Origin of the sequence: Ulvibacterium sp. (genome assembly GCF_028285715.1) — a bacterium.
Taxonomy (GTDB): domain Bacteria; phylum Bacteroidota; class Bacteroidia; order Flavobacteriales; family Flavobacteriaceae; genus Ulvibacterium.
On record NZ_JANQOO010000020.1, the window covers coordinates 288,358 to 403,700 of the forward strand.

86 protein-coding genes and 2 tRNA genes (2 of these 88 only partly in view) are annotated in these 115,343 nt (G+C 42.9%); 45 read left to right on the forward strand and 43 right to left on the reverse strand.

Translation table 11 applies throughout. The features are described 5' to 3' along the window. The 17 genes from hypE to Q0993_RS12785 form a co-directional block, all read right to left on the reverse strand. Positions 1–750, reverse strand: the 5' portion of a protein-coding gene (gene hypE, locus Q0993_RS12710) for a hydrogenase expression/formation protein HypE (RefSeq protein WP_299533558.1). 312 nt of this gene lie to the left of the window's left edge; the window shows 750 of its 1,062 coding nt (coding positions 1–750); the start codon lies at positions 748–750; the stop codon falls past the left edge of the window. 9 nt (positions 751–759) lie between these two features. Beyond that, on the reverse strand, positions 760–1,854 hold the full coding sequence (hypD, locus tag Q0993_RS12715; RefSeq protein WP_299533560.1) for a hydrogenase formation protein HypD: 1,095 nt from the start codon (positions 1,852–1,854) through the stop codon (positions 760–762). Between the two features lie 3 nt (positions 1,855–1,857). Then, the gene (locus Q0993_RS12720) at positions 1,858–2,133 is read right to left on the reverse strand and encodes a HypC/HybG/HupF family hydrogenase formation chaperone (protein WP_299533561.1); all 276 of its coding nucleotides are present in this window, start codon (positions 2,131–2,133) and stop codon (positions 1,858–1,860) included. Positions 2,134–2,136: 3 nt separating this feature from the next. Then, on the reverse strand, positions 2,137–4,392 hold the full coding sequence (gene hypF / locus Q0993_RS12725; RefSeq protein WP_299533562.1) for a carbamoyltransferase HypF: 2,256 nt from the start codon (positions 4,390–4,392) through the stop codon (positions 2,137–2,139). A gap of 5 nt (positions 4,393–4,397) precedes the next feature. After that, positions 4,398–5,096 (reverse strand): hydrogenase nickel incorporation protein HypB, encoded by a 699-nt coding sequence (hypB, locus tag Q0993_RS12730; RefSeq protein ID WP_299533563.1) that lies wholly within the window; start codon positions 5,094–5,096, stop codon positions 4,398–4,400. Positions 5,097–5,099: 3 nt separating this feature from the next. Next, on the reverse strand, positions 5,100–5,447 hold the full coding sequence (locus tag Q0993_RS12735) for a hydrogenase maturation nickel metallochaperone HypA (protein ID WP_299533564.1): 348 nt from the start codon (positions 5,445–5,447) through the stop codon (positions 5,100–5,102). Positions 5,448–5,451: 4 nt separating this feature from the next. Continuing rightward, on the reverse strand, positions 5,452–6,927 hold the full coding sequence (locus Q0993_RS12740; protein WP_299533565.1) for a hypothetical protein: 1,476 nt from the start codon (positions 6,925–6,927) through the stop codon (positions 5,452–5,454). Beyond that, a complete protein-coding gene (locus Q0993_RS12745; RefSeq protein ID WP_299533566.1) occupies positions 6,902–7,168 on the reverse strand; it encodes a hypothetical protein in 267 nt (88 codons plus the stop codon). Before Q0993_RS12745 ends, Q0993_RS12740 begins: the two co-directional genes overlap by 26 nt. Then, on the reverse strand, positions 7,165–7,482 hold the full coding sequence (locus Q0993_RS12750) for a hypothetical protein (RefSeq protein WP_299533567.1): 318 nt from the start codon (positions 7,480–7,482) through the stop codon (positions 7,165–7,167). Before Q0993_RS12750 ends, Q0993_RS12745 begins: the two co-directional genes overlap by 4 nt. Beyond that, the gene (locus Q0993_RS12755; protein WP_299533568.1) at positions 7,479–7,958 is read right to left on the reverse strand and encodes a hydrogenase maturation protease; all 480 of its coding nucleotides are present in this window, start codon (positions 7,956–7,958) and stop codon (positions 7,479–7,481) included. Before Q0993_RS12755 ends, Q0993_RS12750 begins: the two co-directional genes overlap by 4 nt. A 99-nt stretch (positions 7,959–8,057) precedes the next feature. Further along, positions 8,058–9,650, reverse strand: coding sequence for a nickel-dependent hydrogenase large subunit (locus Q0993_RS12760; RefSeq protein ID WP_299533570.1), 1,593 nt, complete (start codon positions 9,648–9,650; stop codon positions 8,058–8,060). Between the two features lie 26 nt (positions 9,651–9,676). Then, positions 9,677–10,636 (reverse strand): hypothetical protein, encoded by a 960-nt coding sequence (locus tag Q0993_RS12765; RefSeq protein WP_299533571.1) that lies wholly within the window; start codon positions 10,634–10,636, stop codon positions 9,677–9,679. A 1,061-nt stretch (positions 10,637–11,697) separates the two neighbouring features. Beyond that, positions 11,698–12,489 carry a hypothetical protein gene (locus tag Q0993_RS12770; RefSeq protein WP_299533572.1) on the reverse strand — a complete coding sequence of 264 codons (792 nt, stop codon included), beginning with the start codon at positions 12,487–12,489 and terminating at the stop codon, positions 11,698–11,700. 49 nt (positions 12,490–12,538) lie between these two features. Beyond that, positions 12,539–12,868 (reverse strand): DUF6527 family protein, encoded by a 330-nt coding sequence (locus Q0993_RS21895; RefSeq protein ID WP_367279606.1) that lies wholly within the window; start codon positions 12,866–12,868, stop codon positions 12,539–12,541. Next, positions 12,865–14,241: a ThiF family adenylyltransferase gene (locus Q0993_RS12775; RefSeq protein WP_299533573.1), complete on the reverse strand. Its 1,377-nt coding sequence runs from the start codon at positions 14,239–14,241 to the stop codon at positions 12,865–12,867. The genes Q0993_RS21895 and Q0993_RS12775 overlap by 4 nt, the downstream gene beginning before the upstream one ends. Continuing rightward, positions 14,225–14,647, reverse strand: a complete 423-nt coding sequence (locus tag Q0993_RS12780; RefSeq protein WP_299533575.1) for an E2/UBC family protein — start codon at positions 14,645–14,647, stop codon at positions 14,225–14,227. The genes Q0993_RS12775 and Q0993_RS12780 overlap by 17 nt, the downstream gene beginning before the upstream one ends. Next, a complete protein-coding gene (locus Q0993_RS12785) occupies positions 14,647–14,946 on the reverse strand; it encodes a multiubiquitin domain-containing protein (protein WP_299533576.1) in 300 nt (99 codons plus the stop codon). The genes Q0993_RS12780 and Q0993_RS12785 overlap by 1 nt, the downstream gene beginning before the upstream one ends. A 142-nt stretch (positions 14,947–15,088) precedes the next feature. Between Q0993_RS12785 and Q0993_RS12790 the strand changes: the two genes are divergently transcribed. The 4 genes from Q0993_RS12790 (at position 15,089) to Q0993_RS12805 (ending at position 17,924) form a co-directional block, all read left to right on the forward strand. After that, entirely contained in the window at positions 15,089–15,649 is a 561-nt protein-coding gene (locus tag Q0993_RS12790; RefSeq protein ID WP_299533577.1) for a hypothetical protein, read from the forward strand. Between the two features lie 2 nt (positions 15,650–15,651). Next, positions 15,652–15,993 (forward strand): hypothetical protein, encoded by a 342-nt coding sequence (locus tag Q0993_RS12795; protein ID WP_299533578.1) that lies wholly within the window; start codon positions 15,652–15,654, stop codon positions 15,991–15,993. Between the two features lie 100 nt (positions 15,994–16,093). After that, positions 16,094–16,279 carry a hypothetical protein gene (locus Q0993_RS12800; protein ID WP_299533579.1) on the forward strand — a complete coding sequence of 62 codons (186 nt, stop codon included), beginning with the start codon at positions 16,094–16,096 and terminating at the stop codon, positions 16,277–16,279. Then, on the forward strand, positions 16,269–17,924 hold the full coding sequence (locus Q0993_RS12805) for a hypothetical protein (protein WP_299533580.1): 1,656 nt from the start codon (positions 16,269–16,271) through the stop codon (positions 17,922–17,924). Before Q0993_RS12800 ends, Q0993_RS12805 begins: the two co-directional genes overlap by 11 nt. Positions 17,925–18,071: 147 nt before the next feature. Here the strand turns inward: Q0993_RS12805 and Q0993_RS12810 are convergent, their stop codons facing one another. The 3 genes from Q0993_RS12810 to Q0993_RS12820 all read right to left on the reverse strand — a co-directional run bounded on the left by Q0993_RS12810 (position 18,072) and on the right by Q0993_RS12820 (position 20,492). Next, positions 18,072–18,623, reverse strand: coding sequence for a BfmA/BtgA family mobilization protein (locus Q0993_RS12810; protein ID WP_299533581.1), 552 nt, complete (start codon positions 18,621–18,623; stop codon positions 18,072–18,074). Between the two features lie 359 nt (positions 18,624–18,982). After that, complete coding sequence (locus Q0993_RS12815) at positions 18,983–20,194, reverse strand: site-specific integrase (RefSeq protein ID WP_299533583.1); 1,212 nt, start codon at positions 20,192–20,194, stop codon at positions 18,983–18,985. Positions 20,195–20,418: 224 nt separating this feature from the next. Beyond that, positions 20,419–20,492: transfer RNA gene (locus tag Q0993_RS12820), tRNA-Ile, on the reverse strand. Between the two features lie 471 nt (positions 20,493–20,963). Here Q0993_RS12820 and Q0993_RS12825 point away from each other — a divergent pair. Then, positions 20,964–23,333, forward strand: a complete 2,370-nt coding sequence (locus Q0993_RS12825; protein WP_299533585.1) for a glycoside hydrolase family 65 protein — start codon at positions 20,964–20,966, stop codon at positions 23,331–23,333. A 40-nt stretch (positions 23,334–23,373) separates the two neighbouring features. On the opposite strand, the gene mce is transcribed toward Q0993_RS12825, so the two are convergent. Beyond that, positions 23,374–23,781, reverse strand: a complete 408-nt coding sequence (gene mce / locus Q0993_RS12830) for a methylmalonyl-CoA epimerase (protein ID WP_299534018.1) — start codon at positions 23,779–23,781, stop codon at positions 23,374–23,376. Positions 23,782–23,890: 109 nt separating this feature from the next. Between mce and rbfA the strand changes: the two genes are divergently transcribed. Next, entirely contained in the window at positions 23,891–24,283 is a 393-nt protein-coding gene (gene rbfA, locus Q0993_RS12835; protein WP_299533586.1) for a 30S ribosome-binding factor RbfA, read from the forward strand. Positions 24,284–24,285: 2 nt separating this feature from the next. Then, positions 24,286–25,491, forward strand: coding sequence for an FtsX-like permease family protein (locus Q0993_RS12840; RefSeq protein WP_299533587.1), 1,206 nt, complete (start codon positions 24,286–24,288; stop codon positions 25,489–25,491). Here Q0993_RS12840 and dusB read toward each other — a convergent pair. Further along, on the reverse strand, positions 25,488–26,483 hold the full coding sequence (gene dusB, locus Q0993_RS12845; RefSeq protein ID WP_299533588.1) for a tRNA dihydrouridine synthase DusB: 996 nt from the start codon (positions 26,481–26,483) through the stop codon (positions 25,488–25,490). The genes Q0993_RS12840 and dusB overlap by 4 nt on opposite strands. Positions 26,484–26,538: 55 nt before the next feature. Then, positions 26,539–28,950, reverse strand: a complete 2,412-nt coding sequence (locus tag Q0993_RS12850; protein WP_299533589.1) for a TonB-dependent receptor — start codon at positions 28,948–28,950, stop codon at positions 26,539–26,541. A 236-nt stretch (positions 28,951–29,186) separates the two neighbouring features. On the opposite strand from Q0993_RS12850, the gene lepA reads away from it, so the two are divergent. The 3 genes from lepA to Q0993_RS12865 all read left to right on the forward strand — a co-directional run bounded on the left by lepA (position 29,187) and on the right by Q0993_RS12865 (position 33,044). Further along, on the forward strand, positions 29,187–30,983 hold the full coding sequence (gene lepA / locus Q0993_RS12855; RefSeq protein WP_299533590.1) for a translation elongation factor 4: 1,797 nt from the start codon (positions 29,187–29,189) through the stop codon (positions 30,981–30,983). 136 nt (positions 30,984–31,119) lie between these two features. Then, positions 31,120–31,353 carry a GTP-binding protein LepA gene (locus Q0993_RS12860; protein WP_299533591.1) on the forward strand — a complete coding sequence of 78 codons (234 nt, stop codon included), beginning with the start codon at positions 31,120–31,122 and terminating at the stop codon, positions 31,351–31,353. A gap of 47 nt (positions 31,354–31,400) precedes the next feature. Further along, positions 31,401–33,044: a DUF4038 domain-containing protein gene (locus tag Q0993_RS12865; protein ID WP_299533592.1), complete on the forward strand. Its 1,644-nt coding sequence runs from the start codon at positions 31,401–31,403 to the stop codon at positions 33,042–33,044. On the opposite strand, the gene Q0993_RS12870 is transcribed toward Q0993_RS12865, so the two are convergent. Beyond that, positions 33,031–34,884, reverse strand: a complete 1,854-nt coding sequence (locus Q0993_RS12870; RefSeq protein WP_299533593.1) for a sodium:proton antiporter — start codon at positions 34,882–34,884, stop codon at positions 33,031–33,033. The genes Q0993_RS12865 and Q0993_RS12870 overlap by 14 nt on opposite strands. A gap of 314 nt (positions 34,885–35,198) precedes the next feature. On the opposite strand from Q0993_RS12870, the gene Q0993_RS12875 reads away from it, so the two are divergent. From Q0993_RS12875 to Q0993_RS12885, 3 genes are all read left to right on the forward strand, one after another. Continuing rightward, a complete protein-coding gene (locus Q0993_RS12875; RefSeq protein WP_299533595.1) occupies positions 35,199–36,059 on the forward strand; it encodes an MBL fold metallo-hydrolase in 861 nt (286 codons plus the stop codon). A gap of 128 nt (positions 36,060–36,187) precedes the next feature. Further along, positions 36,188–37,819 (forward strand): S8 family peptidase, encoded by a 1,632-nt coding sequence (locus tag Q0993_RS12880; protein WP_299533596.1) that lies wholly within the window; start codon positions 36,188–36,190, stop codon positions 37,817–37,819. Positions 37,820–37,887: 68 nt separating this feature from the next. Continuing rightward, on the forward strand, positions 37,888–39,699 hold the full coding sequence (locus Q0993_RS12885) for a M1 family metallopeptidase (RefSeq protein ID WP_299534019.1): 1,812 nt from the start codon (positions 37,888–37,890) through the stop codon (positions 39,697–39,699). A gap of 52 nt (positions 39,700–39,751) precedes the next feature. Here the strand turns inward: Q0993_RS12885 and Q0993_RS12890 are convergent, their stop codons facing one another. Both Q0993_RS12890 and Q0993_RS12895 read right to left on the reverse strand, forming a co-directional pair. Beyond that, positions 39,752–40,960 carry a succinylglutamate desuccinylase/aspartoacylase family protein gene (locus tag Q0993_RS12890; protein WP_299533597.1) on the reverse strand — a complete coding sequence of 403 codons (1,209 nt, stop codon included), beginning with the start codon at positions 40,958–40,960 and terminating at the stop codon, positions 39,752–39,754. A gap of 3 nt (positions 40,961–40,963) precedes the next feature. Further along, positions 40,964–42,814 (reverse strand): CBS domain-containing protein, encoded by a 1,851-nt coding sequence (locus Q0993_RS12895; RefSeq protein ID WP_299533598.1) that lies wholly within the window; start codon positions 42,812–42,814, stop codon positions 40,964–40,966. A gap of 135 nt (positions 42,815–42,949) precedes the next feature. Between Q0993_RS12895 and rnpA the strand changes: the two genes are divergently transcribed. The 10 genes from rnpA (at position 42,950) to Q0993_RS12945 (ending at position 52,705) form a co-directional block, all read left to right on the forward strand. Further along, entirely contained in the window at positions 42,950–43,327 is a 378-nt protein-coding gene (gene rnpA, locus Q0993_RS12900; RefSeq protein ID WP_299533600.1) for a ribonuclease P protein component, read from the forward strand. Next, positions 43,320–44,948: a S41 family peptidase gene (locus Q0993_RS12905; protein ID WP_299533601.1), complete on the forward strand. Its 1,629-nt coding sequence runs from the start codon at positions 43,320–43,322 to the stop codon at positions 44,946–44,948. The genes rnpA and Q0993_RS12905 overlap by 8 nt, the downstream gene beginning before the upstream one ends. A gap of 132 nt (positions 44,949–45,080) precedes the next feature. Beyond that, complete coding sequence (locus tag Q0993_RS12910; RefSeq protein WP_299533602.1) at positions 45,081–45,794, forward strand: DUF1080 domain-containing protein; 714 nt, start codon at positions 45,081–45,083, stop codon at positions 45,792–45,794. Between the two features lie 182 nt (positions 45,795–45,976). Further along, complete coding sequence (locus tag Q0993_RS12915; RefSeq protein ID WP_367279607.1) at positions 45,977–47,014, forward strand: sugar phosphate isomerase/epimerase family protein; 1,038 nt, start codon at positions 45,977–45,979, stop codon at positions 47,012–47,014. Continuing rightward, positions 47,014–48,135, forward strand: coding sequence for a Gfo/Idh/MocA family oxidoreductase (locus tag Q0993_RS12920; RefSeq protein WP_299533603.1), 1,122 nt, complete (start codon positions 47,014–47,016; stop codon positions 48,133–48,135). Before Q0993_RS12915 ends, Q0993_RS12920 begins: the two co-directional genes overlap by 1 nt. 34 nt (positions 48,136–48,169) lie before the next feature. Further along, on the forward strand, positions 48,170–48,988 hold the full coding sequence (locus tag Q0993_RS12925; RefSeq protein WP_299533604.1) for a transketolase: 819 nt from the start codon (positions 48,170–48,172) through the stop codon (positions 48,986–48,988). A gap of 75 nt (positions 48,989–49,063) precedes the next feature. Further along, entirely contained in the window at positions 49,064–49,993 is a 930-nt protein-coding gene (locus Q0993_RS12930; RefSeq protein WP_299533605.1) for a transketolase family protein, read from the forward strand. Beyond that, a complete protein-coding gene (locus Q0993_RS12935; protein WP_299533606.1) occupies positions 49,993–51,024 on the forward strand; it encodes an alcohol dehydrogenase catalytic domain-containing protein in 1,032 nt (343 codons plus the stop codon). Before Q0993_RS12930 ends, Q0993_RS12935 begins: the two co-directional genes overlap by 1 nt. A gap of 14 nt (positions 51,025–51,038) precedes the next feature. Continuing rightward, a complete protein-coding gene (locus Q0993_RS12940) occupies positions 51,039–51,926 on the forward strand; it encodes an SMP-30/gluconolactonase/LRE family protein (protein ID WP_299533607.1) in 888 nt (295 codons plus the stop codon). Beyond that, on the forward strand, positions 51,923–52,705 hold the full coding sequence (locus Q0993_RS12945) for an SDR family NAD(P)-dependent oxidoreductase (protein WP_299533608.1): 783 nt from the start codon (positions 51,923–51,925) through the stop codon (positions 52,703–52,705). Before Q0993_RS12940 ends, Q0993_RS12945 begins: the two co-directional genes overlap by 4 nt. A gap of 7 nt (positions 52,706–52,712) precedes the next feature. On the opposite strand, the gene Q0993_RS12950 is transcribed toward Q0993_RS12945, so the two are convergent. Continuing rightward, positions 52,713–53,585: a DUF1080 domain-containing protein gene (locus tag Q0993_RS12950; RefSeq protein WP_299533609.1), complete on the reverse strand. Its 873-nt coding sequence runs from the start codon at positions 53,583–53,585 to the stop codon at positions 52,713–52,715. A 53-nt stretch (positions 53,586–53,638) separates the two neighbouring features. Continuing rightward, on the reverse strand, positions 53,639–54,745 hold the full coding sequence (locus tag Q0993_RS12955; protein WP_299533610.1) for a DUF5009 domain-containing protein: 1,107 nt from the start codon (positions 54,743–54,745) through the stop codon (positions 53,639–53,641). 169 nt (positions 54,746–54,914) lie between these two features. On the opposite strand from Q0993_RS12955, the gene Q0993_RS12960 reads away from it, so the two are divergent. The 3 genes from Q0993_RS12960 (at position 54,915) to Q0993_RS12970 (ending at position 60,296) form a co-directional block, all read left to right on the forward strand. Further along, the gene (locus Q0993_RS12960; protein ID WP_299533611.1) at positions 54,915–55,778 is read left to right on the forward strand and encodes a fructosamine kinase family protein; all 864 of its coding nucleotides are present in this window, start codon (positions 54,915–54,917) and stop codon (positions 55,776–55,778) included. A gap of 37 nt (positions 55,779–55,815) precedes the next feature. Further along, positions 55,816–58,008 (forward strand): glycoside hydrolase family 3 N-terminal domain-containing protein, encoded by a 2,193-nt coding sequence (locus Q0993_RS12965; protein ID WP_299533612.1) that lies wholly within the window; start codon positions 55,816–55,818, stop codon positions 58,006–58,008. Positions 58,009–58,163: 155 nt separating this feature from the next. Beyond that, positions 58,164–60,296 (forward strand): pyrroloquinoline quinone-dependent dehydrogenase, encoded by a 2,133-nt coding sequence (locus Q0993_RS12970; protein ID WP_299533613.1) that lies wholly within the window; start codon positions 58,164–58,166, stop codon positions 60,294–60,296. Between the two features lie 7 nt (positions 60,297–60,303). Here the strand turns inward: Q0993_RS12970 and Q0993_RS12975 are convergent, their stop codons facing one another. Further along, positions 60,304–61,860, reverse strand: a complete 1,557-nt coding sequence (locus Q0993_RS12975) for a sulfatase (RefSeq protein WP_299533614.1) — start codon at positions 61,858–61,860, stop codon at positions 60,304–60,306. 46 nt (positions 61,861–61,906) lie between these two features. On the opposite strand from Q0993_RS12975, the gene Q0993_RS12980 reads away from it, so the two are divergent. The 3 genes from Q0993_RS12980 (at position 61,907) to Q0993_RS12990 (ending at position 66,235) form a co-directional block, all read left to right on the forward strand. Further along, entirely contained in the window at positions 61,907–62,968 is a 1,062-nt protein-coding gene (locus tag Q0993_RS12980; RefSeq protein ID WP_299533615.1) for a Gfo/Idh/MocA family oxidoreductase, read from the forward strand. A 78-nt stretch (positions 62,969–63,046) separates the two neighbouring features. After that, positions 63,047–64,525 carry an acyl-CoA synthetase gene (locus Q0993_RS12985; RefSeq protein WP_299533616.1) on the forward strand — a complete coding sequence of 493 codons (1,479 nt, stop codon included), beginning with the start codon at positions 63,047–63,049 and terminating at the stop codon, positions 64,523–64,525. A 183-nt stretch (positions 64,526–64,708) separates the two neighbouring features. Next, positions 64,709–66,235, forward strand: coding sequence for a hypothetical protein (locus tag Q0993_RS12990; RefSeq protein ID WP_299533617.1), 1,527 nt, complete (start codon positions 64,709–64,711; stop codon positions 66,233–66,235). A 100-nt stretch (positions 66,236–66,335) separates the two neighbouring features. Here Q0993_RS12990 and Q0993_RS12995 read toward each other — a convergent pair whose 3' ends face one another. Next, positions 66,336–67,526, reverse strand: a complete 1,191-nt coding sequence (locus Q0993_RS12995; protein ID WP_299533619.1) for an SH3 domain-containing C40 family peptidase — start codon at positions 67,524–67,526, stop codon at positions 66,336–66,338. A 102-nt stretch (positions 67,527–67,628) separates the two neighbouring features. Between Q0993_RS12995 and dcm the strand changes: the two genes are divergently transcribed. The 3 genes from dcm to Q0993_RS13010 all read left to right on the forward strand — a co-directional run bounded on the left by dcm (position 67,629) and on the right by Q0993_RS13010 (position 69,700). Continuing rightward, positions 67,629–68,858: a DNA (cytosine-5-)-methyltransferase gene (gene dcm, locus Q0993_RS13000; RefSeq protein ID WP_299533621.1), complete on the forward strand. Its 1,230-nt coding sequence runs from the start codon at positions 67,629–67,631 to the stop codon at positions 68,856–68,858. 29 nt (positions 68,859–68,887) lie between these two features. Continuing rightward, positions 68,888–69,184, forward strand: a complete 297-nt coding sequence (locus Q0993_RS13005; RefSeq protein ID WP_299533623.1) for a putative quinol monooxygenase — start codon at positions 68,888–68,890, stop codon at positions 69,182–69,184. A 141-nt stretch (positions 69,185–69,325) separates the two neighbouring features. Then, complete coding sequence (locus Q0993_RS13010) at positions 69,326–69,700, forward strand: hypothetical protein (protein ID WP_299533626.1); 375 nt, start codon at positions 69,326–69,328, stop codon at positions 69,698–69,700. A 42-nt stretch (positions 69,701–69,742) separates the two neighbouring features. Here the strand turns inward: Q0993_RS13010 and Q0993_RS13015 are convergent, their stop codons facing one another. The 3 genes from Q0993_RS13015 to Q0993_RS13025 are packed head-to-tail and all read right to left on the reverse strand — an operon-like array spanning position 69,743 to position 71,559. Then, entirely contained in the window at positions 69,743–70,186 is a 444-nt protein-coding gene (locus Q0993_RS13015; RefSeq protein ID WP_299533628.1) for a GNAT family N-acetyltransferase, read from the reverse strand. Continuing rightward, positions 70,186–71,094, reverse strand: a complete 909-nt coding sequence (locus tag Q0993_RS13020; protein WP_299533630.1) for a cation diffusion facilitator family transporter — start codon at positions 71,092–71,094, stop codon at positions 70,186–70,188. Before Q0993_RS13020 ends, Q0993_RS13015 begins: the two co-directional genes overlap by 1 nt. 33 nt (positions 71,095–71,127) lie before the next feature. Next, positions 71,128–71,559: an RpiB/LacA/LacB family sugar-phosphate isomerase gene (locus tag Q0993_RS13025; RefSeq protein WP_299533632.1), complete on the reverse strand. Its 432-nt coding sequence runs from the start codon at positions 71,557–71,559 to the stop codon at positions 71,128–71,130. A gap of 575 nt (positions 71,560–72,134) precedes the next feature. On the opposite strand from Q0993_RS13025, the gene rnr reads away from it, so the two are divergent. Genes rnr through Q0993_RS13040 form a run of 3 tightly spaced genes read left to right on the forward strand, consistent with a single transcriptional unit; the run spans position 72,135 to position 75,752 of the window. After that, positions 72,135–74,348: a ribonuclease R gene (rnr, locus tag Q0993_RS13030; RefSeq protein ID WP_299533634.1), complete on the forward strand. Its 2,214-nt coding sequence runs from the start codon at positions 72,135–72,137 to the stop codon at positions 74,346–74,348. A gap of 42 nt (positions 74,349–74,390) precedes the next feature. Next, a complete protein-coding gene (locus tag Q0993_RS13035; protein ID WP_299533636.1) occupies positions 74,391–75,071 on the forward strand; it encodes a head GIN domain-containing protein in 681 nt (226 codons plus the stop codon). Positions 75,072–75,080: 9 nt separating this feature from the next. Next, positions 75,081–75,752 carry a LysE family transporter gene (locus Q0993_RS13040; RefSeq protein WP_299533638.1) on the forward strand — a complete coding sequence of 224 codons (672 nt, stop codon included), beginning with the start codon at positions 75,081–75,083 and terminating at the stop codon, positions 75,750–75,752. A 60-nt stretch (positions 75,753–75,812) separates the two neighbouring features. On the opposite strand, the gene Q0993_RS13045 is transcribed toward Q0993_RS13040, so the two are convergent. From Q0993_RS13045 to Q0993_RS13070, 6 genes are all read right to left on the reverse strand, one after another. Next, positions 75,813–75,883: transfer RNA gene (locus Q0993_RS13045), tRNA-Cys, on the reverse strand. A 43-nt stretch (positions 75,884–75,926) separates the two neighbouring features. Continuing rightward, positions 75,927–76,289, reverse strand: a complete 363-nt coding sequence (gene folB / locus Q0993_RS13050) for a dihydroneopterin aldolase (protein ID WP_299533641.1) — start codon at positions 76,287–76,289, stop codon at positions 75,927–75,929. 97 nt (positions 76,290–76,386) lie between these two features. Beyond that, positions 76,387–77,331: a type IX secretion system membrane protein PorP/SprF gene (locus Q0993_RS13055; RefSeq protein WP_299533644.1), complete on the reverse strand. Its 945-nt coding sequence runs from the start codon at positions 77,329–77,331 to the stop codon at positions 76,387–76,389. Between the two features lie 17 nt (positions 77,332–77,348). Continuing rightward, positions 77,349–91,850, reverse strand: coding sequence for a T9SS type B sorting domain-containing protein (locus Q0993_RS13060; RefSeq protein WP_299533646.1), 14,502 nt, complete (start codon positions 91,848–91,850; stop codon positions 77,349–77,351). After that, on the reverse strand, positions 91,850–93,958 hold the full coding sequence (locus tag Q0993_RS13065; RefSeq protein WP_299533648.1) for a type IX secretion system membrane protein PorP/SprF: 2,109 nt from the start codon (positions 93,956–93,958) through the stop codon (positions 91,850–91,852). Before Q0993_RS13065 ends, Q0993_RS13060 begins: the two co-directional genes overlap by 1 nt. 6 nt (positions 93,959–93,964) lie before the next feature. Next, positions 93,965–96,469 (reverse strand): gliding motility-associated C-terminal domain-containing protein, encoded by a 2,505-nt coding sequence (locus Q0993_RS13070; protein WP_299533650.1) that lies wholly within the window; start codon positions 96,467–96,469, stop codon positions 93,965–93,967. Positions 96,470–96,504: 35 nt separating this feature from the next. On the opposite strand from Q0993_RS13070, the gene Q0993_RS13075 reads away from it, so the two are divergent. Beyond that, a complete protein-coding gene (locus tag Q0993_RS13075) occupies positions 96,505–98,190 on the forward strand; it encodes a glutamine--tRNA ligase/YqeY domain fusion protein (protein ID WP_299533653.1) in 1,686 nt (561 codons plus the stop codon). 252 nt (positions 98,191–98,442) lie between these two features. Continuing rightward, positions 98,443–99,720, forward strand: a complete 1,278-nt coding sequence (locus Q0993_RS13080; RefSeq protein ID WP_299533655.1) for a POTRA domain-containing protein — start codon at positions 98,443–98,445, stop codon at positions 99,718–99,720. Between the two features lie 76 nt (positions 99,721–99,796). Here Q0993_RS13080 and Q0993_RS13085 read toward each other — a convergent pair whose 3' ends face one another. Together Q0993_RS13085 and gltX are read right to left on the reverse strand one after the other, a co-directional pair. Then, on the reverse strand, positions 99,797–100,726 hold the full coding sequence (locus Q0993_RS13085) for an SPFH domain-containing protein (protein ID WP_299533657.1): 930 nt from the start codon (positions 100,724–100,726) through the stop codon (positions 99,797–99,799). Between the two features lie 157 nt (positions 100,727–100,883). Then, the gene (gltX, locus tag Q0993_RS13090) at positions 100,884–102,389 is read right to left on the reverse strand and encodes a glutamate--tRNA ligase (protein ID WP_299533660.1); all 1,506 of its coding nucleotides are present in this window, start codon (positions 102,387–102,389) and stop codon (positions 100,884–100,886) included. A 323-nt stretch (positions 102,390–102,712) separates the two neighbouring features. On the opposite strand from gltX, the gene Q0993_RS13095 reads away from it, so the two are divergent. From Q0993_RS13095 to Q0993_RS13120, 6 genes are all read left to right on the forward strand, one after another. After that, positions 102,713–106,165 carry a hypothetical protein gene (locus Q0993_RS13095; protein ID WP_299533662.1) on the forward strand — a complete coding sequence of 1,151 codons (3,453 nt, stop codon included), beginning with the start codon at positions 102,713–102,715 and terminating at the stop codon, positions 106,163–106,165. Next, entirely contained in the window at positions 106,158–106,580 is a 423-nt protein-coding gene (ybeY, locus tag Q0993_RS13100; RefSeq protein ID WP_299533665.1) for an rRNA maturation RNase YbeY, read from the forward strand. The genes Q0993_RS13095 and ybeY overlap by 8 nt, the downstream gene beginning before the upstream one ends. Positions 106,581–106,583: 3 nt before the next feature. Then, the gene (mnmG, locus tag Q0993_RS13105; RefSeq protein WP_299533667.1) at positions 106,584–108,452 is read left to right on the forward strand and encodes a tRNA uridine-5-carboxymethylaminomethyl(34) synthesis enzyme MnmG; all 1,869 of its coding nucleotides are present in this window, start codon (positions 106,584–106,586) and stop codon (positions 108,450–108,452) included. A gap of 203 nt (positions 108,453–108,655) precedes the next feature. Further along, complete coding sequence (locus tag Q0993_RS13110) at positions 108,656–109,198, forward strand: hypothetical protein (RefSeq protein WP_299533669.1); 543 nt, start codon at positions 108,656–108,658, stop codon at positions 109,196–109,198. Beyond that, positions 109,176–110,003: a class I SAM-dependent methyltransferase gene (locus Q0993_RS13115; protein WP_299533670.1), complete on the forward strand. Its 828-nt coding sequence runs from the start codon at positions 109,176–109,178 to the stop codon at positions 110,001–110,003. The genes Q0993_RS13110 and Q0993_RS13115 overlap by 23 nt, the downstream gene beginning before the upstream one ends. Positions 110,004–110,310: 307 nt before the next feature. After that, on the forward strand, positions 110,311–110,817 hold the full coding sequence (locus Q0993_RS13120) for an OmpH family outer membrane protein (protein WP_299533671.1): 507 nt from the start codon (positions 110,311–110,313) through the stop codon (positions 110,815–110,817). Between the two features lie 38 nt (positions 110,818–110,855). Here the strand turns inward: Q0993_RS13120 and Q0993_RS13125 are convergent, their stop codons facing one another. Together Q0993_RS13125 and holB are read right to left on the reverse strand one after the other, a co-directional pair. After that, positions 110,856–111,254, reverse strand: coding sequence for a DoxX family protein (locus tag Q0993_RS13125; RefSeq protein ID WP_299533672.1), 399 nt, complete (start codon positions 111,252–111,254; stop codon positions 110,856–110,858). An 11-nt stretch (positions 111,255–111,265) separates the two neighbouring features. Continuing rightward, positions 111,266–112,417, reverse strand: a complete 1,152-nt coding sequence (gene holB, locus Q0993_RS13130) for a DNA polymerase III subunit delta' (protein WP_299533673.1) — start codon at positions 112,415–112,417, stop codon at positions 111,266–111,268. 135 nt (positions 112,418–112,552) lie between these two features. Between holB and pgk the strand changes: the two genes are divergently transcribed. Continuing rightward, positions 112,553–113,746: a phosphoglycerate kinase gene (gene pgk, locus Q0993_RS13135; RefSeq protein ID WP_299533676.1), complete on the forward strand. Its 1,194-nt coding sequence runs from the start codon at positions 112,553–112,555 to the stop codon at positions 113,744–113,746. A gap of 119 nt (positions 113,747–113,865) precedes the next feature. Beyond that, positions 113,866–115,343 carry the 5' portion of a lytic transglycosylase domain-containing protein gene (locus Q0993_RS13140; RefSeq protein ID WP_299533679.1) on the forward strand. It continues 175 nt past the right edge of the window, so the window shows 1,478 of its 1,653 coding nt (coding positions 1–1,478); it begins with the start codon at positions 113,866–113,868; its stop codon lies beyond the right edge, outside the window.

Here is a 115,343-nt window from a genome sequence, read left to right on the forward strand (position 1 = left end):
AGCTGTTTCCTTTAACACCGTTGCCACTCCGCCACGGGTAGGGTCGGTCAACAAATGAATAGCTCCTCCAAACTGGCCCAAAAGCTTTATGATGGAATGGTTTAGATTGGTCGTATCACTTTGTATTTCCGAATCAAACTCAAGTCCTTCGCGAACGGACATTATCGCCATACCATGAGTGGCCACTTGTCCACTGATGATGATTTTATCTCCCTTTTTGATATTACCTGCCGCTATATCGGCTTTTGGATGAACTTTTCCGATGCCCGATGTATTGATAAAGATTTTGTCACCCTTCCCTTTTTCAACCACTTTAGTGTCTCCCGTTACCACTTGTACCCCAGCTCTTTCACAGGCAAATTTCACGGCTACCAAAACCTCCCAAAACTCCGAAACCTTAAGCCCCTCTTCGATAATAAAGCTAAGCGACAAATATTCTGGAACCGCACCACACATCGCCAAATCGTTCACCGTACCGTTTACTGCCAATTCGCCAATATTCCCTCCAGGAAAAAAGATGGGAGATACCAAAAAACTATCCGTAGAAAATGCAGTTTTTCCTTCAAGTTCCAAAAAAGCCCCATCATGACGGGCGTCTAAAATGGGATTTGATAGTAAATCAAAAACTCCGCTATCCAACAATTTGTTGGTTAACAATCCGCCACTTCCGTGGCCCAAGGTAATCACATCGAAATCCATTTTGGGCATGGGACATTGCAATTGCATGCGTAATTTTTTCTCCTCTGACATTCAACAATATTAAGCTTCAACCATCCCTGAAAAATGATAATACGCAGCGCAAGCACCCTCACTACTTACCATTGGAGCTCCCAATGGATTTGAAGGCTTACACTTTTTGCCAAACTGTGCACATTCAAAAGGTTTTTTGATGCCCTTCATAATCTGACCTGAGATACATTCCGGATTTTCTGGGGCTTCCGCAATAGACACCTCGTATTTTTTAGTAGCGTCGAAATTTGCATATTTTGGTTTAACACCATAGCCGCTAAGGGGTATTTCCCCTATACCACGCCACATTTGATTTTGTACTTCAAAGACTTCATGAATCACTTTTTGCGCCGCTACATTTCCTTCTTCACGAACAATGCGGGCATACTGGTTCTCCACCTCTGATTGACGCTGTTCCAATTGGCGGATTACCATTAAAATACCTTGAAGCACATCCAAGGGCTCAAAACCGGTTACCACAATGGGAACCTTATATTCTGCAGAAAGCGGATGGTATTCCGCATTTCCCATGATAGTACAGACGTGGCCGGCAGCCAAAAAGCCATCGATTCGACTCTCTTCATCGTCTATAACCGCTTTTATAGCAGGAGGAACCAAAACGTGAGAGGCTAGAATAGAATAGTTTTTCAATCCCTTACGGTGCGCATGGATTACCGAAAGGGCATTGGCCGGTGCCGTAGTTTCAAAGCCAACTGCAAAAAAGACCACTTCCTTCTTAGGATGGTCCTCGGCAATCTTCACGGCTTCCAAAGGTGAGTATAGGACACGTACATCTGCACCTTCCGCTTTTGCTTCCAATAGACTTTTTTCAGAACCCGGTACGCGAAGCATGTCTCCAAACGAACAGAGAACAACCCCTTTTTCCAAAGCTAAATGCACCGCTTTATCAATAAGATTTAAGGGCGTAACACAAACGGGACAACCTGGGCCATGAATCATTGTAATCTCCTTGGGCAGCATCTCAATAATACCGTTCTTGACCAAGCTGTGGGTTTGTCCACCACAAACTTCCATTATTGACCATGGTCTTGAAACTGTATTTTTGATTTCTTCCAAATACTTTTTCGCCAGCTCAGGGTCTCTATATTCTGATAGATATTTCATCTTCTACTCGTTTTTCGGTAAATATTCGTCCACATCTTCCAACTCGCCCAGCTCTCCTATTTCTTCCAAATAGCTAAAGGTTTTTTTCGCTTCCTCTTCATCCACTTTGCTTATGGCCACTCCTACATGAACCAATACATAATCATCGACCTCGGCGTCCGGTAACATTTCTAAACTAGCTTCTTTGGTAATGCCCCCGAAGGAAACCTTGGCCATACGCACTAGACCGTTATGTAGGGTTTCGATACTTTTGATTTTTCCTGGAATCGCTAAACACATAACTTATTCTTTTATGTTTTGATAATAGGCCAATTGACCGAATGAAATATTTTCGTCATTACTAGACATCTCCTTATGAAACAAGAGGGTAATATCATCTTCTTCGGCTAGACCAATTAAGGTTTGGACCAAAAATCGATTTTGAAACACACCCCCACTGCAAGCAATTGTGCCGATCTCCATAGCATTGGCCACTTTAAGAATTCCTTTGGCAAGTGTATGGATGAAACTGGCCGCTAATTTCGTTTGGGGTTCTCCTTGATTTTTCAAGGTGACAAGGCGCTCTATGATGTTTTTTGAAGGAATGTTTTCAAAGGATAGCCCTTCCAACAAATCAATGTATTCCCCTTGATACTGCCACGCCAGATTCTCCAAAAGCAAAGCGGCTTCACTTTCATAGGTAGAAATATCCAATACATCCAATAGGGAGGCGACCGCATCGAACAAACGACCAACGGACGATGTTTTTAAAGTTGTATTTTCCTTTAACTTTTGATAAACCTTAAATTCGGCTTTTGAAAATTTATCTTCAATTATAGTTCCCGACCTGACCAAGCTAAATAATGAAAGTCGGGGTTCCTTTGCCATTTTATCCCCAGCCAATGAATGGAAGTATTCAAAAGACGCCTTTCTTTCCATTTGACGATTCTGATACACGAAAAACTCTCCGCCCCAAATCATGCCATCATCACCAAGGCCTGTTCCATCCCAAATGACCCCTAAAACAGGAGTCTTGGTTTCAAATAAATCTTGTTCAGCCAGTACACTTGCAAAATGCGCCTTGTGATGTTGCACCTCAACCACGGGAATCTTCCAATTCTTAGCCAATTCCTTTCCTAAAATTGCACTTTGGTATGAAGGATGCTTATCGACCAAAACCACTTCCGGTAATTCTTCAAATAGCTGGGTGTACCGTTGCAGGGTATCCGTATAGCGTTGGAGCACCTCATAGGAATCCAAATTCCCAAAATAAGGACTCACATAAGTATTCCCATTTGGGGTAAAGGCTAGGGTGCTTTTTAAATGTGCCCCCATGGCCAACACCTTCTCATTTGTTTTTGGAGTATACCCTATTAGGTTGGGTGCCAATCCTCTGGAACGACGCAATAAAATTCGTTGCTCATGGGCAAAATGGCACACAGAATCATCTTGAGGAAAGGTAATTTCCAAGTTATGACTCAAAAAGTAATCCACTACGGGGCCCAATTTTTCTTTGGCCTCTTTTTCAGAGGAAAGGATGGGTGAACCATGAATATTACCACTAGTAGCCACTAAAGGGATTTCCACTTCTATGGACAATAAGGTCAACAGAGCGCTTGAGGGCAACATAACCCCATAGCGGTCCAATCCAGGCGCTACTGATTCCGCTAGGCTTTCTTTTGTACGCTGCTTGGCATCCAAGAGTACAATAGGACAGACTCTTGATTCGAGAGCCTCCTGTTCATAGTCGGATACCTCAAAGTCTTCATGGATTCTTTCCATGTTGGGATAGAGCAATGCAAATGGTTTGGCAGGGCGCTGTTTTCGTTGCCGTAGCTGTTTGACCGCTTTATCATTCGTGGCATCCACACATAACAGGTAACCACTGGTATTTTTCAAAGCAACCACCGCCCCTTCCTTTAGGAAATGCGCCACCTTTCCCAGTACCGCTTTTTCATTCTCGATCTGTACGGGTTCCCCGGAATTCTTTAACAACTGCAACCTAATCCCACAATCGGCACAACTATTGGTTTGAGAATGAAATCTGGAGTCCTTTGGGTTTTCATATTCGGTTACACAACTCTTACACATAATGAATTGGCTCATTGTGGTATGTGCCCTTTCAAAGGGAAACTTTTGTGTTATGGCATACCTTGGACCACACTGCGTACAAGTGGTAAAGGCGTACCGATATCTTCGATTGCTTGGGTTCTGAATTTCTTTTTTACAGGAAGTACAGATGGCAAAATCCGCTGTAAGCGGTATAGCTACCTTAGCCGTTTTTTGGGAGGGAGCAATGGAAAAGCCCTCAAATTCCATGGGTTCGATTTCATCTATAGAATGGCTTTGGATGATAGCGGCATCCGGTGCTTTTTCTAAAATATCTTCCATAAAATTCATCAGCGTTGCGCTTATACCATTCACATAAATCAACACACCCCTGGCGTTGTTGCCTACCGTACCCTTTAATTGATGCGTTTGGGCCAAATTAAAGATGAAAGGACGAAACCCGACTCCCTGGACTTGACCGCCTATTTGTATTTTAAAGGTTTTAAGCATTCGGCTTAAAAGCCTTTTTTGTCATTTATTTTTTCCAATAACCAATCGCACCATTGATCCACGCCTTCATCGGTTAAGGAAGAAATCTGAATGACTTCGAGCTCATGATTTACCTCCAGAGCATCCTTTGTAACCGCTTCCAAAGTAAAGGGTAAATAAGGCAATAAGTCTGCCTTTGATACCAACATCAAATCAGTAGTCAAGAACATTTTGGGGTACTTTTTCGGTTTATCGTCGCCCTCGGTGGTGGCCAATAAGGTCACGCGGAAATCCTCACCCAAATCAAATGAAGCAGGGCAAACCAAATTCCCAACATTCTCAATGAACAATAAATCCAAGTTTTCCAAATCAAACCTATCCAAGACCTGATGCACCATCTGGGCCTCCAAGTGACATATTCCTCCTGTAACGATTTGTAGTGCATGAATTCCTGTTTCCCGAATACGTTCAGCATCGCGCTCGGTTTCCAAATCTCCGACCATCACGGCCATGTTGATTTTGTCTTTCAACTTTTCAGCCGTCTTTTGCATCAAAGTGGTCTTACCACTTCCAGGGGAAGAGGTAACGTTGATCAAAAGGGTTTTGGTCTTAGCGACTTCTTTACGTATAATGTCTGCTACAAAGTCATTGGCCTTTAATAAATGTATGTTGGTGTTTTCACATTGTACGGTACCCCTAGCGGTTTTTGGTGACTTTTCTATCATGATTTAATCTTCAAATTCAACTTTATGTATTAACAATTCTTCTCCTTGGATTATATTCTTGCTCGGTCGTCCACAGTTTTCGCAGATGAACCGGTAATTCTTTATTCGAGTCACATGGTTGCACACCTCACATTGAATCTTAAGTGCTGTAGATTCTATGTTCAATTGCACTCCGCTATACTGAGGATTCATCATGTGATATGCACTATATGCATTATGAAGCAGCCTAGGTTCTATATTTGAGAGGATACCCACTTTGAGATGAATGGACTTCATCTTATCCAGTTTCTCCTTTTCAAACTCAATTTCCAAGGTTCTCATAATGCTGTTTACAATGGATGTCTCGTGCATAGGTTCAGATTATGGTCTTTAGTTTTTCTAATTTTTCCAATTGTTCCTTGGCTCTATTCAATAGATGCCCATCGGTGACCAAGGATTTAATTTCTTCTGCCTTAGCCCGCATGGACCGGAGTCTTTTTTCCTCTTCTTTTTCATCCGAATTGTGCATTAACCAACATAGCTCCAATTGATTCAACAAAGTCAAAGCACGTTCTGTAGGATACTTTTCGGCCGTTCTGATTTGTAGGGCCTCCTCTAAAAGCTCATGTGCCTTTTCGTGATTGTTGTGGAGTTTTGCAGGAGGGAAATCCATCAAGGCCGTGGCATAGTTATGACAGACCATAGCGCGTTCATAAGGATAGAGCTCTTTGGTATAAAACGTCAAAGCTTCTTTAAAGGCCGATGCACAAAATGCGGTCCACATGGGTTTTTCATCAGGTGGCGCCGGAATTTCGGAATATATCAATGCCAAAGAATGTTGAATTTCCGCAAAATAATCGGGATAGGCATCTTTCTTAAATACCTTTAAGGTATCTTGGAAAGCATTTATTGCCGCTTTGTAATATTGAGGACTACCATTCTTGGACCAATGGTACAGCAAGTGCGCTTTTTTTAGTCCTGCCTCACCCAAAAATTCCATAGCACCTTCTTCCTTAAAAGTTTTGATGGCCATATTGATGTATTCTTTGGCCAAAGGAAAGTCTCCCAAAAAATTGGCCACATCACAGGCTTCCATGGCCAATAGGGCAGCGTTCAAATGCAATTCATGCAATTGAAGGTATTGTATACATTCTTCTTGTTTTACCAAGATGGTCTTAAGTGTATCTGAATCGTATGGCACTCGCAAATTTTTGTAGCTGGCCGTGCACCATTGAATCCATAAAGCTATTTGGGCAGCCTTGGATTCTGCTTCCTTAAGGAAGGATTTGCTAGCTGCTATTGTTTCATCGAACAGTTGTGCATCCAACAACAGATTCAGGTAGTGTTTGGCGGTGTAACTTCTTATAGCATTGCCACTTGCCCGTTGCAGTGCATCTGCATAGCATTGTCGTAATTCGTTAAAGCTAATTCTTGGGGAAAGGTTGCCATAGTGATGCAGGATGGCTTTGTTATGCCCGCTCAAATCTGACGATTCTTCCGTTTCGATTTCATACCCGAACTTCAGCTTTGTAGCCAACAATAAATGTGTATACAAGGAATCTGACTCTGATAGATAGTGAAAGGCTTGTTGCTCGTTTCCAATTTTATAAAAGAGCAATGCCAATAAATTGTTCTCGGTTAAATCCACCGATGGAAACATATAAGGTGGCTCGGTATCGAACCAATCGATGGTCGCATGAATTCCAGATGCCTCAACATAGAGGACCTTATCTCCTTTACGTGGGGAGGCAGCATCCAAAGAAATTTGAACCAATTCGTTTAAGCGGTCCACGCCACTAATGATTTCCTTAATTCGGAATTCGTGTTCAGTTGTCGTTAATATCGTAATCATCCTTGTTTACTTTTTGAATGCCCCTAGGGTCTTTTTCCGCGGTTCGCTTCATATTCAAAGCCGCGATCTCGGCTAAACGTTTTGAGCGATAATCCGCAATTTCATTGACCAAAATCCGAGAAGGGTCCTTGGTGTCAATAAAAACCAGTGATACCGCCCATCTTCCCTTCTCTTCAACAATTCTTGTTTGTACTTCGGCGTCCAATAACCAATCGTCATTATCATCGGTCTTGTTCCTCACATTGCTACCTTAATGAGATTTGTTTTTTCAATCCATTCATATTCCAAATTGCGATCCGTACTATCCAGTTCATTGTCAATGAAGATTTCCCGCAAGGCTAAGGTTTTATCTCCCTTTAGATTTCGCTCCTTGAGCAAAAACTGAGTGGGTTCATACATTTTTACAAACCATTGACTACTTACAGGCGTTATCAACAAATGTCCCTGTTCTTTCGCATAGGTGACATAGGCATAATGCACTTGTTGAAATACCTTTTTGGCTAATTCTGCTGTGAAATAAACATGCGAGGATCGTATAGAAAGACCTGAACTCATGATACTTTCAATTGCCTTAATTCATCAAGAATATACTCAACTACCTTATCCCCAGCATCCTTGACCGGGGCACTCAAATCAATTTCCAATTTTGTGTTGTCAATGGCTATCAGATACACACTAATATCTTTTGGATAGGACTCCCCTAATATTTTCTTGGCATATGAAAGTGCTTGATCCCATTTCATTCCGTGTAGAAAAACGAGGGGGTCATCCTGCGGGGCACTCAAAACTTCTTCAGCCGGAACCTTAAACAAAGTTCCAACAGGTTCATTAGAGTTAATTACCGCATCGACCATAATGATTTTGTCATGTCCCTTAAGTCCGAACAAGACCTCAAAAGCGGAAGTGCCCATATCAAAAATGCTGACTTCCTCAGTATTTACAGCGGTTTTGCTCAGCTCTTCAATCACATAAATACCAATGGCATCATCACTTCTTACCGGGTTTCCAAAGCCCATAATGGCTGTTTTCATAGCTTACGGTTAAAATCGGTTTTTGAAAAGCGAGACCTGTTGGGTCAATTCTTCCCAACAGGTCTCAAAATATTCTTGTTTTGTTTAACCTTTAAAGTCCTATAGTTTGAATTTCGAAAGTTCCACACCGCTTTTTTCATCATGGGCATGTACCGTACATACCAAACAAGAGTCAAATGAACGGGCAACGATTCCCACTTCTACGGGATCTAGAGGGTCTTCAATAGTTGTGCCCATCAAGGCACTTTCTATAGGTCCAGGGTTGTCATTACCATCTTGTGGCCCAACATTCCACGTAGTGGGTGCCATAACTTGATAGTTTTTAATGACTCCATTTTCAATTTCAATCCAGTGAGCCAATGCGCCTCTTGCAGCTTCAGTTGCACCAAAGCCTTTTCCATCCTTTTCTTCCGGTTTGATGTAAAACTCGCCATCCAGATCAATCTCCGACAACCACTGTTCGATGAATTTATAAATACGGGGAGCTTCATGGACCCTTGCTAAAACACGGGTAAACACACTTGGTCCCATTTTCTTGATGATATCTCCAAACAAAGGATCTTGAATCTGATGTTCTTTATTATTCGGATTGGCATTCATCACACAACGCGCCAATGGTCCCGTTTCGCAAGCATGCCCATCATATCTTGGAGATTTGGCCCAACTATACTTCCCGCCGAAGTCCGTATGCTCCAAAGGGCTGGATTCAACTGGGGTGGGGATAGGCTCATCCCATGGGTGCAAGCCGTCTTCCTGATCACCAAACCACGAATGCTTTACATGCTCACTTACTTTTAAGTGGTCGAATTCGTGCCAATTTTCCCCATCAAAATAACCACTGGGACAAATCAATGCATGGTTCCTACCTTCAATGGTCGGGTTGTTGTATAGGTCTTTATGCAAGTACGTACCTGTGGTCAGAAATTTGCCCACGCCTTGTCCAAATTTGTCCAATCCGAATTCTATTCCGGCTCTAATCAACAAACCGAGATCACTGTTCTTTTGGGATTCATTTTCTTCAACCCAGGCCAGCATATCGTCCCAGGATTTGATTTCCATGTAACGTTCGATGGAACAGCCCAACCAAACGGGTTCCAACCAATCATTCTTGAACTGCTTCAAAATGGCATAGGCTCTTGTGATATCCTTTAAGGTAGGTGCACACATTACGCCACCTGGCACCATGTAGCTGGAATGCGGCCATTGTCCACCGAAAAGGGCATAGATTTGAACCGGAAGTGCACTTGCCGTAAGTCCGATTTGAAAGGTTTCCCCAACATAGGCAGACCAGCGTTTTACCACTTCCTTGTACAAAGGCTTGTTGGCGAATTTTTTATTCGCCATATCGGTAGCAAAAATGGCATAGTACCATCTAGGAATACTTTGCAGGGTTTCTGATGCCTGACCAATAGCTCTTAACAACAGGGCATTGGGAGAGAGTTTTGTTCCCCAGGCGGTATCCAAAGCAGAGGAAGCACAATAGAGATGCGAACCGCCGCAAATTCCACATATTCTAGGGGTTACAATTAAGCCCGATTGAGGATCTTTGCCCGCCATTATTTTTTCGAAGCCCCTGAACATCGCAGCTTGGGTATGTGCCCTGGTCACTTTGCCCTCATCGATGTAAACCTTTACATCTAGGTCTCCCTCGACCCGACCGACGGGGGATATGTTTAATTCTTTAACAGCCATTTTTATTTGTTCTAGTTTATTTTCAATTATTTGGAAGCTTCCATTACCCTGTGGTTCTTGGGAAGCACTTTTTGGAAACCGGCCTCAATATAGTATGCAAGTTTTGTTCTTCCTGTCGGAACTTCCCGCGGCATAAAACCAAGGTATTTCATCGTGTTGAACACACTTCCTTTTTTCAGGTCGTGATGTGGGAAACCGGGTTCCGTACAGCCGAGACAAGGGTGGTTGGCACGCGTCTTACTGGATTGTCTGTTCCATAGGATGTTATTACAGCTTGCTCTAGTCATTGGTCCTCTACAACCTACTTCATAGAAAAGACATCCACCTCTCCTGCCAAATCCCCCATCAACCTTTTGTGCAAAATTTGTTACGTTGGTACAGCCGTCCTGAACGAAATTGGTAAAGAAGGTTTTGGGCCTGTGATATTCATCGATTAAAACATCTCCTATTCTTCCTACGGCGATAGCCACCAAAATTTGGGTAATCCAATCCGGGTGTGCCGGACATCCGGGAATATTGATAACTGGGAGTCCTCCTTTGGAAACATAATCCGCTCCCAAGAAACCTCCTTTGGCTTTTTTGTGGAATTGCAGCCCAGTGGATTCACTCGGATTTGGTGGTACTGCGGGGATACCCCCCCAAGTGGCACAATCTCCTATGGCCACCACATAACCGGCCACTTCGGAAAGCTCCTTGATCCAATCCATCATGGGTCTATCCGCAAAATAATTCATGGTTCCGGTACCATTTGGTCCTTGAATCAAGGAGCCTTCGTACACAAGAATATCCATTTGGACTTTCCCATCTAGAATATCCTTTAATAAGTCTTGCACTTGATCCCCAATTTGAAGACCCGTAGTAGGATGCCAAAGAATGTTCAGTCCAAAATCCGTGATCAATTCGACTACGGTAGGTTCTTCAGCATTCAAAAAGGACATGGTGTTGCCACTACATGCACCCCCTTGTAACCATAAAACGTTTGCCATAATTTATGAGTTAAGATGTTTCGCGACTTTCTGAAATCTTTAAACAAAATTGCGTTTTGTTCAATATTTTTTGAATTTTGATTACACAGAATGCCAAATTTTGTTAATTTCTTAATAAGTTGACAATTTTTTGGTTTTAATCAAAGAATCTGCACCTATTTATAATTAGTCTATTTTAAAGCAGGTTAGGTGGAGGCGGCCGATAGATTTGGAACATAAAGATTGGCCCAAATCCTTATCGCAAAACTTTGGGCCTGGTCCGTATCCGATTTTGGAAGCGTTGGGGAAGAAAAACGCAAAGCAAAAATCGGATAGTACTTATAATGTTGAGCGAAGTAGCTATTCAATAATCCCTTTTCATTTTGTTTTTAAGTAGGGCCTATTCCTTTGTGTCCTTATCAACGACCCAATAAGAGTTACTGAACCTAGACTTGATCAATCTTACTTTTTTAAGAGAATTTCCAATATTTCACGTGGTCCCACCCCGCCTTCATTTCAGACGGGCAGGCTGGGCTTGCTTCGACCGAGCTCAGCGTAAACTTCTCGCCCAGGGTTTGCTCCACAAAAAAAGTCCTAGCTCTAGCTAAGACTTTTGGTGCCAGATGGACGGGTTGCTTCCTCCAACGTCGGAAGCGACCAGAGAAGTCCCGCTACTGCAAATGCAAAACCCGCGGCCTATGCCCGTTGTGTTTTATTTTTTTAATACTGAAGAAAATCAAGGGTCTTCTCCTCTTCAAAAAAATAAAACCCGGCCTCCTAGCGGAGCACGGGTTTTGCGCTTGATGTGGTCCCACCTGGGACTGAACTATTCTTTTATTTGACTCATTTTCAGCGCTTTACAAATCAGCGAGATTGATTACTCACCGAAAAACGCACCAAAACTATGTAGGATTTTAAATGAACTTATTCTGTTTCAAATGTCTTGAAATTATATCGAATAATCTTAAATCGCCTTAACTTTTAGGCAACTTAGTGTCAATTAACAAACAATGAATTTTTATCTTCCTTAAAGCGGTATCAGATTTTACTTGTATTATTTATTAAAATCCTACATAAGATTTTTATTGTACTGATGCTTTTACGAGCCATCCATTAAAAGCAAGAAATATTACCGTAGCAATGATTGCTGCAACTATGTTCAACAATACATACCGCATCACCCTTTTTCTTATATCCATTATTTCAAACTTTAGCTGTCCAGCTAAGGATACATTAATCAAATAGCCAAAAAAACGGACAAAGCCCCACATCATGACACTCCCGACTATAGTCTTCGCTGTTGGCTCCAAGAACCGTCTTATTTTTGAGAAAGGCTTTGTGGGAAACAATATTACTCTCAGTATTTTCCAATTTGTACGATTGAGGAATTCCAAAAACCGATGAATCGTACCCCAAAACCATCCCTCACTCCTCCACATCTCATTTCTTTGTTTATCGCTTAGACTTTTCATAGCTGCTTCCCTTTTTGGGTGAGGAATCAATAGATCAACACTCGAAAATGCTTTAGTCAAGGCTACCGAAATAAGTGCAAAATCTACATACAGGCCAGCGACTTTGATTTTGGGCCATATGGGTTCTATGGGTAATACCAGTGACCCTAACCAACTAATGGCATAGATAATCGATTCGAGCAGAGGGACCGCCCAAGAGAAAACAATCTTCTCTAAGATAATTCTGCAAAACGAATGGAATGCCTCAAATGATTTGGCGTAGAAAGGCAAAAGGGGGGGCTCAAATAGATTTATGGAAATATTGCTTATCGTCAAACATAATCCTAGGAATGAACCCAAGATGGTCAATTGTACCAAATATTCCTTTACACGATTTTTGATATATTTTATAACCTGTGCCATCTATTACCTTATTAAAAACTACTTATTCAATGCTATTTTAAAGCTATACTCAAGAACACCAAACAACCCTGCCTTTTACAATCCAAAAGTGACTTTTACATCCTTTGAGTCGATGAATTGATGGAGCTATGTTTATTTTATTCCTCCGCAAGAGGAATTGCCATCTCGGAGATTCCTCTTGCATTAGATTTAAATAGATTTCCTTTTTGCAACCGCAGGGACATCGAAAGTACAATAGCCACTGATTTCCCTTGCTACCTATCACATATATGATTCGGCGTACCGAATTGTCTGGAATGTCATCGCTAAAACGAACTCTATACCTGTTCCAAGGGAAATGAGATAAAATCCTCCTCGCTATTTTTGACCAATGTTTCATAGACCCGGGATATCCAAGAACGGTTTGTAATCACCTAATCCCACCTTCTTCGCTAGATACGCATCCGGAGTTCCGTCTGAATCATGAAAAATCATGTCCTCTGATAGTGATAACCAGGTCACTGCCCTTTCACAAGGATTGTAACCCTTATATGGATGCACCCGGTTCAGAAAATCATTGATACCAAAACTGGAAACAAACATATTGACACTGATCACCGCAGGACTGTCGACACGAACATTTACAATATATTTTTCTTCGAGTCTTTTTTCATATTCCTCCTCATTCTCGCGCCTTAAGGTTGCCGATTCTAATCCCTCAACGCTATATACACCTCTGGACATTAAGGACGACCCACAAGGTTGGATGTAATGTACAGCTCCATTGATTTGATTTATACCACCACGGCCATCTGCCTCCAATTTTATGCCAATATCGAAGTAGGGCACACAATAAAATGTACCTATTTGGTTCAACAAGTGCCGGCCGTCTATACTGTCTACACAACCGAATATAACATCGCATCTTATCAATGCCTTAATAGCGTCTCTAGAATCATATAGGTTATCAGTGAAGGAATAGACTTTGGTGTTGAAACCCATGTCCTCAATTGAAGACTTAAGCATTTTTGCTTTATATATCTTCTGCGCTGCATGTTGTTTTTTGGAGTTGAGAATCCTATTCAGATTCTTTTCCTCGATGATATCCGGATCTATAATCACTAGTTCACCTACTCCAAGCCTTGCAAGCTGCTCTAGTATGGGTGATCCCGTTCCAGAAGCACCAACCACTCCTATCGCCATGTTCTTAAGTAGTCGGGTCGTACCCGGCCCAAAGGATTGTATATTTCTCAGGGATACCTTTTGGTCCACTTCTACTTCAGTATGGTTGAAAATGGAAATAGTATCTCCCACTACCATTATTTGATTCATAACATGGAAGTTACCAGAGCTATCGACTACACGTCCAAAGAACTTTCCATTCGGAAGTGCTACCACACTGGCATGTAGCTGGTAACCATCGATCCAACCATATAAAGAGGGAAATAGCTTTTTGTCAGAAACATCGTCCAATTCAGAGAAACGGCCATAGCCGCCGGGATGACTGTGAAATTTGACAATACTTAATCCCAATTTCGCGGCTTTTTCAATAGCAGGAATAATTATCTCCGTCTGCCAATGAACATATCCGTGAGTCCTATCACATAAATCATACGGGATATTGACAACCTCGTGGACGCAAATGATAAATTCGTCTTTCCCCCTATGGTGACCGCATAAAGCAATGGACACAGCCTCCAATTCATCTCCAGGAAACAGATGGTTCTTTATTTTATTGGCATCTCTACCAGAAATTCTAAGCCGGTACTTCATACGGGATTTTATTAAATTCTCTTTGTAACCAATTTTCAATAAGTGCAAAGTGCGTCGAAATATTGTCGACGTCCTCACGCCATGGGTTATTCCTTGTCCGATGTCTCGACCATCGCTGCCAGGTTTTGTTATCCATTACCAAATTTGTCAAAGCTCCTATTCGATATCCATCCTTTCTACTAATGGAAGGATAGAAATATACCATGTCCAATTGCGCCCGTGGATATGACGACGGGATATTGATGGCTATTGAAACAACTTTTTGTGCATAACCTAAAGGTGGCTCATAGTTATGAATCAAAACCCATAACTGCCCTCTTTCTTTGATGGTCTCCCAAGGAAGACCAAGGGCTTCCAAAAACCCTTGGTCCTCATCTGATAAATCGAATTCTTGTCTTGCTTCCATTATCCTTCGGTCTGATCTAAAGGAATAGTAATGAACTTCTCAACACCGGGCTCAGTGAAATCAACAACTTCATCCAATCCAACTTTTTTTACGGATCCTCCTCGAAACTTTTGCCTAAGCTGATACTGTGAAGCTGGGATTTTTCCGGCCAGTTCCAAAATTTCCCGCCCTGTCATGGATTCCTTGTTCACTACAAACTTGTCACGGTCAACCTTAATCCTGTACCGTCTGCGTCTCGGGGGCCTTAGGTTGTCCTTGCAATATTCCTCTAGGTCAATAATCTCAATATTTTTAATCATAACATATTGAATTTAAAAGTTTAATAATGTGCTTCTATTTTCTAGTGTTGAGAATTGACCTTTTCTTTCAATTCTGTTTTTTTTAGTTAGGACTGTTATTTTTTTGAACTTTACAACATTAGTATGTAAATAATAACACTATATGGATTCTGAGACGAGAAAATTGTTTGAAAAACAAGATTGGGAATACATAATAAAGGACTTGACGTATTATGCGTATTCAAGATTTAAATTTTGGAATTTGCTTTACGAAAAAGGAATTAAAGGCTATTCCCCTGAAGAAATTACATATGAGGCTATAGAAGCTGTATTGTCGGGAAAATGGAAGTGGAATCCAAAAAAAGCAGACTTACTCAGTTACCTAAAATTTCATGTTGTTAGGGGTATGGTAGCCAATTTAGCACGCAATGAAGAAGTCAAGACAAGCAACCCAATTGATATTCTCGAAGTAAATCATGATGATGATTATTCGGCTGAGGAAAATTTTAATGCTAATCAGATATTGGGCATAATTAAAAATGAACTAGATAAAGAAACAGTGCTATACGACCTTTTTATTCTTATGAACGAGGGGATGAAAAGAAAAGATATCTGTGAAGAGCTTAAAATATCCAACAGGGAGTATAATAATTTAATCAGAAAGTTGAAATCTCGATTAGAAAAAATGGACAAGAAACAAATATTTGATTCACTAAAGAAATAATCATGGCAAAAGAGAGCAAGGGTAAAATACTTAACAGGATATTCGAAGAGTTAGAAAATTGCACGCATACATCTGAGGAGCTGGATAAGAAATTAGAACAACTAGGCGTAAATCCAGAGACATTGTCTAAGGATGGATTAAATATTGTGGAAAGATACTTAAGCAAAAAAGACAATTCATCTTCAAAAACAAGAAGTATTTCCATGGGTAGTAATATTAGAAGATATCCTATAGCTGCAGCTAAAAAAAGAAATAAGAACGACTTGAAAAATAAGATTCAAGATATTATTAAATCAAATAAAAATATTTCTAAGAATGATGAAAATTTGGAAAACAATGACTAATTTCTTTACTTTCGTAAAGTTCTTATTCTTTTCTTGTTTAAAAAGAACAAGAAAAGTATGCTATTTTCCGTTATACCTGATAAGATTAGTCGTAAACTATATGTCAAATTCCAAACAGGCAAAATTCCTTACTGAAGAAAAAAACGCCAATAAGATTAAAGAAGAGGATTTAATCGAAGCGTTAAAGAAGGTTAAAGCAGCTAATGATAGGATTAGAGAGAGTTTTAAATATGACAGGAAAGCACTATCTGTAAGAGCTGGCAGATACACTTCTAATGGAATATGAAATTTTAGAATATTCGAGTGATAACTTACTTATTGCTCTTAACAATAAAAAAATTTCATCTGAAAATTTAGAGAATAAACATCACTTAGAATATTTCGAAAACTATTTGGGCGCCAAAGGAATTGGCGCCCAATCTATTTTGATAGAAAAAAAATATATTTCGAAAGCCTACTTAATTGATTATTCCAATTACTATTCAACTTGTTTTCAGAATTACAAACGTATCTGTAAACGGATTCATTTCTTCAAAGAGAGAATTACTGAAGAACGGTTTGAGAAAGAACTATTTGACAATAATTCTAACTATTTGAACGAAAATTACCTTGGCTATATCGTTTTAAAACCCCTTCCCGAAAGTATTATAGGCCCAACATTGCTAAAGACATATCCATCTGATCACGAGAAAGGAACTAGATATTATCCAGCATGCAGAAATTATGATGTTAATCTTTTTGGCAAGAAGCTATCATTGGAAACATTAGCATTCCAAGAACAAGACTATACTGTTGCTGCGTGTGCCTCAGTAGCTATATGGAGTGCATTTCATAAAACCTCTAAGTTATTTGACACACACTTACCATCTCCAAGCGAAATAACCAAAAGCGCAGGGAATACATATTTAAATAATGGAAGAACCTTTCCAACCCCTGGTTTAGACATATTTCAAATATGCGAGGCGATTGCTGCACTCGGTATTGATCCTGAACTGGAAATATCTTGGCAGTTCAGAAAGGATTCACAATTGGCTAAAAGATTGATATACGCTTATAGTAAAGCTGGATTGCCCGTTTTATTGTTCTTCAATTTTGCAAATAGTATTCCGCAAGAAAAAGATAGATCAGTAGAGGATGAAAAGTCTGATGACGGAGTAGAAGATGATAAGTTGTCCAAACAGTCCACGGAAAAATCATCTGACCGTACTGATGAAGAACAACAGGATACAACAGATTATGATTTAGACATTGATGATGAAAATGGCCATCTAATTACTATTGTTGGATATTCTGATGAAAATCGAGAATTGGAAAAAACAGATGAGATTTCTCTTTTTGCCGATAGAATAAAAAAGTTCTATGCTCATGACGACCAAGTAGGGCCGTTCGCCAGAATGGAATTTGATGGCAATGAAAATATTACTACATCCTGGGAGGATGGAGACACATCAACAAAAGGAGCTATTTACTCAGTAATTATCCCCATTTATAAAAAAGTAAGGATAAAGTTTATTGATGTGTTCACAACAATAAGTAGTATAGACCAAATTTTGTTTCAAGCCAATATATTTACTGGCGAATTAGAATGGGATATCTTTTTGCAGGACAGTAACACATATAAAAGTACTGTCTGTAATTCAGAATTTGAAAATGACATTAAGAGGAAAGTCCAGTTTAGTAGTTATCCAAAATATATTTGGATTGGTAGTGCAACAATTGCAGGGGAAAAATTATTCGATTTTATCTTTGATTCTACTGATATAGCCTCAGGCTACTATTGTATTGATTTTGTTTTGTTTTTTACAAAGGATGGTTTTCCAGAAAGATTGAAAAAACATTTTGAGCTGTTTGAGAATATCTATTGTGAAGAACTTAATGGGCCTAGGTTGGGGGAAAAATTATACAATAAGATAATCCAAAACTTCGAATAATATTGACGTAACACATCTTATCAGCACATGGTATTCTTTCAATAGTCTCGAAATTGAAACTTCTGTCTACAATATTTCTTCTTTATACAAGAATTAATTTGTCCCAAATACTTACACAAACTAATACTACTGAGCGAGGCAGTATTTTTAGTAGTCCCTGCTCATTTTGTCTTTAAGTAAGGCAAGTTCGTTGGCGTTAGTTTCCATACTCCAATAAGGTTTCCCAAATCTTGGCTTTATCAACTTCACTTTCAAAAGGAATTCCAGTACCTCCTCTTTTTCCCTTTTATGCCTTTCCTTTAGTTTGTCATAGCGTTCTCGTGAAATCACTCCCTCCAACTTATTCCACTCCTCTTTTGTCATTTTTTGAAACTTTTTTTCAACCCGTTTAGGCTCCCTCCTTTTCTTTACGATTTCATGTTGGCCAAAAAGTGCCAATAACATTTCGTTGGTTGGTAATGTTTGCGTTTTCTCAATGTCCCTTACAATAGCAATAAGCGCATTAATCCTTTTGCGGGTCTTTTCGCCATCCTTATCAACTCGTTTTGGGAACTTGCTTGATGGTGATATTCCATGCCATTCAAAGAAGTCCATGACCGACTCCAAAGTTTCGGAATAGGACTTTGTTATTTTCCTTGAAAATCGCCTGAACCTCTTAATGGTTCTATGATGTAATCGTATTGTACCAAATCCATCCATTTTCTTCATTTTTATCGTTCAATTGTTACAATCTAAAGCCCTGTTTATAAAGGCTGTAGGCTAAATTGTTACAATTTCAAATTTTCCTTTTCATTTTATCTTCTTTATAAAATATTAATAATCAATATTTTATAATCGTTTAATGAAACGTAACGTCGCTTTAGCGCGTTACCCTCTTGCTATTCAAATCAGGTCTACTTCGTATCCCAAATTTTGAATACGGCAAACCCGCCTTAAATTCCAAAAAGTAAGTTGTACCCTATGAAATTTTCCCTTAACGTTTTTCTTCCCAAACACTAGAAAAATTCCACAGGAACCATGTGCAAAAGTCAAGGGTAAGATTTGGGAATAAACTTTGGTCAATATCTACCTGCCACCAATTCCATGTCCTTGCTCAACTTATGGTCAAGCACCTTGGCATATATCTGAGTAGTTCGCATGGATTGATGTCCTAGCATTTTACTTACAGATTCGATAGGCACTCCATTAGACAAAGTCACCGTAGTAGCAAATGTGTGACGGGATAAATGGAACGTCATTCGCTTATTGATGCCGCACGCCTTCGATATTTCTTTTAAATACTGGTTCATCTTTTGATTGCTTAAAACAGGAAGCAATCGTTCCCCCACTTGCCCAATTGCTGACACTCTATATTTCTCAAGGATTGCTTCCGCTATGGGCAAAAGAGGAATAGTACTTTGTACTTTCGTTTTTGTCCGCAGAATCCTTATCCATTTTTTATTCCCAATGCTATGGATGTTCTCTTCACCCAAATTTTTGACATCGATATAGGCCAACCCTGTAAAGCAGCAAAAGACAAAGACATCCTTTGTCCGTTCCAATCGAGTAGACTTGAATTCCTTCTCAATCAGTAATCGTAGTTCTATCTCGGTCAACACCTCCCGATACGTTTTTTTCCATCTTGCTTTCCAGTGGTAGAAAGGGTTTGTTTTCATCCAATTATTGGCAAGAGCTATCCGCACTATTTTCTTGAAATTGGTCACATACTTGACAATGGTATTGTGACTTCCCGCTCTGTTCAATTTCAAATAATGTTCAAATCCAATGACAAACTTTAAATCCACATTGGTAACAAAAAAGTCTCTTCCACCATATTCATGAAAGATGAACTTTCCCAAATGGTTTCGGGTTCTTACATGCCTCCTATAGGTGCTATAGGTATACTCAACTCCCAAAAGGGCTTGCATGTTATCGTTATGGTCATCGTAAATAGAAAGCACAGTTTTAATCTTGCTTCCTTTATTTAAAAGTTTGTTCTTGATGATACGCGCTGAATACGGCTGTCCTTGTGAAACATACTCCGCTTGGATTCGGCGGATACGAACCTTTAAGTCGTCTAAATGATAGTTGATTTCATCTGCTTTGGGGTCTTTGCCAATTACCTTGTTCGAAATGGGACACCAGTCCTTGGGTTTGATTTTCCTTTTTAGACTGAGTTCAGCCCTCTTAGAATCGACCGTGATTCGAAGGAAAAGAGGGGACATTCCGTGCTTGTCAGAATCACTGGTTTTTGGGTAAAAAAGGATGGAAAATGTGTTTTTTGCCTCCATAACTGTGCTTTTTGGATTATTAATATCACTTGCAAATCCGAACAAAGAATTGAATATCAATTCTTTAACATAGTTTGGGCGGCATTTTTGCGAATAAAAAAGTACTCACCGAATCACTCACCAGAACGGTTGATTTCATATGATTTTATATGAAATCAATAAAAATGAAAAAGCCTGAAAACAGTTCATTTTCAGGCTTTTAGGGAATATTTAAAATTTCCCAGTGGTCCCACCTGGGCTCGAACCAGGGACCCCCTGATTATGAGTCAGGTGCTCTAACCAACTGAGCTATAGGACCATTTTGATGTTGCGGTTTCTAGAAAACTTTTTGCCTTCACAAAAAAGAGTGTGCAATATTACTACTATTTTCCCGAGGATGCAACTGACCCGGTCCTATTCTTAACTCCAATAACATACTACCCGCATCCTTCATTTTCCAATCCTGATAGGAGCGCACTTATATCCCATTATGTTAACATTGATGTTACGCGTACACCGCATAATTCCCTTACCTTCACTCCCCAAGGTTGGGGAATTATTCTTCAAAAAGGTATACGCTTGTAAAAAGAATCAAAACGATGGAAACAGGAATATCAAATTATTGCTATCTTGGTTTTTTTGGGGACGTTCACCTACCCTCGCTTAATACAATTATGTTCGACGTTTTTACTAAATGCCTGTTTCCAAATACCAATCCATTTAAGGACAATTCACCCAATGGCACGGTAAAAAGATTGAGTCTTGGCGAGCGGGTAAAAATGGAACATACGTGATAAAGAAAAAGATTACACTTCCTCCAGAGCATATTTATCCTTTGGATGATTGGAAAATCATCCAACAGAAGTTTGCGCCTAAATATCTCGCCCAAGATGAGACGGTATTTGCCACGGGTAACGGCTACCTAGGTTTTCGGGGCAATCACGAGGAAGGCACACCGGTAATCCAAAGGGGCACCTATATCAATGGCTTTCACGAACAATGGCCTATTCAATATGGGGAAAGTGCCTATGGTTTTGCCAAAACAGGCCAGACCATGCTGAATGTTACCGATAGTAAGGTAATCAGGCTATATGTAGATGACGAGCCATTTTACCTTCCGACGGCCGATCTTAAATCTTACAGACGGGTACTTGATATGAAGGAGGGCGCACTACATCGGGAAATCCTTTGGGAGACGGCCTCCGGTAAACAGGTTTCCATCAATACTACCCGAATCGTCTCCTTTGAACATCGCCACGTAGCTGCGATTTGCTATGAGGTAAAGGTTCTCAATACCCCTGCCAAATTAATTGTTTCCTCCAAAATGCGTTGCCCCACCGAGGATATGGGTGAAAATGATGGGAAGGATCCCAGGAAGTCCCGCAAATTCAATCACAACGTTTTGCTACCTCGCGTAAACCGGGTGGACCAGCAAAGAGTGCTCCTTGGGCACGAGGTACATACGAGCAAAATGACTATTGCCTGTGGTGTGGACCACGAGATTCAAACTAAAAACAGCTATTCGTACAAAAGTGAATGTTACGAAGATTCGGCAAAAATCGTCTATACGGTGCATGCACAAGCACAAGAGTCATTCCGCCTAATTAAGTATATGGTGTACCATTCCTCGCGAAGTTCACCGGTTACCGAGCTCTGTGGGCGCTCCGAACGTACCTTGGACTCCCTAATGCAGGAAGGGTTTGATAAATTAATCCAGGGGCAACAACACTTTATGGATGGCTTTTGGTCGCGTTGCGACCTTAAGGCGAACATGTATAATGACAAGCGGACACAACAATGCCTCCGCTTTAATCTCTTTCATATCCTCCAGGCTTCTGCACGTGTGGAAGGTACTGGGATTGGGGCCCGGGGGCTTACCGGAGAGGCCTATGAAGGGCATTATTTCTGGGATACGGAAATTTACCTCATGCCCTTTTTGATATATACCTCCCCCAAAGTCGCAAAGAATCTGCTGCGTTTTCGGTACAGCCTCCTTGATAAGGCGAGAAAGCGTGCCAGGGAATTAAACCAGAAAGGCGCACTCTTTCCGTGGAGAACGATTACCGGAGATGAGGCCTCGGCCTTTTTTGCGGCAGGAACGGCGCAATACCATATCAATGCCGATATTATATATGCCTTGAGGAAATATGTTGAAGTTACGGGTGATGAGGAATTTCTTTTTGAATATGGTGCGGAAATGTTGATCGAGACAGCGCGCCTATGGGCCGATTTGGGTTTTTATTCCCAAAATGGCAAGGATGAGTTTCATATCCATGGGGTTACGGGGCCCGATGAGTATACCGCCATCGTAAATAACAATGCCTTTACAAATATGATGGCTCGCGAGAATTTGCGATACGCCGTGGAGAGCTTGAAACTGCTGCAAGGAAAGCGCCCGGAGCGTTTTGAGGCCCTGGCCCAAGAAACCGGACTAGCAAATGCCGAAATCGATGAATGGGAAAAAATTGCAGAAAAAATGTATATCCCTTATGACATGGAAAAAGGGATACATCCCCAAGACGACGAATTTCTTAAAAAGGAGATATGGGACTTTGAAAACACGCCCACATCGCATTATCCCCTGTTGCTCCATTACCACCCTTTGGTCATATACCGGTTCCAGGTGATTAAACAGGCGGATGTGGTAATGGGTATGTTTCTTCTGGGGCACGAATTTTCCCAAGCACAGAAAAAACGGAATTTTGATTACTATGACCCCTTGACCACTGGGGATTCCTCCCTATCTTCTTGTGTCTACAGTATCCTGGCATTTGAGCTGGGTTATTTGGACCGGGCTATGGAACTCATAAAATATGCCGCGTGGATGGACCTGGCGGATGTGGGAGGCAATGTCAAGGACGGGGCACATATTGCATCTATGGGCGGTACTTGGATGGCAATCGTGTACGGTTTGGCCGGTTTGCGGGATTATGGCGGAAAGATATCCTTCAATCCCAAGTTGCCTCCAAAAGCCCAAGAGGTTCGTTTTCCACTAACGATCCGAGGACAAATGCTTGAACTAATACTCCAGAAGGATGCGGTAACGTATTTACTCAAAAAAGGAGACGACCTCACCATCTATCATACTGGGGAGGCGGTACATCTAACTAAAAAGCACCCTTCCAAGACCAAATCCCTGATCGCAAATGCATCCGAATAATCGAGTGGAGGTTTAGGGTATTGTTTAATCTTAATTTCGTTTAATCAGCTGTGGCATCCTGGCATAACTCCACCAAAACCCCATTGGAGGTCTTGGGGTGCAAGAATGCCACAAGTTTATTATCGGCTCCCTTTTTTGGGGTTTCGTTCAGTACAATAAACCCTTCTTCCTTTAAACGGGCTATCTCGGAAACGATATCATCCACGGCAAAGGCAATGTGATGTATGCCTTCCCCCTTTTTTTCAATGAATTTGGTAATGGGACTGTTTTCGTTGGTTCCCTCCAACAGTTCAATTTTATTGGGGCCCGATTCAAAAAAAGAGGTACGTACGCCCTCCGAGGCCACTTCTTCCAGCTTATAGGCCGGTTTGCCAAAAAGTTTCTTGAAAAGTTCGTTGGAGTGGTTCAAATCCTTTACCGCAATACCAATATGTTCTATTTTGTCCATCATGACACAAATGATTTTGTTAACCCATTTTTTTACTCTAGAGGCCAAAATTAGGGGTTCTAAAGGTACCAAATGATGAGGAAAGTCATAAAAGGCCTACTTTTGCATCATGGAATCACAGCGTCAGAAAAAAATTGCGGGTATTATCCAAAAGGATATCGCCGATATCCTGCAACGTGCGGCTATGGATGGCGGATTGAACGGTGTTCTTATTTCGGTAACCAAGGTGTCCGTTACGGTAGATCTTTCCGTGGCCAAGGTGTATTTGAGCATTTTTCCGAATACGGATTCCGAAGAATTGCTGGAAGGCATCAAATCCAATGAGCCTTTGATCAAACATGAGCTGGCCCAACGTACCCGCCATCAGTTACGCAGAATCCCCGAATTATCATTTTTTGTGGACGATTCCCTGGATTATATCGAAAAGATTGACAAATCCCTCAAACATGGCGAAAATCCCATAGAAAACAGGGACTTATTGGATAAGCGCAAAAAACTATAGGATTGAACTTTCCGCTTTATATCGCCAAACGCTATATCCGTTCAAAAAGTAGCCAAAATGCCGTGAACATCATCAATTTCATCACCTTCTTGGTTATTGTCATCGGTTCTGCGGCCTTGTTCATTGTGCTTTCCGGTTTTGCCGGCTTAAAAACCTTTAGCCTCTCCTTTAGCGATACTTTTGATCCGGACCTAAAGGCGGTTCCGGCCTACGGGAAATTCTTTTCAATCTCAACCGAACAGGAAAGGGCCCTAGAAGAAATCAACGGAATAGTGGCCTTCTCCAAGGAACTGGAAGAGCAAGTATTGTTGACCCATAAGGAAAAATTCACCACCGCTTCGGTGAAAGGAGTGGATTCCAATTATACCAAAGTAACCGATGTGGATAGCACTGTTTATTATGGGAATTGGGCCCTTGACCAACAACGGGGCGTGGCCGGATTAGGAATCGTCAATCAGTTGGGCGTAACAATCAACCAGTTTCGGAACCCCATGGAAATCATTGCCTTTAAACCTGGAAAGGGGGGTATATCCCAATCGAGACCCGAAAATCTGTACAATGCCCTGCCCTTCTTTTTAAGCGGTACGTATAGTGTGGAGGAAAATCTGGACAACACCTATGTCTTTACCGACCTATCCTTGGCACAGGCACTTTTTGAAAAGGACAGCACACAAATTTCAGGTGTGAATTTTAGAATTGATCCAAAGGTGGATGTTTCTGAAGTACGAAAAAAAATTACTGCGCTTATGGGTCCGGAAATTCTTGTCAAGAACCGCCAAGAGCTCCACACCACCTTACACCGTATGCTGAATACCGAAAATTTGGCGACTTACCTCATCTTCACCTTAGTGTTGATCATTGCACTTTTTAATGTGGTTGGAGCCATTATTATGATGATTTTAGACAAGCAACAGAATTCAAAGACCCTTTTTAGTTTGGGGACCACCCTAAAGGAACTCCGTCACATCTACTTTGTACAAGGGGTTATCGTTACCACTGCAGGTGGATTGATTGGCGTGCTGCTGGGATCCCTGTTAATTTGGTCCCAGCTCATCTTTGGATGGTTAAAAATTACGCCTTCGCTGGCATACCCTGTAGAATACAATATGATGAATGTAGTTGTGGTCCTGGCCACCATAACGGTCTTGGGAATCATCGCCTCCAAAATTGCCAGTAGCCGGATTACCAAAAAGCTTATCGCGCCTTAGTGGGCAAATTCAAAGTCGCCAAATTTTTCCAGTACCTCATCGAATGCAGCGAAGACATCGGCAGAATCATCACTGGTCACCATCTTCATACGATATTCCTTAAAATGGGGAATGCCCCTAAAGTAATTCGTATAGTGGCGTCGGGTCTCAAAAACGCCCAATTTCTCCCCTTTCCAATCTATGGCCATCTGCAAATGGCGACGGGCCGCATTCACACGCTCTACCATGGTAGGTGGCATGAGGTGCGTTCCCGTTTTAAAGTAGTGCTTCACTTCCTTAAAAAACCAGGGATAGCCAATACTGGCCCTTCCAATCATAGCCCCGTCCAAACCAAATTCATCCCGCATACGCACAGCAGCTTCGGGGGAATCCACATCCCCGTTACCAAAAACAGGAATATACATTCGGGGATTGTTCTTCACTTCGGCGATAGGTCGCCAGTCCGCCTCGCCCTTGTACATTTGTGCCCTTGTGCGTCCATGAATGGCAATGGCCTTACAGCCCACATCCTGTAAGCGCTCCGCAACTTCAACTATTTTAATAGAGTCGTGGTCCCAGCCCAGACGGGTCTTTACGGTAACGGGAAGTTTCGTGTGCTGTACCATAGCCTTGGTAAGGGACACCATTTTATCAATATCCTTAAGAATACCTGCCCCGGCACCTTTGCAGACCACTTTCTTTACGGGACAGCCAAAATTAATGTCGATAATATCCGGACGGGACTGCTCCACAATCTCTACGGAGCGCAGCATGGAATCCAGGTTGGCCCCAAAAATCTGGATGCCCACGGGACGTTCCTTCTCGTAAATATCCAACTTCATGACACTTTTGGCGGCATCACGGATCAAGCCCTCGGAGGAAATGAATTCGGTATACACCACATCGGCTCCCTGTTCCTTACACAGCGCACGAAAAGGCGGGTCGCTCACATCCTCCATGGGAGCAAGCAACAAGGGAAAGTGCGGCAATTGTATGTCTCCTATTTTGGGCAATTTTCTGGTATTAGATCTGCAAAAATACGAAATACCGGGTATACGTTACATATCCCTATTCTGGAGCAAGCCGATCCCGTTCCATTTTATCGATTTCACGTTGGTTGTCCTCCAATCTAAAATTCCCGAAATTAAGGGTAAGTCCCAAGCGGACATATTGCGTTTCGGGCCTCGCAAAATAGCTATTATCCTGATTAAGATATCTCGAGGTAACCCTGCTGTTGAACTTGTTCAAAATATCATTGAACTGCAAACTAAGCAACATCCTTTTTTCCCAAAACGATTTTCTAAGCCCCAAGGTAAGGTTGGTACTTTCTTCCTGCACATAGGACCCTTGTAGAAATCCGGACAAGTAGGTGAATCCCAATTCTCCCTTAAAGGTTCCATCCTTGGAAAGCGTAAGGTAATTGGTAAGGTCTATATAGATGCCATCAACTTTATTGGTGGCGATCTGATCATCGCTTTCCAAGGCTATAAAGGTTTCATCTTCATAAAAAATGGAAATATAACTGTACAAATACCACCAATCCAAGACGGATTTGCCGTAATTAAAATCAAATCCATAGGAGGTACTTTCCAATACATTTTGCGTTACATCCCGTAAAATCAAGTTGTCATTGTCCTGAAAGCTTAATGTGGAAATATAACGGCCATTGTCACGGTAATAAACATCAAAGAAGTATTCACCCTTAAGGGTGTAGTTTACATTAAAATTGTGGCTAAAGCTAGGAATCAGTTCCGGGTTTCCTTCAATAAAATTGTTTTCGTTGATAAAGTATCTAAAAGGATTCAAATCCTCATATCTTGGCCGGTTTACTTTCCTTGAGTAATCAAAGGCAAAGCTATGGTTGTCATTTGCAGTGTACAGGACATACAATGAAGGGAAAAGCTCAAAATACTCCAAATCGTTAATTTCGGAAAGCGTTCGGGAAAAGCCGGAACTCTGGGTATGCTCCGCACGCAATCCAGATTTTATACTCCATTTTTCCCAGTCCTTGGACAGATCCAAATAGGCGGCATATACGTTTTCATCATAGAGGTAATCATCGGATAGTCCGGGGTTTGGTATGGGAACGCCGTTGTCTATGTCAAAGTATTCCTGCCCGCTTTGGGAGTCGATAAAGGACCCCTTTATACCTGTCTCCAGATTAACGGTACCCAAAGTAGAGGTAAGGTCAGCTTGGACTGTATAAATCTTTACCAGCTGTTCGGCCTCGGTAAAAAAGGAGAACCTTCGTATAAACTGTCCTTGGGGATCAAAATAATCCGATTGCGCATCTTGGGTCCTGTCCAGGCTAAACCGGGTATAATGACCATTCACTTTAAAATTTCCATAGTTTTTAAAGTTATGGGTATAGGTCAAATCCCCTGAAAAATTGTCTTGGTTTTCCAATAAATCGCTTTGGGTCGTAAAGGTCGAATCCAAAACCCGGGCAGCATTCCGAATTTCAGTACGCTGAAAATTATCGAAACGCTTATCTGGGGACTTTAAAAAAGATCCGGCAAAGCTTAACTCGTTCTGAGAGTCAAAGCTATAATCTACATTGAGCAAGGCATTATGCGTTGTGACCCTATTGGTCCGGTCAAAATCCGTGTCCCATCTGGAAAAAATACCATTGGAGTCAATAAAATTAATTTGATTTTCCAAGCCCTTGAAATCTTTTCTGGGATTTATGGAATACGAGGTAAATATGTTGAGTTTTTCCGTTTTGTAGAAATGGGATGTGCCCAGGGTATATTTAGGGAAAACCGCTTGTGTATAACTGCCATTGATATTTCCCTTATATCCGAGGGATATGTTTTTGCTAGTAACGATATTAATGACCGGTCCGCCTTCAGCATCGTACCTTGCAGGAGGGTTGTTGATGATTTCAACAGATTTTATGTGCTGCCCGGGATAATTCTCCAATAGGTCTTTTAGTTCATCCGTGCCCAAACGAGACCTTCGGTCATTGATGTACACTACAGCTTGCTGATTTCGGACCTGAAGTTCCTCCTGTACCGTAATGACACCGGGAGTGCGTTGTAAGACCTCCCAGGAGCTCCCCTGTGATACCACGGTATTCTTAACATTGAATACCAAACGATCCGCTTTTCGCTCCAGTACCGGTTGTTTGGAAGTTACGACTACCTCCTGCAAAACTTCAACATTTTGATCAATGATCAGGGCCCCGATTTTAATATCCTTCGAGATATCTATTCCTATGGGTCTTGAGACATTTCCGATATAACTTGCCTTTAAAAGATAGGTTCCAGAGGATACGTCGTTCAAGATAAATTGGCCTTTCTCATCTGCGGAGGTTCCCTTTAAAATGGTAGAATCCGATGGTTGCAAAAGAAAAACATTGGCGTAGGATACCACTTGGCCATTCCCATCCCTAACCGTACCGGAAACGGAATGCTCCTGTGCCAAAAAGGGAACATGGCACAGCAGAAACAATACCAAAAGAAGGGGTGCACGTTTCACTTAAAGTTTGGGTTGAATATCAAATCTACTAAAATATTGTGCGCTACTTCACAAAAAATAGAATCTTTTGTACCCTTTGTAAGCGGTATACGGCCCTTTGAATTAATGCAGTATGCATGAATTAAGCTGTATAAATTAAGCTATATTTGCAGCTGTTTTGGGCTCGTTTTTTGCCCATATTGGTAAAAAGAGGAAACGTATCTTTAAAAACCCCGATTGCTCAAGGAATCTTGCAAATGAAGCATATTAGAAACTTCTGTATCATTGCCCATATAGATCATGGTAAAAGTACCTTGGCGGATAGGTTATTGGACTTCACCGGATCGGTAACCGAACGTGAAAAAAAGGAGCAATTGTTGGATAACATGGATTTGGAGCGCGAACGCGGCATTACGATTAAAAGCCATGCCATACAGATGGAATACGGATATGAAGGCGAAAATTATATTTTAAATTTGATCGACACTCCGGGCCATGTGGACTTTTCCTATGAGGTTTCGCGATCCATCGCGGCCTGTGAAGGGGCGCTATTGGTGGTGGATGCGGCACAGAGCATCCAGGCACAGACCATTAGCAATTTGTATTTGGCCTTGGAGAACGACCTAGAGATTATTCCGGTTTTGAACAAGGTGGATCTTCCAAGTGCCAATCCGGAGGAAGTAACGGATGATATCGTGGACCTGCTGGGCTGTAGGGCCGAAGAAGTAATTCCGGCAAGTGCAAAGACCGGAATTGGAATAAAGGACATTTTAGATGCCGTCATTGAGCGCGTTCCTGCCCCTGAAGGTAATCCTACCGACCCTTTACAAGCCTTGGTTTTTGATTCGGTCTATAATCCCTTTAGAGGGGTAGAGACCTATTTCAGGATTATGAATGGTGAAATCAAAAAAGGACAAAAAATAAAGTTTGTTGCCACGGACAAGGACTACTTTGCGGATGAGATAGGCACCCTAAAATTGACCCAACATCCAAAACCGATCATTAAGACAGGAGATGTAGGTTATTTGATTACCGGGATAAAGGATGCCCGTGAGGTAAAGGTGGGGGACACTATAACTGATGCCGCCAACCCTACGAAAAATGCCATTGCCGGCTTTGAGGATGTAAAGCCCATGGTTTTTGCGGGAATCTATCCTGTGGACACCGAGGATTTTGAGGAATTACGCTCTTCCATGGAAAAATTGCAGTTGAACGATGCCTCCCTGGTCTTTACCCCGGAGAGCAGCGCGGCTCTGGGATTCGGTTTCCGCTGTGGATTTTTGGGTATGCTTCATATGGAAATTATCCAGGAGCGTCTGGAACGTGAGTTTGATATGACAGTCATTACGACGGTCCCGAACGTAAGCTATTATGCCTTTACGACAAAGGATAGGGAAACCCCGATTATCGTAAACAATCCCTCGGATTTACCTGATCCCTCTACCTTGGACCGAGTTGAGGAGCCTTACATTAAGGCCACAATAATTACCAAATCCGATTTTGTGGGCAACGTTATGAGCCTATGTATCGAAAAGAGGGGACAGATTACCAATCAGACCTATTTGACCACGGAACGTGTGGAATTAACCTTTGACATGCCCTTGGCCGAAATTGTTTTTGATTTTTACGATCGCCTAAAAACCGTTTCCAAAGGGTACGCCTCATTTGACTACGCGCCCATAGGAATGCGGGTCTCCAAATTGGTGCGTGTGGATATTCTTTTGAATGCCCAGCCTGTGGATGCCCTATCCGCATTGATCCATTTTGACAATGCACAGCACATCGGGAAAAAAATGTGCGAAAAATTAAAGGAGCTTATCCCGAGACAACAATTCGATATTCCGATACAGGCGGCCATTGGATCAAAGATCATTTCACGCGAGACCGTTAAGGCACTGCGAAAGGACGTAACCGCCAAATGCTACGGCGGGGACATTTCCCGTAAACGAAAACTATTGGAAAAACAGAAAAAAGGGAAAAAGCGTATGAGACAGGTAGGCAATGTTGAAATTCCCCAGCAAGCATTTATGGCCGTATTGAAGCTTAACGATTAGCCCATTTCCTTCAACTGTCGGCTTCTCGATTTGCAACAGCTTCGATGCCTTTGTCAACATTTAACATGGTAAATCGCAATTTTTGCCGGGAATTCCTGTTTTGAATGAAGAAAATCTAAACCCATGTTCCCCAATCATGACCACGTATATCGCACAATTTACAGCAAGGCACCGCCTTATTCAAATTGAACAAAACTCCATATTTACCTGGCGCCAGGAAGGTGGTGAAATAGACGAATCCTTGTTGGAGGACAAAATAAAGCGGGAATCCTCGATACATTTTTATCGCATGGTTGCCGGAGGTAATTACGAAATTCTCCCTGAGGACATTTCGATTACCACTTGGAAAGTCCAGCCTTTCTCCGGATAATAAAGCCGTTGTTTTTTCATAACTTCATGCCTTTTAAATCAATTGGTATGAGACTTCCGTTAGTGTTGACTTTGCAATTTTTCTTTGTCGTTGTCCTAAATGCCCAAGAGGAGTTGCAACTCGTCCAGCAATGGACTACGTATGAAATAACCTTAAAATCGGAGTCAAATTATGAAAACCCATACACAGACGTGGAGGTTTGGGCCGTTTTTACCGACCAAAACAAGGATTCCCTAAAAAGACCTGCATTTTGGGATGGCGGCAATACCTGGAAAATACGGTTCGCCCCACCCCATGCCGATACGGGTTGGCAGTGGAAATCATATGCCTCCAACCTTATGGACGGTGGTCTGCATGGCCAAACAGGAGATTTTCATTCCGTTCCCTATGCCGGGGAGAACCAGCTTTTGACAAATGGGCTTCTAAAGATGTCCAAGGGATATCGCAATGTTGTCCATCAATCCGGAAAATCATTTTTGGTGGTGGCAGATACCCCCTGGGGTATTCCTTTTAGAGCTACCAAAGAGCAAGTGGAGACCTATGCCAAGGATAGGCGCGCAAAGGGGTTTAATACAGCCCTTATGATGACGCTTCAACCGGACATGAAGGCCGAAGGGCCCAACGCCCGCAATACGGACCAAGGTTTTAAACGTGCTTTCCAGGATTTATCCGAAGGTCATATCAATCTTATGAATCCTGATTATTTTCAATATTACGATGATATTGTCCAGATTCTATTGGACCATGAAATAGTTCCTGTCCATCAGCCCGTTTTTCATGGTTTTGGTTGGAAAGGAAAACAAGTTCTGGGCACAAAAATAAACCCGGACGAGTATGTGCGTTACGTAAAATATGTATTGGCACGCTATGGGACCTATCCGGCATTTTGGCTCATTGCCGGGGATCATGATGCCAAAGATCCCGGAGTAAAGGAAAGCGGGGAAATGCTTGAGCTTTGGGATAGTTACCAACAACCCACCGGGCTACATTACAATCCGTGTGATGACTACTTGGCCTCATGGGCCAAAAATGACCCGGATAAACATTGTATGCATTATAACAAGAGCCATCAGGCTGAGAAATGGCTGGATTTTCAATGGGCCCAAACCGGGCATAGTGGCGAGCATCTGTACCATAAAGTAGAGCGGATGTACCAAAACCGCCCCATTAAGGCGGTGGCCAATGGAGAACCTACCTACGAAGGGATGAATGCCGGGCAAAACGGACTCGGTTGGTGGCAAGGGGAAGAAGCCTGGATGCAACTGATGCATGGAGGTACCATGGGGGTTGTGTACGGTGCGGCCAGTCTTTGGCAGTGGAAGGTAACGCCCAATGAAGAAGGCTGGGAGGCTTGGACAGACCAACCTCTATCCTGGAAAGGAGCCTTACGACTAAAAGGATCGGAATATGTCGGTTTAGTTGGAAAAATACTCCAAGGCCTTGATATGACGGATATCCAAAAAAGATGGGATTTGGCAAATGGCAAGCCTATGTTGGCCAAGGAGGGCCAACTCTATCTTTCCTATTTGAATGACGGTGGGGAAATTCAAATCCCAAATGTTCCCATTACCTTAAATTATCGATGGGTAAACCCCAAAACGGGAGCTACAAAACAATTGGGGAAGGCCACCAAAACAACGTTCAAAGCACCAAGCAAAGAACCTTGGGTGCTGATCATCACCGAGAATTGACCCCAACAACACTGGGCGCGGCATCAAACTTTTTGCCCAGATATGCCAGTTTATATCCCTTTTTCACATTATTGATTTCCTTGCTAAAGGATGATATAATTTCAAGATTGCCATCCGGTGTTTTTAAAAATATGGGTACAATGTACTTGTCTGCCTTGGTAATCTCTATGAGGTCTTCATAGTGTTCCTGATCTTTGAGATCTATTTCCTGAATGGACGGATACTCCCTAGCCGTTTCCATGAGTTTAATGAAGTCGTCGGTATGTGAAAAAAGCCCTTCCTTAGGGTTGTTTCCGGGATCGTTCATCTCATCGGAATTTACCAAACGAAATGAGCCGTTCTCACCAAACTGTTTTTTGAACTTTTCAATGGCATAGTTGTTAATGTCCGAGTTACCGGTAAGGGCCATCAAATAACCCACATCGTTCAACTCAATATTGTCGGTAAGCGTGTCCGAAAAAATATCGGCGACCATAGCTTCCAAGCCAGATTTCTTGGCCTTCTCTATATTGGTCTGGTTGTTATCTATAAGCACTACATGCCTGTTGTTCTTCTGCAGATAGTTGGCAATGAGCCTGGAGAATTTGGAAGACCCTATAATAAGAATCCCTTCGGATTTCGTTAAAAAAACACCGGCCAATTTTGCAAAAAGCCGTGCCGTTGTCGCATTGAGTAGCACAGTCCCCAAAACAATCATAAATACTAAGGGGGTAATATACTCCGCCCCCGGTTCTCCCCTAAAAATAAGCTTAGATCCAAAAAGTGAGGCGATACCTGCCGCTACGATACCTCGCGGACCCACCCAGCCGATGAACATCTTTTCATTGAGCCGTAAATTGGACCCTAAGGTACTTAGATAGACCCCCAAGGGCCTTACAACGAAAACGATGACCAAGAAAAGAATGGCTGTTTTCCAGTTGTAAATAAGCTCCATATCAGAGATGTCGATGTTCGCTGCCAAAAGAATAAAAAGGATGGATATCAAAAGAACACTCAAGGACTCCTTAAAATAAAGCAGTTCCTTGAGATTGGGAAGATCCATGTTACCCATGACCATACCCATAACGACTACGGCCAAAAGTCCGGATTCGTGTGCAAATACATCGGATTCTACAAAGACCAAGAGTACCACGGACAGCGAGACAACATTCAATAAATAATGGGGTATAAAATTCTTTTTGATGGCAAAGGCCAAGCCGTGCGCAAACGTAAAACCAAAGGTAACACCAAAAAGAAGGATCTTACCAAACTCCACCAATGCCGTCTTCGTAAATGCCTGTCCTTCCCCTACACTAATAAATTCAAATACCAAAACGGCCACCAAGGCTCCAATAGGATCTATAAGAATACCTTCCCACTTTAAGATGGCGGACAAATCTTTTTTTAAGGGAATATTCCTTAGGATTGGTGTAATGACCGTTGGTCCCGTAACAATAATCAATGAGGAGAACAGAAATGAAATTTGCCAGCTTAGATCAAAAATATAATGTGCGGCGAGACCTGCGCCAAAAAAAGTAACAGTAGAACCCAACGTAATCAACTTTGTGATTACAGGCCCTACATTTCTGATCTCGGAACGTTTTAGGGTCAACCCCCCTTCAAAAAGGATGATACTAATGGCCAATGAAACAAAGTAATACAACCCCTCGCCTGGAAAAAGTCCATTTTTCCCGTTCCAAATAGGTTCAATGAGCTTGCTTCCATCTTCGGTAAATAAAGTGGCAATAGGACCAACCAAAAGACCTATAAGAATTAAAGGAAGGATGGCCGGCAATTTTAGACGCCAAGCTACCCATTGCGCAATAATTCCCAGTATGATAATCCCCGCGAGTTCTAGCATTCAACCGGTTTTGGGCTAAAATACTAATTTATATGGGAGGAAGCCCATAAACTTTGACATCCGAGCAATTATAGCAGGGCACATTGTTTTCTCGTATGACATATAATTCCTTGCTCCGTAATGGACTTCTCCAAAAGGGAAATACGGTAATGCCCTCTCACATTTGGTTCATTAATATGTACTTACATAGGGGCGCCAGATCTGTAATTGGTATTTCAAGACCCTTAATATGCCGAAGTTTTCTATTTTTGGCATCACAAAAGACCTATCCCGTTCCAAAGCAGAAGGCAAAATGGTCCGGAAAATTTGTTTTGATGAGAATTTACCCTATAGAAACGGGAAACTTTAAATTGGACGGTGGTGCCATGTTCGGAGTGGTACCCAAATCACTTTGGAACCGGACCAACCCTGCCGATTCCAATAACATGATCGATATTGCGGCGCGAAGCCTTTTGATCGAAGATCACAATCAATTGACTTTGATAGACACGGGAATGGGCAACAAGCAATCCGATAAGTTTTTTAGTTACTATCATCGCTGGGGCGATCACAACCTGGACAAATCCCTAAAGAAGCTGGGGTTCCATCGGGACGATATTACCGATGTTTTCCTAACCCATCTCCATTTTGACCATTGTGGCGGGTGTGTCCAATGGAATAAGGAGGGTACCGGTTATGAACCGTCCTTTAAAAACGCAGTCTTTTGGACCAACAAAAGGCATTGGGAATGGGCCATGAAACCCAACGATCGAGAAAAAGCCTCCTTTCTCAAGGAAAATCTAGTGCCTATGGAAGAGAGTGGGCAGTTGCAATTTGTCCGGCATGATCAAAGTAAATTCACACCACGCTCCGAATTTGGTTTCGGCATCCTTTTTGTAGATGGACATACGGAAAAGCAAATGATTCCTCATATAAAGTACAAGGAGAAAATTTTGATATTTGCGGCCGATCTTATTCCCACGGCAGGCCATATTCCCTTACCCTATGTAATGGGCTATGATACCAGGCCGTTGCTTACCTTGAAGGAAAAGAAAAGCGTTTTGGAAACAGCCGCTGAAATGGGGTATTATTTGTTCTTTGAGCACGATGCCCACAATGAAATTTGTACCTTACGATCCACGGAAAAGGGGATTCGTTTAGATAAAACATATAGATTTGAGGAAGTTTTTGATTAAGGCCGTTTTTTCCATTTTATGCCTCCACGATGCTAGCAGGTTATTTTATCCGGTATGGGGCTAGGAATTGAAAATGAGAAATATAAAAATGAAATATCGTTAAAGTACACTAACTTAAAATTAAATATATGACTATAGATTTTTCCAAATCCATTTTAGGGTTTTTACTGGCAACCTTGATTATGGGCTGTGGTGCCACAAGTATGGTATCCACGCCGATCGAAAACATAGATACCATTCCCTTAAAGATATCCGAGCTTTCGGAACAAGAAAAGAAGACATGGGGTCATGCCGACCTTGTAACCGATACTATTCCGGGTATGAGCGTGGACAAGGCTTATGAGGAAATCATCCGAAACAAAAAGGGAAAAACGGTTATCGTTGCGGTGGTTGACTCGGGTATGGACCTGAAGCATGAGGATTTGGATGATGTTCTTTGGGTCAACACCGATGAAAAACCCGGAAATGGTAAGGATGATGACAAAAATGGGTATGTGGATGATATTCACGGTTATAATTTTTTAGGCGAATCCTATAATGAACAGTTGGAATTTGCCCGTATCCTAAGGCTCAAAGTTGGAGATTCCGATCTGCAGGCCAAAGCCAAGACCAAATTGGACGGGGAATACCAGGAGGCATTGGGAAACAAACAGCGTTACGAGCAAATTCTTCAAGCTGTGAAAAATGCGGATGAAGTCGTAAAAAAACACTTGAATAAAGATACCTATTCCAAGAAAGACATTGTTGCCATAAAAACCGAGGATGAAAACCTAAAACAGAGCATAGGCATACTCATGCAAATGTACAATTATGACGACAGTATCCCTAAGGTAATGGAAGACTTACAGGAAGGCATAAAGCACTTCACGGACCAAGTAAACTATAACCTCAACAAGGACTTTAACGGAAGGGATATTGTGGGGGACGATCCCTATGACATCAATGATCGGGGCTATGGAAACGGAAATCCGCAAAATCGGTTGGAGGATGAAAGCCATGGAACCCATGTAGCCGGAATTATCGCAGCGGAGCGCAACAATGGAAAAGGGATGAATGGCGTTGCGAATAATGTACAGCTTATGAGTATTAGGGCGGTCCCCAATGGGGATGAATACGATAAGGACATTGCTTTGGCCATACGGTATGCCGTGGACAATGGGGCCAAAATTATTAACGCCAGTTTTGGGAAGTCATTTTCACCAAATGCCGACTGGGTATATGAAGCCATAAAATATGCGGCACAGAACGACGTCCTAATTGTACATGCCGCTGGGAACGATGGTGCCGATTTGGACGACCCCAGCAATCCTAACTATCCCAATGATCAAATCGGTAATGGTCCAGAAATGGCGGATAACATGATTACGGTGGGTGCACTGAATTCAGGATACGGCTCGGAAATGGTGGCCTCCTTTTCCAACTATGGCAAAAGCAACGTAGATATTTTTGCCCCTGGAGGTAAAATATACTCCACCATGCCAAATAATGAATATGATTTCAACGGAGGTACTTCAATGGCTGCTCCCGCTGTGGCAGGTATCGCAGCTTTGATTCGGTCCAGATATCCAAAATTAAAGGCCAGTCAGGTAAAAAATATCATTCTAGAGTCAGGGCTTCCCGTAAAAACCGCTGTTATTCTAGGAGGAGATACCGAAAAATCGGCTAAACTAGGCGAAATCTCAACTTCGGGAAAAATAGCCAACGCCTATAACGCCCTAATTATGGCCGAAGGTGTTTCCAAGGGAAAAATTAACCTATGAGACTACTATTGAAAAAAAAAGAACGGTATTTCGGTTTTCTTTTCTTCCTGATAAGTTCCGGAAGTTTTATGGTCGCCCAGAGTACTTCCTGCTATTGGCAGCAACATGTAGACTATACCATGGAGGTAGCCATGGAAGTTGAAAACTACCAATATTCGGGCACCCAAAAACTTGTGTACACCAACAATTCACCAGATACCCTAAACAGGGTCTATTACCATCTGTACTTCAATGCATTCCAACCGGGAAGCGAAATGGATATGCGTCTTCAGAACATAAGCGATCCGGATGGCAGAATGACCACAACGGATAAGAAAAGTCGCATTGCGACCCTTTCCGAAAGTGAAATGGGTTATTTACACACGGTATCCTTAAGTCAGGATGGAGCCGAGCTACGGTACAAGGAGGAAGGGACCGTTTTGGAGGTAGATTTGGCCAAACCGCTCTTCCCCGGGGCGAAAACGACTTTTGAGATGGAATTCAAAGGTCAGGTTCCCGTCATGATTCGGCGTGCAGGAAGAAACAGCAAAGAGGGTGTGGCTCTATCCATGAGCCAATGGTATCCTAAAATGGCTGAGTACGATTTTGAAGGCTGGCACGCTGATCCATATATAGCGCGTGAATTTCATGGGGTGTGGGGCGATTTTGATGTTAAGTTGACCATAGATAAGAACTTCGTAGTAGGGGGATCAGGATATTTACAGAATCCAGAGGAAGTAGGCCATGGTTATGAAGCACCCGGCACAAAGGTGGGCAAAACAAAAGGCAAAACCCTTACTTGGCATTTTAAGGCACCTATGGTTCATGATTTTACCTGGGCGGCCGATCCGGATTATATCCATGACATACTCCCTATGGAAAATGGGCCAACTTTGCATTTCCTTTACAAAAATGATCCGGGAATCCTCGAAAACTGGAAAAAGCTACAACCCAAGACCGAAGAAGCCATGGATTTCTACAATAAAAATATTGGGGCATATCCCTATGACCAGTACTCTGTAATACAAGGCGGTGACGGAGGCATGGAATATGCCATGTGTACCTTAATAACAGGGAAGCGTACGTTTGGAAGCCTAGTAGGGGTAATGACACATGAGTTGGCACATTCCTGGTTTCAGCATGCGTTGGCCACCAATGAGTCTAAATACGAGTGGATGGACGAGGGCTTTACCACTTTTATTTCGACCTTGTGCATGAATGAAATCATGGGAACCAAAAAAGAAAATCCGCTTCAAGACTCGTATAACGGATATTACAGCTTGGCCTTGTCCGGTAAGGAACAACCACAGACCACCCATGCCGACCGATATGACCTTAATTATGCCTATGGGATTTCGGCCTACAGTAAAGGCTCCGTGTTTTTATCCCAATTGGGCTATATTATAGGGCAGGATAAATTGATGGAAACGATCCGAAGGTTTTATACTGATTTTAAATTTAAGCATCCGTTTCCCAATGATATCAAAAGAACAGCCGAAAAAGTATCCGGTATGGAACTGGATTGGTATTTAACAGACTGGACACAAACAACGAACACCATCGACTATGGCGTAAAAAGCGTAACCGAGGAGGACGGAAAGACCAAAATAGTTCTGGAGCGCATCGGAAATATGCCCATGCCTTTGGATATTCTAGTTGTATATACAGACGAAACGCAAGAAACATTCTACACCCCTCTTAGAATGATGAGGGGTGAAAAAGAAAATCCCTATGCCCATCTGAATCGGACCGTTCTTCGAGATTGGCCTTGGGCTTTTCCTAGCTATGAGTTTACTGTGGATAAGCCAATCTCCTCGATCAAGGGAATTATGATAGACCCTTCACAACTAATGGCGGATATCAATGGCGAAAATAATGTTTGGACCGCCGATGCCCCCTAGGATAAAGGTATACCTGTAGTTTAAACTATGGGGTAGCATCCAAATTTGGATGCTACCCCATAGTTTTATACCACCACTCGTTCCTGTAAATTTCATTTTTGGCCGTACGTTCCCTATTCTGCATGAGTATCCGGTTTTTATCAAGCCTCCTGTTGCGATAGCCCAGCAGGTGAAAAAAGGGTTTTGTCAAAAACTTGGCTACGCTGAGGTCTACCAGAAGAACCTGTTTTTGTTCATCTTTCCATGAAATCCCTGGCAAGTAGGATAAAAAAGCCTGCACTCTAATTTTTCGTAGAAATGCGGACCAGGCCAGTGCCCATTTTGGAATTCTACGAATAAGAAAAAAGCCCTCTTCTCCCTGTTCCTGATAAAGGGGCATAAAGATAATGGCGTCCTTAATCGCCCTTAATTCCCTTTCCCCTTCCTTGGCCAAAAGTGTGCCCTTTGACACTTCCTCAAAACTTCGAAATCCTTGTTGCATATGAAATCCGTCCTCTCTCCGTATGGCATGGCGATGTATTACTTCATAAAAATCCGTGTTGTTTTGGGCGCTTTTTTGCAATTGCCTAAAATGCTCCTTAAAATCAGGGGCGGCCTGCTTATCCAGGGCTCCACTGAAAACCAAGGAAAGCCAAAGAAAGGAAATACTATTCTTTATGGCCTCCAACTCGTTATGTTGTCCTGATTCAAAGCCTAACGAAACATAGCCCTTTTCATTAATATAACTTAATAGGGGGCCTTCCAAATATTCCTCTATGCCCAAGATAATCGGAACGGGAAAGAGCCTCGAAAACTTCCTGTTGATCAAGGCATCATTTATGGTAATGAAAGGAAGGGTCTTGCTCGAGGTGGTATGGAGATCCACAAAATAAAATGGGGCTTCCTTGGTGGTTAGAATATCGGAAACGATTGCCAATACCTTCAATAATTCCTTCTCCTCTATGGTCCGCTCCGATTTCGGCTTCTGTTGAATTTCAAGGATTTTAGATTTGATCCACATTCGATTCAAATCCTTCTCAATATATCTTTTTTCTTCTAGTAGTGCCGGAATATTGCCCCGGATACCGAACAGATTGCCCTTAATAGGGTATGACCCCTCAATCAATTTTTGGAAAACATGTTCCAATGCTAGAACACCGGAATGCTCATTACCGTGTATCCCACCAAAAAAAAGGAGTGTAGGCCCCTTTTCTTTTCCTTCAATGTGGCCAATAATCCTTTTTACTTGGGTTTTATGTTCCGGTTTAAGGACTTGGATCATTGATTAAAGGTCGTTGGATGTTATAATACCGATTAATTTTTTGCCTTTTACCACAGGCAGGCAGTTAATCTGGTTGGATTCGATAATGTTTTTTGCCTCCTTTAAGGGGGTGTCCGCTGTGGTGGTGATCAAATCACGCTCCATAATACTTTCAATACGTTCTTCCAGTTTATCCGGCTCATCGAGAAAATGCCCCACATCTGTCCAGGTCAACAAACCACTCAAATCCATGTTCGAATTTAAAATAGGGACATGGTGAATATTCTTCCATTCCATCATGCGGAGCACCAGTTCGGCACTATCGCTTTGTTGGGCCGTAATAATCTTGGCGCTCATGATATCTCCAACCGTTCTGTGTTTCTTTCGGGTTCTATACTCGTCTCCCCGTGGAAGCTGCCAGGCATCAATATCGTACCCTTTTTCCTGTCGTTCGTACATAGTCGCCGTCAAAATCCTAAGGGCATCGGGTGTTTTATGGTCCTTCTTCAATTTTCGAAAACCTTCCACCATCCAACGGGATCCATTTTTGGAGCGTATTCTTCTTTCGATTACGGAAAGGTAGCGCTCGGCGTCCGCAGGTTCAACTTTCATGCTGTAAAGCCCCCTAAATGCCATAGGCAACAAGTGGTCCAGCAATAGGTCATGGCTAGATATCCGTTCCCCGTTCCAATAGAACTGTGCGGCCATTCCATATCGGGCCGCATTGAAAAAATTGCCCTTAACATCTTTAAAATCCATTTTAGTGTGGATGTTATCGAATGTTTTGGGTCTCCCCATCATAAGTCCAACCCATAACATCATATTGGCAATCTCGTCCTCGGTAGTGGGCCCTGACGGTAAATATCTATTTTCTATACGAATGTGAGGTAGGCCATCATTGGTTCCATAACACAGTCTGTTCCATTTATAGACGGTACCATTATGTAACTTCAAAGCCTTAAGCCTAGGAACTTTTCCGGCCTCTATTTCAGCCAGACTATCCGATTCGAACGAAGTCGTCAAAAGACTTCTAAATCGGATAACGGAATCCTTAAAAAAGTCGGCAACGGAGCCCCTGGCCCAGTCGTTCCCAAAGCCAACCCGGGCTTCCTTCTCATTTAATATGAATGTACTGGCCCTGGTATCCACGCTCTGGGCAAAAAGTGCTATTCGCGTCTCCTCCCAAAGTTCCCGGCCCATGAGCAATGGAGAATTCGTGCAAATGGACAATACGGGACCCGCAATGGCCTGCGCCCAATTATAGGTGTTCGCAAAGTCGTCCGGGTCAATTTGCAAATGAGCTTGAAAACTCGTGTTGCAACCCTCATAAAGTATGGAGTCGTGCCGAAGGTTCAGTTCATCCACGCCTTTGATATGAAGTTCTATATCGTCCTTGCGAATATCCTTTATGGCCTCGTTAAGCACCTTATATCTTTTAAGGGGAGTCATATACTCCAATTTTAGATGTCGAGTTCCAATTGTAGGCAAAATGCCCGTAAGCATTACTTTGTTCTTATATTTCTCTGCAACCTTTTTTACTTTTTCCAAATGTGCTTCCAGATCTTGGTGCAATTCGGAAAAGCAAGTGTTCCTCAATTCCAGGGGGTCCAAGTTGATTTCCAGATTATACAGTGCTAGCTCGGAAGTAAAATAGTTGTTGTCCAACTCCTTTAGTATCTCCAAGGCTTTATCGGAAGGCCCCCAATGTTTGTTCACCAAACAAAACTCCTGCTCCACCCCTATTCGTGTAACTTTCTTTTCGAAAGCGTCATTTTCCAGAAGCTTCTCCAGAGCATGGATGTCCTTGATCAGTTGATTTATATATTGGATTTTATCGGGGTTTCCCGACAATTTTTCTACCTGTAATTCTCCCATTAGTATTTGTTTTGGTGTGCAATATGGCTACGCATACGAGTAAAAGTAGCACAATATAAGACCCTTTCCTACCCCTGGGTATGACAAATGTCATAAAATTTAGGCTGTAGATTTTCTTTTTACATTTACAGGATCATGTCCTTCACATTCCCAAAAGAAGAAAAGCTAAAAAGCAGGAAATTGTTCAATACCTTGTTTACGCAAGGCAAGAGCATTACCAAATATCCTGTAAAACTGATATATCTTAAAACAGAATTGCCCAAAGATGTTAAAATACAGATGGGGGTCGCGGTACCCAAAAAAAGTTTCAAAAGTGCCGTTAAACGCAATCGCATAAAACGACTACTCCGTGAAGCCTACCGGTTGAACAAACCCATGGTTTTTAACAATAGTGAGGGAAACTTTGCGTTTCTATTTTTATATCTTGGGAAGGAAATGCCGAATTACGATCTGGTGGAAAACAGTATCCGGACAATACTTCAAAAATTTAACAACACAACAATCAATGAATAATTTGATGAAAAGGAAAATTCTAATACCGGTATTGGCCCTGGTCATTTTGTTTGTAGGGAGCAGCTTTAAAAGTGACTTTTTCGAAATTGCGAAACAAATCGAAATCTTTACCACCTTGTTCAAGGAGCTAAACATGAACTATGTGGATGAAACCAATCCGGCAGAGTTAATGGACACCGCCATCAAAAATATGTTGGACGAACTGGACCCCTACACCAAATTCCTGAACGAGCAGGATGTAGAGGCCTTTAGAATCAACAATGCCGGGGAATATTCCGGGATTGGGGCCTTGGTGCGTTCCTATAAGGACAAGTTACTCGTTGTTGAACCCTACAAGGGTTATCCTGCGGACAAGGCAGGTCTAAAAGCTGGGGACGAAATCATAAAAATTGGCGACATAACTGTTGCAGATTTTGACGACAATGCCAGTGAGCTTCTCAAAGGAGCGAACAATACCTCCGTTAAAGTAACCTATAAGAGACAAGGGGAAACCATGTCGGCCACCATAGAAAGGGGAGCGGTGGAAGTGGATGCCGTACCCTTTTACAAAATGGTGGATGATAAAATCGGGTATATTGTGTTAGCCAAGTTCAATGCCAAGGCATCCGGTCAAACCAAGGAAGCCTTGATTGAATTAAAGGACAAGGGAGCAGAAAAGATTATTTTGGATCTCCGAGGTAATCCCGGCGGATTGCTTTCGGAAGCCATTAACGTAACCAACCTTTTTGTGGATAAGGGTGAGCTTATCGTGACCACAAAAAGTAAAGTGAAAAAATTCAATAGGGAATATAAGACCAAGAATAATCCGGTGGACACCGAAATTCCCTTAGTGGTATTGGTCGATGGAGGTAGTGCCTCTGCCAGCGAAATTGTTTCCGGTGGATTACAGGATTTGGACCGGGCCGTAATCATGGGCGCACGAAGTTTTGGCAAAGGTTTGGTGCAGCGGCCGTTGAAATTGACTTATGGCACCCAACTAAAAGTAACCATTAGCCGGTATTATACCCCTTCCGGAAGGTGTATCCAATCCTTGGATTATTGGAATCGGGACGAGGCCGGTAATGCCGTGCGAAATACTACGTTCAATGAATTTACCACGCGAAACGGGCGTAAGGTGAAGGATGGCGGCGGTGTTATGCCCGATGTTGAAATAGCGGCCACCAAGGCCAATGAACTTACTTCCGCCCTATTGGGAGACCATGTTATCTTCGACTTTGCCACGGACTATTATTACAAGAACAAAGTGGATAATGTGGATGCCTTTACATTTTCCGGCACTGATTATCGGAATTTTATGGAATACGTACAACAAAGTAACTTCACTTTTGAGACCAAAACGGAAAAAGTATTGAAGGAGGCGATGACCGACCGAGAGGAGACGGTTTACAATACTACCATCGAAAATGATTTCAAGACACTTTTACTGGATATTGAAAAGAGTAAAATCGCGGCCTTGGAGACCTTTCAAAATGAAATCCAGAAAAAATTGGAGGACGAAATCATAAAACGCTATTTCTATCGCGAAGGGTTGTACGATTATTACCTACATCATGACGAGGCCATTCTAACGGCTACGGAATTGTTGGGGAACGTCAGCAAATACCAGGGTGTTTTGGAATAGAAGGTGCACACGTTTCCCTATAAGGGTCTATACCCGATAAACCAAAGCCGGTATTTAGTGAGATGTACCCCTCCGATATTTTGAGGAAAGCGTTTTTAGAGAAGCCTACATCAATGAAAAACTACACATGAAATGAAAAAAACGATTTGTTTTGCCTTAGTAGTACTGGTATTGGCTTCTTGTAACAATTCTAAAAAATCGAATAGCATGACCGAGCCTAAAAAAGATTGGGTCATACTTTTCGATGGCTCCTCAACCGATGCATTTCGGGGCTATGGGATAAAAGAATTCCCCAGAGGTGTATGGAATGTGGAAAATGGCATATTGATTGCCAATCCGGATACGGCCAACCGGGATTTAATTACCAAGAAAAGATACAGGGATTTTGAATTGGAGTATGAATGGGCTGTGGATACAGCGGCCAACTCCGGTGTTTTCTTTCATATGCAGGAAAATTTATCGATGGAATCGAATAACGGTAACAGCCCCAATTGGTTGGATAATTTTGAACTACAAGTCCTGGATGACCAACATTTTTACGATACATTGGCAGTCCGCTCGGCAGGGGCGGTCTATGATCTGATAGCGCCAAAAAACAAGAAGTTGAAGCCCATTGGACAGTTCAATGAGGCCAAACTATGGCATAAGAACGGCCATGTGGTGCATTGGCTCAATGGAAATAAAGTAATTGACTTCGAAATGAACAGTCTGGAAGTAAAAGCATTGCTTTCAGAAAGTAAGTTTAAGGAAAACCCGGACTTTCACTCGGATGAAGAAGGTCACATCATGTTTCAACACCATGGGCAAAGGGTCTATTATCGCAACATCCGTATAAAAGAACTTTAAAACATTTTTTATTCTGTTGGCATAAAGAAATTTCAGGATTTCTTCCGCTATAAAAGGCTTAAAGGTGATTTCCCATGGTCGCAAGATTCAATTCCGCGGCATCCATCCCGTCCATCATAATCCGATATATTTCAGACAAAATCGTATTTCCAAATTCCGTAACTTCTCGGTAAATTGCCTATATGCAAGGACCCGGAATTTTTTTGGCCCAGTTCGCGGATGAAACCCCTCCATTTAACACAATTGAAGGCCTGGCGACATGGGCTTCCGACTTAGGGTATACGGGTATTCAAATCCCAACATGGGACCGCCGTCTGTTCAATTTGGATAAAGCCGCCTCTTCCAAAACCTATGCTGATGAATACCTTGGCAAATTAAAGGAACAGGGGTTAGCGGTCTGTGAACTTGCTTCCTATCTCCAAGGGCAGGTACTGGCTATGCATCCCGCTTACCAAAAGTTATTTCAGGGCTTTTATCCAAAAGGATTGAACGCCCAAGAATGTGTGGTCTGGGCGACGGAGCAATTGAAAAAAACCGTCAAGGCTTCCCTGAATTTTGGCACGACCAATATTTCCGTAATGTCGGGTGGCCTAGCTTGGCCTTACATCTATCCATGGCCCCAACGTTCGGCGGGCCTTATTGATGATGCTTTTGGGGAATTGACGAAAAGATGGTTACCCATCCTGGATTTTGCCCACGAAAATGGCGTTACTTTTGGCTATGAGCTACATCCCGGTTCCGATCTCTATGATGGTGCTACCTACCAACGTTTTCTAGAAGAGACCAAAGGACATCCTTCCGCTTGCCTTACCTACGACGCTAGCCATTTTTTGCTACAGCAACTGGATTATATAGATTTCATCAAAATCTTTAAAGATCGCATCAAGGCATTTCATGTTAAGGATGCCGAATTTTTACCGGATGGCATGACGGGTGTCTATGGGGGTTATATGGACTGGAAACAGCGTGCCGGCCGGTTTCGTTCGCTTGGGGACGGCCAGGTAGATTTTAAACGCATCTTCACTTTGTTGACCCTCAATGGGTTTGAGGGTTGGGCCATTATGGAATGGGAGTGCTGTGTTAAAAGTTCGGAGCAAGGTGCCAAGGAAGGAGTGCCCTTTATCAAAGAACATCTCATTAAGGCCTCGGAACGTTCCTTTGACGATTTTGCCAAAAGTGAAACAGATAAAGACCTCAACAAAACAATTTTAGGTATTTAATGGTAAAGGAAATCAACATTGGTATCGTGGGAACCCAGTTTATGGGCAAGGCCCATTCAAATGGATATTTACGACTACCCCATTTTTTTGATTTACAGGCCACTCCCATTTTACATACCGCTTCTAGCATCAATGAAAAGCAACTTGCCGAATTTTCCTTAAAATACGGATGGAAAAACCGGGAATCTGATTGGAAGCGACTGGTACGGAATGAAGCGTTGGATTTAGTGGACATCTGTGCCCCCAATAATCTGCACGCTCCTGTTGCCTTGGAGGCCATAAGGGCAGGAAAGCATGTGTTGTGCGAAAAGCCCATGGCCATGAACGTGGTGGAGGCCAAGAGGATGTACGAGGAAGCAGAAATGGCGGGAATCGTACACATGATGATTTTTAATTACCGTTTTTTGCCCGCTTTGTCCTTGGCAAAAGAGTTGATCAGCAATGGAAAATTGGGGAAGATATACCATTTCAATGCGGTTTACCTCCAAGACTGGTTGGTTGACCCAAAGTTCCCCATGGTCTGGCGACACGATGTGAAAACTACAGGCTCTGGCGCCCATGGCGATATGAATGCCCATATTGTTGATTTGGCCAGATACCTATTGGGCGAATTTGAGGCCGTAACAGGCCTACAAAAAGTCTTCATCAAGGAACGACCCTTTGCCCATGGTAAGGGTACGGGAACAGTAACAGCGGACGACGCCACCTTGTTTATGGCTCGATTTCAAAATGGAGCGGTAGGCTCCTTCAATGCAACACGTTTTGCCAATGGACGAAAGAACTATATGGGTCTTGAAATTTTCGGGAGCGAGGGTAGCCTTGTTTTCAATCTAGAGCGATTGAACGAGCTTCAGTATTTTTCCCTGAACGCTCCCAAGGAAGAACAGGGCTTTAAAAACATCCTGGTCACCGAAAATAGTCATCCCTATATTGATGCTTGGTGGCCCCCCGGACATATCATTGGGTGGGAACATACCTTTGTACACCAATTTTCCACGTTGATAAATGGCATTGCCCTAAATACTCCCGTGACGCCCAATTTTTATGACGGACTAAAATGCCAGGAAGTATTGGATGCCGCAGTAAAATCGGCAAAAGAAGAAAAGTGGATAACCCTTTAACTTTCCGGAGGCGATAAAACAAGAAATGATACCCATGCTAAATCAAGAAAAACATGAATTCCTAAAGAACAAGGCCCGTGAAATCCGCATGGAAATTGTATCCATGGTCCATCGGGCCAACAGCGGACATGTAGGCGGTAGCCTCGGCGCGGCGGACATCTTAACCGCCCTGTATTACCATGTTATGAAACACAATCCAAAAAATCCCGAGTGGGAGGAGCGCGATCGTTTTATACTTTCTAAAGGGCACTGTACTCCGGTTATTTATGCCGTGTTAGCGGATTGTGGTTATTTCCCCAAGGAAGATTTGTTGGAATTCCGCCGTCCCGGGAGCCACCTTCAGGGTCATCCTTACCAGCCCAAAACGCCTGGAATCGATGCTTGTACAGGTACTCTGGGCATTGGTATTTCTACAGGAGTGGGCATGGCTTTGGGAGCTAAGCTTAAAAAGCAAGACCACTATTACTATATCCTTTGTGGAGATGGTGAAATCCAAGAAGGACAGGTGTGGGAGGCGGCTATGTTCGCCAACAAATATAAGTTGGACAATGTTATCGGGTTCGTGGATCGAAATTACTTACAAACAGATGGGTATTCCGAAAAAGTGATGCCCCTGGATCCCTTGATTCCCAAATGGGAAAGTTTCGGATGGAAAGTCTTCGAAATCGATGGACACGATTTTGAGACCATCATCACTACTATTGAAGAAGCTAAAAAGGAGGATAGACCTGTAATGATAATTGCAAACACCATTAAGGGCAAAGGGGTGCCTTTTATGGAAGGTAAGGCCGAGTGGCACGGCAAACCTCCGGGTAAAGAGGATTTTGAAAAGGCCATACTGGAGTTGGAATAGGTTGAAGAAATTCCAAATTCCAAATTCCAAATCTCAAAAAAGACAAAATAACAGGATTGCTGAGTAACTTAAAACATGGAATACAAACAAACAAGACAAGGTTATGCCGATGCGCTGATAGAACTTGGTAAGAAGAACGAAAAGGTATTGGTCCTTGATGCGGATGTGGCCAAAGCAACCTTGACCGAACAATTCGAGGCCGTTTTCCCCGACCGTTTTTTTAACTGTGGCGTTCAGGAACAGAATATGCTCTCTGCGGCCGCGGGTCTGGCATTGGAAGGCTTTATTCCCTTTGCCTCTACCTTTGGGGTATTTGCCACCTGCAGGGCAGGAGATCAAATGCGAAGCAGTATAGCTTATCCGAAGTTGAATGTCAAAATCGGAGTAACGCATTGCGGAATCACCACGGGGGGGGATGGGGCTTCCCACCAATCCAATGAAGATATCGGAATGGCTAGAACATTACCCAACATGACCGTAATCGTTCCAGGGGATTATGAGGAATCCCGTTTGGCCACCCATGCCGCAGCAAATATGAACGGTCCGGTATATCTGCGCTTCGGACGGGATAAATACCCCGTAGTTCCCGAGATTCATAAAGGTTTTGAAATTGGAAAGGCAAAATTATTACGGCAGGGATCCGATGTTACTATAATCACTACAGGAATTATGGTCAGTGAAGGACTACAGGCTGCAGATTTGCTCCATAAGAAAGGGTATTCCACAAGGGTGCTGCATATGCATACTATCAAGCCATTGGATGAGTCCGCCATCATCCAGGCAGCCAAGCAAACCAAGGGTATTGTAACCGCCGAGGAACATTCCATCCTTGCGGGTCTCGGAGAGGCCGTCGCCGGTGTTGTTTCAGAAAACCATCCTTGCCCGGTGCACCGCGTAGGAGTAATGGATACCTTTGGGGAATCAGGTCAGAGCCAAGAGTTAATGGACCTCTATGGCCTCAGGGCAAAGAATATTGTAGAAAAAGCAATTAAAATTCTTACGTGATGGAAGCACTTGTAAAATATGACAAAGGTCAAGGCAATGTTCGTCTCCAGTATATGCCAGACCCAAAAGTGAAAAAGGGCCAAGTGATTTTAGAAGTCAATTCTTGTGGTGTTTGTGGAACAGACCTACACGTTTACCACGACACTTTTAAAAACTACCCTCCTGTAATTTTGGGACATGAATTTTCCGGACAGGTCGTTGAAAAAGGACCTAATACGGATGGTATTGATCTTGGGGGACGTTTTAGTGTGCTTGGAGCCCTTACCGTTGTATGCAATGATTGTGAATATTGCCACAGCGGTGACTTCATGTTCTGTAGGACCAGACGGGGTATGGGACATGGTGTTAATGGTGCCTTTACCAAATATGTAGCCGCACGTCCAGACCAATTATATGCAACAGCCGACCATGTTAGCGATGATGTTTCGGCTTTGGTAGAACCTTTTGCTGTTGCCGTGCACGCCGTGGGCGAAATCGCCAATGTGCAATTCGGGGATACCGTTTTGCTCTCCGGTCCCGGTCCTATTGGCATGCTCTTGTTGAAATTGTTATTGGCCCAAGGTTTAAAGACCATTGTTGCCGGTACTCGTGAGGACGAGCATAAACTCAAAACCGCTTTGGAGTGGGGCGCACATGCTACCGTAATGGTCGATGTTGAGGACTTACAGGAAGTTGTACAACAGGAGACCAAAGGAAAAGGGGTTGACATTGCCTTTGAAACTGCCGGGGCACAAGGTTCGGTGGCCAATTGTCTTACCGCCTTAAGACCATTGGGTCAATATGTTCAAGTAGGCCACTTTGGCAAGGAAATTACCATCCCTTTTGACTTGACGGCATTTCGGCAACTAAACATCAAAGGTTCCGTAGGCTATACCCGGGCCACATGGGATCGGGCGGTGGAAATCATTAATCAGGGAAACATTAATTTGGAAGATACTATTTCTCATCGTATGCCGCTCAGTGATTGGCAAAAGGGGTTTGACTTGATGGAGCAAAAAAAATCATTAAAGATATTATTGTATCCTTCCTAATTTTAGAAAGTGCTATGAAAATCGCCAATGCCCGTTTATTATTGGATTCCCGATCCGTTTTGGGAGAAGGCCCTGTTTGGGACTGGAAAAAACAACATCTGCTCTGGGTAGATATCGAGGGCAACAGCCTACTTTTTTTTAATCCGAATGATAGTAAACAAAAACAGTGGACGTTTGACGGAATGTTGGGAGCTGCGGTCCCTGTTGAGAACGGAACTGTACTCCTGGCCCTGGAATCCGGGTTGGCTACTTTTAATTTGGACAACGAAGAATTGATTAGACTTCCCGTGCTTAAGAATTCCAATCCTGAAATGCGGTATAACGATGGTAAAGTTGATCCCAATGGCAATTTTTGGATAGGGAGCATGTGTAAAAACGCCGCCCAAAAAATGGGCAACCTTTATCGAGTGGATACTCTAATGAATACTACCCAACATATTGCCGATACTTCAATTTCCAACGGTATGGCATGGACATCCGATCAAAAAACATTTTACTATATAGATACCACCGCATATGAGGTTTGGCGATATGGTTACGATATCGCTACCAGTGAAATTACGAACAAACAGGTTGCTTTTTCTATTCCCCGGGATTTTGGCGGACCGGATGGGATGAGTATTGATAGCGAGGATATGCTTTGGATTGCCCATTGGGGTGGAAATTGCGTTCGTAGATGGAATCCAAATACCGGTGAAGTATTGGAACAGGTAGACGTTGAAGCTCCTCACGTGACTTCCTGTTGTTTTGGTGGAAATGATTTAAAAACCTTGTATATTACTACGGCAAGGAGCGGTCTTTCGCAAAATCAGCTGGAAGAATTCCCTTTAAGTGGTGGGCTCTTTGTCCATGAATCCCAGGTAAAGGGTATGCCCATAACCTATTTTAAAAACAGTTCATGAAATACTCGGGTTTACGAAACAAGGTAGCCATTGTAACCGGTGCAGGTGAGGGTATTGGATATGCCATTGTAGAGCTTTTGGCGGCTGCCGAATCGAGAATCATTTTAAACGATATCCATGAGGATAAGGCTCAAGCCGCCTCCGATAAAATTAATGCCAAATATCCCTATAGCTGTCTTCCCTTTCCGGGGGATGCCGGAGATGTAGTCTTTATCAACGAAATGGTCGATTTTACCATTGAGCGATTCGGAAAAATTGATTTTATCGTACCAAATGCGGGAATCACACTTTTTGGTGATTTTCTGGACTTTACACCAGAATCTTTTCAAAAGGTAACGCGTCTCAATATGCAGGGCGCCTTCTTCCTGGTACAACGCGCGGCCAAGGAAATGATCAAACAAGGAAAGGGGGGCAAAGTGGTTTTGATGTCGTCCCAAGTAGGGATACGGGCCTATCGTAATTTGACAACCTACGCCATGACCAAAGCCGCCCTGCGAATGATGGCTATTAACTTGGCCTATGAACTTGCAGAACATCGCATTCTGATAAACGTTGTAGCCCCAGGGGCTACCTTAACGGAGCGGACCAAGGAAGAACAGCCGGACTACGAAGGAACCTGGTCCCAATTGAATCCCAACGGTCGTGTGGGTACCCCTGAGGATATTGCAAAAACCTGTCTTTTTCTTCTTTCGGATGAAGCTTCCCATATCAACGGCCTAACTATCAATGTAGATGGTGGTTGGATGACGGCCGGCAAATATCCCGAGGATTTGTGCTAAATCAGTTTTAATATACACACTTTTTATTATCCGGCTTGATGTAGTGTTTCCCAAAATTCTTGGCCTTGGGATTCATACATCCTTTTAAATTTTTTATCCTTATATTTCTAAAATCAATAGGCTGGCCCTCGCTTTGTAAGGCAATAAGGCCCTCCTTTAAAAGTTGTCCGTCCTTCTTTATTTTCGGATCGAATCCTTCAACGACTCCACCTCCTATCTGAGGTTGGGTATATTCCAAGACCTTTTTGCCATTAATAATATGGGTGACTAAAGAGTCTCCAAGTACAATAAGCTCAGCCCTTACCCATTGGTCACCGTAATACGTCTTGGAACTGGAATTCAAACAGTGTCCAGGATAAAGCTCCCCTTCAAAAATCACTTCGGTGCCCGGTGAGCACATATTACCCGTAGGTCTGGATTGCCCGGCTTCAATACCTGCCAAAAATTGCATCTCTACCGAAATGGGCCAGTTTTGCTCCTTCAGCATTGTTCTGGGATCTTGCGAATGGAACATTACACCGCTATTCTTCAAGGTATAGCTCGGAGCCCCAGGATGGAGTTCGCCTACAAAACGATAATCGAGCTGTAAATGAAAATACGAGTACGGGGTATCATAGTACAAGTGTCCAAAACGGTCATTAAAATCCCCTTCATATTGGTCATATCGCACTTTTATGATGCTATCCTCCACACGAAAGGTATCGCCATGGTTGTCCCCTACCTCGTAATGATGGATCTTGGTCGTCCAACCCTTCAAATTTTTCCCATTGAACAAGGTTTTCCAACCCTTATCCGAAGTTGCTTTTTTTTGCGTGGCACAGGAAGAAAATAGCAAAAAACTTAGGGCAAGATATGAAATGCTTAAGGTACAACGGGTCATCGCATATAATTTAACGTTTCTATGGAATGAAAAGTTTTCTTGGGGTAATGGCATTATACTTTAAAATACACCTTCTTTTTATCCAAAAAATAGGTAAGATACCAAAAGATAAAAAGAACAAACACTGAATTGATAACCATTATCCAATTTTGGGGTATGCCCAGGGGGGCCAAAAGACCTTCCGTCCATATTTTTCCAAAATCTCGGAACCATTGATGGCCTACCGTTTCTGCAAAAAGATAGATAAAAATTGAATTGGTCCCCACTACCGAAAAAGTCCTAAGCCATTTTTTATGGTTGTCCTTCATATCTATCGCCCAATAAAAAAGGGCCAAGGTGAGAATGGCAAACCCACCAGAGGCCAAGGTAAAGGAAGACGTGGCGATACGTTTTATTATGGGGGTAACATTAAGCCAATCCAAGGCAAACCCCAAAGCTAGAATTACCGTCCCCCATAGTAAAAAAGGTTTTATTTTATCTCTTTCGGGAATTTTTGAAAGCAACACCTGTCCGCAAATTACACCCCATATGGTATGCGCCGCCGTTGGTATAAAATTCACAAAAACCCAATAACCTCCGTTGGTCTTGCCCATGACCAACATATCCACAAAGGAACCAAAACTATCATGGCCCTTTATATATGGGGCAGATGGGTTATATGTACGATATAGTATTTCAATCAAAATCAAGAGCAAAATCGACATGCCGATTTGGAACCTATGTGGAAGGTGCATAATGGCATAAGCGATCAGTATTGTGAAGGCCAATTGCACCAAAACGTTCCAAAGCTCCCAAACAAGGGCATGTGCATAGACACAGTGCAATAATGCCCCAAAACTAAACAGCAAAAAACAGCGCTTAAGGATGTGCTTATTCGCATCTGCACGGCTTCCGGAAGCCAATCGTTTCCGTAGAGAAAAAGGCATGGCTACCCCCACAATAAACATGAAAAAAGGTTGTATTAGATCCCAAAACCGAAGACCGTTCCACGGATGATGTTCCAATTGATGCGCAAGACCGGAAAAAGCAGTTCCCTCCGTTAGTTCCACAAAACTATGATGGAAACCTGCGGCCTCGGCAATCAAGAGAAACATGGTAAGCCCTCTAAAAACATCCAAGGAGAAGAGGCGTTTTGATACATTTTCGGCAAATTGCGACATTGTTGGTTTTTATGAACTTACAATATAGTTAATAATTGGCTGAGGATTCAAAAGGAACATACTCCTGAAATTTTCTATTTGGCCAGCTTCCGAGCAAAGACTAGCCCGTATTTTTTGATTAGTCTGGAATAGGTCTCAAAAGAATCAAAATGATCTTAAATTTACAGATATGCAAAAATCGTTAAAAGCACATATTGAATATCTGCTTTGCATAAACATTGAAAAGGTCCGTTCACTTTCAGGCGGTGATATTTCTCAAGCTTATCTCTTGGAAACGGAAAACGAGCATTTCTTTTGTAAAGTGAATCATGGCAGTAATGCCCACAAAATGTTTTTGGCCGAAAGGATGGGTTTGGAAGCGATTTCCAAGACCAAGGCCGTGGCTGCGCCAAATGTCTTGCTCTGTGAACCTTTGGAAAAAGGCGCTTTTCTGATTATGGAATATATCAAGCCTACCAGGGCTTCCCAAAAAGATATGGCAAAATTGGGACATCAATTGGCAGCATTGCATCGGGCTTCCCCATCCGATTTCTATGGGTGGGAGACCGATAATTTTATTGGAAGCCTGCCTCAAGAAAATAGCGCACATTCCCAATGGTCCGAGTTTTACGTTCATGAGCGGCTCCTCCCCCAGATTAAAATGGCTATGGATAACAAGCAGCTTGGTGTATCGGATGTCCCGTCCGAAACAAAGCTTTCCGCTACCTGCCAAAATCTTTTCCCAAAAACCCAACCGGCCCTATTGCATGGTGATTTGTGGGGCGGAAATTATCTTATCTCGCAGGATGGAAAGCCTTATTTGATCGATCCGGCCGTATACTATGGTCATCATGAAGTGGATATTGCCATGACCCGACTTTTCGGAGGATTTCATTCCGCTTTTTATGATGCCTATTGGGAGCATTTTTCCAAACAACCTTTTGAGAATGAACGAACTGACATATATCAGCTTTATTACTTACTAGTGCACCTAAATTTGTTCGGCAGATCGTACTACGAGTCGGTACGGTCCATTTTAAAACGGTATTTTTAAGTTTTAAACGGCACATCTTTAAAAAATTCTTCTCGTCATGAAAAAGATTAGTTTCTATCTTCGAACGCTCTTATTTCTGTCTTTGCTCATTCCACCTTTGGGTTTAGCTCAGCAACACGATTTCCAAAATCCAGCACTTTCTATGGATGAGCGGGTGAATAACCTCATTTCGCTAATGACCCTAGAGGAAAAAATAAATCAACTTCGTTATAATTCCCCGGCCATAGAGCGTTTGGGTATACCGGAATACAATTGGTGGAACGAATGCTTACATGGTGTTGCCCGCAACGGTAGAGCCACGGTGTTTCCACAAGCGATAGGCCTTGCCGCTACTTGGGATACCGATTTGATTCATAGAATTGGGGATGTTATTGGTACGGAAGCCCGAGCCAAATACAATGCGAACTCGGCCCATGGTCGTCGCGGGATCTACCAGGGTTTGACTTTTTGGTCACCCAACGTGAACATTTTTCGGGATCCCCGCTGGGGAAGAGGTCAGGAAACCTATGGGGAAGACCCCTATTTGACCGCTCAAATAGGTACGGCTTTTGTCAAAGGACTTCAGGGCGACCATCCCAAATATTTAAAAGCGGCCGGAATGGCCAAACATTACGCCGTACATAACGGTCCGGAAAAATTGCGGCATGTCTTTGATGCTACCGTAAGCCAAAAAGACCTTTGGGAAACCTACCTGCCCGCATTTGAAGCATTGGTCAAGGATGCCAATGTAGAGGGCGTAATGGGTGCCTACAATCGAGTAAATGGTGACCCGGCCTGTGCACATCCCTATCTGATGGAAGATGTACTACGCCAGCAATGGGGTTTTAAGGGCTATTTCACATCGGATTGTTGGGCCATTCGGGACTTTTTTAATGGGCATAATATTGTCGGAACCGCACCGGAAGCAGCCGCCTTAGCCATAAATGAGGGTTGCAACCTCAATTGCGGAGATACGTACCCTGAACTTTTAAATGCTATAAGTCAGGGGTTTACCACAGAGGCGGAAATAGATAACAACCTTCGCGAACTGTTACCCACCCGTTTTAAACTAGGGCTTTTTGATCCTGTGGGCAGTACGCCCTTTGATGCCATTGGCCCCGAGGAAATACGTAGCAAAGAACATATAGCCTTGACCAAGGAAGCAGCTACGAAATCCATTGTGCTACTTAAGAACAAAAATAAGGCCCTGCCCTTGGACAAGGATATCAATGGCATTTTCGTTACTGGTCCTACAGCCACACATGCCCAAGCCTTATTGGCCAACTATTATGGACTAAGCGACGATCTAAAAACTTTCTTGGAAGGAATCGTAGGTAAGGTAAGTCCACAAACATCGGTACTCTATCGCCAGGGTGCTTTGTTAGATCGTCCTAATAACAATCCTATGGACTGGTTTTCCGGTGAGGCGGAACGTATGGAGGTAACCATTGCCTTTATGGGTATTTCCCAACTTATCGAAGGCGAGGAAGGCGAATCCATACTCTCGAACCATTTGGGCGATCGGAAGGAAATAAAGCTGCCCCAAAACCAAATCGATTATTTAAAAAAAATAAGGGCCAAGGCTAAAAAATTGATTGTCGTACTAACGGCGGGGAGTGCCTTGGCCGTTCCCGAAGTTTATGAAATGGCGGATGCCCTCGTTTATGCCTGGTACCCTGGAGAACAAGGTGGTGAGGCCATGGCAGATATTCTATTTGGAGATGCGGTTCCGTCCGGGAGATCACCTTTGACCTTCGTTAAGGTCTTGGAAGACCTTCCTCCTTTTGAAGACTACGCATTAAAGGGACGTACCTATCGCTACTTGGAAAAAGAACCGTTGTTTCCCTTTGGTTTTGGATTATCCTATACCTCATTTGAATATGGTCCCATCACTCTGGAAAAGAATACAATAAAAAGAGGTAAATCGGTAAACGTACAACTTGAGGTGACCAATACCGGAACATATGCGGCCGAGGAGGTAATACAACTCTATATATCGGATGTGGAAGCGTCGGTTGAAGTACCCTTTCATGCCTTAAAAGGGTTCCAGCGAATACGACTAAATCCTGGAGAATCGCAATCCATAGCCTTTACTATTACCCCGGAAATGATGGAACTGGTAAATAACGAAGGAAAAAAAGTACTTGAAAAAGGAAAATTCAAAATACATATAGGAGGAACATCCCCATCCGCCAGAAATAAGGCCTTAGGGGCTTCGGCCATGGTGGAATCGGTATTTGCAGTACGCTAACAAACAACCATTCGTCCACTAGTATTCTTTAATAGCTCCTTTGTGAAAAGTGGAATTGCCGGCGGAATTCAAGGTCTTGGTTTTTCTTGAATATGCTAAGCGCAAAAAATACTTTGTTTTTCCGTATTTTTAGAAAAACTAATTCCCGCGTATCGATGCCGTCCAAACTTCTTCGTTCCCTCTTTTCCACAATCATAATCGCACTACTTCTTTTTACAAGTTGCGAGCCTTCCGAAAAAACAAATCGCTCTAGTAACCCATACGTCACTTGGTCCTCCTATTTAGGAGATCCAGGACGGAGCCACTACTCCACCCTATCCCAAATAACCGCGGAGAATGTAAGGGATTTAAAGGTAGCCTGGTCATATGAGGCTGCGGATTGGGGTCAGATGCAAATGAACCCTATTGTTGCCGATACCATTCTCTATGGAGTTACGGCGGCCATGCGGGTTGTGGCCCTACATGCCGCAACAGGAGAGGAAATATGGCAATTTGGAGATTCCGTAAAAGTTTGGCATTCCACAAGCCGTGGCGTTTCCTATTGGGAAAAGGAAGAGGACAAGCGCATTTTATATACCCGGGGTTCCGATTTATATGCTTTGAATGCCTTAACCGGAAAGCCAGTACCAACTTTTGGGGATAACGGCAAGGTAGACATGCGTTCAGGATTACCTGAATCCGCTCAAAGTAAATTTGTGATTTCAAATACCCCAGGGACCGTTTACAAGGATATTATTGTAATGCCTTTACGATTATCCGAGGGTCCTGGAGCACCACCAGGAGATGTTATGGCCTTTAATATAATTACCGGGGCCGTAGAATGGGTATTCCATACCATTCCTGAAGCGGATGAAGAAGGGTATGATTCCTGGGGTGAAGAAGACCCTAGGGAGAGTCCGCTGGTTGGTGCTGCGAATAATTGGGCCGGCATGGCCGTAGACGAGGAAGCAGGAATCATTTATGTACCCACGGGATCGGCCGCTCCAGACTTTTATGGGGGTGTTCGAAAAGGGAGCAATTTGTATGCCAATAGTCTGGTGGCCTTGAATGGTGATACGGGCGATCGGATTTGGCATTTTCAATTTACACATCATGATATTTGGGATCGAGACCTCCCCGCCCCACCCAATCTCCTTACAGTTGAGCGGGATGGCAAAAAAGTTCCTGCTGTCGCCCAAATCACCAAGCAAGGTTTTGTCTATGTTTTTGATCGAAGGACAGGCGAACCCTTGTTCGACATTGAGGAACACCCCGTGCCCCAAACCATTTTGGAGGGCGAGGAAACTTGGCCCACTCAACCTTTTCCCATAAAACCAAAGCCCTTTGCGCGTCAATCCACAGAATTGTCCGAGAATAGTGTAAGCCCTTATGCAGAAAACCAAGAAGAACTGCGGGAACTTCTAAGAACCGCCGACAAACGTATCTATGCCCCTCCAAGTTTGGACCCTGTGATTCTTTTACCTGGATATGACGGAGCCGCTGAATGGGGAGGGGCCGGAGCGGATCCCCATAACGGAATTCTCTATGTGAATTCGAACGAGATGCCACGCATGCTACAAATGAGTATTGCCCAAAATGATTATGCCGGATTGCCTTTGGGCCAAGGTGTATACAACAAATATTGTGTTACTTGCCATCAGGCAGACAGAAAAGGGATGGAAGTCAGTGGTTTTCCTTCGTTGCTAAACCTACAATTCGAAAAGGACAAAGAGGAAGTTTCCGCCATTATTGCAAAAGGAAAGGGCATGATGACAGGTTTCCCGCAGATTCCAAAGGAAGAGATGGATGCGCTTTTACGATTTCTATTCGATGAGGAAGTACAGCATAGTGTTGCCGAGGAAACGGCCCAAAATGATTCTATAGCTATTCCATATAAACATTTGGGCTATAACAAATTTGTAGATGCCAACGGGTTGCCGGCAATAAAGCCCCCTTGGGGAACAATGCATGCCATTGACTTGAACACCGGGGAATACATTTGGTCCATCCCCTTCGGAAACACCCCGGAGTTGGGTGACGAAGGAATCGGTATCGGCACGGAAAACTACGGAGGACCTGTTGTAACCGAAAATGGCCTTTTATTTATCGGTGCTACCCGAGACGGGTATTTTAGGGTGTTCCATAAACATACCGGGGAACTGCTTTGGGAGTACAAGCTACCCGCAGCCGCCTTTGCAACACCTGCTATGTATGAGGTAAACGGGAAACAGTATATTGCCATTGCCTGTGGAGGTGAAAAATTAGGAACGGAAAAAGGCAACCAGATTATAGCGTTTGCCCTAGAATGACCTAAACTTAGTTAATACAGGGAGCTTCCTTAAATGTGCCCCGGTCCCTTAACAACATGCGATACGCTCTGATTTTTTCGTCTAAATCATAGTTCTTCATTTGGTAATCAGGGGTGTAGAATACGTTGTCCCAATAGGTGGTTTGCGGTTCCTTGGCCCTCAAATCGTTGGTATGCTCCATCCAGTTTTTGAGTTCTTTGCTCAATTCATCCCGTATCTTTTTGTATTTCGGGTTGTCAACTTCATTTTTTAAGTTATAGGGGTCATCGGCCAATACATATAATTCTTCCATGGGTCGTTTGCCAAAGGCCAAGTGAAAATAGTCCTCGTCAGATGGCTTTCCTTCCATGGCCATAATCTGGAATTTGGAGATGGAGTTGTCCACATCCCCATACTGCCCCACGGACTGATGTACTTCCGGGTCTCCTGCGGGCCAACGATCGGGTTCGAAATTCTTGATGTATAGAAACTCCTTAGTGCGAATCGCTCGTGACGGATAGCTTAAATCCCCCTTGCGAACATTGGCATGTCGTTCCCGTTCCACAAAGACTTTGCTGCGGTCAGTTTTCGGTCCATTGCCCTCATCAAATAGTTCTAGCAAACTATTCCCACTAAAAGCCTCAGGGATTTCCAATCCAGCGGCATCCAAAAAAGTGGGGCCAAAATCGATAAAGTTCATAAAATCGCCAATACGTTTTCCTCCTTCTATATGATCTTTCCAATACAGGGCCAGCGGCATCCGTGTACCATAATCATAGAGCGTGGCCTTGGCGCGGGGGAAGGGCATGCCATTATCGCTGGTCATAACGATAATCGTGTTATCCAATAGCCCTTGCTGTTCCAAAACTTCGATGATATTTCCTGATTCCCGATCAAAGCGTTCCACTTCAAAATAATAATCGAGGATGTCATTGCGCACACAGGGTGTATCAGGCAAAAATCCCGGAACATTGACCCTGTCTTGGTCCATTCCAGATCTTACTCCCGTATTCGTTTCATAGATCCGATGCGGATCACCACTGCCGAACCAATAGGCGAAAGGCTGATTGTCTTTTCTATCTTTCAGGAAAGTCTTAAAGTCAGGATAATCCTTCCCGGCAGGATTGTGTTCATATCCCCCAGCTTTAAAATCACCTGGTCCCCAGCCTTTGCGACTCTTCCCGGTAAGGTACCCGGATTGCTTTAAGAGCGACATCCAATTGGGGAATTTATCCGGAATTATGGACCATAGATTGCCGGCACTTTCCAATTGGTGGGGATACCTGCCCAACAAAATACTGGCCCGCGATGGAGAACAGGAGGGTGCGGCACAATAGGCATTTTCAAAAACCGCTCCCTCGTTTGCCAAAAAGTCGAACGTAGGAGTACGGACAACCGAATTGCCATACGCCCCGGCATGTGGATAGGACCAATCATCGGCAATTAAAAAAAGGATGTTAGGTCGTCCAGATGGTGTGCTTATTTCTTCTCCTTCGGGAAAGGTTGCTGCCGCAAACAACGCAGCGGTACCGAGAATCAAAACGATTCCTAAAAACTTACTTACGGTAGGGGTTGTCAATTTCATCAGGTTTGTTAACTTTCCAATAAATATAGCACTCAAAAATCGAAAAATGGACAAAATAAAAGTTTTGGTCGTGGGTTGTGGCCATATGGGAACCAGTCATGCCCGGGCCTATCACCAAATAGAGGGTTTTGAAATTGTTGGTCTGGTAAGTAGAAAGCCCGAGAGCAGGGAACGGTTATCCCAAGAATTGGGAGGATATCCTACCTATGGAGATTATGCCAAGGCCTTGGAAGAAGCCAAACCAGATGCCGTATCCATAAATACCTATCCGGATACACATGGCGAATATATCCAGATGGCCTTAAACGCGAACGCTCATGTGTTCGTAGAAAAGCCTTTGGCCTTAACCGTAGAAGAAGCGCAAAGTTTGGTAGATCTGGCCCAAGAAAAAGGGAAGAAAATGGTGGTTGGTTATATCCTTCGGGTACATCCGGCCTGGGCAAAATTTGTAGAAGTAGCCAGGTCCCTTGGAAAACCTTTGGTGATGCGCATGAACCTGAACCAACAGAGTTCCGGTAGCAACTGGTACACCCATAAACAATTGATGAATAGCATGTCGCCTATTGTGGATTGTGGGGTACACTATGTAGATGTTATGTGTTTGATGACGGAGTCCGTTCCTGTAAGCGTTAGTGCAATCGGAGCTAGGCTTTCCGATGAAATCGATACCCAAATGTACAATTACGGACAGCTACAAGTACGGTTTCAAGATGGTTCCGTCGGTTGGTACGAGGCCGGTTGGGGGCCTATGATGAGTGAGACCGCCTTTTTTGTCAAGGACGTAATTGGACCTAAGGGATGTGTCTCGATTGTGGACGAAGCCAAAGGGGATAGTGACAGTGTTGATGATCATTCCAAGACAGGGGCCTTAAAACTTCATCATGCGGCCACGGACGAAAACGGAAATTTTGCGAAAGCGGACGAAATAATTGACACCTCGGACGAGCCTGATCATGATGGGCTTTGCCTTTTGGAACAGGAATACTTTCTTAGGGCCATAACCGAAGACATGGATTTGAGCAATCATTTGCGCGATGCCGTAAACAGTCTACGTATTGTACTTGCCGCAGACGAGTCGTTTCGAACAGGGAAAACAGTAGAATTGTAAAATTGATTCACTTGTAGATGCATTGCTATCTATGAAAGACGGCCAACAGGATGTTGTTGCACTACGATTAACTTATAAATGATTCAACTTATAGAAAGAGCCAAAAGCTTTACCAATCGAGAAGCTTTGGTTTCCAATGGAAGCTCTTATACATACGGCCAATTATTGGAGTCGGCGCACAGGGTTGCAACGAATCTTTTGGACGGAAGAGGCCATTTGGGAGAGGCCCGTATTACCTTCCTTGTACCTCCTTCCTTTGAGTACACAGCGGTGCAGTGGGGTATTTGGATGGCGGGAGGTATCGCTGTTCCACTTTGTGTGCTACACCCATTACCTTCCATTCAATATGTGTTGGAGGATACACAGCCCGAAATGGTAATCGCCCATCCGGATTATATCGATTTCCTATCCCCATTGGAAAAACAGATTGGTGTTTCCTTAGTTGCCTTGGAATCCATTTTCCAAAATCGATCAACAACGCTTCCGGATGTCCGTATGGAACAAAGGGCTATGATTCTTTATACCAGTGGTACCACTAGCAAGCCCAAAGGGGTGGTTACCACACATGCCAATATTCAAGCACAAATTACCACCTTGGTAACTGCTTGGGAATGGCAACAGGACGATTATATCCTAAATATACTTCCCCTACATCATGTGCATGGCATTATCAACGTGATGAGCTGCGCATTATGGAGCGGGGCCTGTTGCGAATTTCTACCCAAATTTGAAGCCGAAAGTGTATGGAACGTTATTATATCTGGTCGATTAACTTTATTTATGGCAGTACCGACAATCTACCATAAACTTATCGCTTTTTGGGATAACGCCTCCGAGATGGCACAAGAAGAAATGTCCGGGGCCGCATCCCAACTTCGGTTAATGGTTTCCGGATCCGCAGCATTACCCATACCCGTTTTGGAGAAGTGGCTAAAAATAACGGGGCAGACCTTGTTGGAGCGCTATGGGATGACGGAAATTGGAATGGGCCTTTCAAATTCCTATCGCGGGGAAAGAAGGCCAGGGCATGTCGGCTTACCCTTACCCGGCGTTGAAATGCGTATGGTTGATAGTAAAGATAAAATCGTAGGTGAAAACGAGGCCGGCGCATTTCAAATCAAAGGTCCCAGTGTTTTTAAGGAGTATTGGCAAAAACCGGAAGCAACAAAAAAGGCGTTTACCAAGGATGGCTGGTTTATTACAGGAGATATCGGCATGTTGAACAACGGGTTATATAAAATTCTAGGACGCGATAGTGTGGATATCATTAAATCCGGGGGTTACAAAATATCGGCCTTAGAGATTGAGGATGTTTTACGAAAACACCCCATGGTTCAGGATAGTGCGGTTGTAGGCTTGCCCGATGAGGAATGGGGCGAGGTAGTATCCGCCTGTTTGGTTACCAAGGGCGAAGCTATCGACACCAAAAAAATTTCCGAATGGTTGAAGGAACAATTACCAGGGTATAAGATTCCCAGAAATTATATCGTTAGAAAGACCTTGCCTCGAAATGTTTTGGGTAAGGTAACCAAGAATGAGCTAAAGAAAATGTTTTAAGTTCCTTTGCCTTTAGAACATATTTCAAAAGTTTTAATGGTAAAACAAAAACTGGAATTAAACTATGAATTTCCTGACCCTTCTCCCCTACATCGGGATTATTGTTTTAGTGATCATCAATGCTTTGTTGGTGCTAAAGCGAGATATCACCGTAGATGAAAGTGACCATAACCCAGAGCATTGATGGCTTATTTTCAAGAGCATTTTGTAACCTTGTTCCTCACGACATTTTATGTCTTGGGCTGTTTGTATATCGGCTGGTATTTTAAGAAAAAAGCCAATCAAGGCGTGGCGGGGTATTACGTGGCAAAACGCGAAATCCCGGGATGGGTGATTTCCTTGGCTTTCTTTTCTACTTCGGCCAGTACAAATACGTATATAGGTCAGGCGGGGAAATCCTTTGAATATGGTCTTTCTTGGGCTTGGATGGGGTTAATATGGACCTTTTTCTGTATCATCTCCTGGCAATTATTAGGGCCCAGAATGCGTTTTCAGACGGCACGTTTAAAATCCTTTACCATTCCGGATTACTTTCATTTGCGTTACAAGAGTTCGCTGGCCAAAAGTATTCGTGTGCTTTCGGCTCTAATCATCCTATTCGCAACGTTGTGGTATATGGTGGGCATTGCCAAAGGATGTGCCCATGTGCTTACTTCGGTTCTGGATATTCCTTATGAATATGGGGCCTTTGCCATTATCGCCATTACTTGCGCCTACACCATTTGGGGCGGAATGTATAGCGTGCTTTGGACAGATGCCATCCAGGGCATAATCATGTTCGGGGTGGCCATTTTAATGCTGTCCATTCCGTTTTTCTATGCCGGGGGTTTGGACAACCTTATGGAATCCATCGGTCAAACCTATCACTTGACGAAAGCCGGTGCACCCATGAAATCCGGGTTGGTCACTTTCGGCGAACTGGTTTCATTCCTATATATTTTAGGCATAGGGTTGGCTGTCGGCATGAAACAGATTTCGGAACCTAAAAATCTTATTCGGTTTTATTCGGTGAACAATGCCAAAAGTATGCGTTTCGCCATGATATGGACTCCCGTTTTCCTAGGTGTTTCCTTGGTCTGTGTTATGGGTCTTGGGGCCCTTGTCCATGGAATGGCATCAACTACGGAAGCCGCATATTTAATACAGGATACGGATGAGGTTGTAGGCTTTATGTTGGACAAGTTTGATAACAAATGGGTCAGTGGTATTTGTGTTGCCGGTCTATTTGCAGCGGGAATGTCTTCCTTGGCATCGGTCATAATTATCATAGGAACCGCTTTTGTAAAGGACATTTGGCATGTGGTAAAGCCTATGCCTGAAGCTAAGATTATTCCCAGGACTAAATGGTTTATGGCCGTTTATTGTGTTCTAGTGTATCTCTTTACCCTGTATCCCATGGCCGGTATCGTGGAGTTGACCGCCTTTGCGGGCGCCGTTTTCGCCGCCAGTTTTTTTCCAGCCATTTTTGGCGGTCTGTATTTAAAATGGGGCACGGATTTGGGGGCACTTAGCTCTATGGTCGTGGGAATGGTAGTCAACGTTGTTTGGCGTTTTGCCTTTAGATTCAACTTTGAGGGCTGGGAAGACATTCATGAAATTATCCCGGCATTTTTAGTCTCAATGCTTACCTATATTGTTGTAAGCTTATTTGGTAAAAACCGAAGGCCAGATGCGACGCATTTGAAGGTGGTCTTTGGTTCGGGCTCTTAGGTAATCGGATAATCCTTCCTATAAAAAATGCTTAAGATCTTTTTTTTTGCATTGGAGTATTCAGAAATCTCCTTCTCCATAAAAGCGATATCTCTAAATTCTAGTCTTTGAATAATGGCGTTTGGACAAGGTTTATCAATCCTTCATCTTCCTGCTTTAAAACGCGTTGGGTTCTGAGATATCGGCTATGGTTCCATTCATCAAAATTCGGGGCATCTTTGTCCATACTACTAATACGGACCATTTCCGAGGCGTGAATAAATTCGTTGTTGCCTATCCACATACCAACATGTACTACTTTTTCTGAGGTGGAATCTGTTGCCTTTCTTCCAAAGAAAAGTAAATCGCCTTTTTTCAGATTATCAAAGTTCTGAGTAGAATCTATGGGCTCCCCAGTGCGGACCTGCTGTGAAGCATCCCTTGGGATTACCATACCATTCAGGAAATAAACTGTTTTGGTAAACCCGCTACAATCCATCCCCTTGGTAGAGGTACCGCCCCATAGGTATGGGACTCCCATAAAGGTTCGGGAAGTATTCACCAAATCTTCTATAGTAGGATTCAGGTTTTCCAGCCATTCCTCATAATCTTGTGCCTCGTTCTTTGGAATATAGGCCTGTCTGCCATCAGGATAGGCTACCGTGTAAAACTTATCCGTATCCCCCAGAGCCTCCAAAACATTGCCGGCCACCAAATCGGATACCATTTGTTGCTTATCACGGTCTTTATACGAATGTCCGTAGATTTCCTTATAAATAATTTTGTCGTTGGCCATCCATTGATCGACACGCTCAGGGTCCATCAATTCAATACCTCCGTCATCTACCCAGGACAGATATTTGTCCGGTGTTTGTACATAATACCAACTTCCCTGTTTTTTCAACACTTTTACCGGGGTACCCAAAGTAGCCTGGGTCACTAGTTCTGCCGAATGCTTCGGTTCACTACGAAGGTTGGCTACCGATATGTTGATTACCGCCCTGGTTTTCTTTCCCAAATCCAGAGCGGGTAATAGTTGTATACTATCCAAAAACTCAATGTTTTCCTTGGTTAATTGCTCTTTAAGTGCGGCGATGGCATCAGGCAAATCGCTCTCTCCTTTTAAAACAAGGTCATCGTTTTCTCTTAGTGCTTTTACATTGAACAAAGCGACACGTTTATCCGGGGCAAATTTTGATTTAACTGCGGATATTTGTTCTTGAAGGGGTGCTTTTTCTTCATTAGGTACTTCACAGGCTCCTAAAAAAGCAAGTGCCAAAGCCGTTATAAAGATGTTGGTCTTGAAATTCATTCCGTTAGTTTTCTGTAAAAATAAGGATATTGTCCAATCCCTATTTCCTGATATGTTTGGAAGCTAATCTTAATTTATCCTTTTTGTCTAATTTTAGCCTCAATGAAAAAGCTTAAGGTTATAGAACTCTTTGCTGGAGTTGGCGGTTTTAGATTGGGGCTAGAAAAAACCGGGGTTTATGAAGTGGTCTGGAGCAACCAATGGGAACCCGGAACCAAAATACAGCATGCTTCCAAGGTATATGAAGCGCGCTTCGGAAGCAAAAATCATAGTAACCAGGATATCGCCGAAGTGCCTATCTCGGATATTCCCGATGCCGATGTATTGGTTGGTGGATTTCCCTGTCAAGATTATTCCGTTGCAACTACACTTCAAAATTCCAAAGGGCTTATTGGAAAAAAGGGGGTTTTATGGTGGAGCATCCACCGTATACTGTCGGAGAAGAAAAAAAAGCCCAAGTATCTATTTTTTGAAAATGTGGATCGTTTGTTGAAATCCCCTTCTTCGCAGCGCGGAAGAGATTTTGCCATTATGCTCAAAAGTTTAGAGGAACTTGGTTATGCCGTAGAATGGCGAATCATCAATGCTGCAGATTACGGCATGCCCCAAAGAAGAAGAAGGGTTTTCTTTGTTGGGTATCATGAATCATCCCCAATTTTTACATCTTTGAAGAATGCGGAGAAAACCGAATGGCTGCATTACACAGGAACCATGGCCCGGGCTTTTCCCGTTAAGAAGCCTGCCCAAATAACTAGCTCTTTTGTTATGGAGGAAAGTCTAATTTCAATCTCCAATACCTTTAATAAAAATGGAAAGTTATCCCCTTTTCAGAACACTGGATTTTTTGCAAAGGGACAAGTAATTACCTGTAAAACCTTCCCAAATTATGATGGTAAACGCGTGTTGCTAGGCGATGTGCTTCAGAATGGCGATGTTACCAAGGAATTTTTTATTTCCCAACAAAATCTTCCGAAGTGGGAATACCTCAAAGGTGCCAAAAAAGAAGTTAGAACCGCCAAAAATGGATTTACTTATGAGTACAGTGAGGGAGGAATGGTTTTTCCTGACGTATTGGACAATGCGTCACGCACCATTATAACAGGCGAAGGGGGCAAAAGCCCATCGCGATTTAAGCATGTAATACATACCTCTAAGGGATTGAGAAGATTAACTCCCATAGAATTGGAACGATTGAACATGTTTCCGGATAATCACACCTTATTAGAAGGTGTTTCCGATACCAAAAGGGCTTTTTTTATGGGCAATGCGCTCGTGGTCGGGGTGGTAATGAAAATTGGGGAATCTCTCAATTATCAACATAGACAAACCTAAAAATCTGAAATTTTAATAATTATCAAATCATGGGCAACAGTCAATTAACCGTTATCGCAAGAATTTTGGTCAAACCTGGGAAGAAGGAATTTGTTAAAAATGAACTTCTCAAATTAATTGATATTACTCATAGGGAAGAGGGTTGTATCAACTATGACCTTCATCAGGATAATGATAATGAAAATCTATTCCTTTTCTATGAAAACTGGACCACTCGGGAACTATGGCAAAAACACATTAATAATTCCCATATTTCCGATTATAGAAAAGCTACCGAAGGTGCTATCGAAGAATTTACGCTAAACGAAATGACCGTTATTGGCTAGTCTTTACATTATTCCCGTGTATTCGATCAGAAAAAAATATGGGTGAACAACAATTGGTTTTTTATGTTTTGAAATCATAAGTTACTGTTAATCAGTACGTAAAATTTGGTGTTGCCGATTTTTTCCATTATTTTATCTCTTATGATACGTTTGGAAAAATTAGAGAACAGAAAGTTTTTGGAAAAATCCATCCATTATTTAGAGGCTACAGGTTATGAGAATATCAAAGCCGACTTAGAAGGTTACGAATGCCCAAAATCCTATCTTAGAAAAGAGAGTGGAAACCGGATTACACCGGATATCGTTGCCGTTAAAAATGGCATGAAATATTTCTTTGACATTAGCCTAAAATCGGAAAAACCTCGTCTGCTGAAAACGAAATGGCTATTTTTAGATACCCTTACCCGTATGAAATCAGATAGGTTCCGAATTATAACCACAAAAGGGCACTATAAATTTACGGATACCCTTTTGGAGGAAATTAATCTCACCAACAAAAAGCCTATAAAAATTTAAGAAAACAAAACACATAGGTCAAGAACCACTAACCCTTTTTGTTCATTGCCGTAACATGCCAATGTGTGGAATTCCATCTTCCAGATATCCTTTCCCTATCTGTTCGAATCCCAGTTCATGATAAAAGCGTTCCAAATATAACTGAGCCGAAACATGTATTATTCTTTCACCAAAATGCTCCTCGATAGCCTGAATGGACGCTCTCATAATTTCCTTTCCATAACCGTATTTACGTTCCAATGACCTAACCACCACCCTGCCGATGCTAGCGGTTTCTACGTAATCTCCCGGTCTAAATATGCGTGTATAGGCTACAATACTTCCTCTGTTATGACCTATTACATGAAGTGCTTTTTGGTCTTTTTCGTCTAAATCTTGATAAACACATTGTTGCTCAACAACGAAAACCTCGGAACGCAATTGCAAAATCCCGTATAATTCGGTATTGGAAAGCTCTTGAAAACTTTTTACTGAGATATGTAACATTAATCCTGAACGATTACATTTTTACTGTCGCACTTACCAAATTCTGGTTGAATATTTACATGGTTGATACCATATTTATGGTACATCTCCTCCTCTATCCGTTCCAAAATAATATCAAATTCGGATAATTTTATATCTTCCTTGAAATCAATATGGGCTTCAAGATGTACCTCTTCCTCGTTCAATTGCCAAATATGCACATGGTGTACATTTCGTACGGGTTTTATCCGCTTAATGGTTTCCACAATTTTTTGGACCTGAATCGTATGGGGCGTAAACAACATCAATACCCGTGTTGAATTCTTAAGAAGATCGTATCCCATATAAATAAGATATAGCGCTATCGCCAAAGTTAGGGCGGTATCTACCCAATATACCCGATAAAATTTCATGAGCAGCCCACCGATTAAAACGGCGATTGAAGCCATCATATCCGTCAATAAGTGCAAATAGGCCGATTTCATATTCATATTGTTGCTTGTGGTGCCTTTCAAAAGGAAAACACTGAAGCCGTTTGCTGCAATTCCCAATAACGATAACCAGATTACTAAGTCGGATTCTATATCCTGGGGACTTAAGAAACGTTCTATGGCCTCTTTTATCAAAACAATGGCAACAATAATAAGTGCAGCAGAGTTTACGAATGCCGCAATTATTTCGGCCCGTTTATAGCCAAAAGTCTTGTTTGTGGAGGCCTCCTTTTTGGAAAGTACGTTCGCAATATAGCTTATAACCAAGGACATCACATCACTAAAGTTGTGAAGTGCATCGGAAAGTAAAGCGAGACTTCCCGATACCAAGCCTCCTATAACTTGTGAAACGGTAATAAGTACATTGAGAAATATGGAAATAATCAGGTTTCTTCCCTTTACATCAGGATGGGAGTGATTGTGATGTATATGCCCCATTGCTGCCGTTCAAAAGACCTATAGTCCAATTGATTATTTACAAGGAATCTTTTCTATTCTCCTTTCGTGACGTCCACCGGCAAATTCCGTACTAAAAAAAGTCCTTACCATCTGTAATGCCTGGGGTAATGAAATAAAACGCGCGGGCAAGCTGAGGATGTTGGCATCATTATGTTCCCTGGCCAACTCCACAATTTCTTTGGTCCAACACAGGGCACAGCGTATTTTTTGATGCTTGTTGGCGGTCATGGACGCACCGTTACCACTTCCGCAGACCACAATGCCATAATCCGCCTTGCCGTTTTCAACATCTTCCGCCACTGGATGTACAAAATCCGGATAATCTACACCATCGGCCCCGTCCGTTCCATGATTTATCACCTCTTTGCCCATTGATTTTAAAAGCCCGATTATAGCCAATTTATACTCGGTACCTGCGTGGTCGTTTCCTATGGATATCTTCATGGTATAGCAATTTGATTTGTAAACAAATGTACAAAATACGGAGCTAGCACAGTAAATCTAAAGCGTTTCTCCATTTGTTCATTACCCGTAATTATCAATTCATTATCTGTTAATAAGATTCGTAAAAAATATACTTCTAAAATTTTGCCGTCTATCATGAAAGTTGCTTTACAAAACAATTACTAGAACGAGCAAATAACATTTAAAAAAATAAAAGCATGCTATTACCACTATTCCTCATCTAATTAACATTAAAATAACATTAAATTTTCAAAAAAAACATGTTGAGATAAGTTATCAACCTAGTTTGATAACTAGGATAAACCATTGATTTTTAAAAAAAAGGCGATGGTAAAAAATGTATACAAAAAAATAATTCGGTTCAAAGCAAATTTTATCCATTTAATTTTTACCCACTATTAACATCCTATAATTACTACCAAATTTATTTTAATACAAAAAAATAAAAATGATTATTATATAATACTGTTAATAAACGTATATAGTTTTTTTGAATGAATTTGGAAAGTGGGTAGTGGATTATAATTCGTAATTTTCGATGCAAATAAAAATGAATGTCAAAGAGAAAAAAGAAGGCTAGAAATCATCGCAGAAATGAAATTACCAAAGGTATTTTTACAGTGCTTGAAAGAGAACCCAAGAAGAGCTTCAACTATAAGCAAATAGCTGCCAAAATAGGGGTTATCGATACCCAAGACAGAAATGCACTAATCAAAAGGCTGGGACAGCTGAAGGAAAAAAAAAGAATTTTAGAAGTAGGCCGGGGCAGTTACAGAGCCATGGAAAACTCTAAATCCCATTTTACGGGAATTGTTGATATTACTGGAAGGGGTAATGCCTACGTGATAAGCGAAGAAAGCGATGAAGATATCTTTGTTCCCTATAATAAATTGAACAAGGCCTTTCATAAGGATAAAGTGGAAGTATTTGTTTCTCCCAGTAGAAAGGGAAAAAAATTAGAGGGGGAAATAATAAGGATATTGGAACGCCATAAAACCGAATTTGTCGGGATAGCGGATATCCAGCGAAATTTTGCATTTGTACGTCCAAAGGACACTGGCATGTATACGGACATCTTCGTACCCAAGGAACGGCTAAAGAACTTGCCGGTCAACAATGGGGATAAAGTAATTGTAGAAATGACCGATTGGCCGGAGGAAGCGGATTCACCTTATGGTAGGATTATCGATGTGTTGGGAAAACCAGGCGAACACCATACGGAAATTCATTCGATTCTGGCTGAATACGGTCTTCCCTACGAATTTCCCAGTGAGGTGGAACACTATTCGAAGAAGTTGGACACCGCTATAAAAGTAGAGGAGATTGCAAGGCGACGGGATATGAGGGATGTCCTGACTTTTACAATAGACCCAAAAGATGCAAAAGATTTTGATGACGCCCTATCCTTTAGGGTTTTGGAAAATGGAAACTATGAAATTGGTGTGCACATTGCCGATGTTTCGCATTACGTAAAACCAAATACCATTTTGGATGATGAGGCTTACGAAAGGGCGACATCCGTGTATTTGGTGGACAGAGTAGTCCCCATGCTTCCGGAAATATTATCCAACAATGCCTGTTCCCTTCGACCGAATGAAGAAAAATATACCTTCTCCGCTGTTTTTGAAATTACAAAAAAGGCAGAGTTAAGGAGCCAATGGTTTGGGCGTACGGTAATAAATTCCAATGAGCGGTTTGCCTATGAGGAGGCACAACATATTATTGAAAACAAAGAAGGCCATATTCCCAAAGAAATATCGATACGGGAAAAGGAATATACGGTCTCCCGTGAAATAGTAGAAGCGGTTCTTGTTTTGGACGATTTGGCCAAAATAATGCGAAAAAAACGAATGAACGAGGGAGCCATTTCATTTGATAAGGTAGAAGTACGATTTAACCTCACCGAAAATAACGAACCGGAGAGCGTATTTTTCAAGGAAGCAAAGGATGCCAATAAACTTATTGAGGAATTTATGTTATTGGCCAATAAAAAGGTGGCCGAATATATAGGAAAACATAAACCCAAAAGGACTTTTGTATATAGGGTGCACGATAATCCAGACGAAGATAAATTATTGGCCTTGAACGGTATTATCTCTAGATTTGGACATAAGTTAAATTTTAAGGATAAAAAGTCCATTAGCGCTTCTTTGAATAAACTTCTGGAAGATGTAAAGGGAAAAAAGGAACAAAATTTAGTGGATACCTTGGCCATACGAAGCATGAGCAAAGCGATTTACACTACGGAAAACATTGGACATTATGGCTTGGCCTTCGATTATTATACCCATTTTACTTCGCCTATAAGGAGATATCCGGACGTAATGGTGCATCGGCTTTTGCAACACTATTTGGATAAAGGCAAATCTTTAAATTCCGAGCTCTATGAGGAGCGTTGCAAACATTCATCGGACATGGAAAACCTGGCGGCAAATGCAGAACGGGATTCTATTAAATATATGCAGATCAAGTTTATGCAAGATCATCAGGACCAAGAATTTATTGGCGTAATTAGCGGCGTAACGGAATGGGGTATTTATGTGGAGATTATCGAGAATAAATGTGAGGGAATGGTACGTATACGGGATATAAAAGGTGATTATTATATCTTTGATGAAAAGGAGTATGCATTGGTGGGAGAGCGGACCAAGGAAATGTACCAATTGGGTGACGAAGTGGTTGTAATGGTGAAGAAAACAGATTTGATAAAGAGGCATTTGGACTTTTCACTTCTAGGTAAGTATGAACATGGATTGTATTTGGAATAGATTTTGTTTTAGAGGAAACAATTGTACCTAAAAACTGATATCATGAAAAAGTCGATATGGCTAATGGTACTAGTATGTAATTTTCAATTGATAAGTGCTCAAAATGAGAAGCTTACAAAAGAATTGGATAAATTTACCCAAATAAAGGCCTTTGATGGATTGTCGGTAAATCTCATCAAATCAGATGAAAACAAGGCGGTTATTACCGGGGCCAATACCGAAAAAGTGGCGGTTGTGAACAATGGAGGTACCTTAAAACTACGAATGCAAATAGATAAGATTTTCAGTGGATACCGAACTTTTATAGATTTATATTATACAGAGAAATTGGTCGTTATCGACGTAAATGAAGATGCCCGTATCACTTCACAAGAAACCATAAAACAGAACGTTTTAGAGCTTAGGGCCCAGGAAGGCGGAGAGCTGTCCATACAAGCAGAATTGGAGCAGCTACTTGTAAAAGCCGTAACCGGTGGTGTCATTGAAGCCAATGGTTCATCTGATTTACAGGATGTGGCCATTAACACAGGAGGGGTATATGAAGGGAAGGATTTAAAAACCGGATTTTCCACGGTTAACGTAAATGCAGGATCAAGAGCGGAAATATATGCATCGAACTATGTAAAAGCTACCGTAAAAGCTGGAGGAGAAGTACTGGTTCATGGAAATCCGACAAAAATGGACGAAAAAACGGTGTTTGGTGGCAAGATAACCCGAATGTAAGCAAATTTCATGTTTGAAGATGTACAGGCTGCTATCCCTTTGGGCTTTTTATTAAGCTTTATGATTGGCCCCGTTTTCTTTGTGCTTTTGGAAACAAGCGCCATAAAAGGTTTTAGGGCGGCTCTTTCCTTTGATATGGGTGTCATTGTTGCGGACATCCTTTTTCTTACCATTGCCTATTTTAGTAGTTTTCAATTGCTGGAAAACCTAAGCAATCAACCTGGCCTTTATGTCTTTGGAGGTATGATTTTGTTGGTTTATGGTATCCGGGTCTTTGCAAAGAGGGAAAACAAAGAGGCCAAACCCGACTTTAGGGTAAGCAAAGGGGATTATTTGGGACTTTTTGTAAAAGGCTTTTTATTGAATTTCATCAACATTGGGGTCTTGATTTTTTGGCTTGGGGTGATGATAATTATAGGTCCTTCCTTGGATAATGACCCAAATCGTATATTGATTTTCTTGGCCACCATGTTAACAGCTTATTTGATTACGGATATTTTCAAGATTTTATTGGCCAAACAACTAAAAAGAAAACTCACACACAAACGGATTCATTTAATAAAAAAAGGTCTAGGCATCATATTGATTCTTTGTGCACTTGTGTTGATCATTAAAGGTTTTTTACCTAAGGACAAATTTGACCTAGAAAAAGGCATCGAGCGTATAGAGCAAATTAGGTAACTGACAAAACCATTTTTCGGAAAAATCAAAAACCCTCCTGACCAAGGAGGGTTTTTGTTGAGGCATCGAGCGGATTCGAACCGCTGTACAAGCTTTTGCAGAGCTGTGCCTAGCCACTCGGCCACGATGCCGATACGAACTGCAAAGGTAAGACGTTTTTGACTATTGAAAAATTTAAGGCACTCTTTTTTCGGTCAAAACAACGGTAACCATTTCCACATCCCCGCCTATTGGAGGATTTATTTTGGATACGGAAACCGTGGCTTCCAGCACCATCTGCAATTCCATCAAAATACGTTTTAAGATGCGCATGCCCACATGTTCCAAAAGTTTGGAAGGAACCTTCATTTCCTCTACTACAATGCGGTTGATATGAACATAATCCACAGTGTCGGAAAGACGATCCGATAAAGCGGGTTTTGAAAGATCCGCATCGATTGAGACATCAACACGATACTCACTACCAATTGCGGTTTCTTCCTTTAGGCAACCATGATGACCATACACCCTTATATTTTCTACTTTGACTTTTCCCACAGGACCACATTTAAAATGAGTGCAAATTTAAGGGATTCCCCGAGAAAAAGGATTAAGTATACACACCTCAAATACTTCTGTAAAACTACCAGGATTTTTAATACGTGCACCTACAATTGCTGATACCTTGGAAAAGATCTATCCCTAGGGTTACCACGTGGGTTCCCGTGCTGTAACCCAGTAGTTCGTTAAGAATTACCTGATAGGAATATCCGAAGTAGAAATTATTCTTTTTAAGCCCTACTATTGGGGCGATATATAGTGGATCTCCAATTTGATCGTTCAAAAATCTATAGGTGACACCAGCATAGTAATAATCTTCAAAATCATACCATCGAAACTTGACATTCAAATCGGTAACGGACCTTCCATCACTTTCAAAGAGCTGAAAAAACACGGAAGGTTCTATTTCTAATCGGCTATTTTTGTTTTTGGTATATCGGTAACCTGTGTATACATAATAATTTCTTAGCCTATTGGGCTCAAAAACAGGATTAAACCTTTCCAAATCCTTATTCAGTAGGTTGGAGGCATTTGCACTAAAGTAGAATTTATCATAACGATACATTACCCCAACATCAAAGTTATGGTTGGTTGTGGCCCGGTCATCCGTAACGTTGGGATCTAAGGCATCAAAGTTCTCAATATCAATACGGAATTGGTTAAAATTATAGGAAACGCCAAAAGACAGAAACTCATCGTCATAACGGTCCAGAGTTAAATGGTGTGCAAAGGAAACCCTGGCACCTCTTTGTTTGGTCTCTCCATTACTGTCATTATATAACAGCATTCCAATACCGGATTTTTCGCCTATTCGCATATCGGCCGCTAGAGATTGCGTATCCGGGGCGTCCTTGATGCCCACCCATTGGGTAAGTCCATTGATTCGAATTTTTACGTGATCTCCAATTCCGGCATAGGTAGGGGACATCACAAAAGGATTATCCGCCAGATACTGCGAAAGTTGGGGTATGGTAAGCTCCTGACCTTTCAAGGCTATCGTACCGAGCAACAGTAACAAGGTCAAAAATCTATTACGCATGTGTTTGTAGGTTAAGATTATCTATATAAGGTAAAATGTCCAATAAACTCCCTGTCGTCACTCTCCCCGCGGAGTTTTATAACATACCAGTAATCCCCGGTTGGGAGCTCACTTTGCTGATAAATTCCATCCCATGGATCATCATTAAGGCCCATTCTGTATACCTCTCTACCATAACGATCAAATATGATGGTTAGTATCTGTGGGAAGGCCTCTTGGTTCCTTGGGGTCCAGAAATCATTAAGGCCGTCTCCATCCGGTGTAAAAAAGTTGGGGATTTCAATATCTATGAATTCCATAAAGATATCCGCAACGGCCTCACATCCATTTTCATCTACAACGGTAACGGTATAGGTATCCGTTCTGTTGATGTAAAAGGTATTGTCCGTTCCATTATCCACGTCGCCAAAGTAGAATGTATAATTCTCGAGTCCACCGTCGGCAAGGGCCGTTATTTCGTTGATGTTGTTCTGTTCCAGGGCCAAGGTCAATGGTTCAAAACCTTCTATTTCGAAATCTATGGTACGTAGGCAACCGTTTGCATGGGCTATGGCAATATAATGGCTTCCAGGGGCGATATCCCTAAAATCTGGGTTTAATTGCATATCTAGGGGATCTGTGGAATCCATGGCATATAAAATGTCTCCTAGTACGGAAGAGTCTTCCAACGTGATGTTCACATAATTGTTGGGCGTGTCTCCGGTACATTCATAAACAGGCTCTACAGCAGCGTTTAGGTTGGCGCCTGCGTCAACCGTAATAGAGACGTTGGCTTCACAACCATTGGCATCACGTACAAATACAATGTAGCCTCCGGCCGCCAATCCTGTAATTGAGGATTGATCTGAGGTGAAATTGACTTCACTGCTCAACCGAGAACTATACGGGGCCGTACCACCTTGAATGGTCAAATCAATAATTCCATTCATATCGCCTGCACAGACTTCTGGGGTAGCTACAGCGGTGACCTCCAATAAAGTGGGCTCGGATATGGTGTATTCCAACTGTTCAAAACATCCATTTTGATCTTGGGCGATAACCGTATAAGTGCCTGGTGCCAAATCAGCGAAGGTGTTTACGGTATCAAATTGATTCAGATTAGGTGAAATGGCATATTGATATCCACCGGCACCACCCGAAAGGGTTACCGTAATGGTACCGTCATCTTCTCCAAAACAGCTTACATCTACCACGCTCTCAGTATAAGTAAGAGGTGTAGGTTCGGTTATATTTACTTGTTGAGGCTCTGCAGTACAATCACCGCTGGTCACATTTACCCAATAGGTGCCCACACCTAATCCGGTGAATTCACCATCAGGTCTGGGCCCATCAATGCGATCGGCAAGATTTAAGGCTGTTCCATTATAATTGCTGTACAGCTCATACCTATAATTGCCCAAACCACCGTCCGCATCTGCATAAATGCTCGCTGTGCTTTCTCCATTACAGTTGATATATGCTGCACTTTGGTCAAGTATCAAGGTCAATGGAATTATTGGGTCTTCCTCAATTTCGTTGGAGGCTACGGAAACACAACCGTTTACGGCATCCCGAACGTAGTACTGATACGTTCCGGCACCGAAAACACCACTTTGGGGTAGATTTATACTGTTTCCAGCCATTGGGATGAAAGTGACATTGTCCGCGCTGTATTCATAGGTGCCACCACCTCCGGTTGCCGAAAGTTCAAATTCTACGCCTGTGATACAGGTCAAAGGATCGGTTCTAACTAAGAATGCCTCTACCTCTACGGGGTTAATGATTTCAACAATGGACGTTTCAACACTACAGCCCACATCATCGGTAACGGTAACACTATAAAATCCTGCGGAAAGTCCACCAAAAGTTTGGGATGCCTGCGCGGAAGAAGTCTGCAAAAGGTTGCTTCCCGCCAAATCATCATATCGGTTTAATCGGTATTCATATACCGGAGTTACATTCCTCACATTGACCAAGGCTGTAACACTGGCCGTATTTTCATTAAAACAAGTCAATGGGGTGTTTGCTATGGTAGCCACGATATCGTCTGGTCTTATTAAGGTAATGGCATCAGTATATAAACAGCTCATAGTGTCCGCAATCGATACGCTAAAAGTACCTGCTGCCAAGCCTGGGAAAATGTAAGCTTCTACTCCGGTTTGGGTAAATGTCTGCGATGGGGAGGTAATGGTAATGGTATAAGGACCTATTCCCCCTTCCGGATCCACCAGGATGCTCCCGTGGTCATTTGAACAGGACACACTAGTCTCTTCGGTTATGGTAGCCGTAATCGGTGCATCAGGGGCCGTGATGGTTATCCTATTGGAGTCTTCCACGCAGAACGGGGCCTCCGTTTCCGTAATACGGATATAGTAAACACCTTCAGGAAGATTTGATATAGGAGCCAATGGTACAGCCCCATTTCCACTTCCGGCGAACCCTGCAACAGGGTTATCATTCACGTCATATACTTGATAGTCATAATTACCAGTGTAATTATTGATGGCAACGGCAAAACTTCCGTCATCGACACCATTGTTCAAGCATTCCTCATCGGTCAATTTGGTGGCAATGACCTCGATGATATCCGGATCTTCAATGGTATGTACGGTTTCCAGCGCACAACCCGTATCCAAATTGGTTATGGAAACACTATAATTGCCAACGCCAAGACCTGTAAAGGTTTCAGGATTGTTGGTAGAAGCAATCGTATGATTGTACACTACATTGATTCCGGTTACGGTGTATTCAAAATTGGGGGTCGCTGTACCCGGATTTACCGTAACGCCAACTTCAATCTGGGCATCATCCCCGGGATTACAAGTCACATCAACTGTAGTATTCACCACGGGATTACTTATACCTTCGAATGGCAGGATGGTAGCCGTTGTAGTTCCTAAACAACCGTTCTCATCATAAACATTGATGTCATAGTTTCCTCCCGCAAGATCGGTCTCGGTATAGGTGGTGTTGGTGCCATCTTGAACAACACTTCCATTACGGACAAACTCAAAACGCACAAAGTTGGTAGTGCCACCAGTGGCACCGACGAATGTTAAGGTGGCGTGGTCAGTGTTATTGCCTGTGGTACAGCCATAGGGTACAGGAACAATAGCATTCACGACTATGGCATCCGGTTGGGTAATCGACTGATTTACGCTGGCAGAACAATCGTTGGCTGCGGTAGCCGTGATGGTATAATCGTTACCTCCGCTAGTACCTTGCAGGCCTGTAAAAATTGCCGTGAAGTTGGTATTTGTTGTTGGGTTTATCGGGGTGCCCAAGGGCGCTCCGTTCAATGCGGTAATTTGGAAAACATAGGGACCCACACCGTTATCGACAACACTTACCGAGATAGTTCCGTCATCGGCGCCGTTACAGGTTACATTTGTAAAGGTGTCAATAACAGGCAGTGGAAGAACAGGGTCTTCCAACCGTTGGGTTATCGTAGTACTACAGGCATGGCCCACGGTTTGATCGGTAATGGTAAACGTATAGTCGCCCGTTTGGTTCAATCCCGTGAAAACACCTGTTGTATTATTGTCCGTAGTGAATCCATCCGGATAGGTTACATCGTAATCAAAATTACCTGAACCTCCAGTTTGCGTTATCGTAATTTCACCTTCGGGAGATACGGAACAATCCCTGGTCTTTACAATGGTCGCTTGGGGAACTATAGGTGCAAACAATACTACAGGAGTTGTCGTAAAGGTACATGTCCATTGGTCGGTTACCTGAACTTGATAGCTTCCGGCATCCAAACCAGAGAATACCCGAGTGTTTTGTAGGGTTCCGGTAGGCGTCCCGTTTTTAATCAGTTGGTAGGTATAATTGCTCCCTTGACCGTTTGCGACACTGACTATTTCAATTTCTCCTTCGAAGTCTGTACAGTTAGGCTGATTGATTTGTAAGGATGCACTAATTGGTGTTGGATCCGCCAGCACAATGCTATTCTGCACACGTTGTGGGCAGCTGTTTGCATCGAGTACCCAAGCTTCATATGTACCTGGAGGAAGGTTTTCAAATCGGCGATTAACTCCATAGTCACCGGCGCCCGTCGGAGCCGAAGTACCCACATAATAGCTATAACCACCCCATCCGCCGAGGACATCAATAATTTCGATAACGCCATCGTTGCCTACGCAAGTAATTGGGGTTACGTCAGTGTTTGCCGTAATTGTTGCACTAGGTCCGGCGATAGTGAAGAACTCGTTGCCCACACAGTTGGGATCGGCTGTTTGAGTGATTTCTACACGATATTCACCCGCACCTATATTAAACGGAGTCGTAGGCCCTGCATTGAGCGAGGTTCCATTTGCACCAGCAATGATAGTATCATCCGCCAAGGTAGACGTACCCTGGGAGTCATAAATTTGCCAAGTAAAACCTCCCATATATGGATTTACGGGGTCATTCACCGTGAAGCTTACGGAACCGTCAGTTCCAAAACAAATGACATCTACTGTGGTTGGAACAATTTCAAAGTTGTTTGGATCTTCTATTTCAAAAGCAGTCTGTACAAAGCATCCCGTATCCGTGTTGGTCACGGTAGCTGCGTAATTGCCCACACCTAATGCCGTAAACACGTTCGTGGGCTGGTTAAGCACACTGTAGGCGTTATCTGTACCAACTACTGAATACTCCAAATTTGGGGTAGCGGCCAATGGATTTAAGGTAATACCCAAAGTAACTTCGGCGTCATTCCCAGGATTACAAGTGATGTTTTGGGTGATATTAGCAATCGGATTGGAGATTTCAACAAAAGGTGCAATTGTGGCCGTGGTACTTCCAACACACCCATTATCATCATAGACATTGATGATATAGGAACCTCCATTGATATCGGTTTCCACATAGGAGGTGTTTGTTCCGTCCTGCACAACAACGTCGTCTCCAGTACCTACTGTGCCCTGATTGTTGATAAACTCATACCTGACATAAGAGGTAGATCCGCCATTTACCGCATTGATGCTTATACTGGCATTATTCGGATTGTTACCGGAGGTACAGGCAAATTCTACAACCGGATTCAATGTAATGCTAATCGGAGCAGGCTCGCCTATGATGATTCCAGAAATATCGAAGGTACAATTGTTCGTACCTGTTCCGGTTACGGTATAGGTGCCATCCGGAAGATTTTCAAAGGTTTGGGTAGCGGCGTTGAAACTTCCCGCCACTGGAGCAATAGTGTATGTCAATGGATTGATGCCATTAGGGGTTTCGGTAAGTGTGATGGTTCCATCCGAAGCACCATTACAGGAAACATCGGTATGCGTTTCTGTAAAGGCAGGTATCACCGCAGGCTCAACGGTTATTGGGAAAACCCTGCTACATTCCGGACCGGAAGTATTATTATCATAAATCGTAATCACATAATCTTCGGGCGCTGTAGTATTGAATACAAAAGGATTGCTCGGTAAGACGGCCCTGGCTACCACGGTTCCCCCACTATCCGTTATTTGGTAATCGTAACTTCCGGATCCAGAGGTAACATCAATCGTGATCTGTGCATCTGGTGTACCTGTACAATCCAGAAGCTTGCTGAGGTCAACATCGGCCTCCAATACGGGATGTACGTCAATAGTATCCGTATCCGTACAACCATTACTATCTATGATAGCCACATTGTAGGTCCCGGGGGTCACATTAGTGAAAACACCGCCGTTACTTATATAAGATGTGCCTCCATCTATGGAATAGAGGTATGGAGCGGTTCCACCACTTGCACTTATAGATACCGAAAATGGAATAGTACAATTCGAAGTAGCTATGCCGGTTATACTTGGGTTTTGTGATATATTCATTGAAACGGTGCCCAAGGCATTTGAACAACCATATTGATCGGTCACACTTACATCCACATTAAACGGAGTAGCTGTTGCGTCTACCAAATTGGAGATAGGCACCTCCACAGGATTATCCGTGGTTATGATGTCCGACACAAAATTGGTACTGGTCAAGGTATAAGTGTAGGTTCCTCCTCCTCCGAAAACGGACTGGATTTCGACCAAACCGGGATTCGCGCAGGTAATGTGGGTCAATACATTTGGAGTTCCCGTTATGGGGTCCAATTCTTCCACAAGAACATTCTCGCTGCCAATCACACAATTATTGGGAGCAGGACCGGTAATTTCCACAAAGTATTCTCCAGGGGCCAGAATTGCCGTACTCGGCGCGGCAAATGAGTCCCCGGTAGTAAAGGCAGGAACGCTACCTGTGGCAATGGAAGTGTGCGCTGGAGTTCCTACAAGGAACAACTCCCAATTAAAACTACCACCAAGTTCTCCTGGAGTGGTTTCTGTGACCGTAAAAGTTATTTGGCCGTTTGTCTGCCCATCACAAGTTGGTGTTACGGCGGCATCTATTTGAACGGGAGGCGGAGCCTCTACATTGACGTTTACACTACTCTGGCGGACACACGCCGGAGGACCGGACGAATCGCGCACATAAAAAACATAGGTCCTTCCAGGCACAAGCCCCGTCCACGTATACCTTCCATGACCTGCTGGAACCGGATTATTGGAAGTGTCCAATGTGCCCCCGGGTTGCCATACCGCTGTAGTCGGGTCAAAGTTTGCCGGGTCTTCGGAATAGGCGTACTCATATCCCGGCAAACCGGCAGTACCTTGTACGGCTACCTCCAAAGTGTTACAGTCTATTACTATGGGTATTACATTGATGTCCAAATCATCCAACGGATAAGGAATGATAAATGGAGGCAAATCAGTTTGGCATACGGTATTTGATGAGCCATCAATCGTTCGAAGCGATGGAAATACGGTGTCTCCGGGATTAAATCCTGTAATCTGATCTGATGTTCCGGGAACGGAATTATCAGCTGGCCATGATGTTCCGCCATCGGCACTAAACTGGATGGTTCCCAAGGTGGTCGGATAGCCGCTAAACTCAATTCCAAAATCATTGATGTTTCCCGTACAATTTCCAGGAACAATGCCCTGAACGGTTGCCGTTAGTTCATCGGGATTGTTTATGGAGATTGGCGTATCGGCGACCAGACATCCGTTAGCATCGGTTACATTAATGGTATAGTCTCCCGGAGCCAGATTAAAATAGGTCTGGTTTGTGGTAACCACATTGGTATCGGTTTGATTGGAAGCACCCCCATTGTCCAAATCGATGATTTCAATAGTATAAGGGCCTTCTCCAGAGGTTATAGAAACGGCTATTGAACCGGTTCCGTCATAACAATCTGGATCAGTTGGCGTTGCTGTGAAGGTCAGTGGAACTGCAGGATCGACGGTCACAGTTTCCAGAAATTCACAATGCGGATTGGCAGCATTGTTGTCCCAAACGTAGACATCGTACATGCCATCATTTCCTGTAGTAACCGTATAGGTATTGCCTGGCCCAAAATCTCCCGAGGTAACGGGGGTTCCATTGGAAACGAATGCATAGACCAAGTTGCCATCACCTCCCGATGCATTTACGGTAATGCTTCCATTCGCGCAGGAGCTAATATCCACAACATCAACAGTAGCGGTTATTGCTGGATTTATGGTCAGATTTTGAGGCGTACCGATACATCCGTAAGCATCCCTGACATTAATGGTATACGAGCCGTTGGTTAAATTTTCAAACAGATGGGTAGTTGCATTTACCGATGGAGGTGCGACCCAAGGTCCGCCATTGATGCTTAACTCATAGTTGCCGTTTCCAGCTGTAATATCTACCTGAATCGAAGCATTGTTATCCCCTAAATAGCAAGGCGTGGGTGTAAGATTGAATGTAACGGCAGTAGTGCCGACGACCGTTAGTGCCGTATTAATGGCATCCTCACAATTGTTGATATCCCTTGCCCGGACGATATAATCGCCTGCGGCAAGACCTGAAAATACGGTATTGGCACCGTTTGTTGCGAAATCATAGCTGCCAATTACTGTTCCAGTGTTATCTTCCAATTGGTACACATAGGTAGGCGTTCCGCCTGAAGCACTGGCGGTAATGGTGGCCCCTCCGTTATCACATGTAAGGGGCTCCGTAATGCTTGCGGAAGCTGTGATTTGGGTCGGTTCCGTCAAAGTTTGGTTCAAGGTAACAGAACAACCCGCAATTGGATTGTCCACATCGCGAACTACAATAGTATAGGCCTGTGCGGAGAGTCCGGTAATCTGCTCATCCGTGGTAAAGGGACCTACAAAAGCCCCTCCGTTCAAATTATATTCGTATCCTCCGGCACCGAAATTGTTGGCCGAAATTGTAATCGTACCCGAACCATCCAGATTACAATCCAGATTATCAAATGCAATAACCGAGGCTTCAAAAGCGTTCCCATTTGCCACGATTACCGACGTATCAACCGAGCAACTGCTACCATAATCAACAGTAATGGTATGACTGCCTACCGCTACATTGTTAAACACGTTACTTCCTGCACCCGTTTGTCCCGGTAAGACCCCATTAAGAATATAAGTGTACGAGGCATCGAACGGGGTTACGGTTATATTTCCGCTACCATCGCAGTTATAGCTTATTGAAGTGCTTAATACGGGCTCTGTGGGCAATGGATTGATTGTAACATCCGGAAGTGTAATTTCGCAAGAGATGGCATTGGCGTCCCGAACACGTATACTGTATGTGCCATCGGTCAAATCGATAAAGGTATGGCCACCGGTTGTTGTTGTGGTCCAGGCCCCTCCATTAATACTGTATTGGTAATCTCCTGAACCACCAGAGGTAGCCGTAACATTTCCCACGGTAATCTGACCCAATTGGGCACAGGTATAGTTTTGTGTTACTGTAGCTTCCCCTGTAAGCTGAGTAGGTTCCGTTACTACCGTATTATTTATGGGTGTCTCACAACCATTGGCATCACGAACACGAACGGGATAGGTTCCTGCGGCTAAATTTGGGAAACTACTGCCGGGCACATAGGTGGTGCCGCCATCAATGCTATAGGTGAAAGGAGCACTTCCCCCTGAATTTACTACAATGGAAATAGCACCATCCGTTCCGCCAAAACAGCTTACGGCCGTTGGGGTGGCAGTAATATTTAGGGCCGGATCTTGTACAACGGTCAAGGGGTGCATGGCCGTACAATATCCTGGATTACCATTATTATCCCTTACGTAAATATCATAGGCTCCTGCTGCGGTGACCGTCACAGTATTTGCGGGACCAAAATCACCATCGGCAACAACTGTTCCATTGGTAACGACAGCATAGACGAAATTAGTATCCCCACCACTCGCGGAGATGGTTATGTCGGTGTCGGTACCACAGGCCGTAATGTTCGGGGCCGATGCGGTAACTGTTAGTTGTGGGTCTATGGTAATGCTTTGTTGTACCCCGACACAACCAAAACCGTCTTGTACATCTACGGTATATGTGCCGTTGGCCAAGTTTTGAAAAGTATAGGTGGTTGCTGTTGTTGGTGATGGTGTCAACCACGGTCCACTATTGATACTAAATTGATAGTTGCCGTTTCCATCGGTTACATCTACTTGGATAGTGGCATCATTACTTCCAGAATAACAGGCTGTGGGAGTAAGATTAAATACCACATTGTTAGTAGGAGCAACGGTTAGCGCAGTATCAATAGCATCCTCACAGTTATTGGCATCCCGTGCACGGACAATGTAATCGCCCGCGGCAAGACCCGAAAAGACAGTATTGGTTGTGTTTGTGGCAAAATCAAAGCCGCCCACAACCACTCCACCGGTATCTTCCAACTGGTACACATAATTAGGAGTTCCACCAGAAGCACTGGCCGTGATGGTAGCCCCACCGTTTGTACAGGTCAGGACAGTTGTAATGCTGGCATTGGCAACAACAGAACTGGGTTCTGTAATGGTCTCCTCCACAAAGGTGGTACAGGTCGTTTCATCCGCCTTTCTAATATCTATGCGATGTGTGCCAACTCCGAAAATTGCCCCTGTAGTTACCGGAGAGGTAGTTGAGTTGATCCAATTTGTGCCGCCATCTACGGAATAATCGAATCCTGCAGTACCGTCAAAATTCTCTACTTCAAAGGTTATGGTTCCATCGGACAGCCCATTACAACTGGCATTGACCGATGCGGTTACATTGGCGGCAAAAATGTTGCCGGCGACAACTGTAACCGGAGTCTCCACGAATTGCGAGCAAACTTCCGGAATCTGGAAAATTTCAATATCGTCCAACGCGAAATCATTCCCTCCATTGCCCGAAATTTCCGACCGGATTACGAATTCTAAAGAGGTATTTGCTCCGGGGTTCAAGTCTACCGTACGAAATCTCCAGTCTGTATTGCCTGTATTCTTGGAAATCGTCCCTGTCCTTATGGATTGTACAACGTTTCCTGTCCCTACTTCCCGTATTTCAATGGTAAGATCGGGATCAAGGCCGGAAGTTCCCTGTCTCAGAAGATTCATGATGTACAATGAGACGGTTAAGTCGCGATTTGGAACAATATCATTGATTTCCTTGGAATAAATAATTTGGGTCGGTGTGGGCGTACCCACATTCATTACCAAATACCTTCCTTGGCTTGCCCGGGTCCCCGTGGTATGGTCAATTGGGCTTACCCACGTCCCAAAGGGAGCTACAACATCGCTGGTTACCGAATACTCAAAATCATTAATATTGCTATTGGCATCTCCTGGAGGATTGTTGGTTTGATCCTCATAGTTGTAGCCATTTGTGTTGGGACTTGGAATTGTTGCTCCTGCTCCAAAATCTTCACTTAGTAACAGACTAGGTGTTGGTGGGGTCTGGGAGGTATAAATTGTCCTTACTGTGTATGTTCCTGGGCCGATATTGGGAAAAACATTGCTCGTAGGCGGCGTGTTCGGAACGCCATCCAATTCATAGGTATAATCGTAGGTAGCGATATCTGGTGTGGCGGTAATGTTTCCGGTACCGTTACAGTTATAGTCCACCGCAGGGGTCAAGGTGACCACTGGGGGCATTGGCTCATTGTCGACAGTAACTGCCATGGGGAAAGTACAATTATTGGCATCCCTAACAATGACCGTATAGTTTCCTGGCGGCAAAACCGCAATACTTGTGGCTCCATAGTTGGCACCACCGTCAAAACTATATTGATATGGAGCGGTACCCCCTGTAACATTGGTCACACGGACTTCAGCACCATTAGGGTCGCACGTGGCATCCCGGGAGACTCCCGCTGAGGCGGATAACGGAAAAGGTTCATTGATGGTATGCGTAAAGGTTACCTCACACCCTGAATCATCTTGAACCACTACATCATAGTTTCCTACAGGAAGGTTCACGAATGAAGCTGTGGTCACAAAATTTGTTCCTCCATCGATACTGTATTGATAAGGGGGTATTCCATTTACCGCTACAATATTGATTTCACCATCACTACCCCCTCCACAGGAAACATCTATAGGCGCGGGTACAGAGGCAGTCATTGTGCCGTTGTCATTTATAGTGACCGGATTGGATATGGCAGAACAATTGTTGGCATCGATGATTATGAATTCGTAGGTTCCATCTTCATTGGGGATGTATTCATCCGTTCCGTCGCCATCGTCATCGCGCCATCCAAAGTAAAAAGTGGAGCCTACCTGGTAGGCATCCGCAGGAATGGATGCGATATCCGCATACCGATCCACCCCATCCTTGCTCCAAATGGCATACAGGAAGTCCGGGTTTCCTTGTCCTCCGGTACGGGTTAATTCTATGGTACCTGCCGTACACCCGATATCCGCCGTAGTCAGAGCTGAGAGTGTGGGGTCTGGGATTCTACCCACGGTTACATTTTGGGTATCGGAACAACCATCATCCGTAGAAGTTTCTATGATATAATCTCCGGGGTTTACGGTAAAGGTATGCGTATTATCCGGTTGTGCAGTCTCATCGTCAATAAAGGTCCCGTCCGACCTTCTTAGCACGTAACTGTAATTAGGCAGAACGTTAAGTACGTCTATCTTTATGGTGCCCTGATCGTTGCAATTTGCCGGCGTTGTCTCAATATCCACGGTAAAATTACGATCAAGAATCCCTATTGGCGGTGTGCTGAAAATACAAGCTCCCGGAATCGGGTCGCCCGCGGTATCCAATTGTACCACTTCTACCCTATAGGAACCATTCTGACCGGAAGTGAAGTCAAAACTCCCTGTGGTGTTTGTCCCAAAAGGAACTAGAATGGCACTATTGGCGTGGTCTATCAATTGGTAGCCGTAGTTGTTCCCTAAATTTGTAATAGTGATATTCCCATCCGTGGCACAGACAATATCACTGCTATTGTACTGAATATCCAGATTGTTCTGGAACACGTCAAAGTAAAAGCGACTAAAACAACCGTTTTGATAATTAATGACCAAGCGATATTTTCCTTCGGCGTTTGCCGTGAAGTTATTGCCCGTGGCCACTTGATTCCAAGTACAAGTGAGGTTCTTATTGGCACAATCGTCAGGTGCGGCGGCACAGCTTCCTTCGTCCAACTGCTCCCATATTAGACTTTGGGCGTCTGTTATGTTTATCTGAATAAGCTGGGAGTCGTTGGAGCCGCATAGGAAAATTTTTGGCAATATGTCCCCATCAATACTACATTGTACAATTTCGCCCTGTACATCATTGGTAGGGTCGGCATCGTTATTGAGAGCATTGAAGTAATCTACTATGGGATTGGTCTGAGTAGTTCCAAATCGCTCTACCGTAATTATTTCCTTAAATCCCTTACAAGGGTCGGCCACCTGTTTGTCAACGATGTAGGTGCCAATATCATCAACCAAAAAGGTACTGGGATCATTGTCTGGATCGCCGTCGTTCAATACCGTGTCCGTGGGATCCAACTGGCCATTTCCATTGTCATCCCGTACCCATATATAGGCATCAAAACCATCTCCGGCATCCAATACTACGTCCGCCCCACAAAGTTCAACGGTTCGGGTAAAATTACAATCGGAAAGATCATCCAATAAAAAGTTAGTGGCCCCAGGGGTTACAAAGCCACAATTATCAAAATCGGAAACACTGGGATCATCCGTAATAATTGCGCTATTGATATCACCGCGATAAGTGGAATAACCTAAGTTTTCAATAAGGTCTGTACAGGCATCTACAAAATCAAAACAGTTTTCTGCCACCGTAACGCGTAAACGAATGGTATACACAGGATCCCCAATTTCCACAAGGTTATCGGGAATGTTGAAGGTTACCGCGTTAGTGGCAACATCATGGGAGTGTGTAACTCCGGGAGCCCCACTTAGGTCAACACTGACGAAAGTAGTATTTACAGGGAGTACGTCCCGTATGGTATATCCGGTGGCGTCATCGTTTCCCAGGTTTCTGAACGATAATACGTAATCCAGGGTCTGTCCCAGATTTACGCCCATACCTGTGATATCGTTACCTCCAATGTCCTCTACCCTTTTTTCCAAAACGATGTTCGGCTCAATAATTTCGACGGAAAATGTGGCCAAAAATGCACCATAACCATCCCCTGTGGAGGTGAATCGCAAAGTGGCGCCAGATTCATCGTTGGGTAGCACAGATTCATTGGGATTGTTCAGGTTAAAAAGATCTAAGTCCGTTCCCAAGGTATTTGTCCCGTACGGTGTTCTTGTAGGAACTTCGAGACCGTTTGTGGTTATGGTAGAATTGAAAAAGTTGTTGGCGGGATTTAAACCTGTGGACAAATTGGTAAATGCGCCAACGGAATTGGCACGTATGAAAAATCGATCATTCCGAATACCTCTATCTCCTTCAAGGCTACCTACACCAATACGGGCCCTGACGGGGAAGGGTGCGGGCAAGGTCCTAAAACCGTTTACGGCTACATCTACGTTGCCCACTGAGCCCGACAGTCCGGCATAACCATCAAAAGTAGAAATGAACTTTCCGGATTCATTGGGGTTTTCATAAATAACGACCATGACCCAGCCGGCTGAACTGGAACCGTTTCTTCGTCCTTTGGTGGCCCGGACATTGGCAACGGTATATTCCCCATTGGGATTGGTGTTGGAACGCACTAAATCCGTTACATTCTTATAACAAATGTAGGGTGAATCCTTAAAAGAATTGTTGATATTGGTGTAGTCGTATCCATCAAAGATGATGTCATCTTCCTGCCCTACGGGATCGGCCGCGGTATCTGCGGTCAAATCAACGTATGTGCCGCCTGGTATTTGGAATTTGATGTTAAACCAATCCTCTATTCTCGGGGTTCCGTTAAAGGGTTGGCTACTATCGCTTCGCTCATTGGGGTAAGTGGCGGCCCAATACAAACCCGCGTACCGTACTTGGGAACATGAGGGATCGGCAATGTTCAACTCCGCACTACTGGAGCTAAAGGTCGAAGGATCGCTATCAATATCAATATACTCCATCCAAAGGGAGTTGTTGTTCGCCGAACCATTATATGGGGTATTGGCTTCGCTCGGATTGGCTTCCGATGCCCGGTTAAGAATATTGTTGCCCACAAAAATGATATCCCCGCGGATTTCAATGTTTCCCCCATCCAATCTGGGGGAAAAAGGAACAGCCTCTTGAGCACTCGAGTAAAAAAGAGCACCTAAGAAGAAGTAATAAAATGGTAGAATTTTCTTCTTTAAAGAGAATTTTTGGTTCATTAAGTAATTAGGTTTGGTGTTACGCGCATGATCCACATTTTGTCGTCATATGCGTCATTTAGTTTGGAATAGTAAGATATTAGGGCATTGTTCCAGGATTCATGTCGTTTTAAGTATACGTACCTCCAGTTATTTTCAGGGTTGATAAAATAGCTGGCGCTCAATCCATAGGAATTTAGAAGTTTAACAAACCGATTGGCATTTTTCGGATTGGCAAACACGTTGGCTATGAGGTAATAGCCTGCACCTATGCCCTTGGATCTAAGGGTTTTGGGGGAAGTTTCGTTGGCGGCTAGGTTATCCCTTACCACCACATTTTTTTGAAGGACATCCGTTCCATATCGGGATGATTTTTCCTTGATCTTATTTACGTTTTCTGCATATGCTTCATTGGAGTATCGATTGTCCACGTTCATAATCCACATGGCTTGATCGTAATTCCCGTTCAAGCTGCTTTCATACGCCGCGACCGCCTGATCCCATGTATCGTATCGTTTTAGAAACACATATTTAAGCCCATTATTAGGATTGTCTATATAATCAGGCTCAAGCCCTTGTTTTTGAAGCCTGTCCATAAATTTTTCCATATAGGCGGTGCCCTTATAAACGTTGGCAACTACGTAATACCCATCCGAAACACCATCAAGATTGTTGAACTTTCTACTTTTCACGGGTTCCTTGCTTCCCACGGCCGAACTCTTGGTTTGAGTTTTACTTGTGCGATCGGTAAGCGGCTTATCCTGTGCGGCTCTGGTGGCCAAAGCATCTTTTTTTGATGGATTGTTCAAGGTTGTTGAAGCAATGGCTTGCTGTGTTTCCCGAGTATTTGTGCTATTCGGTATATTTTGACCGTTCCCGGTATTTTGGGCTAGGCTGGTAGGTTTGTCCCGGCCCGTTAGGAAGAGTTCCTCTGCCCTTTTTTCCAAATCTGGCCGCTCCCCTTTCGTTTCATTGCGGACCATACGCATGACCATTTCAAAACGGCGCTCCAAATCTTTCTGCCGATTGGCCTCCAAAGAGTCCTGGCGGAACATCAACTCCTCGATGATGGCATCGTTCTCGGCAAGCTTTCTTTTAAGCTCATCGATTTCATCATTGGAAGCAACGGCATTCTCTGTTTGTGGGTCAAAATTTTCCACAAGTTCATTCCCATTGTCTTCGAGCATTACACGGTCTTCTGTCAGGTTCGGGGTAAAAGAGTACGCAAACGAGATTTCATGGGTCAACCCCAGGTTATCGAAATCCGTGGTCAGTCCCTTTTCCATAGTATATCCTAGGGATAATCGTCGGTTTAAGTTGAAACCGATACCCGCAGACGCCCCATAAAAGCTATCATAACCTCCTTGCAGCCACCCGATTCTTGGCAAATCCAGAATTAGACTACCCCCAAAGGTCAGATCTTCCCCATCTACCAAACGTGTGCGCGCCAAAGGCATTAGCCTTCCATTTTCGAAAAGCCCGTCGCCATTTTCAAACTCATGGGTATATTGTAGATGTCCTGAAAATGTCTTTTCATTAAATTCTGTGATAGAAGAATTGGTTTTAAGATTATAGTCAAAAAGGTTTTCGGCAAAAGCACCGATATCAAACTGCCCAAAAGAGATATTGAATCCCGGCTGAAATGACAATAGGCTCTCGTTCTGGAAACCGTTAAGAAATGGATCATCTTCAACGGTGGAAGTTCTATTCCGATTAAGACCACTATTGTAATAGGCCACATTGGCGCCAAAAGTAAAGTTGCTTTTATCACTCAACTTTACCCCATAGGCATAATTGGCCAAGACACCAACATTATCTATAGGCCCTACCCTCTGGGAGTATAGGCTTAAACCCAAACCGGTACGATCGCTGATCCGACCACTATAACTCAGAAAGTAATTTTGGAGGTTATCATCAAACTGTACCGATTGGTTTCGATGTAATAGATTAATGTATGATTTATCCTCCCGAACCGTGGAAAAGGTTGGGTTGATCAAAAATCGATTAAAGCGCAAAAGGTTTTGGGAAGGTACCTCGTACGTAAGTACTGGGTTTTCTTCCTGCGCGCTGATTTTTGTTAACGCCATCAAGACAATAAAGAATGATACAAGTAATCTATTAATTCTCATTTTCGGTTATCGAATAACAGTTATCGTACCCTGTTTAAGGGTTTCGTTTGCGTTTCTTATGATATAATAAAATACCATGTTCTGTTTTGGAAAACTCATTGAAGATGAAGGCCAATCGTTCTGGTAGCCAAGCTCATTTATGAGTTCAATCCCTTTATCATTATAGATAATAACGCTTACATCGGACTGATTTGCGTAGGAATTGGGAAGTATCCATTGATCATTAAATCCATCTGCATTTGGAGTAATTACATTGGGTACTTTAAAAGTATCGAGATACTCTACGGTAACCTCCCTGGTTACTTCACAATTGTCTATGTTGGCCATGAGCATATAGGTCCCTTCTGTAGTAAATGTCACGGAAGCGCCGCTACTTATTTCCACATTGTTGGAATCGTACCAGCGATATGCAGTACCCCCACTTGCCGTTACTGTTCTTGAGGTCCCTTCTGGGAAGATGACATCCCCGGAAGGATCCAAAGTAATTAGGTCGGGATCTAAAGGTGAAATGGTAATCTCATTGGAGGTCAATGGACAACCATCACGATTCAGTACCAAACGGTATGTTCCTGGTTGGGCTATGTCCAATGACGTATTTGTGGTATTTACCCCATTGCCATCCCTTTGCCATTCGAAGCTCTCCCCGGTAAGGTCGGTTGTGGTACTTAGGGTTATTTGCTCCGAGCCGCTGCAAAAGACAGTGTTTGTTGTGCTTATTTCTAGGATTTCGGAAGATAACAGCTGTACTGAAAGCGCTTCGGTGAAAATGGTATTATCATCTAAGGCTCCTTCTAGTGTATAACTTCCATTTTCCGAAGGATCGGTAAGGCTGATGTTTCTAGAAATCTCGCCAGAGAGCAATACACCATCCCTGCGCCAGCGATATACAAATTGGGATGCCAATTGTGAGGTGACATCTAGGGTACTACTGTCGGCCAGAACGGCATTAATGCTACTAATGTCTAGAACGACACTAGTGTTTTCACAGGCGGTATAGGCATCGGCATAGTCGATTGTTGCCTCAAAGGAAACGGGAGAGACCAAGGTGCTGGAAGCACTGCTTATGGTCGTTGAGGCGCATGCCCCTCCGGTTTGGGTGACCTCGACATAATAGCTCCCGGTTTCATCGGCATCGAAAGAACTATTTGTGGCCCCACTAATAGGGCTACCATCCCTAAACCATTGAAATGTTGGGGTATTGGCATCTGTGGTAACACTCAAGGTCTGAGTCTGGCCGGGTAGTATGATCATATTGGCCGGATTATCCCTAGTAACCGTAAATGCGCCAATGTTAGTCATTGTGACCGACGAAGATAACTCGGTACAGATTCCAGCCCCTGAAACTTCAATTTGATAATCCCCTTCAAAACCAGTGGCTGAAGCGTCTACCGTATACGATGTAGAAGTAGCCCCTGATAGTGCTACGCCGTCTTTATACCATTGATAGGAGTAGGTTCCATCGGTGATGGTAGAAGTCAAGGTTTCCGTTTCCCCACTACATAAAGCTGTTTTGGATGGCGGATTAATGGCGATACCTGGACTGCTTCCAGTATTGATCATGATAATATTGGACTCGGTACTGGCAGCTCCCGAACATTCGGGACCATAATCTATTAGTACAAAGAATGCGGCGTTAGTCGAAGTTGTGAGAGACGGCCCTCTTTCACCAATGATCGGTGAGCCACTTCGATACCAAATATACTGATAGGTGTTTAGCAATGCAGGTGCAATATTGTCTACGGTCAAGGTCACTGAATCTCCATCACAAACTTGCAAGGTGCCTGGTGTTGAACCATCACCATTGGGGCTAATGTGAAGATTGGATGTAAAGTCCATATAGTACATATTGTAAGGGTCGGAGGGCGGACTTGTACTAACTGGATTGGTGCTCCTTACCCGGATTCTGTATCCCTGGCCTCTGGTATCCGTTGGAATGGAAAATTCAAATCCAGGATCTTGAACCTCCGCTTCATCGGCACTGCGAGCCAATTCCACTGGGCTGCTAAAATCACCGGTCGAATCAGAAAGTTCCAGGATAAATTCGTTGCCCGCATTGGGGCTACCGGCCCAGCTTACATTGGCGAAAAATTGGTTAAAACCGGCATTTGCACATATAGTGTAACCTTTAGAGTCGCCAGGTAGGTTGGGATTGTCGGCCGGTTCGGGGGCGTTGATTACAATTTGGGCCGAGACTTGCGATGCACACAGTAATAGAAATGCAGCCAGTAGGCTAAACGGATGGGACAAAAGTTTGCGTTTCATAAGTAGTTGTCGTTTTAGGGGATTTCGGAACTTATCGGCACTTGTAATACTCAATAAACTCCCGGCATCCATAGTTAATAAACCATGGTCTTGGCGCTGCCCCGTATTTCTGACAATTCCATAGTATTCAACAACAAATATGTCATATAATTGAGTGGTGGGGAATTTAATGTTGTAGGGAGGATTAAATATGTTGTGAAACATGATATTCGCAAGGTGATCGCTTTTAATGCCCTGTTCTAAAGGCATTTTTCCTAATTTTGTGCTTCCAAAATGAGCATGGTATGGACGAGACGACCAAATCCCTGAACTTTATAGAGCATATCATCGAAGAAGACCTAGAAAAAGGCTTCCCCAGCGAAGCCTTGCGCTTTCGGTTCCCACCGGAACCCAATGGATACCTCCATATTGGGCATGCCAGCTCCATCTGCCTTAATTTTGGACTGGGACTTCGATACAATGCTCCGGTCAACTTGAGATTCGATGACACGAACCCTACAAAGGAGGAACAGGAATATGTAGACGCCATAAAACGGGATGTAGAATGGTTAGGATATAAGTGGGATACCGAACGGTATGCCTCTGACTACTTCCAACAACTATATGATTGGGCCGTGCAACTGATAGGAGAAGGAAAGGCTTATGTAGATAGTCAGTCTTCCGAGGAAATGGCAATTCAAAAAGGCACTCCTACGGAGCCGGGAGTCAACAGTCCATATCGAGACCGATCGGTTGAGGAGAATTTGGAGCTATTTGAAGGAATGAAACGTGGTGATTTTGAAGAAGGCACCCATGTACTAAGGGCAAAGATTGACATGGCCTCTTCCAATATGCTCATGCGTGACCCCATTATGTATCGAATACTACATAAAGCACACCACAGAACAAATACCGATTGGTGTATTTATCCTATGTACGATTGGACGCATGGTGAGAGCGATTATGTTGAACAGGTTTCGCATTCCCTATGTACCCTGGAATTTCTGCCACATCGTGAACTCTATGATTGGTTTTTGGACCAAGTTGTGGATTCCAACAAATTCCGCCCGAAACAACGTGAGTTTGCCCGTAGGAATTTAAGTCATACAGTTGTGAGCAAAAGGAAGTTGTTGCAATTGGTGGAAAATGGAGTAGTGGATGGATGGAATGATCCTAGGATGCCTACGATTTCAGGATTGCGTAGGAGAGGCTATACCCCAGAATCCATTCGAAACTTCGCTGAGACTATTGGCATTGCAAAAAGGGATAATTTGGTCGATGTGTCTTTATTGGAATTTCATGTCAGGGAACACCTAAACAAGATTGCACCAAGAGTAATGGCCGTTTTGGATCCTTTGAAAGTGGTAATTACTAATTATCCAGAGGGCAACGAGGAGTGGTTAGATGCCGAAAATAATCCTGAGGATACATCTGCCGGCAGTAGAAAGGTTCCGTTTTCAAAAGAGATTTACATAGAAAGAGCAGATTTCCGTGAAGAGGCTAATAGAAAGTTCTTTAGACTAAAACTGGGAGGGGAAGTACGCCTAAAGAACGCCTATATCATTAAGGCCGAAAGTTGTACGAAGGACGCTGCAGGCAATATCACCGAAGTTCAGTGTACTTATGATTCCAAGAGCAAAAGCGGTAGCGATACAGAGGAGAGCTTGCGAAAAGTAAAAGGGACGCTTCATTGGGTCTCCATACAACATGCAGTAGACGCAGAGGTGCGTTTATATGACCGTCTCTTTACTCATGAAAGTCCGGATACCCAAAAGGACAAGGATTTTATGGATTTCATCAATCCTGATTCACTTCAAAAGGTGACCGGCTTTCTCGAACCAAGCCTAAGGGATGTTGTGGTTGGCGACAGGTTCCAGTTCCAACGCCTAGGCTATTTTAATGTGGATTCTGATTCCACCCCGGAAAATTTGGTATTTAACAGAACAGTTCCGTTGCGGGATACTTGGGCAAAAATTAACCAGGACAAATAACATAGAAGTTTCTTATCCCAACGAATATATCAATTGGTATTTTCGATGAAAACCTACTTATTTTAAGGATGTTTAAAGACGTTGTGGAATCTTCCGGTATACTTTCCTTTGACCGTCCTCGAACCTTGCTCTTTAGCCGTTTAATTGAAGATTCTAATAAAATCTTTTGAATTTTGTATGGAATACTCGTTTCACTCGTCTTAGTGATACATGGGCATACATTTTCTGGCTGTCCACGTACATATCTTTACGATGAAAAGGATACTACTGTTGTTATTTTTTGCGGGCACCGCCTTGGGAAATGCCCAGGACCTATTGGTAACGGAACTTGATTTCATGGGGTTACAACGGACTAAGGAATCCTTTTTGCGACGTCTGGTAAAAGTGAAACCTGGTACTCCGTATGATTCGCTCAAAGTCGTTGGCGATATTGAGCGTTTGAAACGGCTTCCGGGAATTGCCAATGCCACCCATAAGTTAAAGGTTGAAGATCATAATGTAATCATTACCTATATTATTGAAGAAAACTTTACACTTATTCCTGGGCTTAGAATCGCTACCGCAAACGACGGTAGCTTTGCCTATAGGATTTCTGCTTTTGAGTTCAATCTGTTCGGAAACAATCAGTTGCTTGGAGGATTTTATGAAAGAAACGTTTTTGATTCTTACGGTTTTTTCTGGGAGCATCCCTTTCTATTTAGTGATAAAGTGGGTATCGGGTTCAGCTATCAGGATGTAACTACACAAGAGCCCATTTTTTTTGAAGAGGGCACTAAGGACTATCGTTTCAATTCTGAAATGTTCGAGGGAAAGTTCATTTTCTCTTTTAATTTTAACCATGAGGCGGAATTAGGAGCGAGTTGGGTAAGGGAATCGTATCTATTTGAGGGAGAGGATGCTATACCCAATAGACCCCTTGAACTTGATGCGGACAAGATAAACTATCGGTTGGCGTACAGATATGTGGATTTGGATATCGACTATCAATATTTTGATGGGGTTCTGAACGAGTTTACCGGACAGTATATTCAGTTTTTAAGCGGGGATGAGCCTGCAGAGAATTTTCTAAGATCATTCCTGTCCCTCAGGAACGACTTTATTTACTATAAGAAACTGGGAAAAGGAGGAAATTGGGCCAGTAGGTTTCGCTTGGCGGCTGCCATTGGCAATGAGGATTCGCCATTCGCCCCTTTTACTTTGGACAATCAGCTCAATATTCGTGGGGTTGGAAACACTGTGGATCGGGGTACTGCCGCTATTGTATTGAACACGGAGTATAGACACACATTTTATGAACGAGGCTGGTTTGTGGTGCAAGGAAATGCTTTTATCGATGCTGGGTCATGGAGGACCCCGGGAGAGGATTTCTCACAATTGTTTGATGGATCTTCAACTAGACTATACCCAGGATTGGGTTTTCGTTTAATTCACAAACGAATTTTTAATGCCGTATTCCGATTGGATTATGGTTTTGGTATAGGAAATAATGCTACCAACGGTATTGTATTTGGCATTGGCCAATATTTTTAAAATCGAGTTGGAAGTATTATAAAAATGGCCAGGACTTTATCCTGACCATTTTTATAGGGTATTCTTTTATTCTTTATTAGTCCTCCCTCTTTTTTGGATTTGTCTTTTTCATTTGCTCACCGATCATATTGCTGGCCGTGAAAGAGGCTACCATATTATTCAGCATATCACTACCTGCTTGTGGGGAATTGGGCAATAGGATAAGATTGGTGTTCGTCTCTTCACCGATAGATTGTAGGGTGTCATAATGTTGCGTAACCACAATCAGTGCGGAAGCTTCCTGTGAATTGATGCCCACCTTATTCAAAACCTCTACGGACTCCTCAAGACCACGCGCAATTTCCCGACGCTGATCGGCGATACCTTGACCCTGAAGGCGTTTGCTCTCGGCTTCGGCCTTGGCTTTTTCAACAATCAATATCCGAGCGGCATCCCCTTCGAATTGAGCCGCGATTTTTTCGCGCTCCGAGGCATTGATTCGGTTCATGGCCTCCTTTACTTGAGAATCCGGATCAATATCGGTGACTAAGGTCTTGATAATGTCATAACCATATTCGGACATATATTCCTGTAGCTCGCGCTTTACGGCGATGGCAATGTCGTCTTTTTTTACAAACACATCGTCCAACTTCATTTTGGGAACCTCGGCCCGAACAACGTCAAAGACAAAGGAAGTGATTTGATCATGGGGATATTCCAGTTTATAGAAGGCATCATAAACTTTATCGCGTATTACTACATATTGTACGGACACCTTAATCTTTACAAAAACATCATCCAAGGTCTTGGTTTCAATGATGACATCGAGTTGTTGGATTTTAAGACTTAACCGTCCGGCAATGCGGTCAACCAAGGGAATCTTCATTTGCAAACCCGAATTTCGAATACTTTGAAAGCGCCCAAAACGCTCAATGACCACGGAGGTCTGTTGCTTGACGATAAAAAAAGAGGAAAAAAGGATGATGAGTCCAACAAATACTAATGGAATGAATAGGAAACTGCCCATGGTGGTAGATTTTAGTTAATGGATTGAATTTACAAAAAACGTTGTGTTTATATGTAGGTTTTTCACGAAGATTGTTACAAACCATAGTTCTCTACAGAAAAGGTTTGATTGTAAATGAAGCCCCAAATATGAATTACCAAAATTTGATTTGGATTAACTACAAGCTTGAAATTGCATGTTGGATTCTATCCGCAGTTTCCACCTTGCCAATAAGCTCCATAATATCAAATAAATGCGGCCCTTTTAGGTCTCCAACGAGGGCCAGGCGAAGAGGTGCCATTACTTGCCCAAAGGACAGGCCCTCCTTGGTAATCCAAGTTTTTACGGAGCTTTCTATCTTTTCTGAATTGAAATCATCAACAGATTCAATAACAGGTACCAAACGGCCCATAATTTGCGGGGTATTTTCTTTCCACTGCTTTCTCGAGGCCTTTTCATCGTAGGTCTTAGGAGCTTCAAAAAAATAATTGCCCAATTCCCAGAAGTCCGAAATAAAAGATGCCCGTTCCTTGATGAGGGAAATCACTTTTTGTAGGTACGCTTCGGATTTGCCAAAATCTGCGCCCTTTTTGACAATAAGTGCCTCCCGGAATAAGCCGACCAATGCTGCATCTTTTGTTTTTTGAAGGTATTGTTGATTGTACCACTTGGTCTTTTCAGGGTCAAAACGCGCTCCGGATTTATTTACGCGCTCCAAGCTAAAGGCATCCACCAATTCCTTTAAAGAAAAAAGCTCCTGTTCCGTACCGGGATTCCAGCCTAACAGAGCCAAAAAGTTAATGACCGCCTCTGGAAAATAACCTCCTTCCCTATAGCCGACAGATTCGTTCCAGGACAAGGGAAAAACAGGAAAACCCATTTTCTCCCCATCTCTTTTACTAAGCTTCCCCTTGCCCACAGGTTTCATAATTAAGGGCAAATGCGCAAACTGTGGAGCCTCCCACTGGAAGGCATTGTAGAGCAATTGATGCAGTGCCATGGAGGGTAGCCACTCCTCTCCACGGATAACATGGGAGATTTCCATTAAATGGTCATCTACAATGTTGGCCAGATGGTAGGTGGGCATACCATCGCTTTTGAAGAGGACCTTATCATCCAAAACGTTGGTATCTATCTCAATTTCACCGCGAATTGTATCTTTAAGTATCAGTTTTTCGTTTTGGGGCGATAAAAACCGAATCACATAATCCCTTCCGGAACTTAGATTTTTTTGGACTTTTTCTGGGGTCATGGATAATGAATTACTCAATTTAAGGCGATTATGCCAATTGTAGATGAACGTTTTTCCTTTGGCTTCATGATCCTTCCGATGGAAATCCAATGCTTCAGATGTGTCAAAGGCATAATACGCCTTTCCTTTTTGGATAAGCTCCTCCGCATACTTTTTATAAGTGGATTTTCGCTCACTTTGACGATAGGGACCGAAACCACCATTTTTTCCGGGACCTTCATCAAAGGGGATGCCGCACCAATTCAAGGCCTCCACAATGTAGTCCTCCGCCCCTTTTACAAAACGATTTTGATCGGTATCCTCAATGCGAAGGATAAAATCGCCTTTGTGTTTTTTGGCAAATAAATAGTTGAATAGAGCGGTGCGTACACCGCCGATATGAAGCGGTCCCGTGGGACTGGGTGCAAAGCGGACGCGGATTCTTTTTTCCATCCATCAAAGGTATAAAAAGAGGGATAGTCACCAAAGAGGTATATAATCTTGTAGGGAATATTGGAAGGTGGAATTTTAAATCGGCATAGAAGTGAATTAAATGTGGCTTACTGCGAAATATCGGAAATCATTAGAAATGAATTTTTGGGAATTTTTAGGGCTCGCGGATGAAAATACCAATAACCTTATTTTGTTATAATCATATTTGAAGAGGTAGTGGATATGTCCGGAAGTGTAAATGAGGGCGTACATGTTTTACCTTTTAACAAATTTTTGATGACAAAATTTCGGATAACAAGTATCTTGGTGGTATATATAGTAGTTTGAGTACATATCAGAACATATTGGAAAAGCTGAACCAGTTTACAAAACGGTTCTATACCAAAATGTTGATACAAGGCAGTTTGGTATTCCTGGCACTTGGACTTCTGTTTCTTATGGTGATTTTGGCCGTAGAGTATTTTCTATGGCTGGGTTCCACAGGCCGTTTTGTACTGTTTTTCATCTTTTTGGGCATAGAGCTCTTTCTATTTTATAGATTTATGTTTATGCCTTTGCTTTATTTGTTGCGATTAAAAAGGGGAATAAGCAACAAGGAAGCTTCCTTGTTGATTGGAAAGCATTTTCCGGACGTAGATGACAAGCTATACAATTTGTTGGATTTGGCCGAGAACAGGGCCCAATCTGAGCTGCTTTTGGCGAGTATTGAGCAGCGCTCCCAGAGTTTGAAGCCTATACCCTTTGTTGCTGCGTTGGATTTTAGGGAGAGCTTTAGATATGCCAAGTATTTGATATTGCCTGCTTTAATCTTTGGGTTAATATGGCTGTCCGGGAACCTCTCGGAGTTTTTTGGGTCTTATAAAAGAATGGTCAATTATGATATGGCGTATGAACCTCCTGCTCCTTTTGTATTCCAACTGCTCTCTGATGATTTAAACGTTTTGGAAAACGAGGCTTTTACTGTAAGGGTGAGTACTGAAGGAAACGTAAGGCCAGAGAATGTTCAAATTGTAATAGATGGAAGGGAGATGCTTTTACAGGAAGTGGATGGGATGTTCCAATATGAGTTCTTTCCCCCTTTGAGGCAGACAGAGTTTTATTTTACAGCCAATAATGTAAAGTCTAGGACATATACGCTTAATGTATTGGAAGTTCCAGCGATTCAGGATTTTAAAATGGTTTTGGATTATCCGGGTTATACGGGCAAGGCATCGGAGACCGTAAAAAGCACAGGGAATGCAACCTTTCCAGAGGGAACTAAGGTTACGTGGAGTATTACATCTGAGAACACGGAGCAAATAGACCTGCATATTTCGGATACTAACCTAACCCTTGCAAAATCGGAGGATGACTTTAGTTTATCCAAAAGAGTGTATCATAATTTGTCGTATCAACTTTCTACATCCAATGGAAATATTAGGGATTTCGAAACTCTGGAGTATCGTTTTAGGGTGGTTAGGGACGCTTATCCGGAGATTAGGGTCAACCAGGTGTTGGATTCATTGAATCCTAATATTTCCTATTATTTTGGGGAGGTGACGGATGATTATAAGGTGACGGACATCACCCTTGTGTGTTATCCTGATGATGATACTAAGAAAAGAACGATTTTGGAACTTGTTAAGCCGAACGCTGACTTCGAGCAATTTTATTATACTTTCCCATCGGGTCTCGCATTAGAACCAGGCAAGGCCTATAGTTTTTATTTTGAGGCTACGGATAACGATGCCATTCACAAGGGTAAATCCACTAAAAGCCAAATTTTCTCTACAGTAGTTTTGAACCAAGACGAGTTGAGAAACAAGGAATTGGAGTCCCAGCAAGCTATCATACGGAACTTGGACACTTCATTGGAGGAATTTAAAGAACAGAAGGAGGTTTTAAGGGATTTGAGTAAGGAGCAAAAGGAAAAGCAAGAGCTAAATTTCAACGATCAAAACCAAGTTAGGGATTTTCTTAAAAAGCAGCAGCAGCAGGAAGCTCTGATGAATAAGTTCAGTAGGCAACTTAAGGAAAATTTGGAAAAGGATGAAAAGGATAACGGGTTGAAAGAGCTGTTGAAAGAGCGATTGGAGCGACAGGAACTGGAAGCTAAAAGGAATGAGAAGCTTTTGGAAGAGCTTTCCAAGATTTCGGATAAAATCAAAAAAGAAGAGTTGACCAAACGCTTGGAAGAGCTAGGCAAGAAACAACGGAACAGTGAGCGGAATCTGGAGCAGTTGTTAGAACTGACCAAACGCTATTACGTCACGGAAAAGGTGAGGCAATTAGCCAAGGATTTGAGGCAATTAGCCAAGGAACAGGACACGTTGAGTGATTTGGAGATAGGCAAGGATTTCTCCAAAGAGGAGCAGAGGTCTTTGAATGAGGAGTTTGAAAGGTTGGCCGAGGATATGGATGAGATTAAACGGGACAATGAGGACTTGAAAAAACCGTTGAAACTGAATTTTGATGAAAAGGGCAAAGAGTCCGTCAAAGAAGATCAGAAGGACGCCTTGAGGGAAATGGAAAAACTAGGGGAAGAGAATAAACCTGCGGATCAAGGGGCTGATGCACAAAGCGCAAAAAATGCCAAGAAAAAGCAAAAATCGGCAGCTAGAAAAATAAGGGAAATGAGTCAGGCATTGGAACAATCGGCGTCTGGGGCAGGGGGTTCTACCATTACCGAGGATGCTGAAATGTTACGCCAAATTTTGGACAATTTGGTAACATTTTCGTTTAAGCAAGAGAGCTTACATGACGCATTGGAGGAATCCGAATCTGAAATAGCACAGTTCGGCAGTACCATTAGAAAACAACGGGAATTACGAAATTTATTCGAGCACGTGGATGATAGTCTGTTTGCACTTTCCTTGAGACGCGCGGAGCTATCGGAGTTTGTTAACGAGCAAATTACGGAGGTGTACTACAATATGGACCGAACTTTGGAGAGTATTTCCGAAAATCAAATCTACCAGGGTGTATCCTATCAGAAGTATGTATTGAACGCGTCAAATGGTTTGGCAGATTTTTTGGCGAAGCTATTGGATAATATGCAGGAAAGCATGATGTCTGGGTCTGGTTCGGGACAGGGAAATGATTTTCAGTTACCCGATATCATAAAGGGTCAGGGCGAATTGAAGGAGAAAATGGAAGGAATGGGGAAGTCAGGTCAGGGTAAATCGCAACAAGGAGAGGGCGAAGGGGAAAAGGGCGAAGGCCAAAATGGAGAAGGGAGGGAGCCTGGTGAAGGGGAATCGGAATCCGAAGGCCGTTCTGGAAAATCTTCGCAGAATTCCGAAAAAGGGGGAAGTAGGAACGGTAATGGGAAGGGTGACAATGAGGGCAATGGAAAGCAGGGTGATGCATTGGGAGAAGAGGAGTTGCGTGAAATTTATGAAATCTATAAGGAACAACAGCTTCTACGGGAGCAGTTGGAGAAGCAGTTGGAGAATATGATTAATAACAGCGATAGAAGGTTGGGGGAGAAGCTACTGAAGCAAATGGAGGATTTTGAAAATGACCTGTTGAGAAATGGAATTACGGAACGGACAATAGACAAAGCCAACACATTGGAATATGAGCTTTTGAAATTGGAAAATGCGGCCCTTAAGCAGGGTAAGAAAGAAACGAGGGAAGGTAGGACCAATCGAGAGTCGTTTAGTAACCCAAAATTGGCAAGACCTAATTTGCCTGAGAATTATAATAACGAAATAGAAATATTAAATCGCCAAGCCTTACCTTTGCGCCGCAATTTTCAGAACAAGGTTAGGGAGTATTTTAAAAGCGATGATTGAGTTTTATTTTGAGACGGATTTTGAGCTTGAGGATAGAGATCGATATGCCAGGTGGGTGGACCAGATTGCAAATTCGGAAGATAGAGAGATAGGAGAGCTTTCCTTTGTATTTTGTAACGATAATTATTTGTTGGAGATTAACCAGAAGTTTTTGCATCATGACACGTTCACAGATGTGATTACTTTTGATTATTCCGATGGAGTCTCCGTGTCAGGGGATATTTTTATTTCAATCGAAAGACTGAAAGAAAATTCCTATAAATTTAAGGTTTCTTTGGAAGAGGAATTACAAAGGGTAATGGCCCACGGAGTATTGCATTTATTGGGATATGATGACAAGACCGACGAGGATTTTAAAAGAATGCAAGGGAAGGAAGACGAAAAAATAAAATTGTTTCACGTGGAACAATGGTAGAGTATGTTTCAGGAAAGATATGATATAATAGTAGTGGGGGGTGGCCATGCCGGGGCAGAAGCTGCCGCCGCCGCTGCTAACATGGGTTCTGCCACGTTGTTGGTGACCATGAACCTACAGACTATAGGACAGATGTCCTGTAACCCGGCAATGGGAGGTATTGCCAAGGGCCAGATAGTCAGGGAAATTGATGCCTTGGGCGGATATAGCGGAGTAGTAACTGATAAATCCGCTATTCAGTTCAAGATGTTGAATAAGTCTAAGGGTCCCGCCATGTGGAGCCCTAGAGCACAGAACGATCGAATGCGATTTGCAGAGGAATGGCGCCTTGCATTGGAGGCAACACCTAATTTGGATTTTTACCAGGAAATGGTTCAGGGACTTTTGGTAGAAGAAAATAAGGTTGTGGGTGTAAGGACTTCGTTGGGCATTGATATTAAGGGAAGGGCGGTTGTTTTGACAAACGGAACATTCCTAAATGGGCTTATTCACATTGGGGACAAACAATTTGGTGGTGGAAGGGCCGGAGAAAGAGCCGCTACTGGAATAACGGAGCAATTGACCGATTTTGGTTTCGATAGCGGACGTATGAAGACGGGCACGCCACCAAGGGTAGATGGACGATCTTTGGATTATTCCAAGATGATTGTCCAACCCGGAGATTCCGATCCTGAGAAGTTCTCATATTTAGATACCCGATCGTTGGAGACGCAAAGGGACTGTCATATGACATACACCAGTCAGAAGGTTCATAATTTATTGCGGGAGGGTTTTGATCGATCTCCAATGTTCAATGGGCGAATTAAAAGTATTGGACCGAGGTACTGTCCTTCTATTGAGGACAAAATCAATCGATTTGCCGGAAAGGATAGGCATCAAATTTTCGTGGAACCTGAGGGCTGGCATACAGTGGAGGTTTATGTCAACGGATTTTCTACGTCCTTGCCTGAAGACATTCAATATAGGGCCTTGAAATTGGTTGAGGGTTTTGAAGATGTTAAATTTTTCAGGCCGGGATATGCTATTGAGTATGATTATTTTCCACCGACGCAATTACGGCACACTTTGGAAACAAAGATTTGTGAGAATCTTTATTTTGCTGGACAGATTAATGGAACTACCGGATATGAGGAGGCCGCCTCACAGGGGCTCATGGCGGGAATCAACGCCCATTTAAAGATTTCTGAAAAGGAACCGTTGGTATTAAAAAGAGATGAAGCCTATATTGGGGTATTGATTGATGATTTGATTACAAAAGGTACGGAAGAGCCGTATCGTATGTTTACCTCGCGTGCTGAATACCGAACCTTATTACGTCAGGATAATGCGGATTTACGGTTGACTCCCAAAGGATATTCCATTGGTCTTGCCAAGGAGAATCGTCTACGCAGAATGGAAGAAAAGCGGAATAAATCCAGTGCCTTTGTCTCATTTTTTCAGGATACAAGTGTAAAACCAGAAGACATCAACCCTATCTTAGAGGTTTTAGATTCGGCACCCGTCAAGCAATCGGATAAGATGTTCAAGGTTTTCTCAAGGCCTAAGGTCACTATGAATCACATGCTGCAATTGGACGCTGTCTCGGATTTTGTTGTAGAGAACAATTTGGATAGGGAAGTTTTGGAACAAACCGAAATTCAGGTAAAATACTCGGGATACATTGCCAAGGAAAAGAACAATGCCGACAAATTAAATCGACTGGAAAACGTTCGGATTCCTGAGAATTTTGATTATTCCAAGTTAAAATCACTGTCTTTTGAGGCCCGAGAGAAACTGGAATTTATTCGTCCCGTAACCATATCGCAAGCATCTCGCATCAGTGGAGTGTCGCCATCGGACATAAGCGTTTTATTAGTGTTTCTAGGGCGTTGACTCACAAATGTTCCACGTGGAACATTTTGAAGAAACAATGGTTTTTCAAAAACTTGCTTCAGATTCAGATTTCCTAAGAAGTGGTCTTGGGACGGATTCCATAGAATGTAGAATTGTATTTCCTCTTTTTTGCAAAGTGTAAAGTTTTGTGATTAAATTGGCGTAGTGTTTGATGGTCTTTATGACAATTAAGCCAACTGCATATGTCTCGGATAGTTCCTTTTATTGTCATTTCGCTCCTTTTCTGTTCCTGTATTCCGCTTCGTGTAGCACCGAACATTGATGATTACAAAATAACCCAGGGGAAAAAATTTAGAAAGGGACTTCCCAAACGTGAAATGTTCATTTTTGAGGACCCAAAAGACGCTGATCAATTTTACCATTATGTGAATACAAAGTTCGCATTAAATGATGAAAATGTCTACGACGATATCCCATTTGAAATTGCGGGGCAACAGTATTTCTTTTCATTCTATGAAGTAGAAATACCGACGAAGACAATTAATTTGATTCCACTGGTAATCGATGGACTTTTGAATAGTGCGGACATGGACCCCATTTTAGAGGACGCCCATTCCTCTAGAATTGGGAATTGGTATATTGCTATTGAGTCTTATGCTGATTTTGATAGAGATTGTCTCCAAGAGAATTCTCTTTCAAGAGAAGCTGTTTTAAAGTATCTTCGGTCGATAAAACAGGAATATCTGTCCACTCATAACTACAATGAAGTTGTATTTAAAAACTAAGGATTACGCCGTTTCCCAGGAAGAATTTCATTTACTGCATGATGCGGATATGGATATGTTGATAACGGAGCCCAGTCCGGATGCACTGGGCAAATACTATCAAAGTGAAGCCTATATTTCACATACCGACGCGAACAAAAGCTTAATCGAAAAGCTCTATCAAGCGGTCAAGAAATACAACTTAGCCAAAAAAGTGAAATTGATAGAACGCTATGGGCAAGGGGAGAGAACACTCTTGGATTTCGGTTCGGGTACGGGGGACTTTTTAGTTGCTTCCAAAAATTGTGACTGGTTGGCCATGGGCGTAGAACCTAATCCTAGGGCAAGGAAACTTGCCGAAGCCAAGGGAGTACATGTTTGTTCCGAGATGGACAGGCTTAAAAACGGTAAATTCAAAGTGATTACCTTATGGCATGTGTTGGAGCATCTTCCTAATTTGGAGGAACAAATTACACAACTGATTTCTAAATTGGATAATACAGGTATTCTGGTAATAGCAGTTCCAAATTTCCGTTCGTATGATGCGAAACACTACGGACAATGCTGGGCAGCCTATGATGTTCCAAGGCATCTTTGGCATTTTTCTAGGAACGCAATGGAGAAGTTGTTTTCCCGGCACAAGATGAAGATTATAGAAATAAGGCCAATGTTCTTTGATGCATTTTATGTGGCCATGCTTTCAGAAAAGTACAAAACCGGCAGGACCAATTTTATAAAGGCGTGTTGCATAGGTTTATGGTCCAATATTAAAGCCCTGGGTTCTGGAGAGTATTCTTCGCTCATTTACATCCTTCAAAATGCTTAAAACTTGTTTTAAGAGGATTTTAGGGCTTTTTGAGATAGACAAGGAGCATTGGATATATCTTTTTGTTTTGCGCGTTGTTTCGCATCCATTTCAAGCGGACCCCAATAGTTTTAATTGATTGAAAACAAAAATAAAAATAGATTTTATCTATTTTTTCATATACTATTGCATCTGACCATGATGGTAAACGGTAATCGCTGAAATACTTTTCCTTTTTATCCAAAAAGCTTTCCTATTTTTGCCCAACTTAAAAAATCACTTCAGAGTTGGATATGAGTATCCAATTTGAATACAGAAACGTAAACCTATGAAGAAAATAGCAATTGTATATATCGCATTGATTGCCCTTTCTTGTAAGCAAGAAAAAATTGGGTTTGTAGACAATGTAAAGTTAATGGATGAATATCAAGAGAAGATTGATGTTGAATCCAAGTTTAAGATCAAAGTAGAGGCACTTACCAAAAAAAGGGACAGTATTTCACAGGCTTTTCAATTGGAGGCGCAGGCCTTTCAAACGAAGGCACAAAGCATGTCACAAAAAAAGGCTCAGGAAGAATATGCTTTAATGCAGCAACGCGGCCAATTTATAGGGCAACAGTTGCAGCAAGAAGACCAACAATTACAAGCTCAAGGACAGACTGAAATGGATAGTGTAGTAAGCAAGGTGAAAAAGGAAATTAAGGCTTATGGTAAAACTCAAGGGTATACCTATATCCTTGGCGGTGGTGAAGGCGGCAGTGTACTTTATGGCGTCGATGCCAATGACCTTACTGACGAAATCATCAAAATCCTAAACGACAAGTACAAGAAATAGTGAATTACGATAGCACCTCGATTGAAAATCGAGGCCTTCTAACCCTGTAACAAAAAGACTAAAAATATAGCCGGTATAAAGTATATCGCAATGGTCTTGGCCCCGTCATAATCCTTGGCAGTTCGTTGTCCGAACAGAAGCATTAACAAGGAAATACAGGACATAATGGCCCCATAAAATGCGACTGTGCCATCTCCCAAGACTACGATTTGGTAGAGGCCTACAGCGCACAATATTCCGGCCGCGGTTTCAGATAGCAAAACTGTCCCTAAAAGTACTGGCACTAGATTTTGTAAGGGGGTACCGGCAAAATGTTCCTTGAGCCAAGTTAAGTTTCCCTTCCAATCAAACACCTTATCGATTCCGCTTTGTAAAAATGTGATAATCAGGAAGAGCAACAAAAGAATTTCCGTAGCATAATTAAGAATACCCTGCATAAAATAAGATTTTAGGCCGCTTTTTTGTGCAATAAGCGTGTAAGTTTAATGGAAAGATCGGTAAGAATAATTTTTGAATTACCATTGCGCTCTATATGAAAATGTGCTTCTTCCAACTCTTCAACAATTTCTAGGACATTGTTTTCATGGACAAAGGGAGCAAATTTATCCAATTGAAATCCGTCCACATGAATTTTCATATAGGCCAATGGCTTTGCATTGTAATTGATCATCAGTGCCTGCCGCATTACGGACAGGCAATACAATAAGAACTTCTTTTGTGTTTCCCTACCAGTCTTGGCCAGTTCATCACTCCAAAGAATAAGCTCGTGAATGGCAGATTTGTTGCCCTTGGCCTTAAACGCACTGCGAACCCATTGCACAAACCATTTTTCAAAGACCAGGTCCTCCGAATCGCGGTTCTTTAGATCCAACGCTTTATTAAAATTACCATTGGCTTCCTGGGCGAGTTGTAGCGCTTCTTCCCTTACCAATCCCCTTTCTACCAAACCATCGGCTATAATTTGCTCGGCCAGGGGAGGGAAATGAAGAATCTGACAGCGTGAACGTATGGTTTGGATAATTTGCTCCTCGTCCTCCGCGATTAATAAAAAAACTGTTTTCGCGGGGGGCTCCTCAATGAGTTTGAGCAATTTATTGGCCGCTGCCGTATTCATTTTTTCGGCCATCCAAATAAGCATCACCTTATAACCGCCTTCATATGATTTTAAGGATAATTTTTTGACAATATCCTGAGCTTCATCCACACCGATTTGCCCCTGTTTTTTCTCAATACCAATTAGGCGATACCAGTCAAAAAGATTTCCATAAGGCTGTTCCAATAGAAACTTACGCCATTCTTCCAAATAATGATCGCTTACGGCGTGGCTTTTCACCTTATCTGTATTGGCCACGGGAAAGGCAAAATGCATGTCTGGGTGTGACAATGCCTTAAACTTTAAATTGCTGCTGTTTATGCCCTCCTCGTTTTCTCCGTTTTTGTTGGAACAGATAATATATTGTGCATAGGCCAAGGCCATGGGCAAAGTTCCACATCCTTCTGGACCAACAAACAATTGCGCGTGCGGAATACGGCCGGCATCGGCACTTTTTGCCAAGTGGCGTTTAATATGGTCAAGGCCCAAAATTTCCCGGAACAGCATAGTTCAAAGATAACCATTCGTTTACAAATCAGGGGATTCAAATCAGACGGTTCATAGTTAACCTAAATAAAACCGGCAGCCCTTTATCCGAAGCATAGAAATCTTTACATTTGCCACTCTCTAAACCCTTTCCACATGAAGACTATTGATGATTTTGACTTCGAAAACAAAAAAGCCCTGATTCGGGTAGATTTTAATGTTCCTTTGGACTCGGATTTTAATGTAACGGATACCAATCGAATCGAAGCGGCCAAACCCACTATCATAAAAGTACTTGAAGATGGCGGCAGTGCAGTTTTAATGAGCCATTTGGGAAGACCCAAGGGGCAGCGCAATCCTGGACTTTCGCTAAAACACATCTGCTCCAGGGTTTCCGAGATTATTGGAGTTCAAGTAAAGTTTGTGGACGATAGTGTTGGGGATAATGTCGAATCAGCTGTTTCGGAATTGCAGCCAGGTGAAGTGCTCCTTTTGGAAAACCTTCGGTTTTATGCAGAAGAGGAAAAGGGAGATTTAGGATTTGCAGAAAAGCTTTCAAAGCTAGGGGACATCTACGTGAACGATGCTTTCGGAACGGCACACCGTGCACATGCCTCAACCACAATAGTGGCCCAGTTTTTTAAAGGCGAAAAGTGTTTTGGATATTTACTAGCAAAGGAAATCGATGCTATTGAAAAAGTAATGCGAACCGGAGAAAAACCAGTTTTAGGTATCTTGGGCGGTGCAAAAGTATCCAGTAAAATTACCATTATAGAAAATATCTTGGACAAGGTGGACCACCTGATTATAGGTGGTGGAATGACCTATACCTTTGTAAAGGCACGAGGTGGCCAAGTTGGTGATTCCATCTGCGAGGATGACAAGATGGAACTTGCCTTGGAGATTTTGGACCAGGCCGAAAAAAAAGGAGTGGAACTACATTTACCTTTCGATGTTTTGGCGGCAAATGATTTTGCCAACGAAGCCGATACCCAGGTGGTGGATGTAGATAAAATACCCATGGGATGGCAGGGTTTGGATGCTGGACCGAAAACTTTGGAGCTTTTTGGGGAAGTTATTTTAAAATGCAGGACCATTTTATGGAACGGCCCTGTGGGGGTCTTTGAAATGGAAAATTTTGCCAAAGGAACCATAGCTGTCGGGAATTATATAGATGAGGCCACACAAAATGGTGCATTTTCCTTAGTTGGCGGTGGAGATTCCGTGGCCGCGGTAAAGCAATTCGGTTTTGAGGACAAAGTTAGTTATGTTTCCACTGGGGGCGGCGCAATGTTGGAAAGCCTGGAGGGGAAAACCTTACCAGGAATAGCTGCAATAATCGGCGAATAAGGGCGTTATCGATTAACGGGCATTGAAGTCCGAAGGTGCGGCTTTAACATTGCAAAATTTTATTCTTTGCAAAAAAAAAGCGATTTTAGCTGGCCCCTCCTTAACTTTTAGCTTAGTCCATGATGTCAAAAGGAAACAGTTGCCTCGCTTTTTTAACCTTCTTTTCATGTATTTATTGGTTATACGCCCAAGAAACGGATAGCATTAGCACCCCAGTCGTAATTACGGATACCACAGCTTTGGACTTACAAGGCTTTGAACAAAAAGACCGGACAGATTCCAAGTTGATATTAAAAGACAATCCTCTTGTATTGATTACGGAGGAAGGTGAACCAAGATTCAATTTAAAAGATAATAGCGCTGCCGCCAGATATGATAGTCTTTGGATGAAGGAGCTTTATGAGAATGCAGCACTTTCTGATGAGATGTACCATGAGGTATCTACACAAAGTTTGGAGGCTGTTTCTGAAGAAGAGGAACAACAATATATCTATAACTTACCGACGGACAGCCTTAAAGCCAGACTGGCTAAATTAAACCAGAAAACACCCTTCAACGTAGTTTACAATCCATCTTTGGAAAACGTCATCAAATCCTTTCTAACCCGCAAAAGGAACCTGATGCAACGAATGCTAACCACCAGCCAATTCTATTTCCCACTTTTTGAGCAGCAATTTGACAATTACGATATTCCCCTAGAGATGAAATATTTATCTATTGTGGAATCTGCTTTAAACCCGAAGGCGAGATCGCGAGTGGGAGCAACCGGTCTTTGGCAGTTTATGTATGGAACCGGAAAAATGTACAAGCTTAATGTCACCAGCTATGTGGATGAGCGAAGTGACCCTATTAAATCCACCGAAGCTGCATGTAAATACCTGTCCAAACTCTATGACATCTTTGGTGATTGGGATTTGGCCCTAGCAGCCTACAATTCGGGTCCTGGAAATGTAAACAAGGCGATACGGAGGTCTGGTGGCTACAGGAATTACTGGAATATTCGACGTAACCTTCCCAGGGAGACCGCAGGTTATCTGCCCGCTTTCCTAGCAACAATGTATATTTTTGAATATGCCGAGGAACATGACCTTATCAGGAAAAAAATTGAGCGACCTTATTTTGAAACAGATACAATACACGTAAAAAGCCTTATTACTTTTGACCAGATTTCCGAGCTTATTGATGTAAGTACGGAAGATCTGAAAATTTTGAACCCTTCCTATAAACTAAACGTAATCCCATATATTGATGGTAAACCTCATATTCTGCGTCTACCCAAATCCGTTATGGGCAAATTCGTGGCCAATGAGGAAGCCATTTACGCCCATGTTGAAAAAGAATTGAAAAGTAAGGAAAGTCCATTACCAAGATTAGTAAAGGAAGCCGCGAACAATAGGATCCGTTACCGGGTAAGGAGTGGCGATTACCTTGGAAAGATAGCCGAAAGATATGGGGTAGGCGTAAGCCAAATAAAAAGATGGAATGGTCTTCGAAGTAATAACCTTAGGATAGGACAGCGGCTGACCATTTTCCCCAGAAGAACGCCCGGAGCGGCGGTCGCCACCAAACCTACCAACACGACTTCAACAGCACAAAA

What these genes read in the sequence shown, in the direction of transcription:
- Q0993_RS13070 (WP_299533650.1), bottom strand. Translation starts at nt 96,469, where the DNA reads ATGCCTTTAGAACAGGGCATTAAAAGCGATCACCTTGCGAATATCATG.
- Q0993_RS13075 (WP_299533653.1), top strand. Translation starts at nt 96,505, where the DNA reads ATGGACGAGACGACCAAATCCCTGAACTTTATAGAGCATATCATCGAA.
- Q0993_RS12980 (WP_299533615.1), top strand. Translation starts at nt 61,907, where the DNA reads ATGGACAAAATAAAAGTTTTGGTCGTGGGTTGTGGCCATATGGGAACC.
- Q0993_RS13015 (WP_299533628.1), bottom strand. Translation starts at nt 70,186, where the DNA reads ATGTTACATATCTCAGTAAAAAGTTTTCAAGAGCTTTCCAATACCGAA.
- Q0993_RS12885 (WP_299534019.1), top strand. Translation starts at nt 37,888, where the DNA reads ATGGTCGCCCAGAGTACTTCCTGCTATTGGCAGCAACATGTAGACTAT.
- Q0993_RS12770 (WP_299533572.1), bottom strand. Translation starts at nt 12,489, where the DNA reads ATGGCACAGGTTATAAAATATATCAAAAATCGTGTAAAGGAATATTTG.
- Q0993_RS13025 (WP_299533632.1), bottom strand. Translation starts at nt 71,559, where the DNA reads ATGAAGATATCCATAGGAAACGACCACGCAGGTACCGAGTATAAATTG.
- Q0993_RS12910 (WP_299533602.1), top strand. Translation starts at nt 45,081, where the DNA reads ATGAAAAAAACGATTTGTTTTGCCTTAGTAGTACTGGTATTGGCTTCT.
- Q0993_RS12940 (WP_299533607.1), top strand. Translation starts at nt 51,039, where the DNA reads ATGAAAATCGCCAATGCCCGTTTATTATTGGATTCCCGATCCGTTTTG.
- Q0993_RS12870 (WP_299533593.1), bottom strand. Translation starts at nt 34,884, where the DNA reads ATGCTAGAACTCGCGGGGATTATCATACTGGGAATTATTGCGCAATGG.
- Q0993_RS13065 (WP_299533648.1), bottom strand. Translation starts at nt 93,958, where the DNA reads ATGAGAATTAATAGATTACTTGTATCATTCTTTATTGTCTTGATGGCG.
- Q0993_RS12990 (WP_299533617.1), top strand. Translation starts at nt 64,709, where the DNA reads ATGGCTTATTTTCAAGAGCATTTTGTAACCTTGTTCCTCACGACATTT.
- rnr (WP_299533634.1), top strand. Translation starts at nt 72,135, where the DNA reads ATGTCAAAGAGAAAAAAGAAGGCTAGAAATCATCGCAGAAATGAAATT.
- Q0993_RS12720 (WP_299533561.1), bottom strand. Translation starts at nt 2,133, where the DNA reads ATGTGTTTAGCGATTCCAGGAAAAATCAAAAGTATCGAAACCCTACAT.
- holB (WP_299533673.1), bottom strand. Translation starts at nt 112,417, where the DNA reads ATGCTGTTCCGGGAAATTTTGGGCCTTGACCATATTAAACGCCACTTG.
- Q0993_RS12865 (WP_299533592.1), top strand. Translation starts at nt 31,401, where the DNA reads ATGAGACTTCCGTTAGTGTTGACTTTGCAATTTTTCTTTGTCGTTGTC.
- Q0993_RS12765 (WP_299533571.1), bottom strand. Translation starts at nt 10,636, where the DNA reads ATGGCAAACGTTTTATGGTTACAAGGGGGTGCATGTAGTGGCAACACC.
- Q0993_RS12860 (WP_299533591.1), top strand. Translation starts at nt 31,120, where the DNA reads ATGACCACGTATATCGCACAATTTACAGCAAGGCACCGCCTTATTCAA.
- Q0993_RS13010 (WP_299533626.1), top strand. Translation starts at nt 69,326, where the DNA reads ATGATACGTTTGGAAAAATTAGAGAACAGAAAGTTTTTGGAAAAATCC.
- Q0993_RS12800 (WP_299533579.1), top strand. Translation starts at nt 16,094, where the DNA reads ATGTCAAATTCCAAACAGGCAAAATTCCTTACTGAAGAAAAAAACGCC.
- hypF (WP_299533562.1), bottom strand. Translation starts at nt 4,392, where the DNA reads ATGCTTAAAACCTTTAAAATACAAATAGGCGGTCAAGTCCAGGGAGTC.
- Q0993_RS12925 (WP_299533604.1), top strand. Translation starts at nt 48,170, where the DNA reads ATGCTAAATCAAGAAAAACATGAATTCCTAAAGAACAAGGCCCGTGAA.
- Q0993_RS12975 (WP_299533614.1), bottom strand. Translation starts at nt 61,860, where the DNA reads ATGAAATTGACAACCCCTACCGTAAGTAAGTTTTTAGGAATCGTTTTG.
- Q0993_RS13060 (WP_299533646.1), bottom strand. Translation starts at nt 91,850, where the DNA reads ATGAACCAAAAATTCTCTTTAAAGAAGAAAATTCTACCATTTTATTAC.
- Q0993_RS12735 (WP_299533564.1), bottom strand. Translation starts at nt 5,447, where the DNA reads ATGCACGAGACATCCATTGTAAACAGCATTATGAGAACCTTGGAAATT.
- Q0993_RS12920 (WP_299533603.1), top strand. Translation starts at nt 47,014, where the DNA reads ATGGTAAAGGAAATCAACATTGGTATCGTGGGAACCCAGTTTATGGGC.
- Q0993_RS12880 (WP_299533596.1), top strand. Translation starts at nt 36,188, where the DNA reads ATGACTATAGATTTTTCCAAATCCATTTTAGGGTTTTTACTGGCAACC.
- Q0993_RS12970 (WP_299533613.1), top strand. Translation starts at nt 58,164, where the DNA reads ATGCCGTCCAAACTTCTTCGTTCCCTCTTTTCCACAATCATAATCGCA.
- Q0993_RS13035 (WP_299533636.1), top strand. Translation starts at nt 74,391, where the DNA reads ATGAAAAAGTCGATATGGCTAATGGTACTAGTATGTAATTTTCAATTG.
- Q0993_RS12755 (WP_299533568.1), bottom strand. Translation starts at nt 7,958, where the DNA reads ATGAAAACAGCCATTATGGGCTTTGGAAACCCGGTAAGAAGTGATGAT.
- hypB (WP_299533563.1), bottom strand. Translation starts at nt 5,096, where the DNA reads ATGATAGAAAAGTCACCAAAAACCGCTAGGGGTACCGTACAATGTGAA.
- Q0993_RS12895 (WP_299533598.1), bottom strand. Translation starts at nt 42,814, where the DNA reads ATGGGAGAATTACAGGTAGAAAAATTGTCGGGAAACCCCGATAAAATC.
- hypD (WP_299533560.1), bottom strand. Translation starts at nt 1,854, where the DNA reads ATGAAATATCTATCAGAATATAGAGACCCTGAGCTGGCGAAAAAGTAT.
- dcm (WP_299533621.1), top strand. Translation starts at nt 67,629, where the DNA reads ATGAAAAAGCTTAAGGTTATAGAACTCTTTGCTGGAGTTGGCGGTTTT.
- Q0993_RS12785 (WP_299533576.1), bottom strand. Translation starts at nt 14,946, where the DNA reads ATGATTAAAAATATTGAGATTATTGACCTAGAGGAATATTGCAAGGAC.
- Q0993_RS12805 (WP_299533580.1), top strand. Translation starts at nt 16,269, where the DNA reads ATGGAATATGAAATTTTAGAATATTCGAGTGATAACTTACTTATTGCT.
- mnmG (WP_299533667.1), top strand. Translation starts at nt 106,584, where the DNA reads ATGTTTCAGGAAAGATATGATATAATAGTAGTGGGGGGTGGCCATGCC.
- Q0993_RS12875 (WP_299533595.1), top strand. Translation starts at nt 35,199, where the DNA reads ATGAGAATTTACCCTATAGAAACGGGAAACTTTAAATTGGACGGTGGT.
- Q0993_RS13085 (WP_299533657.1), bottom strand. Translation starts at nt 100,726, where the DNA reads ATGGGCAGTTTCCTATTCATTCCATTAGTATTTGTTGGACTCATCATC.
- Q0993_RS12955 (WP_299533610.1), bottom strand. Translation starts at nt 54,745, where the DNA reads ATGTCGCAATTTGCCGAAAATGTATCAAAACGCCTCTTCTCCTTGGAT.
- Q0993_RS12960 (WP_299533611.1), top strand. Translation starts at nt 54,915, where the DNA reads ATGCAAAAATCGTTAAAAGCACATATTGAATATCTGCTTTGCATAAAC.
- Q0993_RS13110 (WP_299533669.1), top strand. Translation starts at nt 108,656, where the DNA reads ATGTCTCGGATAGTTCCTTTTATTGTCATTTCGCTCCTTTTCTGTTCC.
- Q0993_RS12790 (WP_299533577.1), top strand. Translation starts at nt 15,089, where the DNA reads ATGGATTCTGAGACGAGAAAATTGTTTGAAAAACAAGATTGGGAATAC.
- Q0993_RS13120 (WP_299533671.1), top strand. Translation starts at nt 110,311, where the DNA reads ATGAAGAAAATAGCAATTGTATATATCGCATTGATTGCCCTTTCTTGT.
- Q0993_RS12930 (WP_299533605.1), top strand. Translation starts at nt 49,064, where the DNA reads ATGGAATACAAACAAACAAGACAAGGTTATGCCGATGCGCTGATAGAA.
- Q0993_RS12815 (WP_299533583.1), bottom strand. Translation starts at nt 20,194, where the DNA reads ATGGAGGCAAAAAACACATTTTCCATCCTTTTTTACCCAAAAACCAGT.
- Q0993_RS12995 (WP_299533619.1), bottom strand. Translation starts at nt 67,526, where the DNA reads ATGAATTTCAAGACCAACATCTTTATAACGGCTTTGGCACTTGCTTTT.
- Q0993_RS13005 (WP_299533623.1), top strand. Translation starts at nt 68,888, where the DNA reads ATGGGCAACAGTCAATTAACCGTTATCGCAAGAATTTTGGTCAAACCT.
- Q0993_RS12945 (WP_299533608.1), top strand. Translation starts at nt 51,923, where the DNA reads ATGAAATACTCGGGTTTACGAAACAAGGTAGCCATTGTAACCGGTGCA.
- Q0993_RS13040 (WP_299533638.1), top strand. Translation starts at nt 75,081, where the DNA reads ATGTTTGAAGATGTACAGGCTGCTATCCCTTTGGGCTTTTTATTAAGC.
- ybeY (WP_299533665.1), top strand. Translation starts at nt 106,158, where the DNA reads ATGATTGAGTTTTATTTTGAGACGGATTTTGAGCTTGAGGATAGAGAT.
- Q0993_RS12985 (WP_299533616.1), top strand. Translation starts at nt 63,047, where the DNA reads ATGATTCAACTTATAGAAAGAGCCAAAAGCTTTACCAATCGAGAAGCT.
- Q0993_RS12890 (WP_299533597.1), bottom strand. Translation starts at nt 40,960, where the DNA reads ATGATCCAAGTCCTTAAACCGGAACATAAAACCCAAGTAAAAAGGATT.
- Q0993_RS12795 (WP_299533578.1), top strand. Translation starts at nt 15,652, where the DNA reads ATGGCAAAAGAGAGCAAGGGTAAAATACTTAACAGGATATTCGAAGAG.
- lepA (WP_299533590.1), top strand. Translation starts at nt 29,187, where the DNA reads ATGAAGCATATTAGAAACTTCTGTATCATTGCCCATATAGATCATGGT.
- Q0993_RS12750 (WP_299533567.1), bottom strand. Translation starts at nt 7,482, where the DNA reads ATGAGTTCAGGTCTTTCTATACGATCCTCGCATGTTTATTTCACAGCA.
- Q0993_RS12775 (WP_299533573.1), bottom strand. Translation starts at nt 14,241, where the DNA reads ATGAAGTACCGGCTTAGAATTTCTGGTAGAGATGCCAATAAAATAAAG.
- Q0993_RS12915 (WP_367279607.1), top strand. Translation starts at nt 45,977, where the DNA reads ATGCAAGGACCCGGAATTTTTTTGGCCCAGTTCGCGGATGAAACCCCT.
- Q0993_RS13055 (WP_299533644.1), bottom strand. Translation starts at nt 77,331, where the DNA reads ATGCGTAATAGATTTTTGACCTTGTTACTGTTGCTCGGTACGATAGCC.
- Q0993_RS12965 (WP_299533612.1), top strand. Translation starts at nt 55,816, where the DNA reads ATGAAAAAGATTAGTTTCTATCTTCGAACGCTCTTATTTCTGTCTTTG.
- Q0993_RS12950 (WP_299533609.1), bottom strand. Translation starts at nt 53,585, where the DNA reads ATGACCCGTTGTACCTTAAGCATTTCATATCTTGCCCTAAGTTTTTTG.
- Q0993_RS12740 (WP_299533565.1), bottom strand. Translation starts at nt 6,927, where the DNA reads ATGATTACGATATTAACGACAACTGAACACGAATTCCGAATTAAGGAA.
- Q0993_RS13020 (WP_299533630.1), bottom strand. Translation starts at nt 71,094, where the DNA reads ATGGGGCATATACATCACAATCACTCCCATCCTGATGTAAAGGGAAGA.
- Q0993_RS12905 (WP_299533601.1), top strand. Translation starts at nt 43,320, where the DNA reads ATGAATAATTTGATGAAAAGGAAAATTCTAATACCGGTATTGGCCCTG.
- Q0993_RS12780 (WP_299533575.1), bottom strand. Translation starts at nt 14,647, where the DNA reads ATGGAAGCAAGACAAGAATTCGATTTATCAGATGAGGACCAAGGGTTT.
- Q0993_RS13080 (WP_299533655.1), top strand. Translation starts at nt 98,443, where the DNA reads ATGAAAAGGATACTACTGTTGTTATTTTTTGCGGGCACCGCCTTGGGA.
- rnpA (WP_299533600.1), top strand. Translation starts at nt 42,950, where the DNA reads ATGTCCTTCACATTCCCAAAAGAAGAAAAGCTAAAAAGCAGGAAATTG.
- rbfA (WP_299533586.1), top strand. Translation starts at nt 23,891, where the DNA reads ATGGAATCACAGCGTCAGAAAAAAATTGCGGGTATTATCCAAAAGGAT.
- Q0993_RS12810 (WP_299533581.1), bottom strand. Translation starts at nt 18,623, where the DNA reads ATGGATGGATTTGGTACAATACGATTACATCATAGAACCATTAAGAGG.
- Q0993_RS21895 (WP_367279606.1), bottom strand. Translation starts at nt 12,868, where the DNA reads ATGAAACATTGGTCAAAAATAGCGAGGAGGATTTTATCTCATTTCCCT.
- mce (WP_299534018.1), bottom strand. Translation starts at nt 23,781, where the DNA reads ATGGACAAAATAGAACATATTGGTATTGCGGTAAAGGATTTGAACCAC.
- gltX (WP_299533660.1), bottom strand. Translation starts at nt 102,389, where the DNA reads ATGGAAAAAAGAATCCGCGTCCGCTTTGCACCCAGTCCCACGGGACCG.
- Q0993_RS13125 (WP_299533672.1), bottom strand. Translation starts at nt 111,254, where the DNA reads ATGCAGGGTATTCTTAATTATGCTACGGAAATTCTTTTGTTGCTCTTC.
- pgk (WP_299533676.1), top strand. Translation starts at nt 112,553, where the DNA reads ATGAAGACTATTGATGATTTTGACTTCGAAAACAAAAAAGCCCTGATT.
- Q0993_RS13115 (WP_299533670.1), top strand. Translation starts at nt 109,176, where the DNA reads ATGAAGTTGTATTTAAAAACTAAGGATTACGCCGTTTCCCAGGAAGAA.
- Q0993_RS12935 (WP_299533606.1), top strand. Translation starts at nt 49,993, where the DNA reads ATGGAAGCACTTGTAAAATATGACAAAGGTCAAGGCAATGTTCGTCTC.
- Q0993_RS12760 (WP_299533570.1), bottom strand. Translation starts at nt 9,650, where the DNA reads ATGGCTGTTAAAGAATTAAACATATCCCCCGTCGGTCGGGTCGAGGGA.